Raw genomic sequence first — 111,185 nt, 5'->3', positions numbered from 1 at the left:
CTCTGGATCGAGATCAGGATGTCCTTGCCGTCCTTCGAGGTGAACACGCCATAGGGCGCGATCGAGGGATGGGCGAGGCCGATGCGCTTCGGCGCATTGCCGGCTTCGGCGTTGAGCAAGGGCACCGTGAGCCAGTCGGCCATCACGTCGAACATCGAGATCCGGATGTCGGCGCCCTCGCCGGTGCGGCCGCGCTTGATCAGCGCCTCCAGGATCGCCGCATGTGCGGTTGCGCCGGTTGCGACGTCGACGATGGACATGCCGACGCGTGACGGGCCCTCGGGGCCGCCGGTGATCGAGGCGAGCCCGCTCTCGGCCTGGATCAGCAGGTCGTAGGCCTTGCGATCGGCATAGGGACCCGTGTCGCCATAGCCGGTGATGGTGCAGCAGATCAGCTTCGGATAGTCCTTGCGCAGCCGCTCGCGGGCAAAGCCCATTCTGTCCATGGAGCCGGGCTTGAGGTTCTGCAGCAGCACGTCGGCGCTGGCGATCAGCGTCTCCAGCTCCGCGCGGCCTTCCGGCTTGGCGAGGTCGACGATGCGTGAGTCCTTGCCGCGGTTGAGCCAGACGAAGTAGCTGCTCTGGCCCTTGGCAGCGGCGTCATAGCCCCTGGCGAAATCGCCCTCGGGACGTTCGATCTTGACGACATGGGCTCCGGCATCCGCCAGGCGCGACGAGCAGAACGGCGCAGCCACGGCCTGCTCGACGGCGACGACGGTGATCCCTTCAAGCGGAAGCATGACAGACCTCAATACGACCTGGGCATGCCGAGCACGTGCTCGGCGACGTAGGAGAGGATGAGGTTGGTCGAGATCGGCGCCACCTGATACAGCCGCGTCTCGCGGAATTTGCGCTCGACGTCGTACTCCTCGGCGAAGCCGAAGCCGCCATGGGTCTGGATGCAGGCATTGGCCGCCTCGAACGAGGCGTCGGCGGCGAGCATCTTGGCCATGTTGGCCTCGGCGCCGCAATCCAGTCCCGCCTCGTATTTGCGGGTGGCTTCCTTGACCATGAGCTCGGCCGCGCGCATCGAGGCATAGGCCTTGGCGATCGGGAACTGAATGCCCTGGTTCTGGCCGATCGGACGGCCGAACACGACGCGCTCCTTGGCATAGGCGGTGGCCTTGGCGATGAACCATTTGGCATCGCCGACGCATTCGGCCGCGATCAGGATACGCTCGGCATTCATGCCGGAGAGAATGTAGCGGAAACCTTTGCCCTCCTCGCCGATCAGGTTCTCGGCGGGCACGCGCATATCGGTGAAGAACACCTCCGTGGTCGCGTGGTTCATCATCGTTCGGATCGGGCGGATGGTCAGCCCGGCCTTCTTGGCCTCGCGCATGTCGACGATGAAGACGGAGAGACCATCGGTGCGCTTCTGCGCCTGATCCTTCGGCGTGGTGCGCGCCAGCAGGATCATCAGATCGGAATATTCGGCGCGGCTGGTCCAGATCTTCTGGCCGTTAACGACGTAGCTGTCGCCGTCGCGCTTGGCGAAAGTCTTGAGCGAGGAGGTGTCGGTGCCCGAGGTCGGCTCGGTGACGCCGAAGGCCTGCAGCCGCAATTCGCCGCTCGCGACCTTGGGCAGCCACTTCGCCTTCTGCTCTGCGGAGCCGTGCCGCAGCACCGTGCCCATCGTGTACATCTGGGCGTGGCAGCCGCCACCGTTGCAGCCGGCGCGTTGGATTTCCTCAAGGATCGCGGCTGCTGCCGACAGCTTCAGCCCGGCGCCGCCATATTCCTCGGGGATCAGCACGGAGAGATAGCCAGCCTGCGTGAGCGCATCGACGAACGCCGACGGATAGGCCATCTCGCGATCGAGCTTGCGCCAATATTCGCCGGGGAACTGGGCGCAGAGCTTTGCGACGGCATCACGAATGTCGGCATAATCGTCGTGCTGATGTTGTTCTGTCATTGGCTTCCTCGCAGGCCGATCCTGCACGGCCTGCGTCTCCCTGTATGCTGTTCCTGATAGCCTATGACGAAGCGTGCCACGCTTGGCAAGCTTGGAATGCCAGCGTTGCCGCCGGTCAGCCTTGCCGCAGCGACAGATCGAACCACGAGGCGCCGTGTTCTAGCTGACGGGATATCCGAGATGGCCGCGAAAGCGGGTCTTCAGATAGACGCCGTCACGCGCGGGCAAAGCGCGGTCGACGTGCTCGGTCGAGATGCCAACGCGGGCGAAATGCGGGCCGGCGAGATCGTGCAGCTTCGGACGGAACGCATCGAGCGCAGCCTGATCGGCGATCGTGCACACCGACGGAAAGCCGGCGCCGGTGGCGATCAGCTCCAGATTGGCGCCAAGCCCGGAATGGCTCGGCTGCATCCCGGTCTCGCCGAAATGCGCATTGTCGAGCACGATGATGGCGAGGTTCTTCGGCTTCTTCGCGGCGATTGTGGCGAGGCTGCCGAGCCCCATCAGTTGCTCGCCATCGCCGGTGATCACCGCCACCGGCCGCGACGGCTGCGCCAATGCCAGTCCCAGGCCGATCATGGCCGCGCCGCCCATCGCGCCCCAGAGGTAGAAGTTCGCCGGATGGTCACCGGCGGCGAACACGTCGTAGGACGATGAGCCGAGGCCGCTGACGACCAGGAGTTCGCCGCGGTCCCGCAGAAGCGCCTTGACGGCGGCGCGGCGGTCGAGTGCTGCGTCCATCACCTGCTCTCCGTCCACTTCTTGGCGCCGATCATGCGCTGGGCGATCAGCACCGCGATCGGCTGATCGCTGTCGTAAGCGAGCCTTGCGGCTGCGGCTGCCATCTCGCCGGCGTCATCGGGACGCTCCAGCCGGAACACGGTGACGCCCATGATCTCGAAGGCGGCTTGCGTGGCCTTGCCCATTGCGACCTGCCATGGATTGAACTCGGCCCATTCGCCGCGCATGGTCACGAAGCTCAGGAACGGGAAGCGGCAGCTCGACAGCAGCGACAGCATGTTGACGCAATTGCCGACGCCGCTGGACTGCATCAGCAGCACCGCGCGCTGGCCGCCGAGCCAGGCCCCGGCGGAGAGCGCGACGCCTTCCTCCTCGGTGGTGAGCACCGTCGTCGCGATCGCCGGATCGTCATGCGCGAGCCGGATCAGGCGGGAATGGCCGGCGTCGGGGACGTAGCAGAGCTGCCGGACATCGGCCGCCTTGAGCGCTTGATAGATGGCGAGCGGCCAATCGGGAGCAGGGCTTGGCGGATCTGAAACGGTCATGGTGTCCTGCAGTTCATGAGCATGCGAGGTCGGATGTCCGGGCCGATGGTTCGAGACGCCGCTGCGCGGCTCCTCACCATGAGGGGAAGCATCTGCTGATTGAGCGAGCTACTAACCCTCATGGTGAGGAGCGCCGCTCGCGGCGCGTCTCGAACCACGAGGCCCCTTAAGCACTCACCCCGGAATCCGCACCGGCAGGCTTTCATAGCCGCGCACGAAGCTCGAATACACACGCTTCGGCTCACCGACCACCTCGATGCGGTCGAAGCGCTTCAGGATCTCCTCCCAGACGATGCGCAGCTGCAGCTCGGCCAGGCGCATGCCGACGCAGCGGTGGATGCCGAAGCCGAAGGAGAGATGGATGCGCGGCCGCTTGCGGTCGATGATGAAGGCATCGGGGTTCTCGATCACCTCGCCGTCGCGGTTGCCCGAGACGTACCACATCACGACACGATCGCCCTTCTTGATCTTCTGGCCGCCCAGTTCGGTGTCGACCAGCGCCGTGCGTCGCATATGTGCGAGCGGCGTCTGCCAGCGGATCACCTCGGGCACCATGGTCTCGATCAGCGCCGGGTTGTCGCGCAGCTTCTGGTACTCGGCCGGGTTCTCGTTCAGCGCCAGCACCGAGGCCGTCATGGTGTTGCGCGTGGTGTCGTTGCCGCCGACGATGAGCAGGATCAGATTGCCCATCAGATTGTCCGGCGTCATGTGCCGCGTCGCCTCGCTATGCGCCATCATCGAGATCAGGTCGCGGCCCGGATTGGCCTGGCGTTCCTTCCACATCTTGCCGAAGGTCTCGGCGCAATCCGCGAGCTCGCGCCGGCGCTCCTCCTCGGAGGATACGATGCCGCTCTTGGGCAGGGCCGTGGAGACATCCGACCAGCGCGTCAGCTTGCCCCGCTCCTCGAACGGGAAGTCGAACAGCGTTGCCAGCATCTGCGTCGTCAGCTCGATCGAGACCTTCTCAACCCAGTTGAAGGTCTCGTTGCGCGGCAGCGAATCCAGCACCTTCGCCGAGCGCTGCCGGATCAGCACCGCCATCTCGTCGAGATGATCCGGCGTGAACATCGGCTGCACCGTCTTGCGCTGCTCGCCATGGCGGGGCTCGTCCATCGCGATGAAGCTCGGCCATTCATAGCCGGGCGGCACGTCGCGGATCATGATGCCGCCGTTGCTGACGTCGGAGGAGAACAGCGCGTGGTTGGTGTCGACATGCATGATGTCGTGGTAGCGCGTGACAGACCAATACGGCTCGATCGGCGCCTTGGTGCAGTAATGCACCGGCGCCTCCTTGCGCAGCCGCTCGAACCAGGGCCACAGCGTGTCGTTCTGGAACAGCCTGGGCGCGCCCGGATGGAAGTCCTCGATCGGCGTCGCATACGCCTCCAGCCGCGCCTCGCGCAGCAGATCGGCATGGTCGGAACGGAGCGCGGCCTGGGCGGTCATGGGGTGGTCCTTCTGTTGAACGCATCATCGCGCCAACTCAAGATCGGCGGATGAGGTGCACATGAATGCGCCCTCTCCCCTTGCGGGAGAGGGCATGTAGGGAAGCCCTGCAAACTCGGTCGGGTGAGGGGTATGTCTCCACGAGAGGCGCCCGCGGAGAGATACCCCTCACCCGACCGCATGCGCGGAAGGGCCGGAGATGCCCTCTCCCGCAAGGGGAGAGGGCGCCGTATCGCTCAGCTACTGCACGGTTCGAGCCGGCGCCAATTCGATTCGTATTCGACACACAACCTACGCCGCAATCCTCACCGGCAATGTCTCATATCCCTTCACGAAGCTCGAATAGACCCTCTTTGGCTCGTCCATCACGTCGATATGATCGAATCGCTTCAGGATCTCCTCCCAGATGATCTTGAGTTGCAGCTCGGCGAGCCGCAGGCCGACGCAGCGGTGGATGCCGAAGCCGAATGACAGATGTTGCCGCGGACGGCTGCGGTCGATGATGAAGTCGTAGGGGCGCTCGATCGCGGTCTCGTCGCGGTTGCCCGAGACGTACCACATCACCACCTTGTCGCCCTTGTGGATCTGCTTGCCGCGGAACTCGAAGTCGGCAAGCGCCGTGCGGCGCATATGCGCAAGCGGCGTCTGCCAGCGAATCACTTCGGGGACGAAGCTGTCGATCAAGGCCGGATTGGCCTTGAGCTTGCGGTACTGATCCGGGTTCTGGCTCAGCGCGTAGATGCTGCCCGACATGGTGTTGCGCGTGGTGTCGTTGCCGCCGACGATCAGGAGCACGAGATTGCCGAGGAAGTTCTTCGGGTCCATGTTCCGCGTCGCTTCGCTGTGGGCCATCATCGACAGCAGATCGCTTTTCGGCGGCTGGTTCTGCCGCTCCTGCCACAGCCGCGCGAAATAGCGCGCGCACTCCATCAGCTCGGCCTGCCGCTCGTCCTCGGTCGCGACCAGGCCGTCCGGTCCGGGCAGCGTCGTCGCGATGTCGGACCAGCGCGTCAGCTTGCGGCGGTCCTCCCAGGGAAAGTCGAACAGCACGGCCAGCATCTGCGTGGTCAGCTCGATCGAGACGCGGTCGACCCAGTCGAACACTTCGCCGACGGGCAGGTTGTCGAGGCATTCCGCCGAGCGCTTGCGGATGTTGATCGCGAGCTCGTCGAGATGCGTCGGCGTGAACATCGGCGCCACGGTCTTGCGCTGCGCGGCATGACGCGGCGGGTCCATCGCGATGAAGCTTTCCCGGCGGAGATCGGGCGGCACGTCGCGGATGGTGATGCCGCCGAGCGCCGAGGCCGAAGAGAATACCGCGTGGTTGGTCTCGATCTCCATGATGTCGTCGTAGCGGGTGATCGACCAGTACGGACCGAACATCGAGTCCCGGCAGTAGTGCACCGGGTCCTCGCGGCGCAGCCGGTCGAAATAGGGCCAATGCGTGTCGGTGCGGAACAGCTCGGGATGGCCGGGATCGAAGTCGGCGAGCGGCAGCGATGCTGCGCGGCCGGCGGCCCGTTCGATGACGCGCTCGCCTGCCGCGGCGGGTCGATGTGCTTCGGCCGTGGTGGTGGTCCCGTGCATGGACGTCTCCCTGATGGCCAGCTTCTATTTGTCCGGCGATACTTGGCGCGATTACATCCTGCCCGGGAGCGCGGGGCAAGCGCGGAGTTTGCCGGGAGCCGCCAGGGCCGGTCTTGCGTCGCAAGGCTGGTGTTCACCTGGATGTCGGGCGTGACAAGCGCCACGTCACGGAATATGGCTTTGGGCCATTGTTGCAGAGCAGAAGACTAGCAGGAGGCCGCCCCATGATCGCCAACGCGCAGCGCATGTTCAATTTCGATCTCGGCGAGACGGCGGACGCGATCCGCGAGACGGTGGCGAGCTTTTCGCAGGAGCAGATCGCGCCGCGCGCGGCCGAGATCGACCGCTCCAACCAGTTTCCGCGCGACCTCTGGCCTCGGATCGGCGAGCTCGGCCTGCACGGCATCACGGTCGAGGAGGAGTATGGCGGCGCCGGGCTCGGCTATCTCGAGCACTGTATCGCGATGGAGGAGATCTCGCGCGCCTCGGCCTCGGTCGGCCTGTCCTACGGCGCCCACTCCAACCTCTGCGTCAACCAGATCCGCCGCAACGGCAACGAGGCGCAAAAGCGCAAATACCTGCCCAAGCTGATCTCGGGCGAGCATGTCGGCTCGCTGGCGATGTCGGAGCCGCAGGCCGGCTCCGACGTGGTGTCGATGAAAACCCGCGCCGACAAGAAGGGCGACCGTTTCATCCTCAACGGCAACAAGATGTGGATTACCAACGGTCCGATCGCCGAGACGCTGGTCGTGTATGCCAAGACCGATCCGCAAGGCGGCCCGCGCGGCATCACCGCCTTCATCATCGAGAAGGGCATGAAGGGATTCTCGACCGCGCAGAAGCTCGACAAGCTCGGCATGCGCGGCTCCGACACCTGCGAGCTGGTGTTCGAGGATTGCGAGGTGCCGGAGGAGAACGTGCTCGGGCAGGTCGGCCGCGGCGTCAACGTGCTGATGTCGGGCCTCGACTATGAGCGCGCCGTGCTCGCCGCAGGTCCCCTGGGCATCATGCAGGCCTGCATGGACGCGGTGCTGCCCTATGTGCACGAGCGCAAGCAGTTCGGCCAGCCGATCGGCACGTTCCAGCTGGTGCAGGGCAAGGTCGCCGACATGTATACGACGATGAATGCCGCGCGCGCCTACGTCTACGCCGTGGCCAAGGCCTGCGATCGCGGCGAGACGACCCGCGAGGACGCCGCGGGCGCGATTCTCTTTGCGGCGGAGAAGGCGACCCAATGCGCGCTCGACGCCATCCAGCTGCTCGGCGGCAATGGCTACATCAACGACTATGCGACCGGACGGCTGCTGCGCGATGCCAAGCTGTACGAGATCGGCGCCGGCACCAGTGAGATCCGTCGCATGCTGATCGGGCGGGAATTGTTCGACAAGACGTCGTGAGACGCCGGCCGGCCTGAATGCGCGCGCGAGAGATTCGCGTTCGCCAATCGGCCGGGCGCGATATTTATTTGCGCTTCGCCCCGGCCGGTGTTTTTTTCCGGCCGAGTTGCGTGCAAAATGCGTCGCCCACCTCGAACCTCGGAGTCGCCGCCGCGACGAACAACCGAGGTATTTTGTATGTCATTGCGTGTGTCGGAGGCGCGAGCCGTGAACCAGATGAGTTATGTTCCGCAGCAGCCTCCGCCGCTTCCGCCGCTCGCCGCGGTGTTTTCCGGCGCACGCGGGGAGTTCTTCCGGCTGGTCAGCCGTGGTGCGGCCATCGAACTGATCACCCTCGGCTTCTACCGGTTCTGGCTGGCGACCGACATCCGCCGGCATCTGTGGGTCAACACATCGGTCGATGGGGATGCCGCCGAATATACCGGCCGCGGCAAGGAGCTTCTGATCGGCTTCCTGTTCGCCATGGCGATCCTGGTCCCGATCTACCTTGCCTATTTCCTCGTCACCGTGGAGGCCGAGCGGTACCAGGGGTTCGCCAGCGTGCCGCTGGTGATCGCCTTCTACGCCTTCGGCCAGTTCGCGATCTATCGCGCGCGGCGCTACCGGCTGACGCGCACGGTCTGGCGCGGCATCCGGTTCTGGATGGATGGCTCGGGCTGGGCCTATTCCGGCCGCGCCATGCTGTGGACGCTGTTGGCGGTGCTGACGCTGGGATTGGCCTGGCCGTGGCGCGCCGCAGCGCTCGAGCGCTACAAGATGCGGCATTCGCATTACGGCGACCTCAGCGGCGACTTCGAGGGACGCGGCTGGGAGTTTTTCAAGCGGGCCTGGTACCTCTGGGTGATCACGCCGTTTGCGATGCTGTTGTTTCCCTTGCTGCCGTTCGTCTATGCGCAGTTCAAAGCCGTCGAATGGCGCTGGTGGCTGTCGGGCATCCGCTTCGGCGGCGTGCGCCTGGAGTCGACCTTGCCGGGCAACGCATTCTACGGCCTGTATTGGAAGGTGATCGGCTGGTGGATCCTGTTGTCGATCGCATCCGGCGCCTATTTCGGCGCCGTGGCCTTTCTGATGCACAGCCTGCTCGGGCTGGGGAGCGATGAGCTGCCGCAGGCCCAGGCGCTCTCCAACAACATTCCGATGCTGGTGCTGCTGGGGCTCGGCTACGTCGCCTGGATCCTGGCGCTCAACGTCGTGATGCGCCTCTATCTGGTGCGCGACATGTGGGCGACGGTGCTGCAATCGGTTCAGGTGCATGGCGTCGAGGCCATGGCCAATGTCGCCGCAAAGGGCGATCTGGCCAGCGCGCTCGGCGAGGGGTTTGCCGATGGACTCGACGTCGCCGGATTCTGATCCCGAGCTCAGCGCGGCTCGCGCTGCCGAGGGCGTGCCGGCCGAGCCGGCGGCGCCGTCCGGAAGTGCTGCGACCTATTTCGACGGACTGTCGAACCGGCGGCAGACCGTTACGATCGGCTTCGCCAATCAGCTCGTGATGCGCAGCGCCGACAATTTCGTATCCTGGCCCTATGCGGACATTCGTCGTGTCGACGGGCCGAGCGGCACGCTGCGCGTCAGCTGCTTGTCGGCCTCGCCGCTGGCACGGCTCGAGATCCGCGACGCCGCGGCTGCCGCCGAGCTGATCGCGCGGTGCAGCCATATCGACGAGAACCGGCTGACGCGCGGCGGAATCGCGCGCATCGTCGCTTGGTCGCTGGCGGCTGCGGCGTCGATCGTCGTGATCGTGCTGGTCGTGCTTCCCTTTGCCGCCGAGCGGCTGACGCCCCTCGTTCCACCGGCGATGGAGCGCCATCTCGGCGAAGCGGCCGTGGTGCAGATCCAGGCGCTGTTCGGCGACAAGCTCTGCAGCGAGGCGGCCGGGCAGGCGGCCTTCGCCAAGCTGGTGACGGCGCTGCGCCGGCCGGCCGGGCTCGACGACAGCATCGCCTCGCAGGTGCTGGATACCCCGATCCCCAACGCCTTCGCCTTGCCGGGTGGCCGCTTCTTCCTGTTCCGCGGGCTGCTCGACAAGTCGAACGATCCGGACGAGGTCGCCGGCGTTTTGGCCCATGAGCTCGGTCATCTCAAGCATCGCGACAATCTGCGGCAGCTCATTCACAACGGCGGCAGCTCGTTCCTGATCGGGCTGTTGTTCGGCGACGTCACCGGCGCGGGCGCCGCGGTCTTCGCTTCCCGCGCCATGATCGACGCGTCCTATTCGCGCGAGGCGGAGGAGGCGGCCGACAGTTTCGCCATCGAGGTGATGCGCAAGCTCGGCCGACCGACCCGGCCGATGGGGGAATTGATGTTCCGCATCACCGGCAAGCAGGACGGCAAGCTGTCGCTGTGGTCGAGCCACCCCCTGACCGAGGATCGCCTGGCCCGCATGCGCGCCGCCGACCGCCCCGCCAGTGGCCCGCCGCTGCTGAGCGCCGAGGAATGGAAGGCGATGAAGGGGATCTGCAAGTAGCTGAGTTGGCGACGCGGTCTCCCCAAATCCGGTGTCGTCCCGGCGAACGCCGGGACCCATAACCACCGAGTCTGATTGTTGGAAGAAGGTCTCGCCCAGCGTGCTCCCATCGCAGGGCCGCGGCGTGGGTCCCGGCGTTCGCCGGGACGACACCAGAGCTTGACGCGAGACAGGGGCTTCATCTGAGGGCCAAGACGATGCCCCGCTGAGCTTCCGCCTCACTCCGCCAGATCGTTGACCTGCTTCACCCAGGCCCGGACATCCGTCAGCACGGCCGGCAGCACCGCCTTGACCTCGGCCAGCGACATGCCGGCCTTGACGCGCGGGTCGTACAGCATGTTGAGGATGTACTGGTCGTAGACGTCGAAATAGCCCATCGAGACGTTGTCGTTGAACATCGTCCAGGGCACGCTCGCCGTATCGTTGATCGGCCCGAGCGATTGCAGCAGCTCCTCATAGGCGCAGTCGAGGAAGACGAAATCGCCATTGTCGACGGTGAGGATCACGTCGGAATGCTCGATCTCGAATGCCTCGTTCTTGCGGAAGCCGGACAGGCATTGCGGATCGAGCGAGGTCTTGATCTCGCGGGCGCGCTCGCTGCCATAGGCCTGGCTGATGGTGTGGTAGAGGTCGCGGTCGCGTACCAGCTTGACCCGGACGTTGGCGTCGCCGTTGGTCTCGGTCATCGCGATGTCGAGATGACGGACGCGGGCGGCGATGTCGCCCACGACCTTGGCGAGCTGCGCCTTGCGGTCGGCGCGGCGGCCGTCAGCGAACACGCGCACCGGCGCGCTGTACTTGCGGATGCGATCGACGCGTCCGGCGAGATGGTATTCGGCGCCGAACGCGGTCTTGAAGAAGCCGTCGGTGATCTCGGCGTCGGTGAAGCTCTTCTTCTCGGCGCGCTGGCGCGCGGCGATGGCCGGGATCTCCGCGGTCGAGGCCGGCAGCGGGATCGTCATGGTCACGAGCGAGGCCAGCGCGGCAGTCAGGGCGACTGCCGCGGTCCGGGCCGACCGCCGCAAGCAGATGGCTTGCTCCCGGCGATGATGAGCGCTCCGGCCTTGCGACATGATCCCGCGTGCAACTCGCCCGTGCTTCAGTTCTTGACGATCACCGTGGTGCCGACCGAGACGCGGTCGTAGAGATCGGTGACGTCGTCATTGGTCATGCGGAAGCAGCCCGACGACACCGCCTGGCCGATCGTCTCCGGCTCGTTGGAGCCGTGGATGCGATACAGCGTGGAGCCGAGATACATCGCCCGCGCGCCGAGCGGGTTCTCGATGCCGCCGGCCATGTGACGCGGCAGATCCGGGCGGCGGCGCAGCATCTGCGACGGCGGGGTCCAGGCCGGCCATTCCTTCTTGGCGGTGATGCGATGGACGCCGCTCCAGCGGAACCCGTCTCGGCCGACGCCGATGCCGTAGCGCAGCGCCTGGCCACCCTGCAGCACCAGATAGAGCCGGCGCTCGGAGGTGTTCACGACGATCGTGCCGGGCGCATAGTCGCCCTGGAACATGACCCTCTCGCGCGGAATGGGGCTGACGCCGCTCTGGTAGAAGTTCGGCCCGCCGCCGAAGATGTCCCTGGTGTCGAACATTTCCGCCCGCGCCATCCCGGCGCTTGCCATCAACGCGACCGCAGCAATTCCCAAAGCAAAGCAGCGCTTCATTTCCATCCCCTGGCAAACATCAAATTCCGTTCGCAGACAGGCCATAAACGGTTGCATTCCGCAACCCACGGCGGCGTGAGGCCGGTATGTGGCGGCGGTCCGTGACCCAAATCCCACGGAAAATCCTGGGACGCCCGGGCCCAACACCCTGTTAGCCACGACGGCGCATGGGCGCGGCGGCGATGGCAGCAATGCGGCCAGCCCCTTTGACGTCGCGGGCGAACAATGATTGATCTGCGCGGCATTGCAAATGGCGCGCGGACTTCAACGGGAGAATAGGATGAACGGTGCGGAAAGCCTGGTACGGACCCTGGTCGCGGGGGGCGTTGACGTCTGCTTTACCAATCCGGGCACGTCCGAGATGCACTTCGTCGCAGCGCTCGACCGGGTCGAGGGCATGCGCTGCGTGCTCGGCCTGTTCGAGGGCGTGGTGACCGGCGCCGCCGACGGCTATTTCCGCATGAAGGGCACGCCGGCCTCGACCTTGCTGCATCTCGGCCCGGGCCTCGCCAATGGCCTCGCCAATCTGCACAACGCCAAGAAGGCGCGCTCGGGCATCGTCAACATCGTCGGCCAGCACGCCACCTACCACATCGGCTTCAACGCCCCGCTGACCTCGGACATCGAGGGCCTGGCGCGGCCGATGTCCGACTGGGTGCGGACCTCGCCCAGCGCCAAGGCCGTGGCCGCCGACGGCGCCGCCGCGATCGCCGCCGCCAAGAGCGCGCCGCCGCAGATCGCCACGCTGATCCTGCCCGCCGACACCGCCTGGAACGAGGCCGACGGCATCGCCCAGGTTCCCGCTGACACGCAGCGCCCGAGCTATTCGGACGATGCGGTCGAGAAGGCGGCGAAGATCCTGCACGCCCACGGCCCCGAGACGCTGGTGCTGATGACCGCGGGCGCGCTGACCGAGCACGCGCTGACCTTCGCCCAGCAGATCGCCGGCAAGACCGGCTGCCGCGTGATGGGCCAGACCTATCACCCGCGCATGGCGCGCGGCGCCGGCCGGTTCTCGATCGACCGCATCCCCTATGTGATCGAGCAGGCGCTGCCGATCCTGAAGAACTACAAGCACATCGTGCTGGTCGAGGCCAACGACCCCGTCGCCTTCTTCGCCTATCCGAACAAGCCGAGCATGCTGAAGGCGGAGGGCACCGAGGTGCACCGCATGACCGCCTGGGGCGAGAACTCGGCCGCCGCGCTCGAGGCGCTCGCCGGCCATCTCGGCGCCAAGGCCGCCGATGTGAAGCCGCAAGCCCTCACCGAGCTGATCAAGCCGACCGGTGCGCTCAACCACACCACGATCGCCCAGGCGATCGCCTATGCGATCCCGGAGAACGCCATCGTGGTCGACGAATCCATCACCACCGGCCGCGGCTTCTTCCCGCCGACGGCCGCGGCCAAGCCGCATGACTGGCTGCAGAACATGGGCGGCTCGATCGGCTTCTCGACCCCCGTGGCGACCGGCGCCGCGGTGGCCTGTCCGGATCGCAAGGTGATGTGCCTCGTCGGCGACGGCAGCGCGATGTACACGATCCAGTCGCTGTGGACCCAGGCGCGCGAGAACCTCAACGTCGTCACCGTGGTGTTCGCCAACCGGATCTACCAGATCCTGCGCGGCGAGTTCGACGGCGTCGGCGCCGGCCAGCCCGGCCAGCGCGCCCAGGACATGCTCAAGATCGACCGTCCGACGCTCGACTTCGTCGCCATGGCCAAGGGCATGGGCGTTCCCGGCCGCGCCGTCACCACGGCCGACGAGTTCAACGCCGCGCTGGCGGAGGCCAATGCCGAATACGGCCCGCGCCTGATCGAAGTGCAGATGTAAATCCGCAACGCCGGCGGCCGCAAAACGGCCGCCGGCCGAGGGAAGGCGCCTCGCCTCGATTTATGGGGTTGGCGACTCACGCCGATCGCGTGTTCATGGGGAGGTGTCCTTCTCTCCTGTATCCGAGCGGCATGCACAGTGAACTGAACCGGCTGATCTCCGCGCTGCAGGAGTTCTACGCGCGCGAGCGCTACATCCTCGACCGGGATCTCGGCGAGCGCGCCTTGACGCACCGCCTCTCGGTGCATCTGGAGCGCAATTTCCTCGGTTGGGACGTCGATTGCGACTACAACCGGCTCGGCGACCGCGCGATGCTGCTGCCGCGCGGCTCGATCGTCTCGACCGATGACGAACTCGGCAAGTCGATCTACCCCGACATCGTCGTGCACAAGCGCGCCGTGCCCGACAATCTGCTGGCGATCGAGGTGCGCAAGGCGAGCAACCACCAGCCGCTGGCGCATGACCGCCACAAGCTGATGGCGCTGACCGACCCGCATCTGTGGTTTGCCTATTGGATCGGCGTTCTGGTGATACTCGACCGCCGCAGCGTGATCACGCCTGAGATCTATGTCGGAGCCCGGATCGATCCGGGGCTGTCCGCGTGGTTCGCGGGAAGATTGCAGCAGATGGGTCTGGCCGGGGGCTGAGATGCTCGCCGGCGGTCGTCGACGGACCTTCACACGAGGAAGGGCCGCCCCGCATGGAGCGGCCCGATCTCGTCGGCGATATTCGCGGGTGACCGCGCCTTACTTCGACATGGCGTCGCCGGACGACTTCTTCGACGACTTCTTCTTCGTCTTGCTCATCTTCATGTCGTCGCCTCCGCCCATGGCGTCGCCGCCCTTGGCCGCCTGGCCGGTGGTCGTCATCGGCTTCTCGGTCGACTGGGCAAGAGCGGCCGACGAGACGAAGGCGAGGGCGGCGGTGGCGATGATCAGTTTACGCATGCGGAAAACCTCCGTGGGTTGGAAACGGTGCGGACCATAGGGGGATTCGAGCCGCGGCGTTCTGACGCACGAGTCAGGAAAACGTGAGAGTTCCGCCCTGCAATTGCCCGTTTGCGCCGCCCTCACGGGCTACGGCGGGCGCATTCTGTGGCGAATGTGCTCTGCGCAGGGACCCCATGCGCAAGCAAGCGAGGTCAAAATGGCCGGGTGGCGGCGATCCAACCGCCCTTCCTACGGGCTATGTCGCAGCTGGGACGGTTTCACGCCTCGCAGGCAGACTCAGCAGCGCCATGCCGAGTAGTCCGGACATCAGAGATCCCAGCATCACGCCGACCTTCACCTCGTTCTGAAGCGTCTCGGCGCTGGGAAACGCGAGCAGGCCGATGAACAGGCTCATGGTGAAGCCGATGCCGCAGAGGACGGACACCCCGTAGATCTGGTGCCAGGCCGCTCCGTCAGGCCGGTCAGCCAGCCCAAGGCGAATGGCCAACCATGTCGCGGCGAACACGCCGATCTGCTTGCCCAGGAACAGGCCCGTCACGATGCCGATCGTCACGGGCTGCTTCAGCACCACCCAGGCCATGCCTGCGAGAGAGACGCCGGCATTGGCGAAAGCGAAGACAGGCAGGATCACGAAGGAGACCCATGGCTGGATCGCATGCTCCAGCCGGAGCAGCGGCGACTGCCCGGCTCCCGACGCAGGAATGGTCAGTGCGAGTGCGACGCCTGCCAGTGTGGCGTGGACGCCGGACTGCAGCGTGGCGAACCAGAGGACGGCGCCAGGGACCAAGTAGATCCACAACATGGCAACCCCGGCTCGATTGAGGATCAGCAGCATCAAGATGATGGCTGCTGCCGCAGCGAGCCATCCGAGGAGAAGATGATCGGTGTAGAACACGGCAATGACCGTGACCGCCGCGAGGTCGTCCAGAATGGCGAGTGCTGTCAGGAACACCTTGAGCGATGCCGGCACGCGCGAGCCGAGCAGTGCCAGTGCACCGAGAGCGAACGCGATGTCGGTGGCCGTCGGTATCGCCCAGCCGCGGATCGTCTCGGCATCGTTCAGGTTGAAGCCGACGTAGAAGAGGGCGGGAACAGCCATTCCGCCTGCTGCCGCAAACGCCGGGAGCGTCCTACGTGGCCAGCTCGAAAGCTGTCCCGTCAGGAACTCGCGCTTGATCTCCAGTCCGACGAGCAGAAAGAACACCGCCATGAGAGCGTCGTTGATCCAGTGCAGGACGGAAAGACCCGCGACGTAGTGCTGGAGCGTGCCGAAGTAGAGATGTGATGCCGGCGAGTTGGCGATGATCAGCGCGGCGGTGGCCGCGATCATCAAGATGACGCCGGCGCCCGCTTGACTGGCCGCATGGTGCTTCAACGAATGAAACAATGACAACATCATATGATATATGTCCGCCCAGGCCGTCCGATCAAACCATGTAGGGGTGATACGGATGCGGCCAATTGCTGCGGCTTCCCGTCAGGAACTTCCTGTCGCGCCGACGCTTTTTGGTTTCGCGTCGCGGCTTCGACCATCGATATGCTTGAACCAGTTCATGATCGTGGCGGCCACTACCAGCAGCACGATCCCGGCCAGACTCACGAGCAGCTGCAAAGCGACGCCGCCGTGAACTTCCATGATGATGAAATGGGCTGCGAATGAGAGCAGGACGCCGAGACAGAAGATCTCGAGCGAATGCTGGCCGCAAAGTACCAGCGGACGAAGAACGGGCGATCGCAAGCTGGGCGTCCCATGCGGCACCAAGCGCACGACGAACACCGCCAGCGCCAGGAAGTGCATGATCCGCAACGGATCGAGACTCGTCTTGTCGATCGGATACATCCATTCCGCAAGCCATCGCGGCACGAGGATGGTCCATGCGGGCACGTGCCAGGTGACGACGATTGCCAGCGAGATCACGAGGGTGATCGCAGCGACGGCCAAGGCGAGGTCGGAGAGGATGAGCTTGCGCAACTGATCGGCGCCGCCGAGGGCGCACCAGGCGCCGAAGTTGAACAGGAGCTGCCAGGCAAACGGGTTGAACACCCAGTGACCGCTGGGATAGGCCGGCAGGTTGAGATCGATCATTCGGGCCGCGGCATAGACCGCGATGCTGGCGAGAAGGGCGAGCAGCGGCCACCGAAGCATGAGCCAGAGCAGCGGAGGAAACGCCGCCAACAGCGCGATGTACAGCGGTAGCACGTCCATGTTCGCCGGCTTGAACATCAGCAGCAGCGCTTGAATCAACGTGACATCAGGCTCGCGAAGGAATTCGAAGACGCCCATCTCCTCGGAATAGAGCGCGTTCTCGAAATTCCGAGCGACGAAGGCGATCTGCGCCAGATAGACGCAGATCAGAAAGATGTGCGCCACGTAGATCTGCCACGTGCGGCGCACGATACGGGCGCCCGCGACCACGAAGCCCTGCCGGCTCATCGCGGCGCCGTACACCAGGGCAGCCGTATAGCCCGAGATGAAGACGAAGATCTCGGTCGCGTCGCTGAACCCGAAATTCCTCAGCGTAAACGAGTTGGCGATCGTCGAGGGGATGTGATCGAGAAAGATCAGCCACAATGCGAGTCCGCGGAAGACGTCCAGGCGCAGATCACGTTGGGTCTCCACGGTGCCTCCCCCGCGACAGCGGACCGCATGTTCGCCACCCGCGCGCGCCCAGCGATTCGATGTCATGGATGGGAAGGGCGCGTGTTCGGCGCAAGATCCGCGGCGATGGGACGCATCGGCCGTGTTGCTCGTCGTTGGGGTGTCCTATCAAGGCGGACATCCCGGCCAGTGTCGCGGCTTGGCTTGCGACCTTGCTAAGAGCGTAGGATATGCTGCCGCGCTCGATTGGATGGAAGAGGGGTCCTGCCACTTGAAGAGCCAGCCGGAGAGACTTGTGCGAATGCGTCGGAGCATGCGAGTGCGGAACACGCGATGACCGACTCCACACAATACGTGGCCGCGGCGGTGCTTCTGGCCATCTACTACATATACGAATATTGGCCTGTGACGTTGTCGGTCATCTTTTTGGGAGTGATCGTCATGACCGTCATTTCGGCGGCTGATAGATCACGAAAAAACTCATAGGCGAGAACAGGGAAGCAACCGACGACTCGTATTCGCTCCACTCAGCACGGAAAGACATGGTCTGTCTTACCCGTTCGACACCAGTGCCCCTCCACGGGTCCTTCGGCATCCAAGGCGAAAACGAAACCTGCAGGTCATGTCAGGGACTTGAATGGTGGGCGCACAAGGGATCGAACCTTGGACCTCTCCCGTGTGAAGGGTGCGGAACTGACCTGAATCCGACTGTAAATCAATTACTTAGAAGGGTGCTCTGCTCGCATGCACCGCTTATGCACGCCGCGGAAAGCAGAGCCGTCGCTGGAGCGCGTTTGGTCGCGACCAAACTTCTAGGTGGTGACCCCACCCGTGTGGCGCTCTGGTCATCGGGGGCTTTCAACCTCCAGCGACAATCTCTAAATAATCGAAATGCCAAGGCTTAAATGAGCGCAATTGCTGAACGGAAAGTGCTTCTGCTGAGACGGGCAAACAGTCACGAAGCTCTATGTTCTTCCATTTCTTATCGGAAAAGAAATATTGCCTAAACAGGCCCTTGATGACGCTGGCTGCTCTGTTAGCGCTTGCCTGCGCGCGGCTGGGATCATCAGAAACGTTATAGACCAGAATAATCAGCAGCGAATATGGATCGTCTTCCCCATCATGAACTTCTGTTTTGCCTGCATCGATATCAAACAACACGGCTATCAAATCCGGACCTGTGTTCTTGATGGCATTAGCAATCTTCTTGTGAACTTCAGCAGGCTTCTCCTTGAGGCGTCGATCAAACTCATCTGCAAAGATCGGACGATAGTAGCGCGCCGCTAGCCACGATTGCAAAGTGTAATGCTCATCCCCGGTTAGGCGTACCGCCTCATCGGGCGTTTCTGCAAGGAGAGCTTCCTTTCTCACTGTCTGCTTGTCTGCGGCAAAGAACTCGACCGTTAGATGCTCCGCTCCTCCCGAAAAAACTAAGTGCAATCGTCTCGGTGACTTTCCGTTTGTAAAATTGCCATTTGGCGCCTCGATCTTCCGGCCAACCAAGATTTCACAGAAGGGTTCGTTAGCCGCGCTTTCGATCACATCGCAATCATGCGAAATAAGCACAGCAACCACGCCGTCTTGGCCACTCGGGGCTAGGCCAAGCCGAACAACGCTAGCCGCGCTTAAAATTCGCCCTTGTTCCCAGGTTGTTTGATTCCGAGAATCGTCGCTCATCTACCATCATGATCTGTCGGTTAACGCGGGCATTTCGTGTCCCAGTACGTCTCTTGAGCCGCGGCCTCCTAACAAGCGAGATAGCGCTTCCCTCTGCGCTGCCTCCTCATTAGCTAGTCTCAACAGAGCGCGAGCTGCAACTTCGCCACTTTCTCCCATAGCTACCGCCTCTGATAACGTCCTGCCGCCCGGTAACTTCCGGTGGATGAACAGCGGAAGATCAGAAATATTAGCTGCAGAAATAACGTCAGCAGCGGATCGGAGCTCATACAACTTAGTAAGATTCTCAGGCTTAATCGAGCCTCCTGCCATCCAGTTATAGAGAGCTTGCCGGGATACGCCAAGACAGCGAGCCAGTTCAGACATTGAGAGGTTCAAGGTCGATCGTGTGTGTTCGATGTCCGAGTTGACAGCAAACCCGTTTGATTTCGGCCGTTCCGTCGTCGGCTTCCTAAATACGATCTTATCCTCACGAAGAGCATGATAACTGACGGTGTAATCGCCGCCGGTTCCAACGCTCAGACGCATGGTGGACTTAACAGGCGAAATTATGAACCAGCGCTCGACGTGATTTGGCGTTGTGTGGTCCATGGCGGTCAATCCCAAACTTTTAAAGCGTGCGGCGTTACCATTAATTCGAAGGAGCGGCCTAGGCTACTGTGAAGAGAGCGGAGCGTAGCCTCTAGATTGCTTAGATCGAAATCCCGGCGATCTTCTATCCAGCTATCTGTATCAATTATCGCGTACTGGCCGGAAACATTCGCAAATCTTTCTGTCGGCGTGAATTGGACCGGTTGCAAATCTTCCGGAAAGGCGACCATGCCCTCCTTCTGCGAAATCACCACAGCTCTACTTACGAGAGTGGATCTATCTAGGCTTGTTCGAGTTTCAGAGAGCGTGTGTTCTAGCTTTCTATCCGGGAAGCTGCTCGATAGGCCTAAGACCGCAGACTGCAAATAATCTGCGACCGACTCTTCTTTTCGTGGCAGGACTGCATCAAGGAAGCGAATCCCTACGCGCTCAGAGTAACTGAGGACCGCCTGCTTATGCAAAGTTTCCAGGCCTAAAGCGATCGCAGACAAAAATGGGCCGAAGGTGTCGTAATCGGTCGTCTGAAAGGTCATCCACGACTGATCAAGGACGAAGCCTGCCGTTTGCGACCGGTTCTTGAATAGGTGGCGAGTCGCAACTGTGGTCTTGGGCAACGTCACGCCCGTCATTTCCAGATGCGCCATCTGCAGGGTCGCAAAATCCGGATAACCGGCTCGGCGCAGGTCTTCTTGGATTGCCGGAATATAGGTATCGAGTGCAGCCAGCCGGTTGAACCTCACCTGTGCTAAGGCGAAATAGACCGGCGCGTTGTTCATCTTTTTGCCCATGACTAACCTCAATTGACACCGGAGTTGACACTTTACAAGTTGCTTTACAGTTGTGAAGGTGATTTATTTTTGACGCAAAGCAAAAACTTGCTGCGAGGCGCAGGGCAAAAAGTGAAATAAAATCAGTCGGTTATTTGGTATGAGTGTTGCTTTAGAGCGTTCTTTTTGCGGTCCATGCGTCAAAGGCAGCCGCTCCCGCCTCCCGCTCGGACCTCTTCAGGGTCTTTGCCCGGCGGCCGACGAGCTTCACGGGCTCGCGCATCCAATCCTGATCGAGCCATTCTTGAATGGTCGGCAGCTTGTTTATAGCCTCGATCAACGGAGCTTGAGGAACGTGAGTGTAGTGTCGGCTCATGTCGTCAGCGGCGTGCCCGAGAATCTGATCCTTTTTGTGCGGGTGGACGCCCTCGACCACTAACTGGGTCGAGACGGTATGCCGGGCGGTGTAGGGGGCCACGTCGAAGACATGGGTCCGCAGCCGGGCGGCGGCTATCCCCTTCTTCATCTGCCCGCCGTTGTCGTCATAGACGGTGAACGGCTCGTTTTCCCAAGTCCGTACCAGCCGCCCAGGCCGGTTCTCGACCATATCGGTCAGCATCGGAACAAGCGCCTGGTGGATCGGGACGCCGCGCGGCTCCCCAATCTTGGACTTCGGCAGCGTGATCCAGCGGTCCGCCACATTGACCTGTGACGTATTCATTGTGAACAGTTCGATCGGCCGCATGCCGGTGTAGAACAGGATCGTGAACACGGTCGCGTTGGCGACACCCAATCCCTTGATGAACTCCCAGGCAGTCCCGTAGGGCACTGGATACGAGCCGACGCGCTTCGGTCCGAAGCTCACGACGTTCGTCCCCTTCGGCTTCTTCGGCCTGATCCAGCGCTTCGGCTGTGCCCACTCCATCCGCTCGGCATGCGACCAAATCGCAATGAAGGGTGTCCATAGCTGGCGGTTGAGTGTGTCGGGCCGGACGCTCGGATAGAGCGTCTTGCCGATCTCATTCATCTGCGCTTGCGTGATGTTTTTCAGCGGCACGCCTATCAAGTGCGACATGAGGCCGGACCATTTCCCGGTCTCTTCATCGAAGGTACCAAGGAAGCGCGGCGACCCACCGTTCTCCAGATAGGACTCCGCTGCCTGATCGAACGTCACCACGGCCTTCTTACCATGGACCTGTTCGTCCAGCAGTTCCTTCTCTAGTTTGACGCGGAGACCCTCGGCCGCCGCTTTGTTAGTAGTTTTTGTAGATTGCCGGATTTCGTTGCCTTGGGCGTCCGTCCCCCGGATGATCCAACTGTGGTGATCCTCCCGCCGCCACAAGTAGAGTCGCATGATGACCTCATTCCATTGAAGATAGTGACGATGTCCGCTTCGATAAATCGATAGTCGCGGCCGACGCGAGCGGCGTTCGGCAGATGCTTGGCAACCAAGCCGTAGAGCGTCTTGCGAGAGACGCGAAGACGAGCCATTACGTCGGCTGTGGTCATCACCGTGTTGAGGGGCATGTTATCGTTAGCGGCCTTCATCGCCGTCGCCTCTCTCTCGCTGATATGTGCCGAGCCCCAAGGCTTCCGGTTTTTAACCGGTATATCCTTCGAGTCAATGGATAAAACGGATACATAGAACGCGCGGAATGCCAGCCTGCTAACGCTCAGCAGGCAGGCTTAGGGGCCTCGCGGCCCTCGAACACGTCAATCTGCACGCCCGCCTCGCGGAGCATGATCTCGGCTTCCGCCATGTCGGCATGCCACTGCTCATCGGTCGGTTCGCAGGGCACGCAAACCAGGCGCTCGATGCCGGACTGAATGATCGCGCGGGCGCAATCGCTGCACGGAAACCATGGCAGATAAATCGTGCAGCCGAGTGTGCTCGCGCCACGCGCGGCAGCGTTATAGATGGCATTGCGCTCGGCGTGCTCGGTCCATTTGTACTTGAGGGGGCGCATATGACGGGCCTCGACATTGTCGTTCACGCGGCGCGGAAAGCCGTTCCACCCCATCGAGATCGCAACGTCACGACGGTCCACTATGACGCAGCCGATCTTGCGGCTGCGATCCTTGCTCTGCGATGCGGCCTGGGCGGCGCATTGCATCCAAAAGTCCAGACGGTCCGCCATCACGCGACATCCAAGGCTGGGAGGGTGACGGAGGCGCGCACCTTGCGCACACCGGCGATCACGTCGTCGAGGCGCATGGTGATCTCGAAGGCGCGAAAGCGCGCGTCGAGCAATGCGAAGGATATGGAGTCAGCGTCGGGCTTCGCGCCGCGCGTGACGGCGGCAACGATCATCTGCGCGGTGGTCGGATCAGTGCATGGCATCGGTGGGCATGTCCTGCAAAAGAGCGTGCTGGTCGGGATGGATGACGCCCCGTTCCTTCCGCCGCGACTTGAACCGCACCGGCTTGATCGCGGTGGGATCGCGGAGGAACGGGAAGCGCTCGTGAATGCCGGTGACGATCTCGATGAGCGCCGTGATCGTTTGCGGCATCGTGAGGCCGAGCTTGTCGGCGATGGGCTGAAGCTCGGAGCGGACTTCCTCGGGCAGAGCCTTCGCACGGGGCACCGCAACGAAGTCCCAGCCCAGGAAGCCGAGCACGGCTTCGAGCGATTCGAGACCCGGCTTGTTCTTGCGACGCCATGCCTTGATAGACGCGCGCCGAACGCCGGAACCTTCCTCGGTCTCGTCATAGGTGAAGCGGAGGCGTGCCATCTCCGCGAACACCAATTTCACATGTGGGCCGACGCGGTCGGGCATAGTGACCGTGCGCCGGTTTGCCCGATCGCGCCGATGACTAATCATGCCGCTGCTCCCCATGGGAGGCTAACGCGGCCGACACGCTTGGGGGCCTTGCCGTTGCCGCCCGAGCCTGCCTTGCAGCCGCACGAGTGAACGCGGCGTTCGATGATGTCGCGCTCAGAAATCGACTTGGTGTTGCCGCAGCAACATTCACATAGCCAACGCCGTCCGGCGGTGACGCGCTGATCTTCTGAGGCCACCACCATATAGCTGAAGCGATGGCCGACAAGAGATTCGTAGTTGCTGAGCTGGCGAGGGCTTCCCGCAAGACAGCCGCACGACTTAACGCCTCCGCTGCGGAGATCGCTTTGCGGCGCTGTCGTGTGATTGCCGCAAGAGCAGCGGCAAAACCAAATCGCACCACGGTCGTTCCATGCGACCTTCTCGACGACGGTCAAGAGACCGAATGTCTTTCCAGCAAGGGCAACTGCCTTGGGCTTCAGGTGCCCGCACGAGCGAGTATGGCCGCTCTTGAGAAGGCTGCTCTTGGCGAAGGTCTCCTGCCCGCAAGAGCAGGAGCACCGCCAGTATGCTTTACCGTCCCGCGATCCGGCCCGGTCGAGCACAGTCAGCTCGCCGAACACGATCCCGGTGAGATCGACAAGGCTACCCATGCTTCGGACCCGCTGCCATCTCGGTCGAGATGTTCATCATGCCGATCGCGCCGATCAACTCCGGTTCGTCTTCGGCCTGGAACAGCACGCGACGGTTCGTATGATCGGGATGGAGCGCGATGGTGGAGACCTTGAATGCTCCAAGCATGGTCTTCAGGTATTGACCGTTGAGGCCGAACGACGCCACATCTCCGTTGATGTCGGCCTCGACGATGTCAACGCCGCCGCCGGTCTGGCCGCCGACCGCCACGACGAAGCCTTCGTCAGAGCCTGCGCACTGGAGCCGGTAGCCTTGGTCCTTTTGTGCAAACGGTTCGAGCAGGGCGACCGCGCTGGCGCATGCGTCGCGCTCCAGCTTGATCCGCGTCTCGCTCGGGTTGGATACGAGCGGCGTGTAGTTAGGATAGGTGCCGAGCAACAACGAAGAGCAGAAGCGCGTCGTTTCGGTCGAGACGAAGATGGAGTGCTCGTTGATGACGACTTGCACGTCTTCGGCAGCGCGGAACAAGCGGATGATCTGCGACACCGTCTCGGCGCTCAAGATGATGCCGGGCCGACCGCTGCCGTCCACGGGCATGTCTTCGGCTCCCTCGGGAGCAGGGATCGATGTCATGATCAGGATCATTCCGGTGGTGCCAACGGCCGCGAGACGCTTCCCCGTGACGTGGAAGAACACGCCCTGCATCGGCGAGTTTGGCACGGTTGATAGCTCGGTGGCGGTGTGGCCGAACAACTTGACGAAGTCCGAGCCGTCGATGGTGAACGTCGCGCCTTCTTCCTGATACTGGCGAGCAGGCCAGTCTTCGGCAGCCAGGGTAGGGAAGCTCGTGCGCGAGCGGCCTGCCTTGACGATCATCTCGTGCTTCGAATCGTCATAGTCGATGGTGACCTCGACGCCCTTCGGGAGCCGGTCCACGACCATCTTCAGCTTGCTTGCGTCAACCGTCGTCGAGCCTTCGCGCTCCATGGCGCACTCGCCGGACGCCTCGACTTGCATGCTGAAGTCGGTGGTGGCGACGTGCAGCACGCCGTCCTTCGCGATGATGCGCGCGTTGTTGGCGATGACGGCGGGCGAGTTCTTAGGCGCGCTCGAAACGCCGCGCGCAACGATGTCCGCGAGCTTGTCGCGATTGATCTTCAACTTCACAGAAGTTCCCCTTCCTTCGGTTTGCGGAAATGACGTGCCGAACCGGCGTGCTGGAGGCACGCGGCGCTCGACTGAAATTTGGGATGGATGAAGCGCTCCAGACGGAGCAGTGCATCCTCATAGTCGCCAGCGCGGATCACCGCGTCGATCTCGCCAGCGATGCGCGTGTATTCGAGCGCGGCGAGATGGCGGCGGGCCACCATCGGATCGCCCTCCGCGAGGGCGGCACGCGCGCGGCGTAACGTGAGTGTGTCGGGGCGCGTGACGTTAGACATGGGCGGGCCGTGTCATGTCGATGCAGCCGTAGAAGCGATGCTCAGGGACGCCCGGCGGATGCACCACGCGGCCATCTAGCGCGCGCAGCTTGAATGGCCGCCGTGATTTCAGCGCGCCATCGAGCGCAGCAAGCATTCCGCGCGACCACCCACGGTCGGTGTAGAAGACCGAGTAGTCGGCGGCCTTGCGCCACGCGAGCCCGAGCGCGATCCCATGGGAACGCTCGCCCGGATCGTCGTCGTTCAAGACCTGGGTGAGGAGAAGATGCGAAGCCTGGGCGCTCTCATTGCGGAGCGCGCAGTCTTTGAGACAGCGACGCGCATAGGCGACGTTCGCTTCGATATCGCCAGCGTAGGGCGACTCCAGAATGACAAGTTTGATTGACATGGTCCGTTGCCCCTCCCGAGAGGCCGCAACGGACGCTACAGAGTTATATCCGTTTCGTCAACGGATATAACGGCAGGACATGGCGGATAATTTTAAGGTCAGGCGAGTTCACAACTTCCGATGATGCGATCCAGCGACTTAACCTGGGCGCGAGGTAGTTCGACAATAGTACCGTCGCTCAGCATGCGGACGGTGATCTTGTCGATCGAGATCGTCACCACTTCGCGGATCGCCACGCGGTTGTCCGTTTGTCGAACCACGGCGAAGCCTCCGTGGACCACTTGCTTGTCGGGGTTGACGATCACCACCTCGCCCGCTCGGAAACGAGGAGCCATCGTATCGTCCGGAACAGCGATGCAATACACGTCGTTGGTCAACGGCATGACGAAAGGCGCTCTGCGCGAGTTCTGGAGTGCAAAGAAGCCATCGGGGTCGGTAAGGCCGGTCTGGTAGAGGCTGATCTGCTTCATCACGAGAGCGACGGGCTCAACGTTCTGTGCAGCAATAGCAGTTGCAGCAGTTCTGGGAGTGTCCTGCTCGCCAACTAGGTAGGCATAGTCGCAATCTAGGATCGGGGCGAGCTTGATCAGCCCCTCCTTGGTTGGGTTGAGGGACTTGCCCGAGAGCAGATCGTTCACATAGGAGAGGCCGAGCCCAGCTCTTCGGGAAAGCTCGTTGCGCGCAGTCTTCATCCGCGCAACTCGCTCAGTAACGCGCTCTTTGATGATGTCGAGTTGTGGATGCACTCGATGCTTGCGCTCGGGCTTAACGGCCTTCGCCATAGTTCCATCCTCTGTCCGGCCGATACGCACTACCATATTCGTCGTCCTTCAATTCTTGAAGACGAGCGGCAGGCTTTTCAAAAGGTTTGAAGCACCTAACCCGTCAATTCATTCGCTGAAAAATCACACATTGCACTCTCCGGTGCATTTTATCCGTTTTATCCGTTGACCAGACTCGATACGTCCGTTAGATAAAGTTCAACGGCATCAGCGGAACGTTACCGCTGATTCGGCATAAAGCCGGAAAATCGACGGATGTCAAGCTGCGGCAACGGATAAAAATGACTGAGCTATCGAGGCAAGAGCTTGTGGTTAAAGTGGCCGCGCTCACTGCCACCATTGAAGACATGCGCCGCTCCATGGTGCTCGCGGGCTCCTTGCCCCCGGCCTGGAGGCTGACCCCGAAAGAGCGCGACCTGTTCCTGGCGCTGATCGCCAACGAGACCGTCACAAAGCCGATGGCGATGGTGATCCTCTACGGGGCCAATGAGGACCGCCGCGAAACCCATTCGGTCGATGTCTTCATATCGCGCATCCGGCGCAAGACCGAAGACCACGCCGTCACCATCGAGACCATCAATCGCACCGGCTATCGGCTGGTGGATCGGCTCGTATGGGCGAAGACCTTGAAGCTCGACACTACCGTCGCGCACTAACCGGGGAGCCGAATGGCAATCTCACTCAAGAGTATCAAGAAGAAGACGGCGGCCGAGTTGCAGCCGATCTTCACGATCTATGGCGTGCCGAAGGTCGGCAAGTCATCGCTTGCTGCCGAGTTTCCGCGTCCGATCTTCATTCAGACCGCAGAAGGCGAGAGCGTTCCGGCGGGCGTCGTTGCGGAAACGCTCGAAGTCCGCAACTACGCGGAACTGTGCGAAGCGATCACCGTGCTCGTCTCCGACGACCACAATTACGGCACGGCGATCTTCGACTCGACCACGGGCCTGGAGAACATCATCCGCGCGGAGGCTTGCGCCCGGAATGGTTGGAAGAACATCGAAGACCCCGGCTACGGCAAGGGTTACAAGATCGCCGCTGGCATCTTCCTCGAATACATCGACGGCATCATGACCCTGCGTCGTGAACGCAATATGTCGATCGTGCAACTCGGTCACTGCGATATCTCGCGCTTCGATTCGCCCGCGACCGACCCGTACTCCCGCTATCGCATCAATCTCCACAAGGATGCGGCGGATATCGTCGAGGCGAACAGCGATGTGATCGCGTTCGTCAACTTCAAGGCCAGCATCAAGAAAGTCGATGCGGGCTTCAACAAGCAACTCACCCACGCCGAAGGCGGCGGCACCCGTTGGATGTTCCTCGAAGAGCGTCCCAGCCACATTGCGGGCAACCGCTTCGGCATGCCGCCCGAACTGCAATTCCGCAAGGGCGAGGGATACAAGGCGCTCGCCAAGTATCTGCCGCCGGTGCCGGAAGCCGCCTGACACCCTTTCCATCAACGCCATAGCATCCAAGGGAGCAACACATGGCAGACTTCGGCGTAAACCTCAACGACGTGGACGCAGCTAACAGCAACGCATCAGGTGGTGGTGGTCCCATCATCCCGCGCGGCCGTTACGGCTTCCAGATCGTCGAGGGCGAGATCAAGCAAAACTCGAAGAAGAACGGCGACAACTACGCGTTCAAGGCCGAGTGCACCGACGAAGGTCCGTACTTCAAATCGTTCGTGTACGGCACCATCGTCCTGTCCAACCCCAGCGCCTGGGCGCAGAACAACGGCCACGCACAGTTGCAGGCGCTCGGCATGGCGATGGGCTTCGCGAAGGGTGAGTTCACCAACACGGACATGGCGCTCTATCAGCCGTTCGTCGCCGATCTCGACATCGAAACCTACAAGAAGGACGGCCAGGACAAGGAACGCAACGTCTTCGCCGCGTACATTCACGAGGGTAACGCTCACACCGAGCCGCCGTCCGAGAAGGCCCCGGCCACGGCCGCTGCGAACGACAACAACGCCGCACAGACCAACGCGGCGAACAACAACCAGCCGAACCCCTCGACCGCTCGCCAGACGCAGAACGGCGGTTCGGCTCCGTCCACCGGCGGCGCGGCAGGCGGCCGTGCGATGCCTTGGAAGCGCTCCGCTTAACGGCGCGCTGACCTTAAGCCGGGGCTTCGGCCCCGGCTCCTAACTCTCTCCCTCCCAACAGACTGCAGTCTGCCCAACGCGCCCTTCGGCGCGAACGATAGAGGTTTGCCCGATGGCCGAGTTTCCGGTCCTCCACAATCCGACGACGGCCGCGATCTATGAGGCTTACGCGAAGTCGCGCGCCCAGGCTTGGGACGCGATGGGCATCTCGATCTCGTTGCTCGGCGAGGAGTGCGAGCGAGCCCTCTGGTACGCCTTCCGCTGGGCTTCAAAGCCGGAAGTCATCGACGGCTTGAAGGCGATCACCTTCGAGACCGGCGAAATCGAAGAAACCCGTCTGCTCAACGCGCTGCGCATGATCGGCTGCGAAGTGGACGAAGTTGACAGTCGCGGGAAGCAATACCGCGCAAGCGCCATCGCCGGACACGTTCGCGGCAAGATGGACGGAAAAGTGCTTGGTCTCCCCGAAGCGCCGAAGACTTGGCACATCGTCGAGTGCAAGTCGATGAAGGACACCTATTGGGACAAAGTGAAGAAGCACGGCGTTCGCGAGGGCTACTTCTCCCATTGGGTCCAGCTCAACACCTATTGCCATCTCTTCGGCTTCGAGCGCGGCCTCTACATCTGCCGGAACAAGAACACCGGCGAGGTCTACAGCGAACGCATTCACACCGACCACGTCGAGGCGATCCGGCTTCTTGAACGCGCTGAGCGGATCGTCAACTACGCCAATCCGCCGATGAAGCTGCACAACGACCCGAAGGCGAAAGCCGCCTTCAAGTGCCGGACCATGTGCAGCCACAAGGCGATCTGCCACGACGGGGAGTTCGCACGCGTGTCGTGCCGGTCGTGCCTGCATGCCACGCCTGAGCATTTCGGCGACGCCGCGTGGTCCTGCGCGCGCTGGGGCAAGCCACTCACCCTCGCGGAGCAGAAGGCCGGGTGCCCGGCTCATCTCTTCATTCCGACGCTCGTGCCCGGCGAGGTGATCGACTCCAGCGAGAAAGAAGAATGGATTCTCTACACGCTGCGTGACGGCCGCGAGTGGCGTGACGGCTCCAAGCCCACGACTCGCTATTGGCACCATCCCGAAAGTTGCTCCGTCTTCACCACGCAATCAGACGAAGCGGACCCCCGCGAAGGTGGCGGCGCGGACGCAGTGCTGGTCGAGGAGATCACGGCCGAGCAGTTCGAACAACTCAGCAAGCACTACACAACCGGGGAAGTCCATGACGATGTTTACTAACCGCGTCCGTTTCATCACTGCCAAGCACCGCCAGTGTAAGTTCTTCCTGCCCGGCGAGAGCGGCGCGCATGGCTTCGTCTGCGGAGAGCCGACCGCAATTGATAGGTCGTTCTGTGACCACCACCACGCACACTGCTTCAAGACCCTCACGCCAGTCAGCCGCGCGACGGCTCGGTTCGATGATCAGTCCGTAGCCGAGATCGATATCGAGGACGCCGAGCACGAGCTGACGGAGTTGGTCTGGTGAGGATGCCGTTGATCTATGCCGACCCGGCGTGGACCTTCGAGACGTGGTCGGAGGAGGGCAAGGAACACTCGCCCGAGCAGCACTATGACTGCATGACCCTGGAGCAAATTCAGGCGTTGCCCGTTGCCGAGATCGCCGCCGAAGACTCGTGCTGCCTCATGTGGGTTGTCGATCCGCTGCTTAAGCAGGGCATCGAGACCCTTGAGCGGTGGGGCTTCAACTACGTCACGGTGGGCTTCTACTACGTGAAGCTCGGTCGTGCACTGAAGCCGCATCTCGGTATGGGGTATTGGACGCGCGCCAATCCCGAGATTTGCATCTTTGGCACTCGGGGCCGCCCGCAGCGCAAGGGCAAGGGCGTCGCACGCTTGATCCTCGATCTGGATCACGAGGAGCGGACGCTACTTCAGCCGCGCGGTCAGCATTCGGTGAAGCCGCTCGAAGCTTATTCGCGGATCGAGCGCCTTGTCGATGGGCCTTACCTCGAAATGTTCGCCCGGTACGCACAACCCGGCTGGCACCAATGGGGCAACGAAGTGGGCAAGACCGGCGGCGTCCCGAACCTCTTTCACCTTCCGGGCTTTCCCGCACGGGCGGCCAACGACAACTCACTCTTCGGGGGCATCAATGTCGCTTAAACATCCGCTCGACATTCTCAGCGCGCACTTTACCGACGTGCAGCGCCAGGGCATGACGCCAACGCCCGGATGCGGCGCGGGGCTCGTTGAGGCCGCGCTTGCCCGCGCCGGGCTCACCATCATCTCGACCGACGTAGTCGCAGCGCTCGCCGCCATCGTCACGCATGGCAGCGCGAACGTGTGGCAGGTATCGTCGCTTCTGACGCGGCTGGGCCTTGCCAAGATCGTTCCGTATGACCCGGCGCGGCATGACGCCTACGGCGCGGAGATCGAGGAAGGCGCGGAGTATCTTGAGTATTCGGACGCTCTGAAGTTGGCGCTTCGCAAGTCGGCGCAGACGTTGCACGGGGCGATGCACTGATGCCCGTCAATCTCCGCGACTATCAGCGCAAGGCTTGCGACGCGCCCTATGAGTATTGGGCCGAGAAGCCCAAGGGAAACCCTCTTATCGTCGTCCCAACCGGCGGCGGCAAATCCATGATCCTGGGCACGATCTGCGAAGAGTTCATCGGCATGGAGCCGACGACGCGCATGATCATGGCGACGCACGTCAAGGAGTTGGTGCAGCAAAACTTCGAAGAGCTGTTGGGCATCTGGCCGTTCGCACCGGCCGGTGTCTACGCGGCTTCGTTGAAGCGCAAAGAGGTGCACAACCAGATCACCTTCGGCAGCATTCAATCGATGTTCCGAGTGGCCGAGAAGTTTGGCCGCATCGACGTTCTCTTGATCGACGAAGCGCATCTCGTGCCGCCGGATGAAGCCGCCATGTACGGCAAGTTCATCAAGGCGCTTCGCGCCGTGAACTCTGACATGCTGATCTTGGGGCTAACCGCCACGCCCTACAGGCTCAACTCGGGCATGCTCACCGAAGGCGACGACGCGCTGTTCGATGACATCATCTATGAAATCTCGATCAAAGAACTGATCGATATGGGCTACCTGTGTCCGCTGGTCTCGAAGGCCACGCAGACGGTGTTCGATCTCAAGGGCGTTGGCCGGTCCGGCGGCGACTTCAAGATCGGGGCGCTTCAGGCTGCTGTCGATAAGCATCCGGTCACGGAAGCAGCCGTCAAGGAAGTGATCGCATTCGCGAACAGCAACGAGCATCCGCGCAAGTCGTGGCTGTTCTTCTGCTCGGGCGTGGAGCACGCCTTGCACGTCCGCGACGAAGTCCGGCGTCACGGCTATTCGTGCGAGGCAATCCACGGCGACACCGATGACGGGGATCGCGAGCGCTGGATCAGGGAGTTTAAGGCGGGCAAGATCACGGCGCTCACCAATGCGAACGTGCTGACGACCGGCTTCAATGCGCCGCGCACCGATCTGCTCGCGATGTTGCGACCGACTGAATCCACTGCGCTCTACGTCCAGATGGTCGGCCGTGGCACGCGCTGCATGGGCAAGGACATCCACGAGTCGATCCGCAACGGTAAGTCTGACTGCCTGGTTCTCGACTTCGCGGGCAACGTGCGGCGGCATGGTCCGGTCGATCAGGTGAAGGTGCGGAAACCTGGCAAGGGCGGTGGTGAAGCGCCGGTCAAGGAATGCCCCGAGTGTCACTCGCTGATCTTCGCGGGGCTGCGCGAGTGTCCGGACTGCGGCCACGCGTTCGAGCGCGATGTCGAGAAGAACATCAAGCAAACCGCCGACGCGGTGCCGATCCTGTCCACCTCGAAGCCCAATTGGGTGAAGGTCAACCGGCGCACGTTCTATCGCCACGATAAGCCCGGTGGCACCCCGAGCGTCCGCGTCGAGTACATGTGCGGCTTCACGGTGCACAAGGAATGGATTTGCCCGGAGCACAAGGGCTTCGCTCGGGTGAAGTTCGAGAAGTGGTGGAAGGAACATGGCGGCGGCGATGACGCGCCGTTTACCATCAACGACACGCTCACGCAGGCGAGCAAGAAGGTGCTGCGCGAGACGACCGAGATCATGATCCGCGCCAACGGTCGGCACTATGAGGTGATCGGCCGGAAGCTCGGCTCGCCCGGCGTCTTGACGCAGGACAACTTCGTTTCGGTGCAGCCGTCACGCGAAGAGATCGTTGCTCGGAACTATGAACTCAACGGGAAGCCGGAGGAGGCGGCCCGCTACCGCGCCCAAGTCGCGGCAAGGCAGGCGACGGCGAACGACAATGCTCGGCCGACGATGCCGGGTGTGAGCCGCGCGTCGGCGGCAAAGGCGTCGATGCCTGGGCATGCAAAGCCGGTGGCGCAGCTTCGCACGAGCGCCCCGTGGACCGCCGAAGACAAAGACGTGTTCGCCAGCACTTGGGGCAAGCACGATTTCGACGACGATATTCCATTCTGAGGGGACGGGCACATGAGTGCACCAAACGCAAAGCGGGTTCTTCGCCGCAACGAGATTTATGTGAAGCTCTCGAAGTACTGCGATGGGCAGGGCTACCGCTATGAGCCCATCATCGGCGGGAGGCACCACTACATTGAGGTCTTCATCGGCGAGGGGAGGCCCGTTCGGATGATCTTCTCGGCGAGCGCTAGCGACTACCGCGCCGCTAACAACGCTCTCACGGTGCTCAAGCGCCTCATTCGCGAACGTCAGGCGAGCAATGACAACAACAAGGTTTGATCCCGAGCCGGTTTGCTGCGGCGTCTGCAAGCGGCTGGCGGTCGGGATTGGATATGCGCCGAAGCAGGGCAAGCCTGTTCTTTGGCTCTGCACGGATGCGACGTGCATCTCTTTGGGGGAGAGTGTTTTCAAGATGGCACCGAAGACTCTGAGCGCTCACGAGCTATTTGCGCTCGACGAAGCTGGCGAGGCCGCTGGCGCATACCTCGAAAGCATCGGCAAGTTCGATCTCACGCAGTTGTCTCAGGCTGAGTGGTCGCAGTTCCTGAAGACGGTTCTCAACACTTATGGCGAGCGCATGCGCGCGCGCCTGCTCTCTCACACTGCTCCGTTCTGAAGGCTGCCGTTATGTCTGAATCTCCATTCGCCCAGGTCGGCCCGACGCTGTACGAAAAGGGCTACTCGCCGATCCCGATCATGCCCGGCAACAAGGTTCCCGGCCTCATGGTCGGCGATGAGTGGCGCATGTTCAAGGGCTGGAATGAGTTCTGCGTTGAGCGGCCGTCGCAATTCCAGATTCACCAGTGGGCCAAATGGCCGGACGCGGGTGTGGGCATCGCTTGCGGCCGTGGCCTGATCTGCATCGACATAGATCAGGAAGAGATCATCGAGCCGCTGCTCGCGATCCTGCCGGTGTCCTATGTCCAGAAGAAGGGTCGCAAAGGCATCTCGCTTTTCTATCAGGGCAACACGGACATCATCCGTTCGAAGAACTACCGCACGCCCGACCGCGTCGGCCTTGTCGATCTGCTCGCCGAAGGTAAGCAAACGGTCCTGCCGCCCTCCATCCATCCCGACACTGGCGAACCCTACTATTGGTGGACCGACGAGACGCTGCTCGATGTTGGCCTCGCTGCTCTGACCGAGCTGCCGAACGATATCGGCGAGCAGATCGGCGAGTTGCTGCGCGCGTTTGGCTATGACCCGGACGGCGACCGGGCGCCGGACCCGGCCGGTTCCGACCATCCGGACACGGTGAGTAGCCACACCTCGAACTTCTTCCGGAAGCTCAACGAGGACGCGCTCGCACGGATCGATGCGTGGGCACCGAAGCTCAACCTCCCGAAGGGGCGCTTCCTTGGCCGCGTCTATCGCGCCGTGGCTCCGTGGCGCGCCTCGGGCTCGGGCCGCCCCATGAGCCGCCGTTCGGCGAACCTCTCGATCTCGCCGGGGGGCATTGAGGACTTCGGCACCGGCGAGAGCTTCACGGCGCTCAACGTCGTGATGAAGACGTTGCAGATCCCCGACTCCGAGTTGGACGCGGCCGTGCAGTGGCTCGGCGGCTGCCTGGGCTATGACTTCTCGCCGAACATCACCCTGACCATGGGGCCGAAGACGCTGGCGATGCTGGCGGCACGTGAGGCCCGTGAGCGCGGCGAGGAGCCGCCGGTGCGCTCAGCGATCGAGGAGGCATTGACGCCCCCGCCGCATCCCGAATGGCACCCCACGGTCATCCCTGGGGCCGTGGAGCGGCCCGCCGGCGGTGACCTCGCTGCCTACCTCACCACGCCGCCCAGCGAGCCCGCTGCGGCTCCTGCGGAGCCCGCCGGTGAGTTGGCTGGGGAAGTGAAGCCCAACGCACCGGAGACTCCCCCAGCGTCGTCTATGGTCGAGCTGGAGGCCCTTTGCCGTGGCATCCCCGGACTCGTCGGCGAGCTGGTCGAATGGATGGCGTGTTCGTCGTCCAGTCCGTCGCGGCCGTGCGCCCTCGGGCCTGCTCTGCTTTGGGTTGGGACGATCGCGGGCCGTCATCAGGCCGGGCCCACCGATCTGCGCACCAACCTCAACGTGGTGACCCTGGCACCGCCTGGTTACGGCAAGGATCACGCGCGGCAAGCGCTCTACCGGCTCGCGACGAAGACGGGTCTGTTCCGCTTCATGGCGCCGGAGAACTTCCTGTCGGACTCCGCGCTTCGCAAGACGATCGAGCAGAACCCGGTCATGATGTCGATGATGGACGAGTTCGGCGGCTTCATCGGCAAGATCATGGACCGGCGGGCCGGGGCGCACCAATCGAACTTGCGCCACATGATCCTTCAGCTCTTCACGACCTCGAACAGCGTCTACACGGGGGCGGCAGCCGCCCAGGAACAGGCGACGCCGATCCATCAGCCGTGCTTCTCGATCTATGGGACCACGACGCCGCATGACTTCTGGCCGTCGATGTCCGGCCGGGGCGTCGGGGACGGCTTCCTGCCGCGTTGGCTCGTGCTGCCGATCTCGGGCAAGCCGTTGCTCGATCAGCCGATAACGCAGCCCTATCAGCCGCCGGACCGGATCGTCGAGGCGAGCCGTGCTGTGTTCAAGCTCTCGCGCCGTGGTGCCAACCTGCCGGACATGGCGTCGCAGCCGGTGATCAACCCGATCGTTGCCGAGTGGGGCGGGGACGGCTTCGAAGCCTTCAAGTGGTATCGGCAGCACTTCGCGAAGTGCTCCGAAGAGGCAAGCGAGGACAGTAAGGTTCTGTGGACCCGCTCGATCGAGATCATGTTGCGGATCGCCCATATCGTGGCGATCGGTATCAACCCCGAGCGGCCGATGCTCACGGACGATTTGGTCGATTGGGCCGGGCGGCTTACCGAGCTTTCGACCAAGTCCTGCATCGTCGAAATGAAGGATCGGCTTGCCTCGAACGATAAGCAGGCGGAATACCTGTTCGTGCGGCGGCTGATCAAGGAAGCTGGTCAGGCGGGGATCACCACGGTCGCGCTGAAGCAACAGATCAACGGGCTCTTCGATAACGCCCGTTACGAGTCGATCATCAAACAGCTTCAGGACGCAAATCAGGTGCATGGTCGGATGGCGACGGGGCCGAAGGGAGGACGCCCGACGTTTCGCTACTTCGCCGCCGCTGCGGCGCAGCAAAGGTGACTTTAAGGGGCAGCCTGTACCCTTGTGAATAGTGCGGATAGTCCGCGGCAATTACACCGCGTGCGCTGCGCTCGTGCCACCATCAGAGCCTGATTCGATTGGAGAGCGGTCGAGATCTATGGCAGTGGACGACGGGATTGAACGGCGTGGGCTAATGTTGGTGCTGTCGGGGCCTTCGGGTGTCGGTGTCACCACGCTATCGCGCCTTCTGATCGAGCGCATAGGCGGGCTGCGGCTCTCGGTCTCGGTGACGACGCGCGCGATGAGGCCCGGAGAGGTAGACGGTCGCGACTATCATTTCGTTCCCCGCGCAGCATTCGAGGACATGGTCAAGCGGCAAGAGCTGCTAGAATGGGCCACCGTGTTCGATAACCGGTACGGGTCGCCGCGCGCGCCAGTCGAAGCGGCGCTCTCCGCCGGGGAGGACGTGCTATTCGACATCGATTGGCAGGGTACGCAGCAGTTGCGAGAGAAGGCACGACAGGATGTCGTTAGCATCTTCATCCTGCCGCCCTCGACCGCCGATCTCCAGAAGCGTCTCTACGCGAGGGCGCAAGATTCCAATGAGGTGATCCGCAAACGCATGAGCGGCGCCAGCCGCGAAATGAGTCACTGGGCGGAGTACGATTACATTGTCGTCAACCGCAACCTCGACGAGGCGTTCGCAGAGGTGCAGTCGATCCTGAGGGGGGAGCGTTTAAAACGCGAACGGCGCGTTGGATTGACCGATCAAGTCCGAGCTCTCCAGGCTGCGGTCGAGGAAGACGTAAAATCCACGCCTGATGTTGCCGCGATCAATGTAGCCCCGGTCGGCACTTCGACGACCGAAGTTTCCAGCGCTGACGGGGGTACCGACGTGACGGCTCTGAGCGCGCGCAGCCAAGCAACGGTGACAGGTGGCGCTCTCCCATTGGGCGAATTTCGGCTGGATGTCTCCCAAGGGGCCCCCTCAACTCGAGCCGACACAACTCAGTTGCGGGTCGACTCCTTTGAGTCGCTGCAAGCCCGGGTTGCTGTGTTGGAAGCCGTCTTAGCAAATCGACCGCCCGGGATGGGTCACAACCGAGGCCCAGACATTGACGATGGGCTGAGTGTCGACGAAGCGGAAATTCGGACCTTTATTTCGCGCCTAAAGGACCAGCGAGCGACCACACCGGTTGACCTTCCAAAGCTGACCGAAGCAGCCCAAGTTGCCGATCCAACAGTCAACAAGTGGCGAGAGCGAACGGATGAGTTTGCGAAGGGTGTATTGAAGGGTGGGGGATTTGCCGCCGGCAAGGTCGCTGTCGAGAAGCTCGCGCAGGCTGCGTGGGTTCAATCTGTTTATTCAGCTCTGCAAGCCGTATTCGAAAGCCTCGTACATTGGCTGAACCTTTTTTAGTGTCATCCCTCGAGTCATGCGCCGAAACCACTCTTGCGTCTGTTGCTGCGATTCGTATGCACCTACTTTGAGCCGGCCGGAGCGAGCCCTAAAATACGGCGACGAGGGATCACCCATCATCATCGGTCGCCGCTGCTACAGCGGATTGGACCTCAATACTGCTCGGCAGGTTGTCGAAAACTAGCCTGCCTGCCTCGGCCGGCGCAGGCGTATCGATCCACAAATGCGGGACGGGCGCAGCATTCCCAAAGGCGAGGGCCTTCGTCGGCGACGTGCCTTTCACCGCCGAGATCACAGGCGCTTCACAAGTGAGGGAACACGCTCCCATGAACGTGGCGAACACCAGCGCGAGCAGCTGCACTATACAGCGAAGTCGCGACCGGCTCCTCTCACTGGCATAGTGGCGTAGTGCGATTGCGCAAATCTGACTGTCTGTCGGCCCCAACAACGTCTCTTCAGAACTACTAAGCGCAATGGCCAAGGCCAGTGCGTCGCCCTTGCTAATCACTTTAGATCGTCTCCTTGCGCCGTCTTTGGGCCGGCCGTGCCCCCCGGTGGTTAATGCCCCAGATCGATTGTTAGAGTACAATAATACCGCGATGTATTTCCGTCCAAGACCACCCGTCAATTGGAAAAGGACGGAAATAGTCGGCAAGGTTATGGAAACGTGTCGGCCGCCGCACCGCTCGAACGCACGTTGGCCGCACGCAGAACCTTGCGGCCGTAGGCAGTGCAAGCAGGCCGCCCGTAGACCCCACGTTGATAGAGGCTGATTCCTGCGCAACCACTGCCGGCGCGGCTGATGGCGATCTTCAGATACAGAAGCCCCGCGCTGAGGCCGGTGCTGCAATCGTATAGATTCCCCGTCACGCCTACGGACCGCGCGGTAGCCGGCTTGACCTGCATGATCCCGCGCTCACCGGCGCGGCCAGTGAGGCGGCAGTTATAGTTGCTTTCGACGCGGATCACAGCATGAACAAGGCTGCGCGAGAGCCCGTGCCGATCTGCGGCCGTATTGATCAACTCATCCAGTTCGGACCCAGCGGATGCGGGCACGGCAGTAGCGATCACGCTCGCGGCAGCGAGCGCGCTGATAAGGCGCGTCATGTCCAGTTCTCCTAAGCCGCGATCTCTTCGTAAGCGAAGCGACGGGCTTCGTCGCGGCGACGCTGATTTTCCTTGTGCGTCACCATCTCCAGATGATCCGCATTCACGCAGCGGCGTGTGCGGCAGCGATGATCGAGTTGCTTGCGGGGAGGGATCGGACCGTGTTCGAGCACGTACATCACAATATGGACGGCCATGGTGCCGCCATCGAGACACATCCTCGGATAATCCTTCCCTCGCCCGGCACTCCCCGATGTAGGCCCTGTCCAGATGTGACAGGGTGTATCGAGCACCGTTCCTTGCACGATCTCGACGCGAGACATCACCTTGTCTCGGATGCGGTCGCGGCGCGGGCTCATTCTGATAGCCCTATCTGCGCCTCATAGCGCGCCTGCCGTTGTTTGAACATTTGAATGTGATAGGCGCGGTTGCCCGGCGTGTCCGCCGTGGAGTAGTTCACGCGTGAGAGCGCGTTGCGAGGCAGGCCGTCTTCGGTCCACGTATGGAGCAGTTCCGTGAAAGGATGGCCATTAGCGGCCATCCGGGGCACGATCTTCACTTCGACGTTGGTGAGCACGCGCATGATCAGGCGGCTTCCTGATCGGTGGTGACTCCTAGGGCCGCCAGTTTCTCGTCCACGACCGCGATCTGCTGCTCGAAGATCAGCTTAAGCTCTGGGCGAAACTTCGAGGCGATGTCGGGCCGCACATCAGTGTTGCCGACCTTGACCGGGTGGCCTAATTCGGCCTTGGTCACCAGCGAACGCAGATAGTCGCGTTCCTTGATCAGCTCCGCGACGGCGGTAAAGTCATTCAGTTTCATGGTCAGCAGTCCCATGTGATCCAATCCATAGGCGCAGTGTTGCAGAGTGGGGAGGAGGCTCAGGCAGCTATGGCGGGGGTGAAGACGTGAGCGGCGGGGAGGCGCTTGCCGAGCGCCTTGGCACCGGCGGCGGTGACGCAGAAGACGCGCATGGAGCCGAAGTCGCGCGAGGGGTCGCGGACCATGTAGCCCTTGCCGACAAGCCGTCCGGCCACTTCGATGTCGCTGCCGTTGTCGTGGCAGGCGACGTGGTTGCGGTTGATCGAATTGCCGTGCTCGAGTCCGAGCGCCCGGCGCGTGAGCATCATCTCGTTGTGGGTGAGCAGGAAGGCGGTGGTGGTCTCGGTCATCGATCTCGCCTCCTCAACCGAACAGGGCGTTCTGGTCGGGGTGCAATGCCCGCGGCGCGGAGCGGCGCGGCTTTGCGGTGGCGGGCGGGGGCAGCTCGACCGGGGTGAGGCTGTCTTTGTGGCGCAGGACGTGCGCCGTCATGCCGCTGACGTTCTTGCGGCGGTCGGCCAGCTTGACCAGGGTGCCGGTCTTGACCAGCTCCGAGACGCGGGGGCGGATCGCCAGGACGCTCTCACGCATCTGCGTGGCGATCTCGTCAGCGGTCAGCCGGTAGCCGTTCGCCATGAGCGCGGTGATCGCCGCGCGCAGCTTCGAGGCCCGCGTCACGATCCGCTTGGCGGCATCCTCGGATGCCCCGCCGCCCTTCGATCCCGGCGTAGTCGGATAGCTCATAGGCAAAGTTCTCCCGTTCGCGCTCAAGGCGCGTTTGTCAGACCAGCGATGGCGATGGTTGGTGTCCCTACCTGCCGCCGAGTCGGCGGCGACCACGGGGGCATGGATATATCCTTTATATCCGTTTCGCAAGAACTTTGTGAGGGATGTAGAGGATGGACAATCAGGTCAAAAAACGGATATGCGCCGGGCGACCTCCGTGCAGTCCGTTATAGGAATTGCAAAAAGTCACAAGAATAGGAAATGGGTTCCCAAAAAACCTCGGGGGTTTTTTTGAAAACCTCCCGCTATACAGGTTGCAAAAACGGGGTTTTCGGGGTTTTAGGTTTATGATGTATAGCTCTAGTATTCTTGTTATTATAGAATGATAGAATATATTTAAGAATACGAGAGCATATACATAGAAACCCAAAACCCCGGAAACCTCCCCAGCGACGGACGTAAGAACGGATGAAATTCAAAAATGAGATCGAGCTGTGGGTGACCACGCTGGGTGGCATCACGCTGCCGAGGGAGGGGATGACCTTGAGCGCCTTCGGCGCAGCTCTTCAGGTCGCGCCAGATCGAGCCGAGAAGGCGGCCCGGTATCTCCACCGCAAGCGGCTGGTCTTCGTCTCCAAGATCGCCGGACACGTCCGCATCCTCCCGGCAGATACCGTGCGCCGCCGTGGCCGCCCTAACAGGGGAGTCCCCGCCAAGCCGAAGCTCGACCCCAGGCTTGTCGGCCTGCTCTCGCGTGCCCATCCGATCTTCCTGTCGATGAAGGAGTTGCGCCGGGACATGCCGACCGACTGGAGGGATCGCCCCGAGTTGCGGGCCGCGTTGGCAGAGCAGATTGCGACCGAGAGCGACCGCATCATGAAGCTCTGCCGCCGCTTCATGGCCGCCAACGGGACGCACATAGCGGGCCTCCGTGAGGCGCTGTGGCTCGATCAGGCGGAGATCATGCCCCTCGTGGCCGAGAGGCACCCAGCGTTCGCCCTGGGCTTGCCTGGGGCCGCTCCCGAGCCGGTGGTGGACAGCCAGGCCAAAAGGGTCGGAAGGGGCCTGAGCCCCCAGGATCGCGTCCTGGCCTATGTCCGCGAGGCGGGTCCGAACGGCATCACTGTCTCGGACATCAGTTTCAATTTCGGGAACAGGCTGAAGCGCCCCGTGCTCAATGACATCGTCGCGACCCTGGAGAGCGTCGGGCAGGTGATCGTGGCCGAGTGCCGCATGGCATCGCGCGGACGCGTGGGCGTCCGCCTGTTCGATCCCGTGCACGGTGAGCCCATCATCCTGCCGGACGGGCGGCTAGTCCTGGCAGGCTAGGCGCTAGCGTGGCTCTTCGGTCTGTTCGTAAAGGTCGATGTCGCCAATGGCCTGCACGATCAGATCGCGCAGGGCGATCAGGGTGTCGCGGGCTCTCAACGCCGATCGACCGGCCATGTACGGACCGGCAGGCGGAAGATCATCAGCCGGTGATGCGGAGATGCCTACCCCTCGCTGACCCGTACTGATTTCGGCTATGCGCCCGCCGTTGACGCCGAAGTATGCGGCGATGTCGTGCTGGCGATCTCCACGCAGCAACATCCCCTTGACCGTCGCGATCTCTGCTTCACTCAATGCCATGTCGTCGTCCTTTCCGACGAATCAGTTGAGCAGCAAAGCTGGCACAACTCGGCGGGAGGGGTGAACAAACGCACGACTTATCCCGCCTATTCACAGAGCGGGTGCGTAGTCGGACTATCCGGTACTAACCGGATTGTAAGACGCGGACGGTGACCAGATCAGTCTCTTGCGCGGCCGGTCTCCGCGCCACCATGCGAGCATGGAAACCCGCGTCGTCAACACCATTCCCGAGTGGCGCTATCAGGCCGCCGTCATTGCCCGCCTCCACGACATGGAGGACCGTGGCTTGCCCTTCACATGCGCCGGCGACATGAACCGGGCCAAGCGCAGCCGTCGCGAGCGCATGGAGGCCAAGGTCACGGGGATGACCGCCGGTGAGGCCGACGTGCGGGTCTACATGTTCGGCGGCCGTCTGCTCTCGATCGAGCTGAAGACACCCACCGGCTCGCGCTCGAAGGCGCAGAAGGATCGGCACAAGAAGCTGATCGCGCTCGGCTTCACCATCGTCACGCTGAAGGCCGACACCCCCGAAGAGATGGCCGACATGGTCGAGCAGATCGTGCGGGACCATCTCTGATGCAACTCACGCTGAAGCTCGACGACGCGGAGTGGCGCAAGCGCATCGAGCAGTTGCGCACGAGCAGCGTCAACACGGCGACGGCGAAGGCCCTCACGTTCACCGCGAAGGACGCCCAGGCTGCCTTGAAGGCCGAAGTGCCCGGCCTCTTCGTGCTTCGCCGCAACTGGATTCTCACGGGCATCCGCATCCGGCCTGCCAACGGCAATAAGCTCACCGCCGTCGTCGGCTCGATAGACAAGTACATGGAGCGCCATGTTGTCGGCGCTGGCGCGGACAAGCACCCCGATAACAAGCTGTCGATCCGCAGTAGGCGAGACCCATCAACCGGACGACTCGCCACCGGCGGCATTCTGATCAAGCCCTATGGCTCGATCGCGAGCGCGCCGATCCATACGGTGGTGCGCCGCCAGTTGAAGCGCATGGATGGGCAGAAGAAGAAAACGTTCCAGGTGAAGGGCAAGGACGGGAAGGTGTTCGTCGTCCGCCGCAAGGGGAACGCGAAGAAGCCGCTCCAGACCCTGGCCGTGCTCCAGAACGAAGCGAAGATCGCAAAGGTGTGGGACTTCAGGGGCACCGTGTCCGGCGTTGTCCAGGCACGCTTTCCGCAGCACTTCTTCCGCGCAATCCTCGGCGCATCGAAGCGGTAGAGGGTCCATGAGCGAATCGACTCCCACCCCCCTCGATCGGCGAGGCTCAATGAGCAGAACGACTCCCCACCCCCCCTATGGGCTTTGACCGCATGCGTGTCCTGATCATCGCGCTCGCGGTGGCGACCTCGGTGAGCCCAGCTATCGCCCAGCCGGAAGCTCGCATGGTCGTCGCACGCGACGTTGCCGTGGACCGCATCGAGATCGAGATTTCCGATTATGCCACCGACTACGCCGCGCTCGATGGCCCCAAGCACCGGCCTGCTATGGATCGATGCGCCACACTTCTGCGCTGGGGCGGATGTGAGGGCAGGGATCGTCGCAGGCGCTATCGCGCCGATCATCAGCTACATGCGAGGTTGGGAAATCGAGCGCGTCCGCTCGTATTGTCTCGCGAAGCGGTGGGAGCTATGGGAGGTTGGCGTGGACCTCGCGGCCCTCCGCTAACAAAGACCTCGCGCGGGGAAAAAAATTTTTTTCGCAGGTGCTTCTCGCGGGAGATCGACTCTCCCGATTCCTCGATCCGGCAACTTCGATCGCTGGCACATGCCCGGCAACATTATTACGGCCGGATCGGGCTGAAAAATCCTTCTCACACGCCTAGAGGGTCGTCGGACCATGGGCGCTTTGGACGCCTCGCGCCGCGCCAGCGCGCGCCGCCTAGCACGGTCCCGACACACGGCCGCGACTACACGACCCCGCAACGGGACACGCGCCAGCGGCCTCCTAATGACTTCCTGCCCGTGGTCGCAAATCGCGCGCGGGACCGCGTCACAGCGCCCTAGCGGTTGCTGATTAGTCGCCATGGTGCGACGCCTTGTCACAGCCTTGTGAACACGCGCGCGCGTTCGATCGCGCCGCAAACCGCACGGCGGACCGTAGCGCGCGCGACTATGGCCGCGCGTCATCGGCTGATTCCCTCCTATCGATCGCGTCCTAAGCGCATAGCGAAACGGCCGCACAATCGAGGCGCGGCCGTTCTTCCTATGCGCTAGCTAGATCCTGCATGCGGCTGATAGCGGGAGTCCGCGTTTGAGCATGACAAAGAACGGGGCTTGTTCGTTCGGACGGCGGACTAAGAGCGCGTCAAATCCCGCGCGACCCGCTGGCATGCGAGAAAGCAGGTAAGCAGGCTTTCCCCATACGCAAAGCGGCGTTAGCGCCTCGCGCGCGGCACCGTCTCCGAAGCGACCGTCAAAAGCCTCTAGGTTTGCGTCTGTTGGCGCTTCAATGATCTTGTTCACGTCACTAGCGGACGGTGCCGCATAGGCGGGACAGGCGAGCGCGACCAATGCCGCGCAAACGAGATGCTTCATTCCGGTATCCTCTCGACTAGGCCGCGCCGTGCGGCCTTCCCAACGCCTTAAGGCGGACGTCCGCTAGGAGTCCGCCGCAAGGCTTCTATGGTGTGGTCCGGCTATGTGCAGGCGAGCGTCATTCGTTTGCGTATGCGCATTCAATCCGCTTGCCGGTGTGGTCACATACCAGCTCGGAGTCTTCCCAATTGATCACGCAACCCACGACTCGCCACCCATCGCTAGACCTGTCGCGGATCGATGCCAGAATGTTGCGGCGTTCGGCCTTTGCCGCGTCGAATGACAGCGCGGCACCGTCGCTAGTGACGAAATAGAGGGGATAGCCACCGGGCCAAGCATACGGGCCATTTCGGACAGCGGCGCGGAAATCGGAAATCGAGTTGATAGCAATCATCTGTCGCGCCTCAATAACGGACGTTGGCAAACATGACGGTGCAGGACCGATACGGACGAAATTCCCACATATCGCCATTCACGTAAGAACGGCCGCGAACGCCGCTAAGCCCCATCGCGGCCTTTGCTCGCCGCATAACAGCACGGTCGGAAAGGCCGCACGGCAATTCCAGGGTTTCGCGTTTCACCCACGCGTAGTTAGCCTCGCCTCCGAACGTATCGGTATACTCAACTTCAAGAGTGTAGGTTTCGGGTTTGGTCATGGTCGGAGTCCTTAGCTCTTGATGCCGAACAAGCGGCAGATACGCGAACGGCTTGCGTCTGTGACGTGGTTGGGAATGTGCAGCGCGCGGGACTCGCGTACCCCCTCGAAAAACTCGCGCGTGCCATCATTCCATTGATAGAAGCAAATCCAGCGGACGGAGCGCGCGGGATAGCTGTCCGGCTCGCAAACGCCGCACCATGACGGCCGCGCGTATTCCAAGCCAATCCGGATTGCGTCGCGCAACGATACAGACTCGACCACAAAGCCGATTTCGTCCGCCTCGCAAATTTCGTCCGCGTCATCGTGCGGCAGATAGCGCTCAAAGGTGACGGAAAAGCCGGTCATGCAATGCCAACCTTTCCGGCTTCCGTGTAGAACAAATCAACGGAGGAATGGCGGCAAGCGTCGCTCAACTTGTCGCCAACCTCGCCGAGTCCACGGTCCCAAAACCCGCAACCGTGACCGTTGCGCGTGTACCAATAATCATTTCCCGCACGGTCCGCGTCATAGCGTGGCGTTTCGTAAGCAGCCTCTAAGAGTGATTCGTTGTCCCGCTGGAAAGCCTCGCAATCGGCGATGATTTCGGCGAGCGCTTCCGGTGTGAGATCATCAAACGCGGCATCCCCTGGAATGGTCCCGTCCGCGCGTCCCTCCTCTTGCGCTTTCTGGCACTCCGGAGTGTGCCATTCGTCCGAGTCATAGGCGGGACTAGTTTCCGTGAAAAACATTGCTTCGATATAGCCGCGCGTGAACGCGTCAAGCTTCTCAAAGGCGCGGTAATCGTTCACGTTCAAGATAAATTCAGGCATCTGTCCGCGCTCCTAATTAGTGATTCCAGAAAACATAAAGAGAGTAATCATCGGCATGTCGGATGCCGCTGAAATCGCCGCTAACCTCAAGGTCGTGTCCGATGCCTGCCCAATCGATGCGGCCTTGCAGCCAATCGGGAATGCCGCTTAGGTCGTGACACTCCGGAATGAACTCTTCAGCGAATGACTGCCAAGAGTCGTATTTCCCCCGGTAGTTGTCCGATATGAAGCTTTCCGCGTCGCTTGCGTTCGCGTCGCTCATTGCCTCGCGAAGAACGGCAAGCGGAATGTCGTGTTCTTCGGCAACTTCATTGATTGCGAAGATTTCCGCGATTTCGGCGAGTCCCGTGTATTCCTCTAACTTGCCGAATCCCTCATGATCATGAATCGCCCATTCTTCAGCGCTCGGAACAAATTCGCCTGTTTCGGGATGCTTCACTTTGACGTTAGGGAAAGGCGAGGCGCGCAACATGGCGTTAATCGCGTCCTGCATTGCGTCGATATCGTCCGACGCATCAACCCAAACGCCATGCAAGCGGCCGTTGTTATAGGAGGCGAGGCAAGCGGCATAAAATCGCATTGGTGGAGTCCTTAGTTCAAAAAATCGGGCGGGATTGATCGGGCGAAACCTCGCAAGAGACGACGCGAAACACCGCGAGTCCCTTGCCGTGTAGTTCGGCGATTTTTGCGCGTGTCAGCTTGCAGGCGAGGCGCGCGCGATCGGTTGCGCGCTCGCATGCCTTTTCCGCGTTGGCTGCAAAATGCGTAATGTGCCAGTCTGTGCCCGTGGAAAGACGGCGGACCGTGACGTTAAAGCGAGTGCTAGGCATGGCTTAGGACTCCCATGCCGCATGTGAGCCGAACGCGTCGAAAATGTCAGCGCGCTCTTGCCGGGCTTGCCCGATGCTTTCGAGCAAATCAGCAACCGCACCGCGCAACGCCTTACACGTTGCGGGACCAAACGAGCGCATACGGGGCTTTAGTTCTGCGATCAAAGCGAGGCATTGCTTACGCTCGCCGCTGATATGGTCCGCCAATTCGTCGAAACGAGCGCGCGCGCTAGTAACGCGCTGATAGTCGCGTTCGGCAGAGGCGTAACGGTCCGCCAAATGGTCCGCCCAAATCGCGGCCGTGGTTTCGTCTTCTGTGGACTCAAACGACACAATGGCGGGGCCATTGTTGTACGGGTCCGCGATGCCAGCCACTAGCAGCGCGCGGCCGTTGCGCGAGGGCAGGCGGAACACAACACCGCGCGCCTTTTCGCCCATGCCTTCGTCATCAAGAAACCATCCCGTATGGCGGACCGAACGCGGCGCGATGTTGTCAGCGAAGCCGACAAAGCGGAGTCCGTATTGGTCGGGAGTCTCAATCCAGCGGCAGAAATCCCCGCCAACCTTGAAAGGCGCGCCAATGGTCGCGGCGGGGATGAAAGAGGGATAGCCAATTCCCCATGCCTTGCCGCTGGCGACATTGGCGCGCGCCCAATGCAGCGCGAAGCCGCAATCACGGGTCGGATAAGCGAGGCGCATTCTGCGGTATTCGTTCAAGAGCGCTGAATCGAGCATTTGGCTTTCGTCCGTTTGCTTGGCGGGATTGTCCCGTCGCTGTCCGTCATAGGCCACACAATGCGGCGGACCGTCAAACGGATTTAAGGGACAAAAACGGCCGCCGCCGGCCTTTGACCGGATTGCGAGGGCAAGCGCACCCATAAAACGAGGGTGAGAGCCAAAAGAACGTATACTTATCAGTGGGATAGCTATGGTTTTGTGCGCGTTTAGCGCCTCGCGATCTTTGGCGCGCTAGCGTCGCGCTTCGCTGTCGCCGTAATGAGCTAAGCCATTGGGATAACGCCATAATCTGGCGTCTAGCGGCGGCGTTTCAATGGCCCAATTGGCGACGACCCGCAACCGCTGGTAGCGGCGATTTCATCCCTTCTTACGTCCAAACAGCATCGTTATCCTATTTGGTCATTGCTCAGAAGAATATTATGCTTTTGTGCGGTGCAATAAGGGTATTTGGGTCCTCCCAGGGCGCCCCCCAGGGCGGGTGACGCGCGACCTCGACACATTTCTAGGTGCGAATTTTCAAGAGGCGGTTGTTGTTCCTGGGACACCCCTTTTCGGAGAGCCTACTTGCGCGTGTGCCGAATAGGTATTCTTGCGAGTTTGCGGCGGATAAAATGCAAAACGGTCCGTTGGGCAATGTGTAATGCTCGAAGGATACCGAAGTAACCTCGAAAGAAACGATCCGGTGGGAGACCGTATGGCCCCAACGGAGCAATCGAGCGAATGATCATCGTCGGCATCAAGGGGCTGATCGGGTCCGGTAAGACCACGGTGGCTCGGTATCTAATCGAGCACCACGGCTTCGTGCGTGGCCGGTTCGCTGGCGCGCTGAAGGAGATGCTGCGCGCCTATCTGGCCTACCGGGGTTGCGACCACCGGACCACCGAGCGCCTGGTTGAGGGTGATCTGAAGGAAACGCGCACCGATTGGCTCGGGGGCAAGTCGCCCCGCGAGGCGATGGAGTGGCTGGGCGGCTCGGGTCGCGACTACATGGGCGAAGACTTCTGGATCGATACAGAGGCCGACAAGCTTCTGTTCGAGAGCCCCACGCGTGTCGTGGTCGAGGATGTCCGCCACGCCAACGAGGGCGTTTGGATCGGCCATCAAGGCGGCATGGTTCTGGAGGTGATCCGTCCAGGCCAAATGCCGCAAGATCACCGCACCGAGCGCGCCCAGGCCGACGTTAAGTCGGACCGCTGCGTGTTGAACTATGACGGCGATCTCGCCTCGACCTTTCGCCAGATCGATATCGTGGTCCGCGACCTGATCGCCAAAAACGTCGAGCCCGGCTTGCCACCGATGCAGTTGCAGCCGGTGCGGTAGCGCCATGGGCACAATCGTTAACCGCCAAGAGCTGGCGGACATCCTGGGCTACTCGCTTCCGACCATCAGCTCATGGACGGAGGACGGCATGCCGGTGAAGTCGCAGGGCAGCCGTGGAAAGCAGTTTGAGTATGACACCGCCGAGTGCGTGAAGTGGCTTCTCGCGCGAGCGCGCGGCGAGGCGAAGGCCAAGACAGCCGCGACCGTGAACGATGGCGGCGACGACATCACCATGGACAAGGCGCGGCTCCGCAACGAGATCGCGAAAGCGAAGCTATCCGAGTTGGAGTTGGCCCAAGAGATGGGTCTTGTCCGGCCGATCGACATGGTCGTGAAGGTGCTGAGCAACGAGATCGCGAACGCGCGGGCTCGCTTGCTCGGCATCCCGTCGAAGCTACGGCCTGCGATCCAGCTTGAAGTTGGCTCGCCCGAAGGGACGAAGACGCTCGTGAACGAAGTCGAGCGCCTGATCCTCGAAGCCCTCAACGAAATTAAGTCCTACGCCGACGCGCCGATCGAGGAAGAGCCGCATGCCGAGCCCCAGGACGAACCGGAAGTGACCGCAGATGGCGAGTAGCGAGTTCAAACCTTCTTGGATGCGGTGGCCGCCGAACAGTTGCGAGGTGTGCACCGGCTGGGAAAAGCAGGACGACTGGATCGGAGTCTGCAAGCGCGCGGAGTCGATCCATTGCGGCGAGCGCACGGACGCGCGCCAGCGTTGCTTTGAATACAAGCGCAAGCCCGATGCCTGAAGCTATCGCCGTCCTGGCCGAGTATGGAGCCGATCCCGCGTATGAGACGCGGCTTCGCGCCCAGGTGCGCCAGATCATTGCACAAAGCTTCAGTCCGCCGCCGGACCTAACCGTTTCGGAATGGGCGGACGAATACCGCGTGCTCTCGCCGGAGGCTTCATCGGAGCCGGGCAAATGGTCCACGGCACGAGTCGAGCCGTCGCGCGGCATCATGGACGCCTTCGCCGATCCTGAGACCGAGATCATCACTTGCATGGTCGCGGCTCAGACGGTGAAGACGGAAGTGATCAACAACGTCGCGGGTTATCACGTCCACCTAGATCCTTGCCCGATGCTTATCCTGCAACCGACGTTGCAGATGGCAGAGGCATACTCGAAGGATCGTCTCGCGCCGATGATCCGCGACACGCCCGAGCTCGCCGCGAAGCTCGGCAACGCTGCGCGCGACTCCGAAGACACGATCCTCCACAAGAAGTATGCGGGCGGCCATATCACGATGGCGGGTGCAAACTCGCCCGCGTCGCTCGCGTCGCGTCCGATCCGCATACTGCTCTGCGACGAAGTCGATCGCTATGAGGCGAGCGCTGGTAAAGAAGGCGATCCCGTCTCGCTGGCGATCGAGCGCACCACGACGTTCTGGAATCGCAAGATCGCGCTGGTCTCGACGCCGACGATCAAGGGCGCGTCGCGTATCGAGGCGTCCTATGAGGAGAGCGATCAGCGGCGCTTCTTCGTGCCGTGCCCGGAATGCGGCCACATGCAGCATTTGCAGTGGAAGCAAGTTCGCTGGCCGGACGGCAAGCCGATGGAGGCGCGCTATCACTGCGAATACATGGACCCTGAGACCGGCGAGCTTTGCGACCGCGCCTGGAGCGAGGCCGAGCGGCTGAAAGCGATCTCGCGCGGCGTCTGGATTGCGACGCGCCCGGAGGTGAAGGGGCACGCGGGTTTCCATCTCAACCGTATCGCCTCACCGTGGCGTGCCCTGGGCGAGATGGCGCGCGACTTCGTGCTCGTGCGCAAGCACCCGGAGCGGTTGAAGACCTGGGTCAACACCCGGCTTGCCGAGACTTGGGAGGAGCGCGGCGAGCGTGCGAACCCGGACAGCATCTATGGCCGCCGCGAGGAGTATGATGCTGCTGTCGTCCTTCCGTTCGGCGTCGGCACGATCACCGCGTCGGTCGATATTCAGGACGACCGGGCCGAGATCGAGTGGTGTGGATGGGGGGCAGACGACGAGTCATGGTCACTCGACTACAAGGTGCACTACGGAGTGCCGAACACGCCAGGATTTTGGGAGGTCATCGATAATGCCTTGCTGCGGACTTTCCAGCACCCAGCGGGCGTTGAGATGCGGGTCGAGGCTTCGTGTATTGACTCGGGCGGACACTTCACCCAGCACGTCTATAACTTCGTTCGTACTCGCATGGGGAGGCGCGTGTACGCTATCAAAGGCATGGCTGGTCCCGGTCGGCCGATCTGGCCGGTAAAGGGCACCGTCAACAAAGCGAAGAACGTGACCATTTTCGTCCTGGGCGTCGATCAGGCGAAAGACATGCACTACAAGCGCCTGGAAATTCAGGAGCCGGGGCCTGGATACTGCCATTTCCCGATCGCCGAGCACTATGACAAGAAGTATTTCGACGGGTTGACTGCTGAAAAGGCTATTCTGAAGACCGACAAGAAGGGTTTTACCGTCAAGGAATGGCACAAGGTTCAACAGCGCAACGAGCCGCTGGACCTGCGCGTCTACAACATCGCCGCACGGCTCTCGCTTGGCATCAATATGGAGCGTCGCATGATGGCGCTCCGCGCTGCGGCGGCCCACGTCCTGAATGCTGCCCCTGTGCAGTCAAAGGGCGTCCGGGAGGAGGAGCCGCGCCAGTCTCGGGAAGAAGTAGCAGCGCGCAGCCACGCACCCAGGCGGCGCATCCGCAGCCGTGGTGTGCAGTCGTGAGGAGCGACATGACCGGCGATGATATTCGGAAGGCTCGCGTGGAGCTGGGCCGCATGTGGAAAGCGGGCGGCGGCCCGCTTACCGCGCAAGAGCTTGTGCGCGCGCTCGGCTTGTCGGAGCGGCACGGCACCGACCACGTCTACAATATGGAGAAGGGCAAGACTGCTGTCTCGGGCACGATCAAGATGCTATTGCGCGTGTATCTGGCAGGTGCCGTGCCGCCAGACGATGTCGATATCTTCGATCCCAAGCGACCGCGCTCGCGCTAACGGATACCGGAACGATCTCTTTCGATGAGGCCACGTCCCTTAGCTTCGGGACATGGCAAAGAGCGTCGAAGAGCAGCTTGAAGAGACCCTAAACTCGATCAGCACGGTTGAGTCGAACGGTCAGCGCTACACGGTCAAGGATCGTGAGCTTTGGCGCGCCGATCTGCGGCAGCTCGATCAACGCGCGCAGCGTCTCGAAAAGCAGGCAGCTCGCCAGAAGGCAGGCGGCATCAAGATGCAGCGGGTGATCCCGCTGTGATGAAGCTCGCCGCACCCACGTTTACCGACCGCCTTCTGGCGAGCGTCGCACCGGCCTACGCCACGCGGCGCTATCAGACACGGATCGCCTTGAACCTTGCAGGCCAGTACGCCGGTGCGCGGAGCAACCGGGCGGCCCTGAAGGCGTGGCGTCCGCACGGCGGCTCGGCAGATGGCGACTCGATCGGCGATCTCCCCGCGCTTCGCAGCCGTTCGCGTGACCTCAACCGCAACAATCCGATCGCCACCGGCGCGCGCTCGACCTCGCGTGCGAACATCGTCGGCTCGGGGCTCCGCGCCCGCTCGAAGATCAAGCACGATCTGCTCGGGCTCAGCCCGGATGCGGCCGATAAGTGGGAGCGCAAGACCGAGACCCTGTTCGACCTATGGGCTCAGTCCAAGCTCTGCGACATCTCGCTCGCGCAGAACTTTTACGAACTTCAGTCGCTGGTCTTCAACAGCGTGTTCGAGTCGGGCGACACGTTCGTTTTGCGGCGGACGCCAAAGCGCCCCAACGCAATCGTGCCTCTCGCGCTCAACGTGGTCGAGGCCGACCGCGTCGCGACCCCAACCGATAAGCAGGGCGATTACTACGTGCGCGACGGCGTCAGGATTGACGACGACGGCGCGCCGGTGAGCTACTACGTTCTCGACGACCATCCGGGCGACAACCCGAACTATACGATCACCAACTATCGCGAGATTCCCGCCTTCGGGGCGAAGTCTGGCGAGCAGATGGTGTTGCACATCTTCGAGCGCCTTCGCCCTGGCCTGCATCGTGGGATTCCGCAGCTCGCGCCGGTCATCGAGCTTCTGAAGCAGCTCGACCGCTTCACCGACGCCGAGCTGATGAAGGCGGTCGTGTCGTCGTTCTTCACGGTCTTCCTGAAGACCGATGGGGACGACGGCCTGGCACCCGCCGTTGCGCCTGGGCAGCATCCAACCAGCGCCGACTTCTTCGGCCCTGGCGAAGTCACGATGGGGCCGGGCACGGTCGTTGACATCGGCACCAACGAGAGCATCGAGACCGCTCAGCCCGCCAACACCGCCAACTTCGATCCGTTCTTCACGTCCGTCGTGCGGCAGATCGGCGTCGCACTCTCGATCCCGTTCGAAATGCTCATGCTGCATTTCACGGCGAGCTACAGCGCTTCGCGTGCGGCCCTGGAAATGGCCGCCATGTTCTTCCGCGACCGCCGGACGTGGCTTGTCCGCAACTTCTGCGAACCCGTTTACGAGTGGTTCATGACCGACGCGATCAACGCCGGTCTGATCACCGCGCCCGGCTTCTTCGAGGACCCGGTCAAGCGCGCGGCGTGGCTCGGTGCGCAGTGGATCGGCCCGGCTCGGATCATCCTCGACCCGCTCAAGGAATGGAAGGCCGAGACCGAAGCCGTGAACCTCGGTGCTCGCACCGTCGAAGCCGTCATCATCGAGCGCGGCGGCGACGACTTCGAGCAGACCACCGCGCAACGGGCCAAGGAACACGCAGCTCGGGCCGCCGCGAAGCTCGAACCCGAAATCCTCGCGCCGTCCGGCATGGGCTCGCAAGTCAAGGAAGACGTGAGCGAGCAGCCGACCGACGAACCGAAGAAGCCGAAGAAGGCCGATAAATGACCATCAACGTCCGCAATCCGCTGATCTTCGATGCTGCGCTGACCGCCAATTGGGCGATCGACGAAGCAGCACTGCGTCAAATGATGGAGATCGCTGCGCGGCAAGATCGCCTCGATCCGCAGATGCTCGAAGCCTACCGCGCGCAAGAGCTGGCGCGTGCCGAGCGCGCGACGGTTCGCGACGGTGTCGCGATCATCGACGTGACCGGCCCGCTGTTCAAGCGCGCGAATCTGATGACGACTTTCTGCGGCGCGACCGCATACGAGACCGTCCGGCGCGATCTTCAGACCGCGATGGACAATGCCTCGGTGCGCGCGATCCTGCTCAACATCCATTCACCCGGAGGCGAGGCGGCGGGCGTTGCGGAGCTTGCCAGCGCGATCCACGACATCAGGGGCCGCAAGCCCATCGTGGCCTACGCAGGCGATCAGGCGGCCTCCGCAGCGCTTTGGACGGCCGTTGCGGCAGACGAGTTCTTCGTCGGGCCGACCGCGAGCGTTGGATCGCTGGGCGTCGTCTCGGGCTACAGGGACACGTCCGGCCAGGACGCCGCGCGCGGCATCAAGACCTATGAGTTCGTGTCGTCGCAGTCCCCATACAAGCGCGTCGATCTCAACACCAAGGAAGGCCGCGACCGCGTCCAGGCGCGTGTGGACTCCATGGCTGCCGTGTTCGTCGAGACGGTCGCGAAGTATCGCGGCAAGAGCGTCGATCACGTCCTCGAACATTTCGGCCAGGGCGATGTCCTGATTGGTCAGGCGGCTGTTTCCGCCGGAATGGCCGATGGCATCGCAACGTTCGAACAGGTTCTCGCGAGCCTCGCTCGCGGCGATAGCCCGAAGGCATCCTTCGGATTCAACCCGGCCGCCACCGGCCAAATGGAGAGTGAGACTATGGACAAGACCCCTGAGCAGTTGGCGGCCGAAGCTGAAGCCGCCGCCGCTGCGGCTGCCGCCGCTGCTTCGGCAGCCACCACGCAGACTGCCGCAACCACGACTGTCGAGACAGTGGACGCGGCTGCCGAAGCACGCGCTGCCGAGCGCAAGCGCGTGACCGACATCATGGGTCTCACGCTGCCGGGGTACGAGGCCGAAGCCGCGAGGGCTATCGAAACGGGCTCTTCGGCTCATGAGTTTTCGGCGATCATCGTGGCCGCTGAAAAGGCCAAGCGCACCACGCGCGCCGCTGACATCAAGGAAGACACCAAGGCGAATGCCGACGTGTCGCCCGCCGGTGCCACCGAGTCCGCGACGGGCGACGATGCCGCCGTCAACGCAATTCTCGCGTCCTTCAAGGCCGCGACCGCTAACTAAGGAGCCGCAACAGTGGCGAAGTATCAGGACGAAGGCACGTTCATCCAGAAGACCTGGGCGCTCGGTCATTGGCGCGCCCGCAAGGTCACCATCCCGGCCGGTGCGGGTGTGCTCGCGGAAGCGACCGTGCTCGGCAAGATCACCGCCAACGGCAAGTACATCAAATCGCTGAAGGCAGCTACCGATGGCTCCGAAGTGCCGGATGCGATCCTGTCCGAAGGGGTCGATGCGACCACGAAGGATGTCGAAACCATCGTGTTCATCGCCGGTGAGTTCGATCAGGACGCGCTCGTGCTGGGCGCAGGCCACACCCTCGGATCGATCGATGCGGTCTTCCGCACGAAGTCGATCTGGCTCGTGAAGCCGATGGGCTAACCGAGACTCCAACTAAGCATCTCAACGGGAAGCCCCACTATGGACCTCTTTTCGACTACCGCCCTCAACCGCGTTGTGGAGGAGCTGCCGCTTTCGGCGTTCTTCTTCCTCAACACCTTCTTCACCACCGTCGAGACCTCCGACACGGAGGATGTCAAGTTCGACAAGGTGAAGGGTCGGCGTCTGATCACGCCGCTGGTCTCGCCGATCGTGGCTGGCAAGGTGATCCGCGAGCAGGGCTACAAGACTGCCTCGATCGCCCCGGCCTACGTCAAGGACAAGCGCGTCTTCGATCCGAACAAGCAGTTCAAGCGCCGCGCCGGTGAGAAGATCGGCGGCAGCCTCACGCCCGAACAGCGTCTGCAAGCCTCGATCGCCTTCGCGCTGTCGGAACAGCTCGATATGTGGACGCGTCGCCAGGATATCATGGCCGCCGAAGTGCTCCGCACCGGCAAGCTGATTCTCGAAGGCGACGACTATCCCCGCGAGGAGGTGGACTTCGGCCGCGCCGCCGGAGCAACCGTCGTCCTCACCGGCAACGATCGGTGGAGCAACGCGGCGGTGAACCCGCTCGACGACATCGAGCAGTGGGGTCAGGACATCTTCATCGAGTCCGGCCTGACCTGCCGTGACGTGATCATGGCCGCCGACGTGTGGAAGGTCATCCGCGCGAAGATGGCCGCGCCGGACACCGACGCTGTCGGCAAGGCGATGCGTCTTCAGATCGACAACACCAAGGAAACCATTTCGGCGGCGCGTGCCGAGCTGGGTCCGATCCTGATCACCCCCGGCATCCGGCTTGTCGCGGTGTTCGGCGACTACCGCCTGTGGGTGCACTCCGACAAGTACATCGACCCGCTCGATGGCCTGGAGAAGGACGTGCTTCCGGCCGGTGAGATCGTGATGGCCTCGCGTGAGATCGAGGGCGTCCGGCACTACGGCGCGATCCGGGACCTGAAGGCGGGCATTCAGCCGCGCGCCTTCTTCGTGAAGTCCTGGGAGGAGGAGGACCCGAGCGTCCGCTACATCCTGGGTCAGTCGGCCCCGCTGATCGCGCCGTACCGCGTGAACGGCACGCTCGGCGCGAAGGTGCTCTAAGCCATGCCGCTCTATGAGGGTTTGGTGACGATCAAGCGCGGGGGGATTTACCATCCCCCCGGCACGATCCACGACTTCAGCGAGCTTGACGCGAAGGCTCTCGGGCCGTCCCGCGTCCGGCTTGCGCCGGAACAGGACGCCGCCGAACCGGCGACCGTCGCCGACGTTGCCAGCGACCTTCCTGGCGCCGAGACCGCCGGTGGTGCCCCCGGCGACGCGCCGTCCGCCGTTGATGCCCCTCCCACTCAACAGGCGGACGGCGCGAGCAATCGCGTGGCCGAGATCATGCACGCGCTCGATCTGCTCGACGAGAAGAAGGACTTTTGGAAGTCCGGCGCTCGCGCGGGCAAGCCGAAGCAGAAGGCGGTCGAGGACATCGTCGGCTTTGGCATCTCGGACGCTGACATCGACGCAGCGCTGGCGTTGCGCGACGCGGGCGTCTGATGCCCGTCGAGACCGACAACGATCTGCTCATCTTCCTCAACCCCGGCGAGTTCGGGGTTGAGGCGATGTATGTCTCGCGCGCCAACGGTGCCGAGCCGAAGCCGATCCCCGGTCTCTTCGACGACGAAGGAAGCAACTGGAACCCGAACCGCTGGAGCGGAACGGAGTTCCAGGCGCAGATGGGCGCGAGCATCACGTCCACCGGCCCGACGTTCCTGTGTCGCACGTCCGATCTGCTCAGGGGCGGCCGGAAAGGCGAGGCCCTGACCATCAAGGATCAGGAATATCGGATCGAGGACAAGCGGCCGGATGGCACCGGCATGACGCTGCTGTTGCTCATGGCAAACGACTGACATGGCGCATCCCCGCAAGCTCATTCGCGTGTCGTTCGTTGACCGGCTGAAGAACAGTCTGCCAGACGGCAGCTTCCGCACGCGTGCTCAATCGCGTGTCTACAAAAGCCGCCTTGCGCCAATCAGCGAAGAAGAGCTGAAAGAGGACGGGCCTGCCATCCTTGTTTATGCGCGCATGGAGGAGACGGGCAAACCGCAAGATTACGGCGTGGAGGGCGACGCCACCCATGTCGAGCGTAATCTCACGCTTGTCACCGAAGCGATGTTGCTCGCCGGGAGCGAGGTGGACGACGCGCTCGACGATATGGCCGAAGAGATCGAAGCGGCGATCGACGGCTTCATGATCCCAGGTTTCGAGTCGGCGCAGATCAGGCTCATTGAGTCCGACATCGACGTGGTGACCGAGCAGGTGAAGCGCCCGATCGGCGCGATCGGTCTCGTCTGGAACATCAAGTATCGCACCAACTGGCGCGCTCGGGCGAGCGCCAACGACCCGGACGCGCTCGAAGCGTTCCTGCGCGGGGAGTGATATGGTCAAGTTCCTGCGCGATCCCGCGTACACCGGCGGCGTCTCGGACCCGGAAGCGACGGACATCGACCGTCGCGCCCAGGACGTGGTGAAGTTCGGGCGCGTGAAGGAGGTGGACTACAAGCGGAGCCCGCCTTCCTACCGGATCGAGATCGGCGACGAGAACGACGAAGACAACTACATCCTGACCGATTGGCTTCCGGCGACCGGAGGTCGCGCGAAGGGCGACCGCGAAACGCATTATCTCGAAAAGGGCGAGAAGGTCGCGCTCTTGGCCGAAGGCGGTGAGCTTGCGACCGCCTATGTCATGCCCGCCGGGCAGTACACCGAGCAGGAGGACGAGAAGGAGACGACGGACAAGGCGGGGGTCTGGCGCAAGATTTTCCAGAAGCCAAAGAGCAACGACGGGCAGGGCGGTGAAGGCGGTGAGGGCGGCCAAGATGGCGGCGGGGACGGCCAGGAAGGCGAAGATAGCGAAATCCTCGGCGAAATCTCCTATGACCGCAACACTGGCGATTGGCTGATCAAGGGCATCGAAGACAAGGGATCGATCACTCTCGAAGGCTCGGGCTGCAAGATCGTCATGAAGGATGGCACGATCACGCTGAAGGCGAAGAACGTCGTGGTCGAGGCTGACGACAAGTTCGAGTCCAAGACAGAGCAGTCGCTGCACACGGCCACCGCCTTCAAGACCATCGGCAAGACTTACCTCGGACTTGAGGACAAGAACGATATGCCGGAAGACAAGGTTGTCACCGAAGCCGGACCGGCGAAGCAGACCTTCGCAAAGGTCGGCTAGTAGGCGATCGGAACGGACTGTCGAGCAGTGCGCCGACGCGTCACGGTGCGCTTCATGGCGACGATCAATCTCACCACGGGCGAGAAGTTGGAAGGCATCGACGATGTCTGGCAATCGATTGCGACCATTCTCGGGACCACCATCGGATCGCTCGTGATGGCCCGTGACTTCGGCTCGAAGATGCCGCGCCTTGTGGATCGTGCCGTGTCTCAGGTGACGGTCATCGAGTTCTATGCGGCCGTGCCAGACGCCATCAATCGCATCAACCCCGAAGCGCTCATGGCTGAAGAGCCGCGCTTTCGCATCATTCAAATGACGCTCTCCGATATGACGGACCAAGGCAACGCGACGTTCGACATCGACGGCATCTATTACCCGCGTGGTCACCTTGGCGACTACTCGGAAGCGCGCGACGCTCAGGGCCGCGTCGTGGTCGCGAACAATGTCATCGTGGGGAGCTACGTGTAATGGACGCTCCGCTCCCGAATATCCCGTTGCCCGTCATCGAGCGCGAGCCCGAGTTCGAGACGCTGTTCAACAGCCGCCTCGCTCAACTACGCGGCCTGCTCGCCGATGTTGGTTTCGATTGGGACACGTACATGCTGCGGTCCGATCCACTCAACCGCTTCTGCCGTCACGCAGCTTATGGCGATCTGCTCATGGTCTCGGCCATGAACGACACCTTCCGCGCCACGCTGACCGACTTCGCCCAGGGCGCGGATTTGATTGCACTGGCCTCCGATTGGAACCTCACGCGGGCCGATGGCGAGGCGCTTGAAGACCTGCGCCGCCGCCTTCGTGAGACCAAAAAGGGGCAGGGAGGCTTCACCGACAACTGGTATAAGCGCTATGCGTTCGCCTCCGATCCGCTGCGCGTCGATGACGTTGGCGTTGCAGGCGATGCTAAAGGTGGCGTGGTCGTCTCCATCCTCTCGAAGGATAACGGCGGCGTGGCGAGCGATGATCTGCTCGCGACGGTGAGCGCTGCGCTCAATCAGCCGGGCGTTCGTGGGGACAACGATCATATCACCGTCGGCCGCGCGGTGATCCGCACGGTCAACGTCGAGGCCGACATTTGGCTTCTGCCGGAAGCCACGATGGACACGACCATGGCCGCATCACAAGCGGCGCTGGTCGCCGAGTTCGCGGCCGAGCGTCGCTTGGGCTGGGACTTCACGTCCGACTTCGCGATTGCCGCGCTGCGGACGATCGGCGTGAAGCGTGTGTCGCTGGTCTCGCCAGCGCCCAACAGCGTCGTTGTGACCGCGTCCAACGAGGCGGTAGCGCTCGGCACCATCAAGCTCAATTTCATGGGTCGGGCATACTGATGACCGATCTTGTCGATCTCGCGCCGCGCAACTCCACGCCGCTCGATCTGGCCGCTATTCGGACGGCCGACGCACGCTCTCGGTATGCGGCGATCATTCAAGAGATCGCGGATATTCGCTATCGCGACGTGATCCCGGACGACGTGCTGCCGTGGCTGCTGCGCCATTGGGGGCTCGAAGACGCGGCTGCGTTCATGGACGATCACCAACGCCTCTACAAGGAGGGCAAGCGTTGGCAGACCGTCCGTGGCCGTCTGGAGGCGTTCCAGACCATCTTCGAGTGGCTTGCCCTCAATGGCGTGCATGAACGGGGCACGCATGCCGACGTTCGCTTTGGGCTGTTCCAGATCGGCCTATACGGCGAGCCCGAGCTGAAGACGCTCCTCAACCTGATCGGTCTTGCAGACCTCTCCAAGGGCGCTGCAAGCGTCCTGGGACGCGTTTATGGCGGCTATGACATCCGCCCGATGCGGCTCGACATGATGCCCCTCGACGGTGCGCTGCTCGACGATTGGTCCGGCGTCTATCTGGAGGGCATCGCGCCGAAGCTTTCGTTCGGTCGCCAGCACGGCGAGGAGATCGACTTTGGAGCGCACATCTCGGGCAGCTCGGACGGCCTGGTCTCCGGGACCGCGCGCTTCGAAGAGGGCTTCGTTCTCGACCGCTCGCAGCTCGACGGCGAAGTCCTCGAACCGTCCGTTGTCTCGATCCAGGCGGCGCTGTCCGGCGAGACGATCAATCTCGCCGACACTGTCTTCATGCCGTGGCCCAGCGCCCGTTGGGGCCAGTCTTGGAACTTTGAACCCTTCATCATTTACGGAGGCCCTGATGGCACTTCTGGTTAATAGCGGTCGCGCCGGTCTGGCCGCCGCCCTCAAAGCTCGCCCGATGTTCTTCGCCTGGGGACGCGGGGCGTCGTGGTGGGGTGCGACCGACGTGAAAAACAAGACCTTCGCGGGCTCGCCCGAGAAGTTCACGCTCGATCACGCGCCCGTTGCCTCGGTCGTGGTGAACAACGCAGGCAGTGCTCAGACCTATCAATCGCCCGCTGACTACCTGTTCGATCCGAACAGCGGTGTTGTGACGCGCGTCAACGGCGGCGCGATCCCCTCGGGAGCGACCGTCCAAGCGCAGGCCGTCTACGGCACGCCGTCCCTGAGCGCGAGCGACGTTGCCCTGACCGGCGAGATCGGACGCCGCGCTGCCTCTGCGGTTGAGTTTGTTACGCCCGACCCGAACGGCAACCTCTACACGCCCGGCGGCGAGCGCTGGTCGGTGTCGAGCGCGGCGACGCGCTACCTGTATGTTGCGACGCAATTCGACTTCCTAGAAGCCGCGACGGAGACGATCCGCGAAGTCGGCATCTTCGTGGACAGTGTGCGCGCGCCTGGAGTGCCCGAAGGGCAACTGTACTTGACTCCCGAAGAAGTGGCCGAACCCGGATACTTGCTTCTGCTCGACCGCTTCGCCGGTATCCCTCGGTCCCCGAGTTCTCGGCAGGGCTTCTCTTACGTCTTGGTGATCTAATGGCAGATGCTCGCGACCAACTCCCGACCTACATCAACACCTTCGATCGGGCGAAGGGTTACCAGCGTCTTGCGGCTCACTATGACCGCTTCCTGACCAGCAACGAGATCAATGTCATTCAGGACATTGAGGCGAACCGCGTGAAGGGCATTGCGGATGCCTTCTGGCGCGACGGGTCGCTCGTGAGCGGCGGCGCGATCGTGCTCGGGCCGATCACCAACGGCACGGTCGAAGCTCGCTTGGCGGCAGCCAAGGTCTACATTCGCGGCGCTGTTCATGACATCGAAGCGCGCAACATCACGATCTCAGCCGTTGGCACAGTAGTCATCGGCATTCGCCTGCGTACCTTCACCGTGAGCTATGAGCAGGACCCGACGCTTAAGGGTATGGCTCCCGGCACGCGTGCTCAGGGCGAGCCGGGAGCGTCCGCGCTCGCCATGCTCGGACGTTGGGGCTATGAGGGCGACGGCGAGGAGGGCGACTTCTTCCCGATCTACACGATCAAGGACGGCACGATCGACACGCCGACCGAACCGGGCATGGACGATGCCTGGGCGAACCTGCTCGCGCGCTATGACCGGGAAGCGCACGGCGGCTATGTCGTTGAGGGGTTCAACGTCAAGGCGCTGGGCCTCGACGAAACCGGCAAGCAAGCCTTCACCATCTCGGAAGGCACGATCAACGTCTACGGCTACAAGCGCACTCGGCCTGCTTCTGCTCGCCTGCGCGTGACCGAAGAGCCCGAGATCATGCTGATCGACGACGAGCCTCACGCGGTCAATTCCGGCACGCAGACGATCAAGGTCCGGTTTGCCCCGATCGCGGCCGTGAGGGAAGTCACGATCATCGCCGAGAAGACTGTGACGCTCACGCACGGCACCTATACCGGCGTTTCGGACACGTTGCCCGATCCTACCGTGCTTTCGATCCGGCAAGTCAAGCAGGGCACGACCGTCTATGCGCCGACCGCCGACTACAAGCTGACGGGCGCGGCTGTTGACTGGTCGCCGAGCGGTGCGGAAGTCGCGCCGGGCTCCACCTATCAGGTCACGTATCGCTATCTGACCAATGCGGTTCCGACCAACGTGACGCGCGATTCGTTCGATATCACCGGCGCTGCCGACGACACCACGGCCTTCGTCAAGTATGACACGAAGCTGCCGCGCTATGACGCCATCGTGGTCGATCAGGCGGGTGCGATCTCTTACCTGAAGGGCATCAGCTCGCTCTACGCGCCGCAGCCTGCCACGGTCGCCCCGACGCTTCACAAGCTCGCCGATGTCTACAACAATTGGGGGCTTGTCCCGACTGTAAAACAGGTCGCGACGATCCGCATGCCATTTGCTGATCTGCGCAGCCTCGAAACGATGGTCGGCGATCTCTATGCGCTTGTCGCCGAAGAGCGGCTTCAGCGGGACGTAGACCGCAAGGAAGTGTCGTCGAAGCGCGGCGTGTTCGTCGATCCGCTGCTCGACGATGATATGCGGGACCAGGGCCTGCCGCAGACGGGCGCGATCTTCGGCGGCCTGCTGTGGTTGCCGGTGACGCCGACCGTCTCGATCATGCCGCTGTCAGCAACGACGCTTGCCTTTACCAGCGAGAACGTGTTCGAGCAGCGCCAGATCACGGGCGAGTCCAAGATCAACCCCTATGCGTCGTTCGCGCCGCCCCCGACCGATGTCACGCTCGATCCGTCCGTCGATCTGTGGACCGATACGCAGAACGTGTGGACCTCCGTGTTCACGTCTCGCGTGGCATGGCAGCGCACCGGCTTTGCGGCCGGGCCGCTGATCGGCACCTCGACCCAAACGACCGACCGCATCGTGAACAGTGTCACGACTGCGGAGGAGAACATCCGCCAGCGGTCGGTCGGCTTCACGATCCACAAGTGGGGTTTCAACGAAGTCCTGAAGAAGGTCACGTTCGACGATATCGACGTGACCCCGCCGAACGTGCGCGCTGATGGCAATGGGACCGTTGTCTCTGCGTTCCAAATCCCGGCTGGCGTGCCGGTCGGCGTGAAGCACGTCGCGTTCGAGGGCATGGGTGGCTCGAAGGCCGACGCGCTCTATACGGCCTATGGGTGGCTCACCACCATCAACAACGAGCGCACGGTCGTCACGACCTATTGGTACAGTGCCGACCCGCTCGCGCAGACCTTCCGCTTGAGCGAGCCGCGCCAAGCGCTCGGTGTCGATGTCAAGTTCACCAAGGTCGGCGACCGCAGCAAGCCGGTGCGCCTCCAGATTCGTGAAGTCGAGCTGGGAATCCCGACCGAGCGCGTTGTCGCCGAGTCCCTGATCGACATGAACGCCGTCACGGTCATCGATCCGCTCTCGGTCGCGCCGCGCGTCGAGTCCGATTGGACCTATGCGCCGTTCGCCCGGCCCGTGACGCTGCGCGAGGATCGCAGCTATGCGATCACGCTCCTCACCGACGACGCGACGCACTCGGTCGCTATCGCCGACCTGGGCGGCTTTGACCAGCTCAACGGCTGGGTGACCAGCAACGCGTTCCCGCTTGGCACATTCCTCGACGGCTCGGACTCGCGCACTTGGTTGCCGAAGCCGGGTCGGTCGTTGGGCTTCCGTCTGCGCTGCGCGAAGTATGCGCCGGCGGCGCGTTCTATCGAGGTTGGCACGGTCGATGTCGTGAACTGCTCGGACCTCATGCCGCTGATCGCGGCCGAGCGCCCTGAAGGGACGGCAATCGAAATCGAGTTCGAGGCCCCGGACGGTGCGAAGTACGTCACCGCCCCGGCGGTGAACATCCAACTTCCGGTCTCGATCACCGGCACGTTGAAGGTCCGCATGCGGATCACGGGCACGTCCAGCCTGTCGACTCTCATGCTGCCTTTCTTGCAAGTCGTTGCGGGATCGATCCAGCCGAACGGCGACTACATCACGCGCGCCTTTGAGGCCGGGACCGACTCGAAGATTCGTTTGATCCTAGACGTTTACCTGCCGGGCAACTCGACGTTCGAGGCCAAGATTCAGACGGGTGTCAACGCTGGGCTGCCGGTGTGGTCTGCCGCCAACGCGCTCACCTTAGAGAAGGCCACGCCGCTCGGGGATGGCTGGGAGGAGCGTCAGTATATGCTCGACCACGTCTCGATCTCGGCCTCGCGGGCTTACGTCAAGCTCGGTGGCGGCCCGGCGGCGCGCTCGAATGCTCGCAACATCCGCGCAGTCGCGGTCAAGTCCACCACGGGGGCCTAATAGATGACTGACGAGACCACGCAGCGGGGCTACCCGCTGCCGAACCCCGACAACATCGCGCGCGACGATGCAACCCGCATCCGCAACGCGATTGCGATGATCAGCGACGACGTGACTGAGCTTGAAGAGCGGAACGTCGTTGCGTCCGAGACGATCTTCGGCAGTGTCCGCCTCGCAACGGCGGCGGAAGCGAGTGCTGGCACGGCCACGAACCGGGTGCCGGTCGTTGCCAGGGTCGCGGCAATGATCTCGGCGGCGGTGAGCGTCGTGTCGGACGCGCTAGCTACACTCCAGGGGACGGTGAACTCGAACAAGACGGCAGCTGAGAACGCGGACACCACTCTTCAGACCAACATCAACAATCTGAGTTCGTCGGTCGCGACTGCTTTGGCGGGCAAGGTTGCTACCAGCTCAGTTGGGACTGGCGCGAACAAGATCGTGCAGTTCGATGCAAACGCGAAATATCCGGCGGCGGACGGGTCGCTGATCACAAACCTTGTGCGTTACGACGCAGCGCAGGGGCTCAGTGCAGCGCAGGCGCAAAACGCCCGGAACAACATCTTGGCCCTCGGCCGGAAGATGACCGTCACCATACTGTCGAGTGGCTCGGGCACGTTCTCCCCCTCGGCCGGAGCGGTTGCTTGGAGGGTGCGCGTCCAAGGCGCTGGTGGTGGCGGTGGGGGGAGCGCGAACTCCTCTGGCAACGGCGGTGCTGGCGGTGCTGGCGGAACCACGACCTTCGGCTCGATTACCTGTACCGGGGGCGCCGGTGGTGGGGGCAGCGGAGGCGGCTTGGTCAGTGGTGGCAGCGCATCGGGCGGCGACATCAATATCTCGGGAGCAAACGGTCCGGCATCGAACGGAGCCGGTGCCGGTGCGGTGGGAAACCCCTTCAGTCAACGGGCTGCGGCTTCGGTGTTCGGCGACGGCGCGGCGGGTGCATGGCCGAACGCTGGCGGCACTTCGCCTAACTGCGCTGGCGCAGGCGGCAGCGGTGGTGGCGGCTACGTCAGTGGTGGCTTCAGTGGCGGTGGGGGCGGTGCTGGAGGCTATGCCGAGAAGTGGATCGTGAACCCAACAGCCACGAGCTACGCGATCGGTGTTGGCGGGGGCGGGGGCAGCCCCGGATCGAACGGCTATGCAGGCGGTACGGGCGGAAACGGCTGCATCATCATTGAGGAGTACTACGGCTAATGTCTCGCTTTGCAATCATCGACACCGCGACAAAATCGGTCCTTACCGTCATCGAATACGATGAGCCGCCAAGCAATCCGCCGCCGGGCTTTTCTGAAGGAGTCATCGCCGTTCAAAACGAGGACGCTTCCGCGGATTGGACCTGGGACGGTCACACGCTCTCGGCACCGCCCGCCGCGCCTGCGCCGGTCTTCGTTCCTGCGTCTGCCAGCAAGCTCGGGCTCAAACGCGCGCTTGGTGAAATCGGGCGTTGGAACGAGGCGAAGGCGCTGATGGCTTCCAACGCGGGCGTGCAGGAAGAATGGGATTTGGCGATTGAGATCAAGCGTGCGGACCCGCTCGCGCAGATCATCATCGCTGCCATGAGCCTGAGCGAAGCCGACGTTGACGCGATACTAATTCGCGCCGCTGCACTCGTCTGAAAGGCTACTGGAACGGTCCCGACAACTAAGCGGGCGCTTCCTACGGTGCTCTCAATCCCAATGCTTCGAGGATTGAGAGCACACATATGTCCCTTACCGACTTTCTGCACGGCGTCGAGACTGTCGTCGTTGACTCCGGCCCCCGGCCGATCCAGACCGTCCGCTCGTCCGTCATCGGATTGATCGGCACCGCCCCCGGAGCGAACGAAGTCGCGTTCCCGCTCGACTTTCCGGTTCTCGTCAATCGTCGGCAGGCCGCTGCGATGATCGGCACGACCGGCACCCTGCCGCAAGCGATCGACGCAATTTACGATCAGGGCGGCGCTCTGATCGTCGTGATCCGCGTTGCGGAGGCGGAGCACGAGAACGAGCAGCTTTCGAAGGTGATCGGCGGCGTGGATGCCGACACTGGCGCATTCACCGGCGTTCACGTCCTGCGCGCTGCGGAGGCCGAGTGTGGCGTTGCGCCGATGATCTTCATCGCGCCGGGCTTCACCCATCAGCGCCCGATCGGCGTGAGCGGTCACACCGTCATGTCCCAGGGCAACGGCTACACCCACGCGGAAGTCGTCTTCACCGGCGGCGGCGTGGGCGCGGTGCTTCCTTCCGCGACCGTGATCCTGACCAACGGCAAGGTGACCGGCCTCGACTTCAAGTCGCTGGGCTATGGCATCGTGTCGCCGATCACCGCGACGATCACCGGCGACGGCACCGGCGCGGCGATCACGATCCAGACCGGCGCTTCGGCGAACCCGGTGGTCGGCGAGCTGAAGCAGCTCGCGGACGGCATGAAGGCGCACATCATCGCAGATGGTCCGGCGACCACTGACTCGGCCGCCTTCGCCTATCGCAACGACCACGGCACCCGTCGCGTGTTCATCGTCGATCCCAAGGTGTCGGGGTGGTCGGTGAAGTCGAACACCTATGCCCTGGAGCCCGCGTCGCCGCGCGTCGCCGGTCTGATCTCTCGCGTGGACAACAACTCGGGCTTTTGGGAGTCGCCGTCAAACAAGGAAGTCTACGGCATCGGCGGCATCTCGCGGCCGATCGACTACGCCTATGGCGACAAGAACAGCCGCGCGAACATCCTCAACGAAAACCAGATCGCGACGTTCATCCGCGACGACGGCTGGTATCTGTGGGGCAACCGTACCTGCTCGGCTGACCTGAAGTTCGCCTTCCTGTCCGTGTCGCGGACGGCCGACATGATCGACATCTCGATCGCGAAGGCTCACCGCTGGGCGGTCGATCGCTCGATCACCAAGAACTATCTCGACGACGTGGTCGCGTCCGTGAAGGCGTACATGCGGCAGTTGAAAACCAAGGGCGCGATCCTTGGCGGCGACTGCTGGGTCGATCCGGAGTTCAACACGGAGGCCGACATCACCGATGGTCATGTCACCTTCTCCTATGACTTCACCCCGCCGTATCCGGCCGAGCGCGTGACCTTCCGGTCGCATCTCGTCTCCGACTACATCCGCAACCTCTTCGCATAACGGGGAAAAGAGATGATCCCGCGCGTACTTCGCAACTTCAACACCTTCGTCAACGGGACCGGCTGGGCCGGTCGCGTTGCCGAAGTCGAGCTGCCCGACTTCCAAGTGAAGACGGAGGAGTATCGCGGGGGCGGCATGGACGCCCCTGTCGAACTCGACATGGGCTTGGAGGTCATGACCGCCAAGTTCACCTTCGGCGAGTACAACACGCAGATTCTCGGGCTGTTCGGCAACATGGACGGCAATGCCGCGCGCGTGCAGCTCCGTGGCGCTCTTCAGCGTGACGGCGAGGCCGCCGTCGCGATGGTGGTCGATCTGCACGGCGGCTTCAAGGGCAACACCCTTGGGAGCTGGAAAGCCGGTGACATGACGCAGAACGAAGCCGAGATGACGCTTCGCTACGTCAAGGTCCAGATCGGCGACACCGTCGCCATTGAGATCGACGTGGACAACATGATCCGCATCGTCAACGGCGTGGATCAACTCGCCTCGATCCGGGCAGCGATGGGCATGTAAGGCGGCGAGACTAGCCCCTCTACGCGCGAGCGCACGGGCTAGTCTCTTCGAACTATCAACGGGAGAATTATGCAGTGAGCGACGAAGAGAAGCAGCCCGATATGCGGGCGGAAGCCTCGATCACTCTCGACTTTCCGATCGAGGTGGACGGCGTGAAGTATGCGAGCCTGACCATGCGTCGGCCGAAGACCAAGGACTCGAAGAAGGCCGCCAAGTTCAAGGGCCACGATGCGGACCGTGGCGTGCTGCTCTTGGCCGATCTGTGCGGCGTCGCGCCGAACGTGATCGACGAACTCGACGAATATGACGCGAAGAAGCTGGGCGATCAGCTCGATGCTTTTCGTGGGGGTCAGTCGAGCTAAGCGATCTCCGCAAGGCGATATTGACGCTTGTTCGGCTGACCAAAGGCGGCGTCACGATCAGCGAGGTCGAAGAGATGTTCCTCGACGACTTCTATGAATGGCTTGAAGCAGCAACTGAGCTTCAAGCCGACATTAACAAGGCGATGAAGGCGAAGTAAATGGCGACCGGCTTCTCGGTATTCGTCAATATCGGTGGCAAGGTCAGTCCGAGCCTCAACGCCGCTGTTAGCGCTGCGAAGGCCCAGATTAACGGCCTGGGTGCTTCGCTCGCTACCATGGGCGCGCGCATGAACGCGCCGTTCTTGGCCGTCAACAAGCACATTGCAGAGACGTCGAAGCTGATGTCCAAGGTCCAGCGGACCGGGCGCAATGCGACCTTTGGCGTCACGGTTCCCGCCGGGCTCTTGGGCGTCGAGGCGATCAAAGCTGCCAACGAGCGCGCAAAGGCGGGTAACACGCTCGAAGCCATTGGCCTCGACGGGATGACGCCCGAGCAGCGCACGAAGGCGCGCAAAGAGATCGTGGCCTACGCCGACGCCATTGCCGCGAAGTACGGCGACGCGACCGAGATCATGAAAACCTTCAACGAGCTTCTGAAGGCGGGCTTCAGCGTTGATGCCGCCAAAGGTGCGATCGAGACCGTCTTGCAGGGCGCGACCACGGCCGAAGACATGAGCGGCGCGGAGCTGGGTGGCTACGTCACGAAGCTCGCCACGCAATACAAGCTCGGAATGAAGTCCACGGAGGACGCGGCGGCGAGCACACAGCGCATCGTGGACAACTTGGTGTATGGCGCGCTGAAGACCAGCGCGAGCACGAAGGACATGGCGCAGTCGTTCCGGTACGTCGGCGCTGCCGCCGCAGCGGCTGGCAACTCGGTCGAGCAGACCAACGCCATGATCATCGCCATGGCAAAGGCTGGCATCCTCAACTCGGAATCGGGCGTCGCGCTGCGCTCGGCTTACGTCCGCATGGTCAAGCCCACCAAAGCCGGGCGCGCCACGATGGCGAAGCTCGGGCTTCAATATTCGGACTACGTGAATCAGGGCAACCGCACCGGCGCGAATGTGAGCGCCGGTCTGGCGGCGTCGGGCTATGACATCGACCCCAAGGTACTCGACAAGGTGCTCAACGCGAACAAGGGCTCGCCCGAGAAGCAGCGCAAGGCGATCTATGGTGCCGTCGTTGCGAAGCTCGGCACCAAGAGCGCGCAGGACATGAGCGCGATCATGGAGGCGGTGGATGACACGTTCACCACGGCAGGGTCCGAAATCGATCTTCTGAAGCTTGCAAAGGATCTGAAATCGAAGGGGGCGACCCAAGGCGATCTCGCCAACATCTTCGAAGGCCGCCAGTCGGTCCGTATGTTGGCGCTGCTATCGCAGAACCTTGACGAAATCCTCAAGGACATTTCAGACAACGTCAAAGGCTACTCCGCGAAGACGTGGGGGGTTCGCTACCAGGGTCTGGAGAAGTCGATCCTTGAACTCGACGCTGCCTACAAGGGGCTTCGGAACACGCTAACCGATTTGGTCATGCCGGACATCCTCAACGGCATGAAGTGGCTCGAAAACCTGATGAAGGGCATGGCCGCGTCATCCCCCGGCCTGCTCAAGACGGGCCTGTATCTCTCCGCTGCGGCTGCCGCCGCCGGACCGCTGCTCTATGTCCTGGGTGCAGTTGGCCGCGTGGCCCTGTTCGCAATGCGCGGCCTGAGTGCAACCATGATGCTGGCCCTTGCGTCCTCGCGCATGTTGGTGGGTGCTATCGCTTTGCTCTCGGGCGGCCTTGTTCGCGGCGGTGCCATCATGCTCGCGTTCGCGGCCCGCACTCGCGTCGCCCTTGCCGCGATGTCGATGTTGCGTTGGTCAACGATCGCGCTTGCCGGGCTGTCCGTCGCGGGCGGCGGCCTGATGGCCCTGGGCAAGGCGATCTTGATGTTTCCCGTCACGGCGCTCCGCGCGATCGGTCTTGCCATGTGGGGCCTGGTTGCCAATCCGGTCGGCCTGATCATCACCGCTTTGGTGGCGGCCCTGACCGCGCTCGGGGTGTGGGTCTACAACAATTGGGATGGCCTCAAATCGTTCTTTGCGGGCTTCGGTGAGGGCTTCATGAAGGGCCTGGGTCCGGCTGGGGAGGGCGTCAAGAAGCTCGCTGACGGCCTCGGCAGCGTCGTGGATTGGTTCGGGAAGCTGCTTGGTCCCATCGACGAGAGCGGGGCGAAGTGGCGGACCTGGGGCGAGACGGTCGGGGGCGTGGCGGCCGAAGGTGTCAAGAAGGTGATCTCGGCCATCGAGACGCTGGTCGGCTGGATCGGAACGGCGATCGACAAGATGTCGGCCCTCGGCGGGGCCATCAAGAACATCTTCAATAGCGGGCCGAGCACGAAGTCTTGGCTCAACTCTGGCAATCCGGCGAACCCTGTTGCTGGCGCTCGCGCCCTGGGCGGCCCGGTCAGTTACGGCAAGCCGTATCTTGTCGGCGAACGTGGCCCCGAGCTGTTCGTGCCCGGCGCGAGCGGCCGGATCGAGACGAACGCAACGCTGCGCCGCCTCAACGCGAGCGGCGCGGCTGCGGTTGCCGCGTCGTCTTCAGCGGCGGGTGCGGGCGGAATGGTCTCCCGGTCCCAGCGCGCGGAGGTCAACATCACCGTCAAGGGAGGCGATCCGGCTGAAGTCCGCCGGGCCGCTGAAGAAGCCGTCTATGCCGCCTTCGCCCGGCTTGAGTCCGAGCAACGCGGCCTCTTGAGTGATTGATCATGCAAAGTTCGGTGATGCTCGCGCTTGGCGCGTTTCGCTTCTCGGTCTCAACCGCCGCCTATCAGAAGTTCGAGCGGTCCTCTGAGTGGCGGTGGCCTGCCACGGATCGCATTGGCATGGCCCCGGCCAAGCAATACGTCGGACCCGGCGAGGACACGATCACGGTCGATGGCGTGATCTTCCCGCACTATCGCGGAGGTCTGCGGCAGATGGACATGATGCGCGCGCAAGCCGGTCTCGGGCAGCCGCTCCCGCTGATCACCGGCTTTGGCCGCTATCTCGGCTTCTACTGCATCGAGAAGGTCAAGGAGAGCATGGAGACCTTCATGTCGGACGGCGCGCCGCGCAAGATCGAGTTCACCGTCGAGCTGGGGGCCTACGCCTGATGGCCGAGACGTACACCACGATCGAAGGCGACACGGTTGACATGATCGCCTGGAGCCGGTTCGGCGTCACGCACGGCGCGACCGAAGCGATCCTTCGCGCCAACCAGGGCCTTGCCGCAGCGGGGACGCGGCTGCCCCAGGGCCTCACAATCGTCATCCCGGCCTACGCCCCGAAGAAGGTCTCGGCAGCCGCGAGGATTTGGTCGTGACGCCTGCTGCACGCGTCGTCCTCGACGGCAGGGACATTACGGCCAACCTAATTCCGGCCCCCTTCGGAATGCCGCTGCTCGGTGGCGGTGTGGGCATTCCTGGCGGTCTCATCCCAGCAATCGGCAACGGCGGCGGCCCGCTGCTCTCCCTCACGATTCAGGACAACGAGGGCAAGAAGTCCGATTCGTGCGAGCTGGAGCTTGACAACCGCGAGTATATTCCATCGCCGGGCAAAGGCTCGAAGCTGCAAGTATGGCTCGGCTTCGTCGAGAGCGGCATCAACTTCATGGGCTCGTATCAGATCGACTCGTGGACGAAGAAGGGGCGGCCGAAGATCATGACCGTTTCGGCCAAGGCCGCCGGTCTGACCACGGAGATCAAGGCTCCGAAGTCGCGCTCCTATCACGAGAAGAGCATCGAAGAGATCGTGCAGTACATCGCCGGGCGCAACGGCCTGCGTGCGATCGTGGCCGGCGAGCTGGGCAGCATCAAACCAGGCCATCTTGACCAGTCCAACGAGTCCGATCTCAACTTCCTCACACGCCTCGCGGGCCGCGTCGGCGGGAACTTCAAGCTGGCGAACGACACGGTCATCTTCAACAAGGCAGGCTCCGGGCAACTTCCGAGCGGCGGCGCGGCCCCGACCTTCATGCTGACCGAGACCGGGCAAACGGATTGGGACTGCACGGGCTCAACGCGCGGCGATTACGAGTCGGTCGAGGCGGCGTGGCACAACATCAAGAAGGGCGAGCGTGAGTGGGTCAAAGCGAGCGGGGCAGGCGGCGGGAGTGGCGGCCGCAACGGGCCGAAGCATCGCGTGCGCAAGCTCTTCAAGACCAAGGAAGAAGCGGAAGCCCAGGCGAAGGCGACGAAGGGCGCTCTCGCTCGCGGCGAGAAGGTCTTCGCGGCCAGCTTCCCCGGCCGGACCGAGATGTTCGCCGGTGCTGGCCTCACGGCGGTCGGCTTCGATCCTGACTGCGACGGCAGCTACACCATCAAGTCCGTCACGCACTCGCTGAATAGCTCGGGCCTAAAGACGCGCATCTCATGCGAGACGGCTGGCGACGGCGAAGGCAACACATGGGGAGGCGGCGGGGGCGGGGAGTAAGGCTACCCAAACGGTCCCGCCAACTACGCGGCGAATAGCCATGATGCTCACAACAACTGGAGAGCATCATGTCGATCAGTATCAAGAAGGGGCTCGGCTATCGTGACGGGGTTCCGTTCCCGTTCGTGAAAAGCCCGAACCACGGCGGCGCGCTGAAGCCGCGTTTCATTGTGATCCATGACACGGCATCCGGTCTCAAAGACGACGGCGACATTTCGTGGCTGACCAACCCGGCGGCCAAGGTCTCGGCGCATGTCGTCGTGAGCCGCGAGGGCAAGATCACCCAGCTCGTCCCGTTCAACGTCGTCGCGTGGCACGCCGGTCAGTCCCAATGGAAGGGGCTGAAGTTCATGAACAGCTACGCGATCGGGATCGAGATCGACAACCCTGGCAAGCTTCAGAAGGTGTCGGACGGCGTCTACAAGAACGACATCTGCACAATCGACACCAACAAGAATCCGTCACTGAAGGTCGAGTACGCGAAGACGGCGGCTCACGGTGCGGGCTATTGGCTGCACTACAGCCCAGAGCAGATCGCGGCCGTCACCGATCTGTGCTTCGCGCTCGCGCAAGAGTTCAAGATCGAGGACATCATCACGCATTGGATGATCTCACCCGGCCGGAAGATCGATACCAATCCGCTGTACCCTCTCGATCAGTTGCGGGCGTCTGCGCTGCCCTACAAGCCGGTCGGCCTCATGGAGACGCCGGAGGGCGGCGAGCGGCAGGACAGCGACGAGTCCGGTGAGGAGCACGTCCACCTCGAACCGCAGTGCGACGTACACGACGAGAGCGCGACCAAGCCCGGCAAGCTGAAGGCGTTCATCAAGAGCAAGCTCACGGCGGGAACCGGCCTGTTCACCGGCCTCTCGCTGTCGTCCTTTACGGGCCTGCTCACCGACTGGAAGGTGATCGTGGCGCTGGGGGGCGTGATCATCGTTGGCCTGGGCGTGTGGTTCTGGATCGACCGCGATGATGGCTAAGCTCGCTCAGTCGATGGCTGACAAGCTCGGCTTCGGCGATCTGCTGTGGCAGATCGCAACGTCGGATGCCGTTCTGTTGCTGTTCGCCGGGCTCATCGTGATCGCCATGCTGGTCGGTCACTTCCCGGTGCTCTCAAAGCTGTCGGCCCTGCAACAGTACGTCATCCCGGCGAAGCTCGCCGTGTATACCTTCGTCTTCCTGTTCGCGTTCCTTCTCGGCTTTCGGACCGCCGACGATCGGGCAGAGGCGAAGGCGCTGCGGGCCGATGTCGCAAGGAAAGATGAGGTGATCGCCGCGAAGGACTTCGATCTGCGTCTCGCGATCGAAGCCGCCGAAGTGGCGCAGAAGCAGCGTGATGAAGCGGCGCTCCGCGCCAAGGAAGCTCAGGACGAAATCGATGACTATTCCCAACGCCTCAAGGCGCGCCCTAACGCTTCTTGCGTGCTCACTCCTAGCGACTTCCCTGGCAGCTTGCCAGACGACGGCAAGCGTTAGGCCCTCTCCAAGCTTCACCATGCCGCACGAGTCGACGCTCGTGCTCGACGAAGTGCCCGCTCCAAAGATCAAGCCCGGCGACGACGCTCGCGTGGCGTGGCGCCTGGAGCGGGCCGCCAGGATCGAGGCCAATCATCGGCTTCGTGTCTCCCGCTCAAACGTGCGCGACGTGCGCCTCAAAGCATCGGCCATAGCCAAATGATCACGATCCCTGAATGGCTCATTGGCATTCTTGGCACCGGCTTCGGAGCGGTCGTCGCGCTTCTGATCCGCAACGCGGTGTCGCACGCAAAGAACGAGGCGTCGGCGAAGGCGGGGCAGGCCATTGCCAATGAGGCGAAGGCGGCAGCCGCTGAAGCACAGCGGCTTGCCGCCGCGACCGAGCGCGACCTTGCGCAGTTCCGCGAGAAGGTCGCGCAGGAATACGCAACTGTCCAACTGATCGATCGGATCGAAGAGCGGCTGGTCGGCGCGCTGGATCGCATCGGCGCTCGCTTCGATCAGTTTCTGTTGACGCAAACCGGGAAGACTAAGTGATTACCGACAAGAATAAGAAGGCCGCGATTGAGACTTGCCTGCGTGAAGGCTTCGAGCCGTGGCGCTCGAAGGTGCGCGGCAAGGGCTCTGCGGTGCTCGAAGCGGGGCGTCGGTTGAAGCTCAACCGCAATGCGCTCACCGATTGGGTTCGTGCTCAGTCCGCTCTCGCCGAAAGCGGCGAGAAGAACTTCCTGCCGAACTGGAGCCTTTACGTGGCCCCGGCCAACGACAACACGCCGCCGACACGGCGCGAGGTGCACGATAGCTCCTATTGGCGGACGCGCTACAACGCGGCCGAGAAGGAATTGGCGCACATTGAGAAGCTGCTCGAAGAGGTGGGCGGCATCAGGCAGCTCCGCGCCCTACCGCCGGAATGGCTCTTGAAGGCGAGCGCGGCGAAGCGCGCCCGCTCCGTGATGTCTATGCTCTTCACCGATCTGCACATGGGCGAGGTGGTCGATTCCGACGAAATCCTCGGGCTCAACGCCTTCAACCCGGCCATCGCCGAGCGTCGCGCGAAGCGCTTCTTTCAGGCGGCATGCGAGATAGGGCCGCGCTGGGCGTCGGACACCAAGCTCGAAGGGCTGCTCCTCAACCTGGGCGGCGATCTGGTCTCGGGCGACATTCACGAAGAGCTGCGGATCACGAATGCGCTGACCTCGCACGAGCAGGTTCGCATGGTGGTGAAGATCATTGTCGCGGGCATCAAGCTTCTGCTCAAGGTGTACCGGCGCATCCATGTGACCTCGGTGCCCGGCAACCACGCGCGCACCACCTTTAAGCCGACCGCGAAGCTGTATTCGAAGCTGAGCTATGACACGCTCATTGCTCAGATGGTGGCAGACGCCTTTGCGGGCGACGCCCGCGTTACTTTCCAGATCACGGTGGCTCCCGACGCGGTCATCCCTGTGCTGGGCTACACGGTCTTCCTAACTCACGGTGACAAGATGGGGACCGGGGGCGGGCAGGGTTTCGCCGGGCCGATGCTTCCCATCGTGCGCGGTACGAAGAAGGTCGAGGCGCAGCAGGCGCGCGCCGGGCGGCGGCCGGATATCATTATGCACGGGCACTATCACCACTCAGGCAACCCCGGCAACGTGTTCGCCAACGGGGCCTTCCCCGGTTACAGCGAATACGGCAACGGCCTGCGCGCTGCGCTCGAACCGCCGCAGCAGTGGCTCTTCTTGATTCACGAGACTTGGGGTGTGCGCGAGCGGTGCGAGATCAAGCTCGAAACACCCGCCGCATTCCCGCGCGTCGCCAGCGCAATGCCAAAGGAGATGGCAGCATGATCATCGAGCGGTACGTCCATCATGGGCAGGTTGTCTATGTGCGGTCCGATTTAAAGGGACGGCACAGGGAGCATTGTCTTTGCTTCACATGCAATAAGTTCAAGCCGGGTCGTGAGGGGCACTGCCCGATCGCGAAGCGGATCTATGACACATGCGTCGAGCACGGCGTTGTGTCGCCCGTATATGAGTGCCCGGACTATGGAGCACTCCACTGATGGCTTTTGACATTCTCAGCCTTCTGAGGAGCTACGCTATGGCCGGTGTCGTTTGCGTCTTGGCGCTGATTGGCGCGCTAGTGATCGCGAACAACACCGGCCTGCTCAGGGCGTTTGTGGACCGCCTGCTATGAGCAACGCGGAGCTGATCGTCTATGCGATGATTGCCACGGCTGCGCTTATCGCCTGGGCTGCGTTCGAGCGCACATAGTTAGTCCGTTGTAACCTGCGTCTTGCTCACCCAAACGCAATTGACCTTGCCTTTCGGGCGGACGCAGGCAAGCCCGGTTGCTGAGACATCCTCGACAAAGACCTCGGTGCCTTTGTCGATGAGCGAGCAGCCCTTCGATACTGCGTAGAGGAGTGCCCGCCTCGGGTCGTCCTGGCCCAAGCTCAGGTATTTCCAAACGATGTCGGTGGTCGGGCAGGCGAGGGCATCGACTTCCTTGACGTGCCCGGCGTGCCCGATCTCGGTCGCGGCGTTTGCGGCTGCGATCCCGGCGGCTAGGACGACGACACTAAGGGTTACTCGAATGGGCATGTAAGAAAGCTCCTTGAGGCTACGGTAATCACAGTGCCGATGGGGGCACGCAACCGAAACTGCCTTGGAGCACAAGAGGGAAGATGTAAATACCGCTGGCCTGTCCACGCCTAGCCTTCGGTCTCCGGGAACCCATGCTGTCAACAGGCGCCAAGCAAAGCGCATTGGCCATCAAACATAGTGCAGCAGCGTTTTCGGAGACCGGCCCGGTTAACGAAGAAGCGGCAAACCCCGCTGGACTCTTTGTTCTGTTTTTGTTCTACTGTCTCCCACTTCCTTCGAACTGGGGTGAGACGATGCCGGACCTCGGCCAAATTCGCTTGGAGATCGAGCGTGCGCGCAAGAACGTGGCTAGGCTGCGCCGAGACCTCCTAGCGCTTCAGAAGGCCGGAAGGCCAACAGCCGTTACAGAAGCTGATCTTCAACGCCTGCTCGATCGCGTGGACTTGCTTTGCGAGCAGCGCGACAGGCTAAAGGCTCTCCAACCTCGACCATCTGCCAGCAAAGTTCTGGGAGGTCGTTCGTGGTAAACTCTACGATCCCGTATTATTCTGACTTCGAGAACAAAAACGTCCCGGCGTTCCTGAAGGCTCTTGCAGAGGCTCGTCGTCTGGCGACGCTTGAAGGCTGGTGCTACCAACACGTTCAGGCGATCATCGTCTCAATCGACCAGTACGCAGAAGCTGCAACTGGAAATCGCGACTTCTTCTTGAATAGGCCACATAGCATCGGTGGAGGGCGCTCGGGTGACGTTCCGTGAGGTCGCCTTACGAGCGGCGCTTCGAGCGCGACGCTTTGGTGGCTGCGGCCTTCCTCGCCGCCTGGGGCCTTTGGCGCTTTGGTGCCTGGCTGTTCGGCTGATCGGCAGGGTGAAGGTGCTCGCGCATCTCTATGAACATCGCCTCGACATCGTGAAGGCGCAGCTTGCCGCTCCAGTGATTCCGCAAGGCGTGCATCTGCAAGACGGCGATTTGCCCACGCTTCGCCGGATCGGCCTCAGCGAAATAGGCTCTCATGGCCTCGACGAAGGCTCGGGCAACGGCCGGGGGAAGCTCGATCAACGATCCCACCCATCGCGCTTGGCCTTCACGCGGAAGTCGTCGGGCATCTCGGGCACTGCGTCTTCATCGACGTTGTTGCACAGAGGGCAGGGGTCTCCCGCCGCCCCGCAATGGCAAGCTCTATTGGTGCTTCCCCAGGGCCGTTCGGGGTGAGCCTCGCAGACCCATCGAGCACCATAGCAACGCAAACAAACCTTCATGCCCGACACGATTCCGGTCTTGACAGCGGACGGGCATGTCCGCATATTGCGGACATGGCTGAGCGGATAATCCCCGGCCGATTGAGAGGGCAACCCCGAATGACCGAGACTATCACCATGGATCAGCAAGAGCAGATCGCCCGCATTGAACGCGCTCAGGAAGAGACCCGCAAGTTCGCGGCCGAGCAGCACAAGCTTTCCGCCGAGACCCGAAAGATTACTCGCGACACCAACCTCGCGCCCTGGCAGCTCGTCTTGTCGGCGATGACCGCCGGTGCCGCTCTCTTCGGTGCTGGCGCGGCTTTCACGAAACTGATGGGGCCATGAACGGAGCACGCCTATCCGAGTGTCTGGCCTCGCTGCGATGGACGCAGCGGGGCCTTGCCGCCATTCTGGAATGCGACGATCGGCTTGTGCGGCGGTGGGCGTCCGATCAAGCCGACATCCCAGCGAGCGTCGCGGCGTGGCTTGAGACCTTGGCTCAGGCGCATGATGCGCTCCCGCCCCCGGTCGGATGGAAGAAGAGAGTGAAGGCAGATGCTGGCCCCGCTTAGCGGGGCTTTTTTGTTAGTTTCGCACCGTGAACAGCGACGGAACGACGTGCACGGCTCATGCACGGATATGCACGGATGTTCTTACTTTGATCTACCCTCAGAGACACAAAAACGCTTTCTGGCATCCCAGACTTGTGCGAAATTCTTTAGATATGTCCGAGACTTAAATGGTGGGCGCACAAGGGATCGAACCTTGGACCTCTCCCGTGTGAAGGGAACGCTCTCCCGCTGAGCTATGCGCCCGGATCCTGGTGGCTGCCGGCCGAGAGGCCGTGAAGGCAGCTGCCGAAGCAGTCCGTCGGAGCCCGCGATTTACGAAGCGCGGGCGGGGGGTGTCAAGGATTTGCGGCGCGGTTAGTGCGGAAAACTGCGCGGCAGTGACCGCGCCGTTCCCGATTGGACCAAAATCAGCCGTTCGGCGCCCCTTCCTGGAGGCCCGAAGGAGGGCTCCAAGGAGCAGGCAGGGCGCGAGGCCGGCCGTCTCAAGCCCCGATCTGCCGCGCCCGCGACGCATGCGACTGCAGGGCGCGGATGCGGTCGGCCAGGGTGCCGCCCTGGGGCGCGCCGCCGGCAGCCGCCGGGGCGGCGGGAGCGCCATTGGCATTCGCCGGCTTGGCGGCGGGCTCGGCGGCCAGCATGGCCTCGATGGTCGAGTTCGGGCCCTCGATCTGCATCGCGAGCTTGGCAACCTCGGCGGCGATGTCGTTGATGCGCTCGCGCAGCAGCGCGTTCTCCATGCGCTCCTGGGCCCAGGTGCTCTCGGCCTGCTGCTGGATCGCGTTCATCTCGCGCTGCAGCTTGGTGCGCTCGTCGCGGGCGGCCTGCAGCTGCTCTTCGAGCGCGGCCTTTTCCGACTTCAGTCGGTCGAAGGCGGCGGACTTGCCGCTGCCCATGCCAGCGAGCTCCTCGCGCAGCTCCTTGAGGGCGCGGTCGGCAGCCGCATTGGCCTCGCGCAGCTGGTTGTTCTCGAAGTCGCGCTCAGCGAGCAGCTTGCCCTGGGTCGACAGCCGGCCTTCGAGATCGGCCACGCGAGAGGCCAGCATCTCGGCTTCCTTGACCTGGACGATCAGCTGGCGGTCGAGCTCGGTCACGCGCTGGCTGAGATTTTCGACCCGGGCGCGGGCGTCGTTGAGCGCCTTGGTCGCGGTGTCGGATTCGTCGCGCTCCAGCGCCAGGCGGGCCTGGGTCGCGGAGAATTCCTTCTCGGCGTCGGAGACGCGGCTGCGCAGCTCCTCGACCTGGGTCTTCACCGTGACGAGTTCGACCTGGCGGCTGTCGGCGAGGAGGGATTTATCGTTGAGCTCGGCGGTGAGGCGGACCAGCTCGGCCTGCTTCTCCTTCAACGCCTGCTCGGCGGCGCGCAGCGCCTCGGTCTTGGCGGCGAACTCTTCTTCCGTCGCGCGCAGCTGGTCCTTCAGCGCCTTCTCGCGCGCTTCCAGCGCGAAGATCGCGGCGTTCTTCTCGCCGAGCTCGATCTTCATGCGGTTGATGGCGTCGGTCTTCTTGCCGAGATCGGCGAGCTGGCCGGTGGCCTTGTTCTTCAGCGCGTCGACGCTCATCTCCAGCCGCCGCGCCGACATCGCGAACTCGGCGCGCAGCTGGTCCTTGTCGGCCTGGATCTCGGCCATCGACAGCGGCGTGGCCGCCTCGAGCCGGCGTGTCGTCAGCCGCACCGCACGATTGTGCACCAGCGGCACGATCATGAGGGCACAGAGCATGGCGATCAGAAAACCGATCGCAAAATACATGATCGGCTCGACCATGACGCACAACTCCCGGTCCGGAATGATTAACGGAATGACAATGCACGGCGGGCTGATTCAACGCCAGCCCAATGCCGTGTTAACCTTGATCCGTCACGGGAGAGCGTGTCTCAACGGTACCAGTTAGCGGTCTCAGCCCGTATCAGAACGGGTTCCAGGTCGCGCTCGGGGTGAACTTGAGATAGCCGACATTGGCGCCGAGCCGCAGGCCGATGCCGGAGCGGATCGGCACCAGCACGATGTTGTTGGCGGTCAGCGCGGTCATGCCGAAGCCGCCGACGATGTAGGCCGAGCCGTCGATGCCGACGAAGCGCTGATAGATCGCGCTGGTGGCCGGCAGATTATAGACCAGCGTCATGGTGCGGGCGCCGTCGCCGCCCCAGTCGAAGCCGAGCGAAGGGCCCTGCCAGTAGACGCGGAGATCGCCGGCGTTCTTGGTGTAGAGCGTGCCCTCGCCGTAACGCAGCCCGGCGACGAACGCGCCGGCGCCTTCCTCGCCGAGGATGTAGCCGTTCGGCAGGCCCCATTGGCTGACCGCGCGCTCGATCACCGAGGCGAGCCCGCGCGAGACGTTGCCGAAGAAGCGGTGGCCGGCATTGACCAGCTCATCCGGGTTGAAGCTGTCCGGAGCCGGGGCCCGCTGCGGCGGCGGCGCGGGCTGCTGATAGGGCGGCGCCCCTTGATAGGGCGGCGCCGCCTGGGGAGGCGGCGCAGGCGGGGGCGCCTGCTGCGCGGCGACCGACGCGGTCAGGGCCAGCACGGCCGCAAGCGTCGTGGCGGCGAGGCGGATTGCGAAACTCATCGGTGGAAATCCCCTGCTATCGGCAGCCCGACCCGCGCCTTTAACCAGACGCCAACCACATCCGGCGATGGTCGGACGAGGGGCGATAGCCCCTGCGACTCCCATGTTATCGGCACCAACTATGACCGCACAACGGCAACAACGGAACTGGAGCTGGTCAAAGCCGCTGTTTTGCCGCGTAATTGCCGCCATCGCGCTCGCCGCGCTGCTGATGCCGCCGGTCGCCTTGCGCGCCGCCACCACCCAGCGAATCATTTCCGACCGCTTCAGCGGGCTCGCGATCGACGGTTTTGATCCCGTGTCGTACTTCGTCGACGGCAAGGCGCTGCTGGGCCTTCCCGATTACGAGGCGTCGCAGGGCGGGGTGGTCTGGCGGTTCCGCAACGAGGGCAATCGCGCCTCCTTCCTGGCTCATCCGGAGGTCTATGGTCCCCAATTCGGCGGCTATGACCCGACCGACGTCGCGCGCGGCGTCACCGTGGCCGGCAACCCGCGATTCTTTGCCGTGGTCGAGGACCGGCTGTTCCTGTTCAACCGGGAGGACAGCCGGGATGCCTTCAAGGCGGATCCGGCCCGTTACCTGGCGAAGGCCGAGGCCCGCTGGCCGGCGCTGCAGGAAGATCTGCCGCAATGAGACCCGGCCGGTCTCACACCGGTCTCACGGCCGCAGGGTCGCCCCAGGCGATGAAGGACGGCACGATGAAGCTGTCGCCGCGCTCGCCGTAGCGCAGCGGCACGCCGGCCTCGCTGGTCACCGTTCCGCCGGCGGCGACCACCACGGCGTGGCCCGCCGCCACGTCCCATTCGGAGGTCGGGCCGAGCCGCGGATAGATGTCGGCGAGGCCCTCGGCCAGGCGGCCGAACTTCACCGCCGAGCCGAGCGCCAGCCGCTCCGCGCCAGGCCGCGACGAAATGAAGGCCTCGCTGCGGGCATCGCCATGCGACCGGCTGACGGCGGCGACCCATGGCGCGCCCGGCTCCGGCATCGGGCGGGTGTGGATCGGCACTGCCTCGCTCAAGCCGGCCTCCGTGAACGACAGCCGCTCGGCGCCGCGGCCGACCAGGCCGCGCCAGATCAGGCCGATCGCGGGCGCGCAGACGATGCCGAGCAGGGGGCTCGCGTCGCTGACCAGCGCCAGGTTGACGGTAAACTCGCCGCGGCCGGCGACGAACTCCTTGGTGCCGTCGAGCGGATCGATCAGGAAGAAGCTGCCCTTGAACGGCGCGGAGCAGGACGCGACCCGCTCCTCGGACAGCGCCGGGATGTCCGGCGCCAGCCGCGCCAGCCCCTCGGCAATGACGCGGTCGGCGGCAAGATCCGCCTCGGTGACCGGCGAGCCGTCGGATTTGTCCGAGACGGCCATCGCGCGGCGGTTCACCGCCAGGATCGCGTGCGCGGCCTCGACGACGAGCTCGGTCAAGGGCGTCATCAGCGTTGCGGCCGCCTCGGCACCGATGGTTCCTGCAATCGGCCCGCTCGTCATCGCGAGGGGCTCCCGTCGACCATTCCGTACGCAGCTTGCATCATCGCATCCTCGTCTGGGGCGCCGTACCGGCGCAGCCGGGCAGGGCCGTTCGCACCTTCATTGGGCAGACTTTGCTTGGGAAAACCGCCACGTACTTTCCCGTGTCCTGCCCTCAGCTCGGTGGCGGTCCATGCTTTCGCAGTGTATCAAGCGTTAAAGCAAGCATGATTCGTCCAGTTTCGCGGATTTCAGGAACATCGAATGTCCGGCACGTCCTCCTCCGAGATCGCCAATCCGATTCCCGCTCCCGATACGCTCGAACTTGCTGCTCTGCTCTGCTCGAAGGTCTGTCACGACCTGATTAGTCCGGTCGGCGCCATCGTCAATGGCCTCGAGGTGCTCGACGACAATCCCAAGCCGGAAGACCGCGATTTCGCGCTGGAGCTGATCCGCAAGAGCGCCAAGACGGCTTCGGCCCGGCTGCAGTTCTGCCGCCTCGCTTTCGGCGCCGCCGGCTCGGCCGGCGCGCAGATCGATCTCGGCGATGCGCAGACCATGGCGCGCGGCCACATCGAGGACGCCAAGACCTCGATCACCTGGAATCTGCCGCGGCTGCTGCTGCCGAAGAACCGGGTCAAGCTGCTGCTCAACATGATGGTGGTGGCGCAGCAGACGATCCCGCGTGGCGGCATGCTGACCGTCGATCCGATCGGCGACGGTGAGACCATGAGCTTCCGCGTCGCCGCGACCGGCCTCAATGCGCGGCTGCCGCAGAACATCGTCAACCTGCTCGGCGGCGAGCTGCAGTCGACCATCGATGCGCATGCGGTGCAGCCTTATTACACTCGCCTGCTGGCCGACGCCTGCGGCCTCAAGGTGACGCTCGCGGCCGACGGCGCTGCGATGGTCGTGCAGGCGGCCTGATCGCATTTGCGCGATGCGCAGGCGTCGCTGCTGCGACCTCGTGTCGCCGATGGGCGCATGAATTCGTTTACCAGGGTTAATCAAGTCTTGCGGATGTGTCCGAAATTGTCCGGAGACATCTTATCTCTTTGTTGAGTCCGTTCATTTGCGCTTACTCAACTAATATTAAACGCTTTGCACCGAAACTGGCCACGGTTTGAAGGGCGCGTCATGTCGCGTTCCGTTGCGTGCGAAGGCCAGTTTCAATGGATGACCTGTTGCGTGAGTTCCTGACGGAGACCAGCGAGAGCCTGGATACCGTCGACAATCAGTTGGTGCGGTTCGAGCAGGAGCCGAACAACGCCAAGATCCTGGATAACATCTTCCGGCTGGTGCACACGATCAAGGGGACCTGTGGCTTCCTCGGCCTGCCGCGGCTCGAAGCGCTGGCGCACGCCGCCGAAACCCTGATGGGCAAATTCCGCGACGGCATGCCGGTGACCGGCGAGGCCGTCACGCTGATCCTGACCACGATCGACCGGATCAAGGACCTGCTGGCGCAGCTCGAAGCCAACGAGTCCGAGCCCGAGGGTGAGGACCGCGACCTCATCAGCGAGCTCGAGGCGATGGTCGAGCGTGGCATGGCCGCGATGGCCGCCGGCGAGGCCGCGCCGCCGCTCGTGCCCGCGGCTCCGGCCGCGCCGCCGGCACCTGCGGTGACGCAGGGCTCGCTGATCGACCAGACCCTGGAGCGTCCGCTGCGTCCGGGCGAGGTCTCGCTCGACGAGCTGGAGCGCGCCTTCCGCGAGACCGCGATCGAGACGCCGCCGGCGCATGAGACCGCGCCCGCGCCGAAGGCGTCCGCCCCGCAGGCCGCTGCGCCCAAGCCTGAGCCGGCGAAGGCGGAAGCAAAGGCCGAAGCGCCGAAGAAGGCGGCGCGGGCCAAGGCCAATGCCGACGGCGAGGTGCACGAGAACGACAAGGTCGCCAACCAGTCGATCCGCGTCAACGTCGACACGCTCGAACATCTGATGACGATGGTCTCCGAGCTGGTGCTGACGCGCAACCAGCTGCTCGAGATCGCCCGCCGCAACGAGGACACCGAGTTCAAGGTGCCGTTGCAGCGACTGTCGAACGTCACCGCCGAGCTGCAGGAAGGCGTCATGAAGACGCGCATGCAGCCGATCGGCAATGCCTGGCAGAAGCTGCCGCGCATCGTCCGCGACCTCGCGACCGAACTCGGCAAGCAGATCGAGCTCGAGATGCACGGCGCCGACACCGAGCTCGATCGCCAGGTGCTCGATCTGATCAAGGACCCGCTCACCCACATGGTACGCAACTCGGCGGACCATGGCCTGGAGACGATGGCCGAGCGCGCCGCGAGCGGCAAGGCCGAGCAGGGCACCATCCGCCTCTCCGCCTATCATGAAGGCGGCCACATCATCATCTGCATCGCCGACAACGGTCGCGGCCTCAACACCGAGCGCATCAAGGCCAAGGCCCTCGCGAACGGTCTCGTCACCGAGGCCGAGCTCGAGAAGATGACGGAAGCGCAGATCCACAAGTTCATCTTCGAGCCGGGCTTCTCGACCGCCGCTGCCATCACCTCGGTCTCCGGCCGCGGCGTCGGCATGGACGTGGTGCGCACCAACATCGACCAGATCGGCGGCACCATCGACGTCAAGTCGGTCGCCGGCGAGGGCACCTCCGTCACCATCAAGATTCCGCTGACCTTGGCGATCGTCTCGGCGCTGATCGTCGAGGCCGGCGGCGATCGCTTCGCGATCCCGCAGCTGTCGGTGGTCGAGCTGGTGCGTGCGCGCGCCAACTCCGAGCATCGCATCGAGCGCATCAAGGACACCGCGGTCTTGCGCCTGCGCAACAAGCTGTTGCCGCTGATGCATCTGAAGAAGCTGCTCAAGATCGACGACGGCTCGTCGACCGATCCCGAGAACGGCTTCATCGTGGTGACGCAGGTCGGCAACCAGACCTTCGGCATCGTGGTGGACTGCGTGTTCCACACCGAGGAAATCGTGGTCAAGCCGATGTCGACCAAGCTGCGGCACATCGACATGTTCTCGGGCAACACCATCCTGGGCGACGGCGCGGTCATCATGATCATCGATCCGAACGGCATTGCGAAGGCGCTCGGCGCTGCCGGCTCGGCCTCGCAGGCGGTCGCCGACGAGCATTCCTCGCATCACATCATCGGCGGCGAGCAGCTCACGTCGCTGCTGGTGTTCCGCGCCGGCACGGCGCAGCCCAAGGCGGTGCCGCTGGCGCTGGTCACGCGTCTCGAGGAGATCGCGGCCGACAAGATCGAGATCTCCAACGGCCGTTACATGGTGCAGTACCGCGATCAGCTGATGCCGCTGGTGCAGATGGAAGGTGTCTCGGTGCAGACCACGGGATCGCAGCCGATCCTGGTGTTCGCCGACGAGACCCGCGCGATGGGTCTCGTCGTCGACGAGATCATCGACATCGTCGAGGAGCGGCTCAACATCCAGGTCTCCGGCGCGCGAGACGGCATCCTCGGCTCGGCCGTGATCAAGGGTCAGGCGACCGAGGTCATCGACGTCGGCCACTTCCTGCCGATGGCCTTCGCGGACTGGTTCATCCGCAAGGAGATGGCCACCGAGTCGCAGACGCAGTCGGTGCTGCTGGTCGACGACTCGCCGTTCTTCCGCAACATGCTGGCGCCGGTGTTGAAGTCGGCCGGCTACAAGGTGCGCACGGCGGCCTCCGCCATCGAGGGCCTCGCCACGCTGCGCTCCGGGCATACCTTCGACATCGTCGTCACCGACATCGAGATGCCGGAGATGAACGGCTTCGAGTTCGCCGAGGCGATCCGCTCCGATCAGAACCTGAATCAGCTGCCGGTCATCGCGGTGTCGTCGCTGGTCTCGCCGGCGGCGATCGAGCGCGGCCGCCAGGCCGGCCTGTACGACTACATCGCCAAGTTCGACCGGCCCGGCCTGATCGCGGCGCTGAAGGAACAGATCGAGGAACGGGCGCGCGCCGAAGCCAACCGGCGGGCCGCGTGACAGGAACGGGCAGGAGTAGCGTGCGATGAGCAGCAAGATTGAGACCACCGAGGGCGCAGCCGTCGAATACGTCACCGCGATGATCGGTGGACAATTGTTCGGCCTGCCGATCTCGCGGGTGCAGGACGTGTTCATGCCGGAGCGGGTGACGCGGGTGCCGCTGTCGTCGGCCGAGATCGCCGGCGTGCTGAACCTGCGCGGCCGCATCGTGACCGTCGTCGACATGCGGGCGCGGCTCGGCCTCGCCAGGGCCGAGGACGGCAAGCCGCCGATGGCGGTCGGCGTCGACCTGCGCGGCGAGTCCTACGGCCTCTTGATCGACCAGATCGGCGAGGTGCTGCGGCTGCCGGAGGAGAGCCGGGAGGAGAACCCGGTGAACCTCGATCCGCGCATGGCGAAGCTCGCCGGTGGCGTGCACCGCCTCGATGGCCAGCTGATGGTCATCCTCGATGTCGATCGCGTGCTCGAGCTCGCTGCCGACAAGATGGCGGCCTGAGGCCGCAGCTTTGAGCGCAACGACGCAGATGGCTTCGTTGCATTGGACCCCGATTCCGAGAGGCTGATATGAGAACCTGTCTGGTAGTTGACGATTCCAGCGTCATTCGAAAAGTGGCGCGGCGCATTCTCGAAGGTCTGGATTTCCAGATCGTCGAGGCGGAGGACGGCGAGCAGGCGCTGGAGATCTGCAAGCGCGGGCTGCCCGACGCCGTCCTGCTCGACTGGAACATGCCCGTCATGGACGGCTATGAGTTCCTCGGCAATCTCCGCCGCATGCCCGGCGGCGATGCGCCCAAGGTGGTGTTCTGCACGACCGAGAACGACGTCGCGCACATCGCGCGCGCGCTGCATGCCGGCGCCAACGAGTACATCATGAAGCCCTTCGACAAGGACATCGTGACAGCCAAATTCCAGGAAGTCGGCCTGATCTGATCTCCGTCGGGTCGAGTAGCCCGTGCTCGTCCGGGCTTGCCGTCGCCCTCTGCCTCTGTCCTGTTGGTGAACTATGAGCGTCGCGTTGGCCAGTTCTTCGATCCCGAGTTCGACCAGGCAGGAACCTCTCCGGGTGATGGTCGTGGACGATTCCGTCGTCATCCGCGGCATGATCTCGCGCTGGATCAGCTCCGAGCCGGACATGGTCGTGGCGGCGTCGCTCCGCACCGGCCTCGAGGCGGTCAACCAGATCGATCGCGTGAATCCCGATGTCGCCGTGCTCGACATCGAGATGCCCGAGCTCGACGGCATCGCGGCGCTACCGAAGCTGCTTGCCAAGAAGAAGAACCTTGCCGTCATCATGGCCTCGACGCTGACCCGCCGCAACGCGGAGATCAGCTTCAAGGCGCTGTCGCTGGGTGCGGCCGACTACATCCCCAAGCCCGAGAGCACGCGCGAGGCCTCGGCTGCGGAGAATTTCCACTACGATCTGATTCAGAAGATCCGCAATCTCGGCGCCAAGGCGCGCCGCGCCGCTCCCGTGCATCACGCCCCCGCGGCGGCTCCGCACGTTCACGAGCTCAGGCCGGCCGCGGTGCCGCGCCCGCTCGCCGCACCCGTTCCCGCGCATGCCGCACCCCATGTCCCGGCGCAGATCGCGCGGCGCGCCTTCAGCTCGCAGATGCCGAAGGTGCTGCTGATCGGATCGTCGACCGGCGGACCGCAGGCGCTGATGTCGGTCGTCACCGAGCTCGGTGCGGTGATCGATCGTTTCCCGGTGCTGATCACCCAGCACATGCCGCCGACCTTCACCACCATCCTGGCCGAGCATCTGGCGCGCTCGAGCCGCCGGCCGGCGCATGAGGCCATCGACGGCGAGGTCATCAAGCCGGGCCAGATCTATCTCGCGCCGGGCGGACGCCACATGCGCGTCGCACGCCATGGCGCCGACGCGGTCATCGCGCTCGACAACGGGCCGCCGGTGAATTTCTGCAAGCCGGCGGTGGATCCCCTGTTCACCTCGGCTGTCGACATCTGGCAAGGCGCGACGCTGGCCGTGATCCTGACCGGCATGGGCTCCGACGGCATGCGCGGCGGCAAGGACATCGTCGCGGCCGGTGGCAGCGTCATCGCGCAGGATGAGGCGACCAGCGTGGTCTGGGGCATGCCGGGCGCGGCCGCCAATGCCGGCATCTGCGCGGCCATCCTTCCCTTGAATCAGATTGCACCGAAGCTGGTCCGTCTGTTTGCTGGAGACCGTTCGTGACCCCCCTGGACTATGAGTTCCTGCGTAAGCTCCTGAAGGACAGGTCCGGTCTCGACCTGTCGGCGGACAAGCAATATCTGGTCGAGAGCCGGCTGTTGCCGCTGGCCCGTCGCGCCAACCTGCCGGGCATTCCGGAGCTGGTGCAGAAGATGAAGAGCGGCGCCGAGCAGCTCACGACGCAGGTGGTCGAGGCCATGACCACCAACGAGACGTTCTTCTTCCGCGACAAGATTCCGTTCGATCATCTGCGCGAAGGCATCCTGCCGGCGCTGATCCAGTCGCGCGCCAGCCGTCGTTCCCTGCGCATCTGGTCGGCCGCCTGCTCGACCGGACAGGAGCCGTACTCGATCGCGATGTGCCTGCGGGAGCATGGCGCGGCGCTCGCCGGCTGGCGTATCGAGATCATCGCCACCGACCTGTCGCAGGAGGTGCTGGAGAAGTCGAAGGCCGGTCTCTACAGCCAGTTCGAAGTGCAGCGCGGCTTGCCGATCCAGCTGCTGGTGAAATACTTCACCCAGCTCGGCGAGCTCTGGCAGCTCAGCGCCGACATTCGCGGCATGGTCCAGCACCGCCAGCTCAATCTGCTGCAGGACTTCTCGCATCTCGGCAAGTTCGACGTGATCTTCTGCCGCAACGTGCTGATCTATTTCGACCAGGAGACCAAGGCCTCGATCTTCGAGCGGATGGCCAAGGTGATGGAGCCCGACGGCACGCTGCTGCTGGGTGCCGCCGAGTCGGTGGTTGGCATCACGGATGCGTTCAAGCCCAACCAGGAGCGGCGGGGTCTGTACCAGATCAATCCGGTGCGCAGCCCGCGCGGCGGCGCTGCGCTGCTGCCTGGCCTGAAGGTGGTCGCGGCGCGCTGATCGCGCGCCGTGCGCAAGGACCATCCCGATCCCCTACGGCAGGGCTTTTTCTAAGCCGGGGCTTTCGTCGTCAGCCGGCGGCAAACGCCGGCCGGGCATCGGCGGATCATTCGCAGACGCAAATCTTTTTCCCCGACCCGGAACTTTTTTCGGTCTGGCGCGTCGATTCACGCCTTGGTGTGGCCGAAGCGTGTTGCCTTGATGGCAGGGGGAATGAATGAAAACGAGCGTGCGTCCTCGAATCGTGACGCGGGATCTCCCTGTCATTGCGAAGTCACCGACTGGGATCGACGGCCTCGACGAGGTCACCTTCGGCGGTCTGCCGCAAGGCCGGCCGACGCTGCTGTGCGGCGCCGCCGGATGCGGCAAGACGTTGTTCGCAATGACGTTTCTCTACAACGGCGCGGTCGCCTATGACGAGCCGGGCGTGTTCATCGCGTTCGAGGAGCAGCCCGAGGATCTGATCAAGAATGTCGGCTCGCTGAGCTACGACATCGAGCGGCTGATCGAGCAGAGGAAGATCGTCGTCGACCACATCCATCTCGACCGCAACGAGATCGAGGAGGCCGGCGATTATGATCTCGACGGCCTGTTCATCCGCATCGGGTTCGCAATCGATTCCGTCGGCGCCAAGCGCGTCGTGATCGACACGATCGAGACGCTGTTCGGCGGTCTCGACAACCAGGCCGTGCTGCGCTCCGAGCTGCGCCGCCTGTTCGAATGGCTGAAGAGCAAGGGCGTGACCGCCATCATCACCGGCGAGCGCGGCGACGGCACGCTCACCCGCTATGGTCTCGAGGAATATGTCGCCGACTGCGTGATCCTGCTCGACAACCGCGTGCACGACCAGCTGTCGACGCGCCGGCTGCGCGTCGTGAAGTATCGCGGCACGGCGCACGGCACCAACGAATATCCCTTCATCATCGACCAGGAAGGCATCACCGTGATGCCGATCACCTCGTCGGGCCTGTCGCATGATGCCTCGACGGAGCGGGTCTCGACCGGCATCGCCGATCTCGACGAGATGCTCGAGGGCCGTGGCTACTACAAGGGCTCGAGCATCCTGATCTCGGGCATGGCCGGTGCCGGCAAGTCGACGGTCTCGGCGCATTTTGCCAACTCGATCTGTGCCGCCGGACAGCGCTGCATCTACTTCGCGCTCGAGGAATCGCCGCAGCAGATCGTGCGCAACATGCGATCGGTCGGACTCGACCTGCAGCAATGGGTCGATCGCGGCCTGCTGCGCTTCTCGGCGCGCCGTCCGAACCTCTACGGGCTGGAGACACACCTCGCGGCCATGCACCGTGAGGTGAAGGAGTTTGATCCCGCCGCCGTGGTGGTCGACCCGATCTCGTCATTGATGGGCGCCGGACTTGCCGGCGACGTGCATTCGATGACGCTGCGGCTGATCGACTTCCTGAAGTCGCGTGGGGTGACCGCTCTGTTCACCAATCTCGGCGCCGGCAGCGCGGAGACCGCGACTACGGAGATGCAGATCTCCTCGCTCACCGACACCTGGCTGCTGCTCTACAATCGCGAGAGCAACGGCGAGCACAATCGCCAGCTCTATCTGTTGAAGTCGCGCGGCATGGCCCACTCCAACCAGGTGCGCGAGTTCCTGATGAGCGGCGACGGCATCGCGCTGCGCGAGGTCTATCTGGGTCCCGAGGGCGTGCTCACGGGATCGGCCCGGGTGGCCCAGGAGGTCAGGGATCGTGCCGACCGCCTGCTGCGCACGCAGGACTTGGAACGCCGCACGCGGGAGATCGAGCGCCGCCGGCGCGAGATCGCGGCGCAGATCGAAACGCTGAAGGCGCAGCTTGCCAGCGAGGAGGGGGAGATGGAGCTTCTGAACCTGGAAGGCGCCGCCCGCGAGGATCAGCGCTCCGCCGATCGCATCGCAATGGTGCAGAGCCGCTCGTCGAAGCGAGCGGTGAGCTCGCCGTCGAATCCGATGACATCAGGCAAATGACGGCGACAGCAATGGAACAGGATGGCTATAATCTGCGGCTCTACGTTGCGGGCCAGACGCCAAAATCGCTGGCCGCGCTCGCCAACCTCAAGAAGCTGTGCGAGACGCATCTGCCCGGCCGCTACACGATCGAGGTGATTGATCTGATGAAGGATCCTGCGCTGGCGCAGCGCGATCAGATCGTCGCCATTCCGACGCTGATCCGGCAACTGCCCGAGCCGCTCAAGCGCATCATCGGCGACCTCTCCAATGCGGAGAAGGTGCTGGTCGGTCTGGACATTGCTCCGAGCTGAACGGAGGACGCGTGGCGGCTAAAGATGTGATGCAGGCGGCCCGGCCGCGCAACGAGGCGGAGGAGACCGTCGAGGCGATCCATCGCGGCAATGTCGATGCCGTGGTGGTGCAGGGCCCGAGTGGACCCCAGATCATCATGCTGCAGGGTGCCGACGCGCCCTATCATGTCCTGGTCGAGCGCATGAGCGACGGCGCGCTGACGCTCGATGCAGACGGCAGTATCGTCTACGTCAACTCGCGGCTGTGTGCGCTGACGGGGCTTAGTGCGCAGCAATTGGTGGGGCGCAGCTTCGCCTCGTTGTTCGCCGGCCCGGTGCCGCAGCAGCGCGCCGACGACGCGGCGAGCGATGCGCAGTTGCGCCGCTCCGACGGCGACGGCCTGCCGGTGTCGGTGTGGATGCGGCAGATGGCGATGGGGGGCGTCGCCGCCACCCTGGTGACGCTGACCGACATGTCGATCCAGCGCCGCGCCGAGGAGGTTGCCACCGCCGAGCGCTTCGCGCGCTCGATCCTGGAGCAGGCTACAGATGCCGTGGTCGTGCTGGCGCTGGACGGACGGATCACCCATGCGAGCTGGGTCGCCGAGCAGCTCGCGGAGCGCTCACCGGTCGGGCAGCTGTTCTCGGAGGCCTTTCCGCTCGATGCCCAGAGTGCGAGCCAGCAGGGCACCCTGACCCGCTTCTCACGCGAGAGTCTCGATCGGGCGCTGGCCACCAAGCCCTTCCACGGCGTCGAGGTCGCCCTGCGCAACGAGCGCATGTCCGGTCGCTCGTTTCTGCTGTCCGGCGGGCCGCTGGTCAACGACGCCAAGGACACCGTGGGCTCGATCGTCACCCTGACCGACATCACCGAGCGCAAGCGGGCCGAAGAGCAGCAGACCATGCTGGTCGCGGAGCTGAACCATCGCGTCAAGAACATCCTGGCGATCGTGCAGTCCGTGGCCGGCCAGACGCTGCGCACCTCGCCGTCGCTGCCGGCCTTCAACAAGGCGTTCTCCGGGCGGATCCAGGCGGTGTCGATCGCGCACGACATCCTGACCCAGACGCGCTGGATCGGCATCGGCTTCAACGAGCTGCTCACCACCGTGCTGGCGCCCTACGGCGTCGGTGAAGGCCGCATTGCGATCGAAGGGCCTCCGGTGCTGCTGGAGGCGCGGTTGGTGCTGCCGCTGTCGATGGTGCTGCACGAACTCGCCACCAATGCCTCGAAATATGGTGCGCTGTCCGCGCCCCTGGGGCAGGTCACGATCTCCTGGCGGCGGTGCGACGACCGCAACAGGCTGGAGCTGGTCTGGATCGAACGCGGCGGCCCGCGCGTGGAACGCAGCGGATCGCGCGGCTTCGGCACCACCCTGATCGACCGCGTCGTCCGCTTCGATCTCGACGGTGAAGCCGCGCTGGATTTCGAGCCCGAAGGGATCCACTGCAGGCTCACTTTCGCGCTGACGGCCGAGACGTCCCCCGAACATCCGCCCGCCTCGGCCGTGCAGCCGGATTAGAGCATGATGTGTTTCTTCGGAATCGCATCATGACGGCATGACGCACCTTTTCGATCCCGCAGCGCGCAGCTTCGAGGTCAGCCCCGCTCTCACCCTCCCCTGGAGGGCAGGGCTATCGCATATGGTCAATCTGAGTGTGTCGCGAAACCGTCTCCACATCGTCATGCCCGGGCTCCGTCCCGGGCATCCACGTCGTTCTCAGCAGGCTGGACGACGTGGATGGCCGGGACAAGCCCGGCCATGACGAGGCGGAGGGAGATGGGCGCAAAACACTGATCGCCATATGCGATAGCCCTGCCCTCCAGGGGAGGGTAAGACAGAATTCGCGGGCCTTCCGTCGCCCCTATCAGCACGTTGGCGATCAGAGCATGATGCGTTTCCACATCATCGCATCATCCTCTAGAGGTGCGGGAACCCGCATGATTCCGGAGGGAACATGCGGGCCGTCGAAGGGGACGATGATGGACGAAGGTTTGCTAGCCTTCGATGCGTTCGACCGAGTCGACCGATGAATTGACGCGCAAATGAGCCATGATCGCGCTTAGATGCCTTAGGTCGTAGACATCCAGGTCGACGATGAGCTCGTTGAAGCCCAGAGAACGACGCGTGGAGATGTTATCAATGTTGCCGTCCTGCTCGTTGATCACCGAGGCTATGGCGGCCAGGTTTCCCGGCTCGTCGACATATCTGACGAGAATGCGCGCCGGAAAGCGCCGGGGGCCGGAGTCGCTTTCCTCCCAGCGGGCGTCGACCCAGCGTTCAGGCTCGCCCTCGAACTTCTCCAGCGATCTGGATTGAATCGGATAGATGGTGAGCCCCTCGTTCCGAGTGACGATTCCGACGATGCGCTCGCCCGGCAACGCACCGCCCTGAGGCGCGAACTTGACGGGCAAGCCGGATTTGAGGTCTCCAACCCAGGTAGATCTCCAGCCGCTTGTCCGATTTTCCTGCGTCGTGAAGAACCGTACTCTGATCGCAACGCCCTTCTTTCCGCCGGGACGGAGACCTTGATCTTCCTGGTAATCGGGATAGATCGCCCGTGCGACATTGGACGCCTTGATCTCTCCGCGCCCCACGGCTGCCATCACCTCGTCGACCGAGCCGCGGCGCAGTCGGGGGAGCGCTCCCTTCAGCTTGTAGTCGACAAAATCGAGCTTGATCCGCTCGAAAAATCTCTCGACGATACGCCGGCCCAGGTCGGCGTATTGCTCATCGACCGCTTTGCGGGTCGCTCTCCGGATCGCTGCCCGCGCCTTGCGTGTCCGCGCAAGCGTCTCCCATGCAGCCGGCGGCGCAGTCTGCGCGTCGGATATCAGCACCTCGACGGAGTTCTCATTTTCGAGCTCCGTCGACAGCGCCGCGAACTCTCCGTTGATCTTGCAGCCCACAGCACTGTTGCCCACGTTCGTGTGAACTGCGTAGGCGAAGTCGATGGCTGACGCGCCCCGCGGCAGTGCGATCAGCTTGCCTTTCGGAGTGAAGCAGAAGACCTGATCGCGAAAGAGCTCGAGCTTGGTATGCTTGCGGAAGTCTTCGGTGTCCGCGTGCTGCGAGAGAGCACCGATCGTCTGACGCAACGAAGCGAATGCATCCGATTCCTGCTTCGACGGCCTGCCGAACGAGTCCGCATCGCTCTCAAAGGAAGACGCTGTCGTCCCGAGTTCGGCGATGAAATCCCCCTCGTCGGTTCGGATCTGCAGCTCGATGCGTTGCTTGCCTGGGCCGATCACCGTGGTGTGAATGGCGCGATAGTCCATCTCCGTCGGTGTGGAGATGGTGTCCACGAACTTGCCGGGGACGACCGGCCAGACGGTGTGAACGATGCCGAGCGCCCGGTAGCACGACGCGTGATCCTGCGTAATGATGCGGAACGCATAGTGGGTGAGCTGCTCGAAACCGAGCGATCGGCGCTGCATTTCGAGCCAGATCGCGAATGGCTTCTTGCGTCGTCCGATGACCCGGGCCGCCAGTCCGCGCTCCCGGAACTTCGTTGCCAGCTGGCTTTCGACCTCGGTGATCAGGTCGGGGTTTCGTGCTGTGATCGCGTCGAGCCGCTGGAGCAGCAGACCATATGCGCTCGGATCGATCGCGCGAAAGGACAAGTCTTCGAGCTCCTCGCGCATCTCCTGCATGCCGACGCGGCCGGCGAGCGGTGCGTAGATTTCGAGCGTCTCTTGTGCAAGACGAAACTGGTCCGCCTCCGGCATCCGCTCCAGACCTCGCATCTCGTGAAGTCGAGCAGCCAGCTTGACCAGGAGGACCCTCACGTCGCCGGCGATTGCGACGAGGAGCTTCCGCAGGTTCTCCGATTGCTCGGACGCCTGCGGAACAAGCTCCAGCTTCCTCATTCGCTTGAGGCCGTCCACCAGCTGACCGACCTCACGCCCGAACAACTGCTCAATCTCGCCTACCTCGATGCGCGCGGCTTCCGTCTCGGCGCTGCCGCCGTGAATGAGCGCGGCGACGATCGTCGCATCGTCCAGCCGCTGGTCGCAGACGAGCTTTGCGATCGCTGCCGGTGACGATTGCCTGCCCTTCGGTGCAGTCTGATGAGTTCTTCCATTGAGCGTGCCGTAGCGATACGCGCGTCGGATCAGGTTCTCGTCCGTCCTTGGATTGTAGGTTCGTATCTGCTCGACGAGCTGGTCGATTTCGGCGGTGTCTTCCTGATCTCCTTCGCTCGTGTCGTCAAATGCGGGCTGTTCATCGATGGGAGCGCTCTGGCTCGCCGTTTCGATCGAGATCCTGCGCGCCGGAGTGCCCGGCGGGCTATCGATGGCCTCGATATCGTGAAGAGCGCTTCCAAGCCGGGCAAGGGCTTCGCTCGCTCGGCGAGCGAGCTCCTCCGATCGCCCCCTTCCGGTGAACGCCCTGATGACGTCGAAGGGAAGCAGGACCTTGATCCGCGATGAGCCGAGATGCTCGATTTCGATGGCTCCGAGCGCAGGCGCCACATCGTCTCCCAGGCCGGCGTCTCGTGCCAGGCGCCTGAAGGCGATCATGAGCTGTTGCCGCGTGAGGGTGCCGTAACGCCAAGCGTCCGCATCCTCCGGGCCAAATCTGCGGCGCATGAACGCGAACGCGTCACCGACGAGTGCGAACACGTCTTGATCCGGTATTCCCAGAGCCAGATCGAGACCGGTGAGCGGCATCACGCCGAGCATCTCATCCCGCTCCGGTCCGAGCTTGATCCAGATGTCGGCCGGTGTGCCGATCAGAGCCGAGTTCTTCCAGATGAAGACATCGGTCCACGGCTCATGGAGCGCGACGATCCGGTGCTGCTCCGGGGGCAGGCGAAGGATGCCGCCGGACTCGAACACATCGAAGCCGACGATCTCTCCCGAATGGTCGGCTTCCACCGAACAAATCGCCGTGTACCACGCGTTCGACTGCGGGCTGGCGACAAAGCAGGGGAGAGCAAATCCCCTCGAGGACAGCGGGGCATATCCGGCCAGGATCAGTTCGGAGGGGCCGGTGTCGATCACCGGATCAAACCCTGCGACTTGAAGAACCTGATCGCAACTCGATTGATCTCCTGCTGGAACTCGTTGGGCGTCTTGTTGGGCTGCCAGTCGTAATGGTCCCAGGGAACGTTGCGTTGTTGCAGGAGTGAAATGAAGTCGTCGTTGGCAGGCTGGCCATCCTCCTCGAGGTACTGCTTGGGAAGAATCGCGAGCAAGACGTTGTCCTTCAACGGGACGCCGTGATTGACGGCGATCTCTACGGCCGAGGCTCGCTTGTCCGGCTTGTTGCTGCCGGTCCTTGCCTGGCGCGCAATGTCGACATATCCGCGGGTCACCGTCTCGTGCATGGGGACGTCGTCGAGGATGTCCGGCCGCAGATTTCCCTCGAGGTAGTCTTCGAGTGAACCGAAGGCCCATTTGATGTGCCGCGCAGCAGCCTCGAGGGTCGGCTCCAGCTCGTAATCGTCAAGGGGGATGTAAGGGTCCGCTTGACTGTCGAAAACGCCCTTGATCGCGGCTCCAGTATCGAACGGATAGACGTGATAGGGCGTCTTGAGCGCCTCCGGCCGGACGATGAAGACGAATGGGAAGCGGTTGATCTGGTGCGACTTCTCATCGCCATCCTTGAGCCGGTAGGCAAGTCTCACGGCAAAGAAATAGAGCAGCTCTTTCTGGAAAGCCCTGCACTTGCGTATCTCCAGATCGCCGCTGCTGACGATCTCACGCGCATTCCCGACCGCCGTGATGTGGACGAGCGGCAAGTCCTGCCGCACCGCCATTGTGCTGGTGCGTTTTTGGAGCTGACGATCGGCGGAGCCGCTTTTACGCCGTTTGATGCCTCGCATCTGATATCCGAAACAGGAATGGCCGCTCAAAAGAGCTGATCGCAAAGCCCGATCATTCCGTTCAACTGCAGGTTTGGCAATATGGAATCATCTCTCCTGCGAAGGCTGCAGGAGCGCGCTCGGACGCACGCCAGCGATCATTCCGGCAAACCGTTGCTCCGGCCGGTCGATCTGTCATGATACCGTTTGGCAACTTGTTGATGGAGGATGAGAACCCGATACGTCGTCGCGGTCGCGGCCCTCTGGCGCTGTCAGTCCGGCGCGGGTGATCAGCCTGACTGCGAGGTTAACGCGGCAGGAACGTCGCCTCGCACATCGCACGCAGCGCGCGCTCGTCGAATGGTTTGGCGAGCCGGGGCAGGCTGCGAAACTCGGGCGGAAACAGGGTTGCATCGTCATAGCCGGAGGTGATGACGATCTTCAGTCCGAGCGCGATGAGCTGCGGCAGCACCGCGAAGATCTGCTCGCCGCGCAGGTTGACGTCGAGCAGTGCGCCATCGAGGCTGCCGCGCTCGGCCTCGCGCAACACGTCGGCGACGCGTGACACCGGGCCGATCACGTCGCAACCGAAATCCTTCAGCACGGTCTCGAGCTCGAGCGCGATCAGCCCCTCGTCCTCGGCGACCAGGATACGCAAGCCGTCGAGCTGAGAATTGTCCGTCGCCATGCCTCACATCCGGTCGCGCGTGGTCGCCGCGTCGAGGAGTTCCGTCCCCTTGCTCTATCTAACCATCCGGGACCGGGAGTCGAGCCGTTTTCGACGCCAGTCGTTAACAACCTAGAGGATCGCGTGCGGCAAAAAGCGCGAACGGTTGCCCGTGATCGGGGTTGCGTCCTCGCGGATCGAAAGACCGCATGGCTGGTGGTCGACGAGCCAGCTGCCGATGACGGGGAACACGCCGCCGAAATCCGGCAGCGGCGCCAGCGCCTGCCGGATGAATCCTTCGGCGCCGTAGGGGCCTTCCTGTGCAGACACGGCGACGCCGTCCGACACCAGGCTGACATTGGCGCCCTCGCGCGAGTAGATCGGCTTGCGCACGAAGCTCGGACCAAGACTGGCCGCTTTCGGATCGTCCTCGAAATAGGCCGGCAGCAGGTTCGGGTGGCCTTCGTTCATCTGCCACAGCAGCGGCAGGATGCCCTTGTTGGAGAGGATCGCCTTCCACGGCGGCTCCACCCACTGCGTCGGTGCGCTGCCGAGCCTCGCCCCGAAAGCATCGTGGAACATCCACTCCCAGGGGTACAACTTGAAGGCGAGTGCCATATCCTCGTTGTCGAGGTCGACGAAGCCGCCGCCTTTGTCGCGCCAGCCGATGTCGGTGACGTCAAGGATGCTTGTCGACAAGCCGGCCTGCGCGGCCGTGTCGGCGAGATACGCCAGGGTGGCGGCATCCTCGACCTCGGCGGTCATTCCCGCCAGATGCAGCGGGCGTCCCTTGCCGAGCGAACGCCAGCGTTCGATCAGCCGTTCATGGATCGAGTTGTACTGGTCGGCCCTGCCGGGGAGGATGCGCCGTTCGATCGCCTGCTCCAGCCATGTCCATTGGAAGACGGCGGCTTCGAAGATCGAGGTCGGCGTGTCGGCATTATATTCGAGCAGCTTCGCCGGCACGCGGTCGCCGCCGCGGAAGCCTGGAAAACTGAGGTCGAGGCGGCCATAGAGACTGTCGTCCCGGCGCTTCCAGCTCTCGCTCAGCAGCGGCCAGAACGCTTGCGGGATCTTCAGCCTTTGCAGCAGGACCTCGTCAGCGACGACGCGCCCCACGAGCTCCAGGCACATCTGCTCGATCTCGCCGGTCGGCTCCTCGATACCGAGCTCGATCTCGGCGATCGAGAACGCATAGTAGGCGCGCTCGTCCCAATAGCGCTCGCCGTCGAGCTCGTAGAAATCGAAGCCGCATTGCGCCGCCGTCTCGCGCCAGTCGTCACGCTCGGGGCAGGGGATGCGCTGCATCTTGCCTACCCGCAGGCGCAGCCGCGCGCGCCGTGCCCGTGAAGACGGTGCACGGCATCACGCACGCTGCCCTGGGCAGCGCGACAACGATGTTCGCCTTGCGGTCCGGACGAGGGACCGCGCGACCGATGGCTTGAAGCTGCGATGAAGACCGCAACGATCGCTGCAGCCTCCATCATCGCCGGCGCCTTCAGGCGCGGACGTCGCATCGGATCAATTCCGATCAGTGGGCAGGCCAGTTTTTTATGATTGTGAGTCTGTGTCAAAGATCCGAATCCAACAAACAGCACAAAGGCGGTGTTTTCGCGGCGATCGCGCGACGGAAATCAGCCGCCGCCGAAGCCGAAGCCATGGCCAAATCCGCCGAAGCCGCCGCGCGAGACGTGGGCCGAGGACGCGTCGACGACATGCGTCGAACTGCCGCCGCTGCTGCTGCGCGACGACGAGTCGCTGCTCGAATAGCCCCAGCGTCCGGAGCCGCTGCCGCCGCTGCTTCCCGAGCGCTGCGAGGTGCAGTTGCTCGGCTGCGGCTGGCCTGCCACCGCGGGCGTGGCCGCGTCCGGCTGCGGGCAGCTCTGCTGCCGCGGCATCAGCGCATAGGCGGTGCCGCCGACCGCGAGCGTGCCCATCAACAGCAGCGCGACCTGGCCGGAGCGCTTCACCGGCGGGGTCGTCGGCGGTGGGGGCAGCGGCCGGCGCTTGCCGAATTCGGGAGGCTGCTTGGCCATGGTCAGTAGATCATCGAGGCGGCGTTGAGCGCGCCGGCGGACAAGGATGCCAATCCGAGCCAGATCGCGGAGGCCATCTCGCCCGCGACGATGCGGTTGGCGAGGTCCGGCACCGGAATGCGGACGAGATAGTAGACGATCACCTGGACGATCAATGCCACCAGTGCCCAGATCAGGCAGTCCAGCACGTTGGCGGAATGCGCGATGGCGCTGACCAGCGGCAGCGTGAAGCCGAGCAGGCTCAGGCCGAGCGAGATCGCCGCGGAGGGATGGTTGTCGCGGATCAGCTGGAATTCATTGTAGGGCGTGACGCGCGTGTAGATGAAGAGGTACGCCGTCACCGCGACCAGCGCGGTGCAGAAATAGACCAGGAAGGCCGGCAGGCCGGCGAGCGATTGCAGGATCATGATCGGGTCCGACGCGTGGAACTCTCATCTGTCGCGGCGCCAGCATCACCGGTTCGACACTAAGAAAGTCTATCCGCGGCCCGGGTCCTGCCCGGCCTGCTCCAGCATCTGCAGCACGGAATCGCCGGTTTTGCGGGTGTGGTCGCCGAGCGCCGCCGCGAAGCCCTGGGCATCGCGGGCGCGCAGCAGCGCCATGAAGGCCTCGTGCTCCTCAAGCGACTCGTTCCAGCGCCGCGCGTCGTAATTGGCCACCGCACGGGCGCGAAACACGCTCGCATGCAGGGTGCTCCACATGTTCAGCAGCACGGCGTTGCCGGCGAGCCTGGTGATCTCGGCGTGGATCTGCTGATTGAGCCGGAAATAGGCGGCGCGCTCGGCGGCACGATGCAGCGCCGTCAGCTCGGCATGCATTGCGTCGAGCCTTGCGATGTCTTCCGCCGTTGCGCGTGCCGCGGCGGCGCGCCCGGCGGCGATGTCGAGCGCCACCATCACGTCGAAGATCTCGGCGATCTCACGGCTGTCGATCGGCGCCACCACCGGCGTGCGATGCGGGCGCAGCTCGATCAGCCCTTCGGCGGCGAGGATCTTGAACGCCTCGCGCAGCGGCGTGCGCGACACGCCGAAGGTCTCGCACAGCATGCGCTCGGGCAGGGCGGCGCCGGCCGCCAGCTCGCCGTCGATGATCATCTCGCGGACCTTGGCGACGAGCTGATCGTGCAGCGACAGCCGCGCCAGCGGCCGGGTCGGCTGGTCGGACGACAGCTTCAGCCGCGCCGGCTTGAAGCGCGTCTTGAGCTTGGGCCGTGGTGCGGGAGAGGTCATGCGCGTGGCCGCGGCTCCGCTGTGAGTTGCCCGAGATTCGGGCGGAGCGCCCGCGGATCGGGCAATCCGATTGAGTGATGCGAATATCTAATTATTGATTTTACTATGAAAAAGCAAGATTGCATATCGCATCCAATTGGCATGTCGCTTGCTGATGGAGGCGGAGACCTCTTGATCGGACCTGCCCTGGAGATGGACGTGACACGCATTCTGCTCCCCCTTCTCGCCCTGCTCGCGCTCGCTTTGCCCGGAGCGAGCTTCGCTGACGATGCCGCCAAGATCAAACTCGGCTACGCCAAATGCGCGCATTGCACGCCGATGTCGCTGACGCCGCAATTCGCGGAAGGCGTGGCGATCGACGCCGTCGGCTTCAACACCGGCACCGATGCGCTGACCGCGCTGGTCTCGAAGAACATCGATGTCGCCCAGGTCACCTACCTGCACTACGCCATCGCGCTCGACAAAGGTTTCGACGTCGTCGCCATCTCCGGCCAGGTCAATGGCGGTTCGGCGATGCTGCTCGCCAACGACATCGATCTCCCGCAGGGCGACTGGAGCGCGCTGAAGGCGCTGATCGCCAAGTACAAGGCCGACGGCAAGCCGTTCCGCGTCGCCGCCTCGCGCGGCAATGCGCAGGACATCCACATGCGCGGCGCCTTCGCCAAGCAGGGCATCGACATCAATAAGGACGTGCAGTTCGTTAACATTCCGAATCCCTCGGACCATCTGCAGGCGCTGCGCCGCGGCGAGGTCGAGCTGATCTGCACCGTGGAGCCGTTCGCGACCCAGATCATGCAGGCCAAGGCGGCAAAGTTCTTCGGCTTTCCCTACGACCAGGCCGCCGGCAAGCTGACCAATTTGATCCTGACCCGCTCCGACGTGATCGCCGCCAATCCGAAGGCGCTGGAGGGCGTGGTGCGCGCGGTGGTGAAGGTCGACGCCCATATCGCCGCCGACAAGCCGGCACTGATCGAGGTGATCTCCAAGATCACCGGGCTCGACAAGGCGATCGCCACCGGCGCGGTCGAGAACCTCGATCCCGATCCGAAGATGTATCGCGCTTCCGCGCTCGCCATCGCAACGATGATGCGCGACCTGAAATACATCAACTCCGACGTCACGGCCGCGGTCGAGAAGAACCTCGACTACCGCTTCCTGGAGGCGGCGACCGGCAAGCCGAAGACCGAGCTCGGCTACTGAGATGACGGCGCTCGCCCAGCTCAAGAAGCTCGACCGCACCATCGTCCCAGTCCTCGTGCTCGCCGGCTGGGAAGCGTTCTCGCGCTCCGGTGCGCTGCCGGCGGCGCTGCTGCCGGCGCCGTCGACGGTGGTGTGGGCGTGGGCGGACTGGCTGGTCGGCACCGACGGCAACACCCAGACCTACAGTGGCCATTGGCTCGCCGACATGCTGGCGAGCCTGTCGCGCGTTGCCGCGGGCTTCGCCATCGCCACCATTCTCGGCGTGGCGCTCGGCGTCGCCATCGGCTGGTCGCGCAAGATCGAGATCGTGATCGAGCCGACGCTTCAGATGCTCCGGCCGATCCCGCCGGTGTCGTGGATCCCGCTCGCCATCATCTGGTTCGGCATCGCCAACAAGCCGGCGATCTTCCTGGTGTTCCTCGGCGCGTTCTTCCCGATTCTGCTCAACACCATCCACGGCGTGAAGACCTGCGACCGCAACCTCATCCGCGCCGGCGCCATGGTCGGCGGCAGCGAGCGCAAGCTGCTGCGCTACATCGTCGTGCCCGCGGCGATGCCCAGCATCTTTGCGGGCCTGCGCATCGGCATCGGCTCGGCCTGGATGCTCACGGTCACCGCCGAGATGGTCGCGGTGAAGAGCGGGCTCGGCTACGTGCTGTGGGACAGCTACTATTTCCTGCGCTACGATCTGGTGCTGGCGGCGATGGCGAGCATCGGCCTGCTCGGCTTCTGCAGTGACCTTGCCATCCGCACCGTGATGGCGCGCGTGCTGCATTGGCAGCGCAACACCACGCTGCGCGGCGGAGAGTGACATGGCCACGATCGACATCTCCGGCGTCTCCAAGATCTTCACCGACCGGAAGCGCAACGCCGATGTGACTGCGCTCAGCGAGATCAATCTGTCGATCGCGCGCAACGAGTTCGTCTGCCTGCTCGGTCCCTCCGGCTGCGGCAAGTCGACGCTTCTCAACATGATCGCCGGCTTCGAGCAGCCGAGCGCCGGCACCGTCAGCGTGGACGGCCATGTCGTCACCGCGCCCGGCGCCGATCGCGGCGTCGTGTTCCAGCACGCCAATCTGATGCCCTGGCTGCCCGTGTGGGAGAACGTCGCCTTCCATCTGCTGCTGGGCGGCGGCCAGAAGGCCGAGCGCCGCGCGCGGGCGCAGGTCTATATCGACATGGTCGGCCTGACCGGCTTCGAGAACCACTATCCGTCCGAACTGTCCGGCGGCATGAACCAGCGCGTCGGCATCGCCCGCGCGCTGCTGATGAATCCGCAAGTGATTCTGATGGACGAGCCGTTCGGCGCGCTCGACGAGCAGACCCGCATGGACATGCAGACCGAGCTGGTGCGCATCTGGCAGCAGCACCAGGGCACGATCGTGTTCGTGACGCATGGCATCGACGAGGCGCTGACCTTGGGCACGCATGTCGCCGTCATGAGCGCGCGCCCGGGGCGGATCGTCGAGATCATCCCGATCGACCTGCCACGGCCACGCGACATCACGTCACCGCAGTTCAACGCACTGAAGCGGCATATCCTGGCGCTGCTGCGCGGGGAGAGGGCGGAGCAGAGGGCGAGTGCATGAGCAGCTTCAGTTTGGTGCACAACTCGTCCAGCGCGCGCGGTCTGTGCCTCTCTTCGCGTGCGGCAGAGCTATCGCATATGGCGATCGATGTTTCGCGCCCATCTCCCTCCGCGTCGTCATGGCCGGGCTTGTCCCGGCCATCCACGTCGTCCAGCATGCTGAGAACGACGTGGATGCCCGGGACAAGCCCGGGCATGACGATGAGGAGACGGTTTCGCGACACACTCACGTTGACCATATGCGATAGCCCTGCCGCGTGCGGGGAGAGGTCGGATCGCATCGCAAGATGCGATGAGGGGGGCTCTCCGCACGGTCGGTGGGTGTGGCTGCCCCTCACCCCAACGCTCTCCCCGTGAAGAACAGGGAGAGGGGGCGCACCGCCGTCGCCCAGCAAGTTGCGAACTTCATGAGAGAGCCGCTCACAAATGACCAAACGTACCCTTCTCGGCATGCTCACGCCGTCGTCGAACACGGCGCTGGAGCCGATCACGTCGGCGATGGTGGCGGGGCTGCCGAACGTGTCGGCGCATTTCTCGCGCTTCAAGGTCACCGAGATTGCGCTCTCGACTGACGCGCTCGCGCAGTTCGATATTTCGAACATCCTGCGGGCCGCCGAATTGCTCGCGCATGCCAAGGTCGACGTCATCGGCTGGAACGGCACGTCCTCCGGCTGGCTCGGCTTCGAGGCCGACGTCAAGCTCTGCGAGCAGATCACCGCCGCCACCGGCATCCCCGCGACCACCTCGATGCTGGCGCTCAACGAGATCTTGGCGATGGCCAAGGCGACATCGCTCGGCCTCGTCACGCCCTATCGCGACGACGTGCAGGCGCGCATCATTGCCAATTACGCCAAGCTCGGCATCGCCTGCCGCGGCGACCGGCACCTCAATCTGCAGGACAATTTCTCCTTCGCCGAGGTGATGCCTTCGGAGATCGAGAGCATGATCCGCGAGGTCGCGCGCGAGAAGCCGGATGCGATCGCGGTGGTCTGCACCAACATGCGCGCCGCGCCGCTGGTGGCGCGCCTGGAGCTCGAGACCGGCATTCCGATTCTCGACACCATCGCCACCGTGGTATGGAAATCGCTGAAGCTGGCCGGCGTCGATGTCGGCGGCGTCAGCGGGTGGGGATCGCTGTTTCACAAATTCGCCTGAGCTTGTTTGTCTAGCATTGGGAGAGCGCGTCACATGGCTGCCTTCGACACCGTCATCCGCAACGGCACCGTCGCCACCGCGAGCGACACCTTCAAAGCCGATGTCGCCATCAAGGACGGCCGCATCGTGGGGATCGGCGAGGCGATCACCGACGCCGATGAGATCGTCGATGCGAGCGGCCTCCTGGTGCTGCCCGGCGGCATCGACAGCCACGTCCATATCAGCCAGCCATCCGGCCCCGGCATCGTCATGGCCGACGATTTTGAGAGCGCGACGCGCGCGGCCGCGTTCGGCGGCAATACTTTCGTGATGCCCTATTGCCTGCAGGAGAAGGGCCAGCCCCTGCGCGCAGCCCTGAAGGACTATCACGCGCTGGCCGACCAGACCTGCTACGTCGACCACTCCTTCCATCTCATCATCGCCGATCCCTCGGACTCCGTGCTCGGCCAGGAGCTGCCGGCGCTGGTCGCCGACGGCTATTCGTCGCTGAAGATCTTCATGACCTACGAAGGGCTCGCGCTGAACGACTACGAGATCCTCGGCGTGCTGCAGGTCGCGCGCGAGACCGGCGCCCTGGTGCAGATCCACGCCGAGAACTACGATGCCATCCGCTTCCTCACCGACCGGCTGGAGCGCGAAGGCAAGATCGCGCCGTACTACCACGGCAAGTCGCGCCCGATTCCGGTCGAGCGCGAGGCCACCCATCGCGCGATCTCGCTCGCCGAGCTGATCGACGTGCCGATCGTCATCGTCCACGTCTCCAACCGCGAGGCGATGGAGGAGATCCGCCGCGCGCAGATGCGCAGCCTCAAGATCCATGGCGAGACCTGTCCGCAATATCTGGTGCTGACGGAGGAGGACATGCAGGGCCTCAACATGGAGGGCGCCAAATATGTCTGCTCGCCGCCGCCGCGTGACAAGGCCAGCCAGGAGGCGTGCTGGGAGGGATTGCAGCGGGGCGTGTTCTCGTTGTTCTCCAGCGATCACTGCCCGTTCCGCTACGACGACGAGGCCGGCAAGCTGACGCCAAAGGGCCGCACCAGCTTCCGCTGGGTGCCGAACGGCATCCCCGGCGTCGAGACCCGCCTGCCGATCCTGTTCTCCGAGGGCGTCAGCAAGGGCCGCATCACCCTCAACCAGTTCGTCGCTTTCACCGCGACCAACCACGCCAAGACCTATGGCCTGACAGGCAAGGGCTCCATCGCCATCGGCTACGACGCCGACATCGCGCTGTGGGACCCGGCGAAGAAAGCAACCATCAGCCAGACCGGCTTGCATCACGGCTCGGACTACACGCCGTACGAAGGCATCGACATCACCGGCTGGCCAGTTGCCACCATGCTGCGTGGCAAGTTCGTGGTGCGCGATGGCAAACTGATGGGCGCGAAGGGCGACGGGCGCTACGTCGCCCGCGGCAAGCCGGGCGGGGTGGCGTAGGACGCGCTATTTCCATCTGTCATTGCGAGCGAAGCGATCCAGGGGCGCGGGCGGGACTCTGGATTGCTTCGTCGCTGCGCTCCTCGCAATGACGTGCGGATGAATCGCGCCTCAATAATAATCATGAACCCGGCGTCTCACCGCGATGACGGTGCGCTCCCTCTCCCCGTTCTTCACGGGGAGAGGGCTGGGGTGAGGGGCAGCGGCACGGGAACGATCAACGGCAAGCGTCCAGCGACGTCGGATGTGGTTGGCGCTGTGATTGATGTCGGCAGAAAGGGACGTTCTTCATCACGAGGAATTTGCCCGACCTGCTCATGCAGACAGCGCCCTTCACTGACACCACCCGAGCCGCTGCCCCTCACCCCGACCCTCTCCCCGTGAAGAACGGGGAGAGGGGGCGCACCCGCCGTGCGGCAACGGCTTGAGGCGATCACGACATCGGGATCTTACCGGGCACCTCCGCCCTCCGCTGCACTGCACGCGCTACGAGCCGTTACCTCTGCCATCTGCTTTCCTGTACCGGATGTGTCGAACCCCTGTTACAACTGCGCGACATAATCCTTGTCGGACAAGGAGTGCCGCCATGCCCGCGCTTGCCTTTTCAAACAATGATATTGCCGTCGTCGCCTGGACCTTCGATCGCCGTCTCGACGGCTGTCTCGGCTTCGCCATTCACCGCATCGATCTCGCCGATCACACCGAGACCGTGCTGCCGGCGCTGGCGCGGTTTGCCGGGCAGACCGCGGACAAGCTCGCCACCGACCAGGCCCCGGTGCAGAAATTCTGGTGGAAGGATTTGTTTGCCAAGCGCGGCGGCTCCTACAAATATCGCATCGTGCCGATGGGCGGTACGCCGGGCCAGACCTTGACGCCGCTCGCCGGCGTCGCGCCGCTGGAGAGCAACCCGGTGACGCTGACGCCGGAGCGGCCGCCGTTCCATGTCTATTTCAACCGCGGCATCACCGCGACCCAGGCCCTGACGCATGCGCTGAACGATCACCCGAGCGTGGCGGCGCTGGCGCCCCACATCCTCGATCCCGATGATCCCATTCGCCTCCGCCTGATGGGCCAGCTGCAGGACGGCCTGACCTCGCTGCTGAAACGCGCCGATGACCGCGGCGGCACTATCCATGCCGCGCTCTACGAGCTCAACGACCCCAGCGGGCTCGAGAAGCAGCTACACCAGAATCCGAACAGCCGCACGGTCATTCTCGGCAACGAGCAGGGCAAGGACACCGACGACGCCGATGCCGAGAACCGCGCCGACCTCAAGGCCGCCGGCGTTGCCGTGATCGACCGCATCCTCGGCAAGGGCTCTATCCCGCACAACAAGTTCATGGTGCTCTCGGAGAACGGCAAGCCGGCCGCGGTGCTCTCGGGCTCGACCAACTGGACCTCGACCGGCCTGTGCACCCAGACCAACAATGCGCTGGTGGTCGAGAGCCCCGAGCTGGCGGCGCGCTATCTGTCGTATTGGAACGCGCTGAAGGCCGACGTCGACGCCGCCGACGGCGACAAGTCGGCGCTGCAGTCGAAGACCCTGCGCGACTTCGCCCGCGCCAACAACGCGAGCGCGATTCAAAAGCCGGTCAGGCTCGACCATGGCGTCACCATCGAGCCGATGTTCTCGCCGAACACGCCGGGCAAGCTCGGCAAGACCCCGAAGGCGCCCGGCGACATGAGCCGCGTGTTCGAGCTGATGGACGGGGCCAAGCACGCGGTGCTGTTCCTCGCCTTCGATCCCGGCAACAACTCCATTCTCAACAAGGCCGGCGAGCTGCTGGCCAGGAAGCCCGATCTGTTCGTGCGGGGCGCGCTGACCAGCCCTGTGCGTGCGACCGAATTCTCCAAGTCGCTGCACGCCGGCGGCCATTCGGAAAGCGGCGCGGATGATGGGGCTGACGACGCCGCGCCGGAGGTGAAGGTGGTCGGCGAGTCCGGCAAGCCGAAGAAGCCGGGCGAGAAGGGCAGCATCGATTTCCGCGGCGTGCCGGCCGGCGCGGTGCAGGACGCCTTCGGCAAGTGGGAGAAGGAGCTCGCCAAATACGGCTTCGCCATCATCCACAACAAGATCGTGGTGATCGATCCGTTCAGCGACGATTGCGTCGTCGTCACCGGCTCGCACAATCTCGGCTTCCGCGCCTCGCACAACAACGACGAGAACATGCTGATCATCCGCGGCCACCGCGGCCTCGCCGAAGCCTATGCCTGCCACGTCCTCGACCTCTACGACCACTACGCCTGGCGCTTCCTGCTGAAGGAGCATCCGGAGATCTTCGGCAAGCCGCTGCAATCAGACGACAGCTGGCAGGACCGCTACATCAAGGGCGCCGACGAGAAATCGCCGGAGCTGCGGTTCTGGCTGTCGGCGGCGGGCGGGGGGGCTGCCAGCGGCGGCGAGAGCAGCAGCGGCGGTGTCGCGCCGAAGAAGCCGGGCAAGCCCGGCGGAGCTGGCAGGCCGGCGAAGAAGCCGGCCGGGAAGACCAAGCCAGCGACGTCGTCGCGCAAGCCGGCCAAGAAGGGTCCGAAGAGGGCGGCTGCCGCCGCGAAGACGTCCGCTGGCCGCAAGACAACGACCAAGAAGAAGAACGTCAAGAAGGCGACGAAGACGGCGCAGAAGAAGACCGCAGCTGCGAAGAAGGCAAAAGCGAGCAAGAAGGCGGCGAAGAAGGTCGCGAAAAATGCGAAGCGAGCCAGGAAGAGCGCCACGAAAAGAGGACGCTGAGCGCTTCGCTCCTGCTGAACCGTCGCGCGGGACGCGACCCTTGGATCATGATGCGAGCCCGCCGAGCCGCATCATGATCTCGTCTCCCAGGCCGAAGCGGATCGCGGACCCGCGATCGGCCCGATCCTCAGCCGGCACGAAGCCGGCTCAATACGCCGTCCAGCCGCCATCCGTTGCGTAGAACGCGCCGGTCAGGTTCGACGCCTCGGGCGACAGCAGGAACAGCATCACCGCGACCTGCTCCCACACCGTGGCCGGGCGATGCTTGGGATCGGCGTAGCTGAGGATGGAGTTGGTCTTTAGCCGTCCCATGCCGCTGTCGGCCGGTGATCGCTGCATCCTGGCCGCGACGGCCTGCGCCGCGCGCGCGATCATCGGCGTGTCCGTCGCCGCCATGTTGACGGAGTTGATGCGGATGCCATGGGGCGCATAATCGACGGCGGCATTGGCGGTCAATCCGTTGACGGCGTGCTTGCTGGCGACATAGGCGGGATTGCCCGCCAGTCCAGTCAGGCCGGCGATCGAGGCGACGTTGACGATCGCCCCGCCGCGCTTCTGCGCCACCATCTGCCGCAGCTCGGCGCGCATCGCGCGGAACACGCCGGTGGCGTTGGTGGCCAGCACATTGTCCCAATAGGCATCGGAGGCTTCGTGCAGCGGCGCGAACAGCAGATCCTTCTGCTTGTCGTAGTCGAAGGCCTCGCCGGAAAACACGCCGTCCATGACGCCGGCATTGTTGATGGCGAAATCCAGTCCGCCGAACGCCTCGACCGCGCGCTTGACCATCAGGTCGCAGGAGTCGCCCTTGGCGACGTCGCCGACGAGAAACTCGATGGCACCGCCCTCGCGCTTGATCGCGGCCGCGGTGTCGCGCGCCAGCTCCGGCAGCCAGTCGATGCCGACGATATTGGCGCCCTCGCGCGCGGCCCGCAGCGCCGCGGCGCGGCCCATGCCGCGGGCAAATCCGGTGATGGCGATCGTGCGCAACCTGAAGCGGTCCTTGATGAAGTAGTCCGGATCGACCGGGCTGATCGCCAGATTGGCCGGCCCTTGCGCCTCGGCGGCCTCGGCGGCTCCCGGCAGCAACTGCGCCAGCGGAATCGTTACGGCGCCCGAACCCAGGCTCTGCAACATGCTACGGCGGTCCATCGACATCTCCCTCGTCAGAAGCTGACCCGGGCCAGCGACATCGCGCTGAACCAGGGGCGGGTGCTGCCGGCGACGGCCTGGCTGACGCCGGACAGCGGCACCGTCAGCGCGAGTCCCGACTGGAACATCACGTGGCGGCTCATGAAGTACTTCACCGTCAGATTGACCTCGTAGCCGAGCAGATGACCGGCGAGCGTCGAAGTGGTGCCGCCGATATTGTTGAGCTGCTGCGCCTGGAACAGCCAGGCCTGCGGCACCAGCTCCCA

General features: G+C 63.5%; 124 protein-coding genes, 2 tRNA genes and 1 pseudogene (2 of these 127 only partly in view). 73 read left to right on the top strand and 54 right to left on the bottom strand.

Annotated elements, in window-relative coordinates; all coding sequences use genetic code 11:
- The 6 genes from QX108_RS16165 to QX108_RS16140 form a co-directional block, all read right to left on the bottom strand.
- On the bottom strand, positions 1–740 hold the 5' portion of the coding sequence (locus QX108_RS16165) for a CaiB/BaiF CoA-transferase family protein (RefSeq protein ID WP_315787037.1). Its footprint begins 373 nt before the window's first position; the window shows 740 of its 1,113 coding nt (coding positions 1–740); its start codon is at positions 738–740; the stop codon falls past the left edge of the window.
- Between the two features lie 8 nt (positions 741–748).
- A complete protein-coding gene (locus tag QX108_RS16160; RefSeq protein WP_172114716.1) occupies positions 749–1,915 on the bottom strand; it encodes an acyl-CoA dehydrogenase family protein in 1,167 nt (388 codons plus the stop codon).
- A gap of 159 nt (positions 1,916–2,074) precedes the next feature.
- Entirely contained in the window at positions 2,075–2,656 is a 582-nt protein-coding gene (locus QX108_RS16155; protein ID WP_315787034.1) for a thiamine pyrophosphate-dependent enzyme, read from the bottom strand.
- Positions 2,656–3,201: a thiamine pyrophosphate-binding protein gene (locus tag QX108_RS16150; protein WP_315787032.1), complete on the bottom strand. Its 546-nt coding sequence runs from the start codon at positions 3,199–3,201 to the stop codon at positions 2,656–2,658. The genes QX108_RS16155 and QX108_RS16150 overlap by 1 nt, the downstream gene beginning before the upstream one ends.
- A 174-nt stretch (positions 3,202–3,375) precedes the next feature.
- Positions 3,376–4,647: a cytochrome P450 gene (locus tag QX108_RS16145; protein ID WP_315787030.1), complete on the bottom strand. Its 1,272-nt coding sequence runs from the start codon at positions 4,645–4,647 to the stop codon at positions 3,376–3,378.
- 291 nt (positions 4,648–4,938) lie between these two features.
- Complete coding sequence (locus QX108_RS16140; RefSeq protein WP_315787028.1) at positions 4,939–6,234, bottom strand: cytochrome P450; 1,296 nt, start codon at positions 6,232–6,234, stop codon at positions 4,939–4,941.
- Positions 6,235–6,458: 224 nt separating this feature from the next.
- Here QX108_RS16140 and QX108_RS16135 point away from each other — a divergent pair, with 224 nt between their 5' ends.
- The 3 genes from QX108_RS16135 to QX108_RS16125 all read left to right on the top strand — a co-directional run bounded on the left by QX108_RS16135 (position 6,459) and on the right by QX108_RS16125 (position 10,095).
- Positions 6,459–7,631 carry an isovaleryl-CoA dehydrogenase gene (locus QX108_RS16135; protein ID WP_172134020.1) on the top strand — a complete coding sequence of 391 codons (1,173 nt, stop codon included), beginning with the start codon at positions 6,459–6,461 and terminating at the stop codon, positions 7,629–7,631.
- Between the two features lie 216 nt (positions 7,632–7,847).
- Entirely contained in the window at positions 7,848–8,981 is a 1,134-nt protein-coding gene (locus tag QX108_RS16130) for a DUF898 family protein (protein WP_315726650.1), read from the top strand.
- The gene (locus QX108_RS16125) at positions 8,956–10,095 is read left to right on the top strand and encodes a M48 family metallopeptidase (protein ID WP_315787025.1); all 1,140 of its coding nucleotides are present in this window, start codon (positions 8,956–8,958) and stop codon (positions 10,093–10,095) included. The genes QX108_RS16130 and QX108_RS16125 overlap by 26 nt, the downstream gene beginning before the upstream one ends.
- A gap of 218 nt (positions 10,096–10,313) precedes the next feature.
- Here the strand turns inward: QX108_RS16125 and QX108_RS16120 are convergent, their stop codons facing one another.
- Positions 10,314–11,057 carry a DUF2927 domain-containing protein gene (locus QX108_RS16120; RefSeq protein ID WP_210262376.1) on the bottom strand — a complete coding sequence of 248 codons (744 nt, stop codon included), beginning with the start codon at positions 11,055–11,057 and terminating at the stop codon, positions 10,314–10,316.
- A gap of 137 nt (positions 11,058–11,194) precedes the next feature.
- Positions 11,195–11,767 (bottom strand): L,D-transpeptidase, encoded by a 573-nt coding sequence (locus QX108_RS16115; RefSeq protein WP_315787023.1) that lies wholly within the window; start codon positions 11,765–11,767, stop codon positions 11,195–11,197.
- Between the two features lie 280 nt (positions 11,768–12,047).
- Between QX108_RS16115 and QX108_RS16110 the strand changes: the two genes are divergently transcribed.
- The gene (locus QX108_RS16110) at positions 12,048–13,595 is read left to right on the top strand and encodes an acetolactate synthase large subunit (RefSeq protein WP_315787021.1); all 1,548 of its coding nucleotides are present in this window, start codon (positions 12,048–12,050) and stop codon (positions 13,593–13,595) included.
- Positions 13,596–13,726: 131 nt separating this feature from the next.
- The gene (locus QX108_RS16105; RefSeq protein WP_315787019.1) at positions 13,727–14,242 is read left to right on the top strand and encodes a hypothetical protein; all 516 of its coding nucleotides are present in this window, start codon (positions 13,727–13,729) and stop codon (positions 14,240–14,242) included.
- Between the two features lie 99 nt (positions 14,243–14,341).
- Here the strand turns inward: QX108_RS16105 and QX108_RS16100 are convergent, their stop codons facing one another.
- The 17 genes from QX108_RS16100 to QX108_RS16025 form a co-directional block, all read right to left on the bottom strand.
- The gene (locus QX108_RS16100; RefSeq protein ID WP_172114697.1) at positions 14,342–14,542 is read right to left on the bottom strand and encodes a hypothetical protein; all 201 of its coding nucleotides are present in this window, start codon (positions 14,540–14,542) and stop codon (positions 14,342–14,344) included.
- Between the two features lie 238 nt (positions 14,543–14,780).
- On the bottom strand, positions 14,781–15,944 hold the full coding sequence (gene nhaA, locus QX108_RS16095) for a Na+/H+ antiporter NhaA (protein ID WP_315787017.1): 1,164 nt from the start codon (positions 15,942–15,944) through the stop codon (positions 14,781–14,783).
- Positions 15,945–16,022: 78 nt separating this feature from the next.
- Positions 16,023–17,165 (bottom strand): OpgC domain-containing protein, encoded by a 1,143-nt coding sequence (locus QX108_RS16090; RefSeq protein WP_315787015.1) that lies wholly within the window; start codon positions 17,163–17,165, stop codon positions 16,023–16,025.
- Positions 17,166–17,782: 617 nt separating this feature from the next.
- Positions 17,783–17,908 (bottom strand) — tRNA-OTHER (locus QX108_RS16085).
- Between the two features lie 94 nt (positions 17,909–18,002).
- The gene (locus QX108_RS16080) at positions 18,003–18,821 is read right to left on the bottom strand and encodes a hypothetical protein (protein ID WP_315787013.1); all 819 of its coding nucleotides are present in this window, start codon (positions 18,819–18,821) and stop codon (positions 18,003–18,005) included.
- Positions 18,822–18,827: 6 nt separating this feature from the next.
- Complete coding sequence (locus QX108_RS16075; protein ID WP_315787011.1) at positions 18,828–19,412, bottom strand: helix-turn-helix transcriptional regulator; 585 nt, start codon at positions 19,410–19,412, stop codon at positions 18,828–18,830.
- A 5-nt stretch (positions 19,413–19,417) separates the two neighbouring features.
- Positions 19,418–20,200 carry a TIGR04255 family protein gene (locus QX108_RS16070; protein ID WP_315787009.1) on the bottom strand — a complete coding sequence of 261 codons (783 nt, stop codon included), beginning with the start codon at positions 20,198–20,200 and terminating at the stop codon, positions 19,418–19,420.
- 151 nt (positions 20,201–20,351) lie between these two features.
- Positions 20,352–21,488 carry a tyrosine-type recombinase/integrase gene (locus QX108_RS16065; protein WP_409998526.1) on the bottom strand — a complete coding sequence of 379 codons (1,137 nt, stop codon included), beginning with the start codon at positions 21,486–21,488 and terminating at the stop codon, positions 20,352–20,354.
- Positions 21,398–21,688, bottom strand: a complete 291-nt coding sequence (locus QX108_RS33505; RefSeq protein ID WP_409998525.1) for a helix-turn-helix domain-containing protein — start codon at positions 21,686–21,688, stop codon at positions 21,398–21,400. The genes QX108_RS16065 and QX108_RS33505 overlap by 91 nt, the downstream gene beginning before the upstream one ends.
- Before the next feature lie 164 nt (positions 21,689–21,852).
- Entirely contained in the window at positions 21,853–22,317 is a 465-nt protein-coding gene (locus QX108_RS16060) for a deoxycytidylate deaminase (RefSeq protein ID WP_315787005.1), read from the bottom strand.
- Positions 22,317–22,490 carry a hypothetical protein gene (locus tag QX108_RS16055; RefSeq protein ID WP_315787002.1) on the bottom strand — a complete coding sequence of 58 codons (174 nt, stop codon included), beginning with the start codon at positions 22,488–22,490 and terminating at the stop codon, positions 22,317–22,319. The genes QX108_RS16060 and QX108_RS16055 overlap by 1 nt, the downstream gene beginning before the upstream one ends.
- Positions 22,491–22,506: 16 nt before the next feature.
- Complete coding sequence (locus QX108_RS16050) at positions 22,507–22,956, bottom strand: hypothetical protein (RefSeq protein ID WP_315787001.1); 450 nt, start codon at positions 22,954–22,956, stop codon at positions 22,507–22,509.
- Between the two features lie 41 nt (positions 22,957–22,997).
- Positions 22,998–23,612, bottom strand: a complete 615-nt coding sequence (locus QX108_RS16045; RefSeq protein WP_315787000.1) for a hypothetical protein — start codon at positions 23,610–23,612, stop codon at positions 22,998–23,000.
- Positions 23,605–24,759, bottom strand: a complete 1,155-nt coding sequence (locus tag QX108_RS16040) for a DNA-directed DNA polymerase (RefSeq protein ID WP_315786999.1) — start codon at positions 24,757–24,759, stop codon at positions 23,605–23,607. Before QX108_RS16040 ends, QX108_RS16045 begins: the two co-directional genes overlap by 8 nt.
- Entirely contained in the window at positions 24,756–25,034 is a 279-nt protein-coding gene (locus QX108_RS16035; protein WP_315786998.1) for a hypothetical protein, read from the bottom strand. Before QX108_RS16035 ends, QX108_RS16040 begins: the two co-directional genes overlap by 4 nt.
- Positions 25,027–25,422, bottom strand: coding sequence for a hypothetical protein (locus QX108_RS16030; RefSeq protein WP_315786997.1), 396 nt, complete (start codon positions 25,420–25,422; stop codon positions 25,027–25,029). Before QX108_RS16030 ends, QX108_RS16035 begins: the two co-directional genes overlap by 8 nt.
- A gap of 98 nt (positions 25,423–25,520) precedes the next feature.
- Positions 25,521–26,204, bottom strand: a complete 684-nt coding sequence (locus QX108_RS16025; protein ID WP_315786996.1) for an XRE family transcriptional regulator — start codon at positions 26,202–26,204, stop codon at positions 25,521–25,523.
- 317 nt (positions 26,205–26,521) lie between these two features.
- On the opposite strand from QX108_RS16025, the gene QX108_RS16020 reads away from it, so the two are divergent.
- From QX108_RS16020 to gmk, 12 genes and pseudogenes are all read left to right on the top strand, one after another.
- On the top strand, positions 26,522–26,860 hold the full coding sequence (locus QX108_RS16020; protein WP_315799580.1) for a helix-turn-helix domain-containing protein: 339 nt from the start codon (positions 26,522–26,524) through the stop codon (positions 26,858–26,860).
- Between the two features lie 12 nt (positions 26,861–26,872).
- Positions 26,873–27,649: an ATP-binding protein gene (locus QX108_RS16015; RefSeq protein WP_315786994.1), complete on the top strand. Its 777-nt coding sequence runs from the start codon at positions 26,873–26,875 to the stop codon at positions 27,647–27,649.
- A 41-nt stretch (positions 27,650–27,690) separates the two neighbouring features.
- On the top strand, positions 27,691–28,314 hold the full coding sequence (locus tag QX108_RS16010) for a hypothetical protein (protein ID WP_315786992.1): 624 nt from the start codon (positions 27,691–27,693) through the stop codon (positions 28,312–28,314).
- A 112-nt stretch (positions 28,315–28,426) separates the two neighbouring features.
- Entirely contained in the window at positions 28,427–29,560 is a 1,134-nt protein-coding gene (locus QX108_RS16005) for a hypothetical protein (protein WP_315786990.1), read from the top strand.
- Positions 29,544–29,807 (top strand): hypothetical protein, encoded by a 264-nt coding sequence (locus tag QX108_RS16000; protein ID WP_315786987.1) that lies wholly within the window; start codon positions 29,544–29,546, stop codon positions 29,805–29,807. The genes QX108_RS16005 and QX108_RS16000 overlap by 17 nt, the downstream gene beginning before the upstream one ends.
- Positions 29,808–29,815: 8 nt before the next feature.
- On the top strand, positions 29,816–30,445 hold the full coding sequence (locus QX108_RS15995; RefSeq protein ID WP_315799579.1) for an MT-A70 family methyltransferase: 630 nt from the start codon (positions 29,816–29,818) through the stop codon (positions 30,443–30,445).
- A complete protein-coding gene (locus QX108_RS15990) occupies positions 30,435–30,806 on the top strand; it encodes a hypothetical protein (protein WP_315786983.1) in 372 nt (123 codons plus the stop codon). The genes QX108_RS15995 and QX108_RS15990 overlap by 11 nt, the downstream gene beginning before the upstream one ends.
- Positions 30,806–32,755 (top strand): DEAD/DEAH box helicase, encoded by a 1,950-nt coding sequence (locus tag QX108_RS15985; protein WP_315786981.1) that lies wholly within the window; start codon positions 30,806–30,808, stop codon positions 32,753–32,755. Before QX108_RS15990 ends, QX108_RS15985 begins: the two co-directional genes overlap by 1 nt.
- A gap of 12 nt (positions 32,756–32,767) precedes the next feature.
- The gene (locus QX108_RS15980) at positions 32,768–33,034 is read left to right on the top strand and encodes a hypothetical protein (protein WP_315786980.1); all 267 of its coding nucleotides are present in this window, start codon (positions 32,768–32,770) and stop codon (positions 33,032–33,034) included.
- A complete protein-coding gene (locus tag QX108_RS15975) occupies positions 33,015–33,371 on the top strand; it encodes a DUF6511 domain-containing protein (RefSeq protein WP_315786978.1) in 357 nt (118 codons plus the stop codon). Before QX108_RS15980 ends, QX108_RS15975 begins: the two co-directional genes overlap by 20 nt.
- An 11-nt stretch (positions 33,372–33,382) precedes the next feature.
- A complete protein-coding gene (locus QX108_RS15970; RefSeq protein WP_315786976.1) occupies positions 33,383–35,905 on the top strand; it encodes a bifunctional DNA primase/polymerase in 2,523 nt (840 codons plus the stop codon).
- Between the two features lie 118 nt (positions 35,906–36,023).
- Positions 36,024–36,665 (top strand): annotated as a pseudogene (gmk, locus tag QX108_RS15965) (guanylate kinase); the annotation flags it as partial.
- Positions 36,666–37,943: 1,278 nt separating this feature from the next.
- On the opposite strand, the gene QX108_RS15960 reads toward gmk, so the two are convergent.
- The 6 genes from QX108_RS15960 to QX108_RS15935 are packed head-to-tail and all read right to left on the bottom strand — an operon-like array spanning position 37,944 to position 39,959.
- A complete protein-coding gene (locus QX108_RS15960) occupies positions 37,944–38,393 on the bottom strand; it encodes a transglycosylase SLT domain-containing protein (RefSeq protein WP_315786973.1) in 450 nt (149 codons plus the stop codon).
- A gap of 11 nt (positions 38,394–38,404) precedes the next feature.
- Complete coding sequence (locus QX108_RS15955) at positions 38,405–38,752, bottom strand: HNH endonuclease signature motif containing protein (protein WP_315786971.1); 348 nt, start codon at positions 38,750–38,752, stop codon at positions 38,405–38,407.
- Complete coding sequence (locus QX108_RS15950) at positions 38,749–38,976, bottom strand: hypothetical protein (RefSeq protein ID WP_315786969.1); 228 nt, start codon at positions 38,974–38,976, stop codon at positions 38,749–38,751. The genes QX108_RS15955 and QX108_RS15950 overlap by 4 nt, the downstream gene beginning before the upstream one ends.
- 2 nt (positions 38,977–38,978) lie before the next feature.
- Positions 38,979–39,230 (bottom strand): hypothetical protein, encoded by a 252-nt coding sequence (locus QX108_RS15945; RefSeq protein ID WP_315786967.1) that lies wholly within the window; start codon positions 39,228–39,230, stop codon positions 38,979–38,981.
- A 44-nt stretch (positions 39,231–39,274) separates the two neighbouring features.
- The gene (locus QX108_RS15940) at positions 39,275–39,565 is read right to left on the bottom strand and encodes a hypothetical protein (protein ID WP_315786965.1); all 291 of its coding nucleotides are present in this window, start codon (positions 39,563–39,565) and stop codon (positions 39,275–39,277) included.
- Positions 39,566–39,578: 13 nt separating this feature from the next.
- Positions 39,579–39,959 (bottom strand): hypothetical protein, encoded by a 381-nt coding sequence (locus QX108_RS15935; protein ID WP_315786963.1) that lies wholly within the window; start codon positions 39,957–39,959, stop codon positions 39,579–39,581.
- A gap of 450 nt (positions 39,960–40,409) precedes the next feature.
- On the opposite strand from QX108_RS15935, the gene QX108_RS15930 reads away from it, so the two are divergent.
- A complete protein-coding gene (locus QX108_RS15930) occupies positions 40,410–41,270 on the top strand; it encodes a hypothetical protein (RefSeq protein ID WP_315786961.1) in 861 nt (286 codons plus the stop codon).
- A 3-nt stretch (positions 41,271–41,273) separates the two neighbouring features.
- Here QX108_RS15930 and QX108_RS15925 read toward each other — a convergent pair whose 3' ends face one another.
- Positions 41,274–41,570: a hypothetical protein gene (locus QX108_RS15925; RefSeq protein ID WP_315786959.1), complete on the bottom strand. Its 297-nt coding sequence runs from the start codon at positions 41,568–41,570 to the stop codon at positions 41,274–41,276.
- Positions 41,571–41,769: 199 nt separating this feature from the next.
- Between QX108_RS15925 and QX108_RS15920 the strand changes: the two genes are divergently transcribed.
- Entirely contained in the window at positions 41,770–42,147 is a 378-nt protein-coding gene (locus tag QX108_RS15920; protein WP_315786957.1) for a hypothetical protein, read from the top strand.
- Positions 42,147–42,797: a hypothetical protein gene (locus QX108_RS15915; RefSeq protein WP_315786955.1), complete on the top strand. Its 651-nt coding sequence runs from the start codon at positions 42,147–42,149 to the stop codon at positions 42,795–42,797. Before QX108_RS15920 ends, QX108_RS15915 begins: the two co-directional genes overlap by 1 nt.
- Before the next feature lie 995 nt (positions 42,798–43,792).
- On the opposite strand, the gene QX108_RS15910 is transcribed toward QX108_RS15915, so the two are convergent.
- The 8 genes from QX108_RS15910 to QX108_RS15875 all read right to left on the bottom strand — a co-directional run bounded on the left by QX108_RS15910 (position 43,793) and on the right by QX108_RS15875 (position 47,145).
- The gene (locus QX108_RS15910) at positions 43,793–44,113 is read right to left on the bottom strand and encodes a hypothetical protein (protein WP_315786953.1); all 321 of its coding nucleotides are present in this window, start codon (positions 44,111–44,113) and stop codon (positions 43,793–43,795) included.
- A 118-nt stretch (positions 44,114–44,231) separates the two neighbouring features.
- A complete protein-coding gene (locus tag QX108_RS15905) occupies positions 44,232–44,507 on the bottom strand; it encodes a hypothetical protein (RefSeq protein ID WP_315786951.1) in 276 nt (91 codons plus the stop codon).
- Between the two features lie 10 nt (positions 44,508–44,517).
- On the bottom strand, positions 44,518–44,769 hold the full coding sequence (locus tag QX108_RS15900) for a hypothetical protein (protein ID WP_315786949.1): 252 nt from the start codon (positions 44,767–44,769) through the stop codon (positions 44,518–44,520).
- Positions 44,770–44,780: 11 nt separating this feature from the next.
- Entirely contained in the window at positions 44,781–45,116 is a 336-nt protein-coding gene (locus QX108_RS15895) for a hypothetical protein (protein ID WP_315786947.1), read from the bottom strand.
- The gene (locus QX108_RS15890; protein ID WP_315786945.1) at positions 45,113–45,580 is read right to left on the bottom strand and encodes a hypothetical protein; all 468 of its coding nucleotides are present in this window, start codon (positions 45,578–45,580) and stop codon (positions 45,113–45,115) included. Before QX108_RS15890 ends, QX108_RS15895 begins: the two co-directional genes overlap by 4 nt.
- A 16-nt stretch (positions 45,581–45,596) precedes the next feature.
- Entirely contained in the window at positions 45,597–46,160 is a 564-nt protein-coding gene (locus tag QX108_RS15885; protein WP_315786943.1) for an antirestriction protein ArdA, read from the bottom strand.
- 16 nt (positions 46,161–46,176) lie between these two features.
- Positions 46,177–46,410 carry a hypothetical protein gene (locus QX108_RS15880; RefSeq protein WP_315786941.1) on the bottom strand — a complete coding sequence of 78 codons (234 nt, stop codon included), beginning with the start codon at positions 46,408–46,410 and terminating at the stop codon, positions 46,177–46,179.
- 3 nt (positions 46,411–46,413) lie between these two features.
- A complete protein-coding gene (locus QX108_RS15875; protein ID WP_315786939.1) occupies positions 46,414–47,145 on the bottom strand; it encodes a hypothetical protein in 732 nt (243 codons plus the stop codon).
- Positions 47,146–47,868: 723 nt separating this feature from the next.
- Here QX108_RS15875 and QX108_RS15870 point away from each other — a divergent pair.
- From QX108_RS15870 to QX108_RS15705, 34 genes are all read left to right on the top strand, one after another.
- Complete coding sequence (locus QX108_RS15870; RefSeq protein WP_315786937.1) at positions 47,869–48,468, top strand: deoxynucleotide monophosphate kinase; 600 nt, start codon at positions 47,869–47,871, stop codon at positions 48,466–48,468.
- A gap of 4 nt (positions 48,469–48,472) precedes the next feature.
- The gene (locus QX108_RS15865) at positions 48,473–49,045 is read left to right on the top strand and encodes a terminase small subunit (protein WP_315741039.1); all 573 of its coding nucleotides are present in this window, start codon (positions 48,473–48,475) and stop codon (positions 49,043–49,045) included.
- Complete coding sequence (locus QX108_RS15860; RefSeq protein WP_315741040.1) at positions 49,035–49,220, top strand: hypothetical protein; 186 nt, start codon at positions 49,035–49,037, stop codon at positions 49,218–49,220. Before QX108_RS15865 ends, QX108_RS15860 begins: the two co-directional genes overlap by 11 nt.
- A complete protein-coding gene (locus tag QX108_RS15855; protein WP_315786934.1) occupies positions 49,213–51,177 on the top strand; it encodes a phage terminase large subunit family protein in 1,965 nt (654 codons plus the stop codon). The genes QX108_RS15860 and QX108_RS15855 overlap by 8 nt, the downstream gene beginning before the upstream one ends.
- An 8-nt stretch (positions 51,178–51,185) precedes the next feature.
- Positions 51,186–51,446 carry a hypothetical protein gene (locus tag QX108_RS15850; protein ID WP_315786932.1) on the top strand — a complete coding sequence of 87 codons (261 nt, stop codon included), beginning with the start codon at positions 51,186–51,188 and terminating at the stop codon, positions 51,444–51,446.
- A gap of 52 nt (positions 51,447–51,498) precedes the next feature.
- Positions 51,499–51,705 (top strand): hypothetical protein, encoded by a 207-nt coding sequence (locus tag QX108_RS15845; RefSeq protein WP_315786930.1) that lies wholly within the window; start codon positions 51,499–51,501, stop codon positions 51,703–51,705.
- Positions 51,705–53,321, top strand: coding sequence for a phage portal protein (locus QX108_RS15840; RefSeq protein WP_315786928.1), 1,617 nt, complete (start codon positions 51,705–51,707; stop codon positions 53,319–53,321). The genes QX108_RS15845 and QX108_RS15840 overlap by 1 nt, the downstream gene beginning before the upstream one ends.
- Positions 53,318–54,634, top strand: a complete 1,317-nt coding sequence (locus tag QX108_RS15835) for a S49 family peptidase (protein WP_315786926.1) — start codon at positions 53,318–53,320, stop codon at positions 54,632–54,634. Before QX108_RS15840 ends, QX108_RS15835 begins: the two co-directional genes overlap by 4 nt.
- Before the next feature lie 12 nt (positions 54,635–54,646).
- Positions 54,647–55,009, top strand: a complete 363-nt coding sequence (locus tag QX108_RS15830; protein WP_315786925.1) for a head decoration protein — start codon at positions 54,647–54,649, stop codon at positions 55,007–55,009.
- Between the two features lie 39 nt (positions 55,010–55,048).
- Complete coding sequence (locus QX108_RS15825; protein ID WP_315786923.1) at positions 55,049–56,107, top strand: major capsid protein; 1,059 nt, start codon at positions 55,049–55,051, stop codon at positions 56,105–56,107.
- A gap of 3 nt (positions 56,108–56,110) precedes the next feature.
- Positions 56,111–56,551 (top strand): hypothetical protein, encoded by a 441-nt coding sequence (locus QX108_RS15820; RefSeq protein WP_315786921.1) that lies wholly within the window; start codon positions 56,111–56,113, stop codon positions 56,549–56,551.
- On the top strand, positions 56,551–56,904 hold the full coding sequence (locus QX108_RS15815; protein WP_315741049.1) for a head-tail joining protein: 354 nt from the start codon (positions 56,551–56,553) through the stop codon (positions 56,902–56,904). The genes QX108_RS15820 and QX108_RS15815 overlap by 1 nt, the downstream gene beginning before the upstream one ends.
- A 1-nt stretch (position 56,905) precedes the next feature.
- A complete protein-coding gene (locus QX108_RS15810; protein ID WP_315786919.1) occupies positions 56,906–57,433 on the top strand; it encodes a hypothetical protein in 528 nt (175 codons plus the stop codon).
- Position 57,434: 1 nt separating this feature from the next.
- Positions 57,435–58,232 carry a hypothetical protein gene (locus QX108_RS15805; protein ID WP_315786917.1) on the top strand — a complete coding sequence of 266 codons (798 nt, stop codon included), beginning with the start codon at positions 57,435–57,437 and terminating at the stop codon, positions 58,230–58,232.
- Positions 58,233–58,286: 54 nt separating this feature from the next.
- On the top strand, positions 58,287–58,700 hold the full coding sequence (locus QX108_RS15800) for a phage baseplate protein (RefSeq protein ID WP_315741052.1): 414 nt from the start codon (positions 58,287–58,289) through the stop codon (positions 58,698–58,700).
- Complete coding sequence (locus QX108_RS15795; protein WP_315786914.1) at positions 58,700–59,560, top strand: baseplate J/gp47 family protein; 861 nt, start codon at positions 58,700–58,702, stop codon at positions 59,558–59,560. The genes QX108_RS15800 and QX108_RS15795 overlap by 1 nt, the downstream gene beginning before the upstream one ends.
- Complete coding sequence (locus QX108_RS15790) at positions 59,560–60,405, top strand: hypothetical protein (protein WP_315786912.1); 846 nt, start codon at positions 59,560–59,562, stop codon at positions 60,403–60,405. The genes QX108_RS15795 and QX108_RS15790 overlap by 1 nt, the downstream gene beginning before the upstream one ends.
- Positions 60,389–61,087: a hypothetical protein gene (locus QX108_RS15785; protein ID WP_315786909.1), complete on the top strand. Its 699-nt coding sequence runs from the start codon at positions 60,389–60,391 to the stop codon at positions 61,085–61,087. The genes QX108_RS15790 and QX108_RS15785 overlap by 17 nt, the downstream gene beginning before the upstream one ends.
- Complete coding sequence (locus QX108_RS15780; RefSeq protein ID WP_315786906.1) at positions 61,087–64,305, top strand: DUF4815 domain-containing protein; 3,219 nt, start codon at positions 61,087–61,089, stop codon at positions 64,303–64,305. The genes QX108_RS15785 and QX108_RS15780 overlap by 1 nt, the downstream gene beginning before the upstream one ends.
- Before the next feature lie 3 nt (positions 64,306–64,308).
- Positions 64,309–65,499: a hypothetical protein gene (locus tag QX108_RS15775; protein WP_315786904.1), complete on the top strand. Its 1,191-nt coding sequence runs from the start codon at positions 64,309–64,311 to the stop codon at positions 65,497–65,499.
- Entirely contained in the window at positions 65,499–65,921 is a 423-nt protein-coding gene (locus QX108_RS15770; RefSeq protein ID WP_315786901.1) for a hypothetical protein, read from the top strand. Before QX108_RS15775 ends, QX108_RS15770 begins: the two co-directional genes overlap by 1 nt.
- 86 nt (positions 65,922–66,007) lie before the next feature.
- Positions 66,008–67,417, top strand: coding sequence for a phage tail sheath C-terminal domain-containing protein (locus QX108_RS15765; RefSeq protein WP_315786898.1), 1,410 nt, complete (start codon positions 66,008–66,010; stop codon positions 67,415–67,417).
- Positions 67,418–67,429: 12 nt separating this feature from the next.
- Positions 67,430–67,933 (top strand): phage major tail tube protein, encoded by a 504-nt coding sequence (locus tag QX108_RS15760; RefSeq protein ID WP_315741060.1) that lies wholly within the window; start codon positions 67,430–67,432, stop codon positions 67,931–67,933.
- Between the two features lie 74 nt (positions 67,934–68,007).
- The gene (locus tag QX108_RS15755) at positions 68,008–68,295 is read left to right on the top strand and encodes a phage tail assembly protein (protein WP_315786895.1); all 288 of its coding nucleotides are present in this window, start codon (positions 68,008–68,010) and stop codon (positions 68,293–68,295) included.
- Positions 68,296–68,315: 20 nt separating this feature from the next.
- Positions 68,316–68,453: a hypothetical protein gene (locus QX108_RS15750; protein ID WP_315741062.1), complete on the top strand. Its 138-nt coding sequence runs from the start codon at positions 68,316–68,318 to the stop codon at positions 68,451–68,453.
- On the top strand, positions 68,454–71,051 hold the full coding sequence (locus QX108_RS15745) for a phage tail tape measure protein (protein ID WP_315786892.1): 2,598 nt from the start codon (positions 68,454–68,456) through the stop codon (positions 71,049–71,051).
- A gap of 2 nt (positions 71,052–71,053) precedes the next feature.
- A complete protein-coding gene (locus tag QX108_RS15740; RefSeq protein WP_315741064.1) occupies positions 71,054–71,440 on the top strand; it encodes a phage tail protein in 387 nt (128 codons plus the stop codon).
- A complete protein-coding gene (locus tag QX108_RS15735; RefSeq protein ID WP_315741065.1) occupies positions 71,440–71,649 on the top strand; it encodes a tail protein X in 210 nt (69 codons plus the stop codon). Before QX108_RS15740 ends, QX108_RS15735 begins: the two co-directional genes overlap by 1 nt.
- Complete coding sequence (locus tag QX108_RS15730) at positions 71,646–72,758, top strand: phage late control D family protein (RefSeq protein WP_315786888.1); 1,113 nt, start codon at positions 71,646–71,648, stop codon at positions 72,756–72,758. The genes QX108_RS15735 and QX108_RS15730 overlap by 4 nt, the downstream gene beginning before the upstream one ends.
- A 68-nt stretch (positions 72,759–72,826) precedes the next feature.
- Positions 72,827–73,741 carry an N-acetylmuramoyl-L-alanine amidase gene (locus QX108_RS15725; protein WP_315786885.1) on the top strand — a complete coding sequence of 305 codons (915 nt, stop codon included), beginning with the start codon at positions 72,827–72,829 and terminating at the stop codon, positions 73,739–73,741.
- Positions 73,731–74,237: a hypothetical protein gene (locus QX108_RS15720; protein ID WP_315786882.1), complete on the top strand. Its 507-nt coding sequence runs from the start codon at positions 73,731–73,733 to the stop codon at positions 74,235–74,237. The genes QX108_RS15725 and QX108_RS15720 overlap by 11 nt, the downstream gene beginning before the upstream one ends.
- Positions 74,238–74,256: 19 nt before the next feature.
- A complete protein-coding gene (locus QX108_RS15715; protein WP_315741070.1) occupies positions 74,257–74,439 on the top strand; it encodes a hypothetical protein in 183 nt (60 codons plus the stop codon).
- The gene (locus QX108_RS15710) at positions 74,436–74,774 is read left to right on the top strand and encodes a hypothetical protein (protein WP_315786878.1); all 339 of its coding nucleotides are present in this window, start codon (positions 74,436–74,438) and stop codon (positions 74,772–74,774) included. Before QX108_RS15715 ends, QX108_RS15710 begins: the two co-directional genes overlap by 4 nt.
- Positions 74,771–76,066 (top strand): hypothetical protein, encoded by a 1,296-nt coding sequence (locus QX108_RS15705; RefSeq protein WP_315786875.1) that lies wholly within the window; start codon positions 74,771–74,773, stop codon positions 76,064–76,066. The genes QX108_RS15710 and QX108_RS15705 overlap by 4 nt, the downstream gene beginning before the upstream one ends.
- A gap of 426 nt (positions 76,067–76,492) precedes the next feature.
- Here the strand turns inward: QX108_RS15705 and QX108_RS15700 are convergent, their stop codons facing one another.
- Positions 76,493–76,822, bottom strand: coding sequence for a hypothetical protein (locus QX108_RS15700; protein WP_315786872.1), 330 nt, complete (start codon positions 76,820–76,822; stop codon positions 76,493–76,495).
- Positions 76,823–77,360: 538 nt separating this feature from the next.
- On the opposite strand from QX108_RS15700, the gene QX108_RS15695 reads away from it, so the two are divergent.
- The 3 genes from QX108_RS15695 (at position 77,361) to QX108_RS15685 (ending at position 78,410) form a co-directional block, all read left to right on the top strand.
- On the top strand, positions 77,361–77,582 hold the full coding sequence (locus QX108_RS15695; RefSeq protein WP_409998524.1) for a hypothetical protein: 222 nt from the start codon (positions 77,361–77,363) through the stop codon (positions 77,580–77,582).
- A 109-nt stretch (positions 77,583–77,691) separates the two neighbouring features.
- Positions 77,692–78,036: a hypothetical protein gene (locus QX108_RS15690; RefSeq protein ID WP_315786866.1), complete on the top strand. Its 345-nt coding sequence runs from the start codon at positions 77,692–77,694 to the stop codon at positions 78,034–78,036.
- A gap of 146 nt (positions 78,037–78,182) precedes the next feature.
- On the top strand, positions 78,183–78,410 hold the full coding sequence (locus QX108_RS15685; RefSeq protein WP_315786863.1) for a hypothetical protein: 228 nt from the start codon (positions 78,183–78,185) through the stop codon (positions 78,408–78,410).
- 395 nt (positions 78,411–78,805) lie between these two features.
- Here QX108_RS15685 and QX108_RS15680 read toward each other — a convergent pair.
- The 3 genes from QX108_RS15680 to QX108_RS15670 all read right to left on the bottom strand — a co-directional run bounded on the left by QX108_RS15680 (position 78,806) and on the right by QX108_RS15670 (position 81,202).
- Positions 78,806–78,880 (bottom strand) — tRNA-Val (locus QX108_RS15680).
- Positions 78,881–79,119: 239 nt separating this feature from the next.
- Positions 79,120–80,400, bottom strand: coding sequence for a hypothetical protein (locus tag QX108_RS15675; RefSeq protein ID WP_315786860.1), 1,281 nt, complete (start codon positions 80,398–80,400; stop codon positions 79,120–79,122).
- Positions 80,401–80,542: 142 nt separating this feature from the next.
- Positions 80,543–81,202, bottom strand: a complete 660-nt coding sequence (locus QX108_RS15670; RefSeq protein WP_315725032.1) for a DUF1134 domain-containing protein — start codon at positions 81,200–81,202, stop codon at positions 80,543–80,545.
- A gap of 121 nt (positions 81,203–81,323) precedes the next feature.
- Between QX108_RS15670 and QX108_RS15665 the strand changes: the two genes are divergently transcribed.
- Positions 81,324–81,836 carry a YHS domain-containing (seleno)protein gene (locus QX108_RS15665; RefSeq protein ID WP_315725034.1) on the top strand — a complete coding sequence of 171 codons (513 nt, stop codon included), beginning with the start codon at positions 81,324–81,326 and terminating at the stop codon, positions 81,834–81,836.
- Positions 81,837–81,849: 13 nt separating this feature from the next.
- Here QX108_RS15665 and cysQ read toward each other — a convergent pair whose 3' ends face one another.
- Entirely contained in the window at positions 81,850–82,686 is an 837-nt protein-coding gene (gene cysQ, locus QX108_RS15660; protein WP_315725036.1) for a 3'(2'),5'-bisphosphate nucleotidase CysQ, read from the bottom strand.
- A 243-nt stretch (positions 82,687–82,929) separates the two neighbouring features.
- Here cysQ and chpT point away from each other — a divergent pair, with 243 nt between their 5' ends.
- The 9 genes from chpT to QX108_RS15615 all read left to right on the top strand — a co-directional run bounded on the left by chpT (position 82,930) and on the right by QX108_RS15615 (position 93,442).
- Entirely contained in the window at positions 82,930–83,592 is a 663-nt protein-coding gene (chpT, locus tag QX108_RS15655; protein WP_172115018.1) for a histidine phosphotransferase ChpT, read from the top strand.
- A 245-nt stretch (positions 83,593–83,837) separates the two neighbouring features.
- Positions 83,838–86,615, top strand: coding sequence for a hybrid sensor histidine kinase/response regulator (locus tag QX108_RS15650; protein WP_315799578.1), 2,778 nt, complete (start codon positions 83,838–83,840; stop codon positions 86,613–86,615).
- 25 nt (positions 86,616–86,640) lie between these two features.
- Positions 86,641–87,111, top strand: coding sequence for a chemotaxis protein CheW (locus QX108_RS15645; RefSeq protein WP_172114528.1), 471 nt, complete (start codon positions 86,641–86,643; stop codon positions 87,109–87,111).
- A gap of 68 nt (positions 87,112–87,179) precedes the next feature.
- Positions 87,180–87,545 (top strand): PleD family two-component system response regulator, encoded by a 366-nt coding sequence (locus QX108_RS15640; protein WP_006613312.1) that lies wholly within the window; start codon positions 87,180–87,182, stop codon positions 87,543–87,545.
- A gap of 73 nt (positions 87,546–87,618) precedes the next feature.
- Positions 87,619–88,812, top strand: coding sequence for a chemotaxis response regulator protein-glutamate methylesterase (locus tag QX108_RS15635; protein ID WP_315725042.1), 1,194 nt, complete (start codon positions 87,619–87,621; stop codon positions 88,810–88,812).
- Complete coding sequence (locus tag QX108_RS15630; protein WP_315725044.1) at positions 88,809–89,678, top strand: protein-glutamate O-methyltransferase CheR; 870 nt, start codon at positions 88,809–88,811, stop codon at positions 89,676–89,678. The genes QX108_RS15635 and QX108_RS15630 overlap by 4 nt, the downstream gene beginning before the upstream one ends.
- Positions 89,679–89,895: 217 nt before the next feature.
- The gene (gene kaiC, locus QX108_RS15625) at positions 89,896–91,650 is read left to right on the top strand and encodes a circadian clock protein KaiC (RefSeq protein ID WP_315725047.1); all 1,755 of its coding nucleotides are present in this window, start codon (positions 89,896–89,898) and stop codon (positions 91,648–91,650) included.
- Entirely contained in the window at positions 91,647–91,943 is a 297-nt protein-coding gene (locus tag QX108_RS15620; RefSeq protein WP_006613308.1) for a circadian clock KaiB family protein, read from the top strand. Before kaiC ends, QX108_RS15620 begins: the two co-directional genes overlap by 4 nt.
- A gap of 11 nt (positions 91,944–91,954) precedes the next feature.
- Positions 91,955–93,442 carry a sensor histidine kinase gene (locus tag QX108_RS15615; RefSeq protein WP_315725049.1) on the top strand — a complete coding sequence of 496 codons (1,488 nt, stop codon included), beginning with the start codon at positions 91,955–91,957 and terminating at the stop codon, positions 93,440–93,442.
- Between the two features lie 476 nt (positions 93,443–93,918).
- On the opposite strand, the gene QX108_RS15610 is transcribed toward QX108_RS15615, so the two are convergent.
- The 7 genes from QX108_RS15610 to QX108_RS15580 all read right to left on the bottom strand — a co-directional run bounded on the left by QX108_RS15610 (position 93,919) and on the right by QX108_RS15580 (position 101,662).
- Positions 93,919–96,093 carry a RelA/SpoT family protein gene (locus QX108_RS15610; protein ID WP_315787527.1) on the bottom strand — a complete coding sequence of 725 codons (2,175 nt, stop codon included), beginning with the start codon at positions 96,091–96,093 and terminating at the stop codon, positions 93,919–93,921.
- Between the two features lie 830 nt (positions 96,094–96,923).
- Positions 96,924–97,751 (bottom strand): hypothetical protein, encoded by an 828-nt coding sequence (locus QX108_RS15605; RefSeq protein WP_315787521.1) that lies wholly within the window; start codon positions 97,749–97,751, stop codon positions 96,924–96,926.
- A gap of 286 nt (positions 97,752–98,037) precedes the next feature.
- The gene (locus QX108_RS15600; protein WP_172114542.1) at positions 98,038–98,418 is read right to left on the bottom strand and encodes a hypothetical protein; all 381 of its coding nucleotides are present in this window, start codon (positions 98,416–98,418) and stop codon (positions 98,038–98,040) included.
- A 111-nt stretch (positions 98,419–98,529) separates the two neighbouring features.
- Positions 98,530–99,705: a glutathionylspermidine synthase family protein gene (locus QX108_RS15595; RefSeq protein ID WP_315787519.1), complete on the bottom strand. Its 1,176-nt coding sequence runs from the start codon at positions 99,703–99,705 to the stop codon at positions 98,530–98,532.
- 326 nt (positions 99,706–100,031) lie between these two features.
- Positions 100,032–100,433 (bottom strand): hypothetical protein, encoded by a 402-nt coding sequence (locus QX108_RS15590; RefSeq protein WP_315725057.1) that lies wholly within the window; start codon positions 100,431–100,433, stop codon positions 100,032–100,034.
- A gap of 2 nt (positions 100,434–100,435) precedes the next feature.
- Entirely contained in the window at positions 100,436–100,840 is a 405-nt protein-coding gene (locus QX108_RS15585) for a DUF350 domain-containing protein (RefSeq protein ID WP_172114550.1), read from the bottom strand.
- A 69-nt stretch (positions 100,841–100,909) separates the two neighbouring features.
- Entirely contained in the window at positions 100,910–101,662 is a 753-nt protein-coding gene (locus QX108_RS15580; protein WP_315725060.1) for a GntR family transcriptional regulator, read from the bottom strand.
- 192 nt (positions 101,663–101,854) lie between these two features.
- Between QX108_RS15580 and QX108_RS15575 the strand changes: the two genes are divergently transcribed.
- The 6 genes from QX108_RS15575 (at position 101,855) to QX108_RS15550 (ending at position 109,770) form a co-directional block, all read left to right on the top strand.
- On the top strand, positions 101,855–102,862 hold the full coding sequence (locus QX108_RS15575) for an ABC transporter substrate-binding protein (protein WP_315787525.1): 1,008 nt from the start codon (positions 101,855–101,857) through the stop codon (positions 102,860–102,862).
- A 1-nt stretch (position 102,863) separates the two neighbouring features.
- Positions 102,864–103,673 (top strand): ABC transporter permease, encoded by an 810-nt coding sequence (locus tag QX108_RS15570; protein WP_315787516.1) that lies wholly within the window; start codon positions 102,864–102,866, stop codon positions 103,671–103,673.
- A 1-nt stretch (position 103,674) separates the two neighbouring features.
- Positions 103,675–104,451, top strand: coding sequence for an ABC transporter ATP-binding protein (locus QX108_RS15565; RefSeq protein WP_315787514.1), 777 nt, complete (start codon positions 103,675–103,677; stop codon positions 104,449–104,451).
- A gap of 425 nt (positions 104,452–104,876) precedes the next feature.
- Complete coding sequence (locus tag QX108_RS15560) at positions 104,877–105,605, top strand: aspartate/glutamate racemase family protein (protein ID WP_315787512.1); 729 nt, start codon at positions 104,877–104,879, stop codon at positions 105,603–105,605.
- Positions 105,606–105,638: 33 nt separating this feature from the next.
- On the top strand, positions 105,639–107,042 hold the full coding sequence (hydA, locus tag QX108_RS15555; protein ID WP_315787509.1) for a dihydropyrimidinase: 1,404 nt from the start codon (positions 105,639–105,641) through the stop codon (positions 107,040–107,042).
- A gap of 586 nt (positions 107,043–107,628) precedes the next feature.
- Positions 107,629–109,770, top strand: a complete 2,142-nt coding sequence (locus QX108_RS15550) for a phospholipase D-like domain-containing protein (RefSeq protein ID WP_315787507.1) — start codon at positions 107,629–107,631, stop codon at positions 109,768–109,770.
- Positions 109,771–109,917: 147 nt separating this feature from the next.
- Here the strand turns inward: QX108_RS15550 and QX108_RS15545 are convergent, their stop codons facing one another.
- Positions 109,918–110,919 (bottom strand): SDR family oxidoreductase, encoded by a 1,002-nt coding sequence (locus QX108_RS15545; RefSeq protein ID WP_315787505.1) that lies wholly within the window; start codon positions 110,917–110,919, stop codon positions 109,918–109,920.
- A 14-nt stretch (positions 110,920–110,933) separates the two neighbouring features.
- Positions 110,934–111,185, bottom strand: partial view of an alginate export family protein gene (locus QX108_RS15540; RefSeq protein WP_315787503.1) — the 3' end only. The gene runs 1,464 nt beyond the window's last position; 252 of the gene's 1,716 nt are visible here — the last part of the coding sequence; the start codon falls outside the window, past its right edge; its stop codon occupies positions 110,934–110,936.

Origin of the sequence: Bradyrhizobium sp. SZCCHNR1002, from assembly GCF_032381435.1 — a bacterium.
GTDB lineage: Bacteria > Pseudomonadota > Alphaproteobacteria > Rhizobiales > Xanthobacteraceae > Bradyrhizobium > Bradyrhizobium aeschynomenes.
This window is presented reverse-complemented; position numbering and strand designations above follow the sequence as displayed.

Bases quoted from the DNA above. Each gene is read 5' to 3' on its own strand.
- QX108_RS16160 (WP_172114716.1), bottom strand. From the start codon at position 1,915: ATGACAGAACAACATCAGCACGACGATTATGCCGACATTCGTGATGCC.
- QX108_RS16155 (WP_315787034.1), bottom strand. From the start codon at position 2,656: ATGGACGCAGCACTCGACCGCCGCGCCGCCGTCAAGGCGCTTCTGCGG.
- QX108_RS16150 (WP_315787032.1), bottom strand. From the start codon at position 3,201: ATGACCGTTTCAGATCCGCCAAGCCCTGCTCCCGATTGGCCGCTCGCC.
- QX108_RS16145 (WP_315787030.1), bottom strand. From the start codon at position 4,647: ATGACCGCCCAGGCCGCGCTCCGTTCCGACCATGCCGATCTGCTGCGC.
- QX108_RS16140 (WP_315787028.1), bottom strand. From the start codon at position 6,234: ATGCACGGGACCACCACCACGGCCGAAGCACATCGACCCGCCGCGGCA.
- QX108_RS16135 (WP_172134020.1), top strand. From the start codon at position 6,459: ATGATCGCCAACGCGCAGCGCATGTTCAATTTCGATCTCGGCGAGACG.
- QX108_RS16130 (WP_315726650.1), top strand. From the start codon at position 7,848: ATGAGTTATGTTCCGCAGCAGCCTCCGCCGCTTCCGCCGCTCGCCGCG.
- QX108_RS16125 (WP_315787025.1), top strand. From the start codon at position 8,956: ATGGACTCGACGTCGCCGGATTCTGATCCCGAGCTCAGCGCGGCTCGC.
- QX108_RS16120 (WP_210262376.1), bottom strand. From the start codon at position 11,057: ATGACGATCCCGCTGCCGGCCTCGACCGCGGAGATCCCGGCCATCGCC.
- QX108_RS16115 (WP_315787023.1), bottom strand. From the start codon at position 11,767: ATGAAGCGCTGCTTTGCTTTGGGAATTGCTGCGGTCGCGTTGATGGCA.
- QX108_RS16110 (WP_315787021.1), top strand. From the start codon at position 12,048: ATGAACGGTGCGGAAAGCCTGGTACGGACCCTGGTCGCGGGGGGCGTT.
- QX108_RS16105 (WP_315787019.1), top strand. From the start codon at position 13,727: ATGCACAGTGAACTGAACCGGCTGATCTCCGCGCTGCAGGAGTTCTAC.
- QX108_RS16100 (WP_172114697.1), bottom strand. From the start codon at position 14,542: ATGCGTAAACTGATCATCGCCACCGCCGCCCTCGCCTTCGTCTCGTCG.
- nhaA (WP_315787017.1), bottom strand. From the start codon at position 15,944: ATGATGTTGTCATTGTTTCATTCGTTGAAGCACCATGCGGCCAGTCAA.
- QX108_RS16080 (WP_315787013.1), bottom strand. From the start codon at position 18,821: ATGAGCGACGATTCTCGGAATCAAACAACCTGGGAACAAGGGCGAATT.
- QX108_RS16075 (WP_315787011.1), bottom strand. From the start codon at position 19,412: ATGGACCACACAACGCCAAATCACGTCGAGCGCTGGTTCATAATTTCG.
- QX108_RS16070 (WP_315787009.1), bottom strand. From the start codon at position 20,200: ATGGGCAAAAAGATGAACAACGCGCCGGTCTATTTCGCCTTAGCACAG.
- QX108_RS33505 (WP_409998525.1), bottom strand. From the start codon at position 21,688: ATGACCACAGCCGACGTAATGGCTCGTCTTCGCGTCTCTCGCAAGACG.
- QX108_RS16060 (WP_315787005.1), bottom strand. From the start codon at position 22,317: ATGGCGGACCGTCTGGACTTTTGGATGCAATGCGCCGCCCAGGCCGCA.
- QX108_RS16055 (WP_315787002.1), bottom strand. From the start codon at position 22,490: ATGATCGTTGCCGCCGTCACGCGCGGCGCGAAGCCCGACGCTGACTCC.
- QX108_RS16050 (WP_315787001.1), bottom strand. From the start codon at position 22,956: ATGCCCGACCGCGTCGGCCCACATGTGAAATTGGTGTTCGCGGAGATG.
- QX108_RS16045 (WP_315787000.1), bottom strand. From the start codon at position 23,612: ATGGGTAGCCTTGTCGATCTCACCGGGATCGTGTTCGGCGAGCTGACT.
- QX108_RS16035 (WP_315786998.1), bottom strand. From the start codon at position 25,034: ATGTCTAACGTCACGCGCCCCGACACACTCACGTTACGCCGCGCGCGT.
- QX108_RS16030 (WP_315786997.1), bottom strand. From the start codon at position 25,422: ATGTCAATCAAACTTGTCATTCTGGAGTCGCCCTACGCTGGCGATATC.
- QX108_RS16025 (WP_315786996.1), bottom strand. From the start codon at position 26,204: ATGGCGAAGGCCGTTAAGCCCGAGCGCAAGCATCGAGTGCATCCACAA.
- QX108_RS16015 (WP_315786994.1), top strand. From the start codon at position 26,873: ATGGCAATCTCACTCAAGAGTATCAAGAAGAAGACGGCGGCCGAGTTG.
- QX108_RS16010 (WP_315786992.1), top strand. From the start codon at position 27,691: ATGGCAGACTTCGGCGTAAACCTCAACGACGTGGACGCAGCTAACAGC.
- QX108_RS16005 (WP_315786990.1), top strand. From the start codon at position 28,427: ATGGCCGAGTTTCCGGTCCTCCACAATCCGACGACGGCCGCGATCTAT.
- QX108_RS16000 (WP_315786987.1), top strand. From the start codon at position 29,544: ATGACGATGTTTACTAACCGCGTCCGTTTCATCACTGCCAAGCACCGC.
- QX108_RS15990 (WP_315786983.1), top strand. From the start codon at position 30,435: ATGTCGCTTAAACATCCGCTCGACATTCTCAGCGCGCACTTTACCGAC.
- QX108_RS15985 (WP_315786981.1), top strand. From the start codon at position 30,806: ATGCCCGTCAATCTCCGCGACTATCAGCGCAAGGCTTGCGACGCGCCC.
- QX108_RS15980 (WP_315786980.1), top strand. From the start codon at position 32,768: ATGAGTGCACCAAACGCAAAGCGGGTTCTTCGCCGCAACGAGATTTAT.
- QX108_RS15975 (WP_315786978.1), top strand. From the start codon at position 33,015: ATGACAACAACAAGGTTTGATCCCGAGCCGGTTTGCTGCGGCGTCTGC.
- QX108_RS15970 (WP_315786976.1), top strand. From the start codon at position 33,383: ATGTCTGAATCTCCATTCGCCCAGGTCGGCCCGACGCTGTACGAAAAG.
- QX108_RS15960 (WP_315786973.1), bottom strand. From the start codon at position 38,393: ATGACGCGCCTTATCAGCGCGCTCGCTGCCGCGAGCGTGATCGCTACT.
- QX108_RS15955 (WP_315786971.1), bottom strand. From the start codon at position 38,752: ATGAGCCCGCGCCGCGACCGCATCCGAGACAAGGTGATGTCTCGCGTC.
- QX108_RS15950 (WP_315786969.1), bottom strand. From the start codon at position 38,976: ATGCGCGTGCTCACCAACGTCGAAGTGAAGATCGTGCCCCGGATGGCC.
- QX108_RS15945 (WP_315786967.1), bottom strand. From the start codon at position 39,230: ATGGGACTGCTGACCATGAAACTGAATGACTTTACCGCCGTCGCGGAG.
- QX108_RS15940 (WP_315786965.1), bottom strand. From the start codon at position 39,565: ATGACCGAGACCACCACCGCCTTCCTGCTCACCCACAACGAGATGATG.
- QX108_RS15935 (WP_315786963.1), bottom strand. From the start codon at position 39,959: ATGAGCTATCCGACTACGCCGGGATCGAAGGGCGGCGGGGCATCCGAG.
- QX108_RS15930 (WP_315786961.1), top strand. From the start codon at position 40,410: ATGAAATTCAAAAATGAGATCGAGCTGTGGGTGACCACGCTGGGTGGC.
- QX108_RS15925 (WP_315786959.1), bottom strand. From the start codon at position 41,570: ATGGCATTGAGTGAAGCAGAGATCGCGACGGTCAAGGGGATGTTGCTG.
- QX108_RS15920 (WP_315786957.1), top strand. From the start codon at position 41,770: ATGGAAACCCGCGTCGTCAACACCATTCCCGAGTGGCGCTATCAGGCC.
- QX108_RS15915 (WP_315786955.1), top strand. From the start codon at position 42,147: ATGCAACTCACGCTGAAGCTCGACGACGCGGAGTGGCGCAAGCGCATC.
- QX108_RS15910 (WP_315786953.1), bottom strand. From the start codon at position 44,113: ATGAAGCATCTCGTTTGCGCGGCATTGGTCGCGCTCGCCTGTCCCGCC.
- QX108_RS15905 (WP_315786951.1), bottom strand. From the start codon at position 44,507: ATGATTGCTATCAACTCGATTTCCGATTTCCGCGCCGCTGTCCGAAAT.
- QX108_RS15900 (WP_315786949.1), bottom strand. From the start codon at position 44,769: ATGACCAAACCCGAAACCTACACTCTTGAAGTTGAGTATACCGATACG.
- QX108_RS15895 (WP_315786947.1), bottom strand. From the start codon at position 45,116: ATGACCGGCTTTTCCGTCACCTTTGAGCGCTATCTGCCGCACGATGAC.
- QX108_RS15890 (WP_315786945.1), bottom strand. From the start codon at position 45,580: ATGCCTGAATTTATCTTGAACGTGAACGATTACCGCGCCTTTGAGAAG.
- QX108_RS15885 (WP_315786943.1), bottom strand. From the start codon at position 46,160: ATGCGATTTTATGCCGCTTGCCTCGCCTCCTATAACAACGGCCGCTTG.
- QX108_RS15880 (WP_315786941.1), bottom strand. From the start codon at position 46,410: ATGCCTAGCACTCGCTTTAACGTCACGGTCCGCCGTCTTTCCACGGGC.
- QX108_RS15875 (WP_315786939.1), bottom strand. From the start codon at position 47,145: ATGCTCGATTCAGCGCTCTTGAACGAATACCGCAGAATGCGCCTCGCT.
- QX108_RS15870 (WP_315786937.1), top strand. From the start codon at position 47,869: ATGATCATCGTCGGCATCAAGGGGCTGATCGGGTCCGGTAAGACCACG.
- QX108_RS15865 (WP_315741039.1), top strand. From the start codon at position 48,473: ATGGGCACAATCGTTAACCGCCAAGAGCTGGCGGACATCCTGGGCTAC.
- QX108_RS15860 (WP_315741040.1), top strand. From the start codon at position 49,035: ATGGCGAGTAGCGAGTTCAAACCTTCTTGGATGCGGTGGCCGCCGAAC.
- QX108_RS15855 (WP_315786934.1), top strand. From the start codon at position 49,213: ATGCCTGAAGCTATCGCCGTCCTGGCCGAGTATGGAGCCGATCCCGCG.
- QX108_RS15850 (WP_315786932.1), top strand. From the start codon at position 51,186: ATGACCGGCGATGATATTCGGAAGGCTCGCGTGGAGCTGGGCCGCATG.
- QX108_RS15845 (WP_315786930.1), top strand. From the start codon at position 51,499: ATGGCAAAGAGCGTCGAAGAGCAGCTTGAAGAGACCCTAAACTCGATC.
- QX108_RS15840 (WP_315786928.1), top strand. From the start codon at position 51,705: ATGAAGCTCGCCGCACCCACGTTTACCGACCGCCTTCTGGCGAGCGTC.
- QX108_RS15835 (WP_315786926.1), top strand. From the start codon at position 53,318: ATGACCATCAACGTCCGCAATCCGCTGATCTTCGATGCTGCGCTGACC.
- QX108_RS15825 (WP_315786923.1), top strand. From the start codon at position 55,049: ATGGACCTCTTTTCGACTACCGCCCTCAACCGCGTTGTGGAGGAGCTG.
- QX108_RS15820 (WP_315786921.1), top strand. From the start codon at position 56,111: ATGCCGCTCTATGAGGGTTTGGTGACGATCAAGCGCGGGGGGATTTAC.
- QX108_RS15815 (WP_315741049.1), top strand. From the start codon at position 56,551: ATGCCCGTCGAGACCGACAACGATCTGCTCATCTTCCTCAACCCCGGC.
- QX108_RS15810 (WP_315786919.1), top strand. From the start codon at position 56,906: ATGGCGCATCCCCGCAAGCTCATTCGCGTGTCGTTCGTTGACCGGCTG.
- QX108_RS15805 (WP_315786917.1), top strand. From the start codon at position 57,435: ATGGTCAAGTTCCTGCGCGATCCCGCGTACACCGGCGGCGTCTCGGAC.
- QX108_RS15800 (WP_315741052.1), top strand. From the start codon at position 58,287: ATGGCGACGATCAATCTCACCACGGGCGAGAAGTTGGAAGGCATCGAC.
- QX108_RS15795 (WP_315786914.1), top strand. From the start codon at position 58,700: ATGGACGCTCCGCTCCCGAATATCCCGTTGCCCGTCATCGAGCGCGAG.
- QX108_RS15790 (WP_315786912.1), top strand. From the start codon at position 59,560: ATGACCGATCTTGTCGATCTCGCGCCGCGCAACTCCACGCCGCTCGAT.
- QX108_RS15785 (WP_315786909.1), top strand. From the start codon at position 60,389: ATGGCACTTCTGGTTAATAGCGGTCGCGCCGGTCTGGCCGCCGCCCTC.
- QX108_RS15780 (WP_315786906.1), top strand. From the start codon at position 61,087: ATGGCAGATGCTCGCGACCAACTCCCGACCTACATCAACACCTTCGAT.
- QX108_RS15775 (WP_315786904.1), top strand. From the start codon at position 64,309: ATGACTGACGAGACCACGCAGCGGGGCTACCCGCTGCCGAACCCCGAC.
- QX108_RS15770 (WP_315786901.1), top strand. From the start codon at position 65,499: ATGTCTCGCTTTGCAATCATCGACACCGCGACAAAATCGGTCCTTACC.
- QX108_RS15765 (WP_315786898.1), top strand. From the start codon at position 66,008: ATGTCCCTTACCGACTTTCTGCACGGCGTCGAGACTGTCGTCGTTGAC.
- QX108_RS15760 (WP_315741060.1), top strand. From the start codon at position 67,430: ATGATCCCGCGCGTACTTCGCAACTTCAACACCTTCGTCAACGGGACC.
- QX108_RS15745 (WP_315786892.1), top strand. From the start codon at position 68,454: ATGGCGACCGGCTTCTCGGTATTCGTCAATATCGGTGGCAAGGTCAGT.
- QX108_RS15740 (WP_315741064.1), top strand. From the start codon at position 71,054: ATGCAAAGTTCGGTGATGCTCGCGCTTGGCGCGTTTCGCTTCTCGGTC.
- QX108_RS15735 (WP_315741065.1), top strand. From the start codon at position 71,440: ATGGCCGAGACGTACACCACGATCGAAGGCGACACGGTTGACATGATC.
- QX108_RS15725 (WP_315786885.1), top strand. From the start codon at position 72,827: ATGTCGATCAGTATCAAGAAGGGGCTCGGCTATCGTGACGGGGTTCCG.
- QX108_RS15720 (WP_315786882.1), top strand. From the start codon at position 73,731: ATGATGGCTAAGCTCGCTCAGTCGATGGCTGACAAGCTCGGCTTCGGC.
- QX108_RS15715 (WP_315741070.1), top strand. From the start codon at position 74,257: ATGCCGCACGAGTCGACGCTCGTGCTCGACGAAGTGCCCGCTCCAAAG.
- QX108_RS15710 (WP_315786878.1), top strand. From the start codon at position 74,436: ATGATCACGATCCCTGAATGGCTCATTGGCATTCTTGGCACCGGCTTC.
- QX108_RS15700 (WP_315786872.1), bottom strand. From the start codon at position 76,822: ATGCCCATTCGAGTAACCCTTAGTGTCGTCGTCCTAGCCGCCGGGATC.
- QX108_RS15685 (WP_315786863.1), top strand. From the start codon at position 78,183: ATGACCGAGACTATCACCATGGATCAGCAAGAGCAGATCGCCCGCATT.
- QX108_RS15675 (WP_315786860.1), bottom strand. From the start codon at position 80,400: ATGGTCGAGCCGATCATGTATTTTGCGATCGGTTTTCTGATCGCCATG.
- QX108_RS15670 (WP_315725032.1), bottom strand. From the start codon at position 81,202: ATGAGTTTCGCAATCCGCCTCGCCGCCACGACGCTTGCGGCCGTGCTG.
- QX108_RS15665 (WP_315725034.1), top strand. From the start codon at position 81,324: ATGACCGCACAACGGCAACAACGGAACTGGAGCTGGTCAAAGCCGCTG.
- cysQ (WP_315725036.1), bottom strand. From the start codon at position 82,686: ATGACGAGCGGGCCGATTGCAGGAACCATCGGTGCCGAGGCGGCCGCA.
- chpT (WP_172115018.1), top strand. From the start codon at position 82,930: ATGTCCGGCACGTCCTCCTCCGAGATCGCCAATCCGATTCCCGCTCCC.
- QX108_RS15650 (WP_315799578.1), top strand. From the start codon at position 83,838: ATGGATGACCTGTTGCGTGAGTTCCTGACGGAGACCAGCGAGAGCCTG.
- QX108_RS15645 (WP_172114528.1), top strand. From the start codon at position 86,641: ATGAGCAGCAAGATTGAGACCACCGAGGGCGCAGCCGTCGAATACGTC.
- QX108_RS15640 (WP_006613312.1), top strand. From the start codon at position 87,180: ATGAGAACCTGTCTGGTAGTTGACGATTCCAGCGTCATTCGAAAAGTG.
- QX108_RS15635 (WP_315725042.1), top strand. From the start codon at position 87,619: ATGAGCGTCGCGTTGGCCAGTTCTTCGATCCCGAGTTCGACCAGGCAG.
- kaiC (WP_315725047.1), top strand. From the start codon at position 89,896: ATGAAAACGAGCGTGCGTCCTCGAATCGTGACGCGGGATCTCCCTGTC.
- QX108_RS15620 (WP_006613308.1), top strand. From the start codon at position 91,647: ATGACGGCGACAGCAATGGAACAGGATGGCTATAATCTGCGGCTCTAC.
- QX108_RS15605 (WP_315787521.1), bottom strand. From the start codon at position 97,751: ATGCGAGGCATCAAACGGCGTAAAAGCGGCTCCGCCGATCGTCAGCTC.
- QX108_RS15600 (WP_172114542.1), bottom strand. From the start codon at position 98,418: ATGGCGACGGACAATTCTCAGCTCGACGGCTTGCGTATCCTGGTCGCC.
- QX108_RS15595 (WP_315787519.1), bottom strand. From the start codon at position 99,705: ATGCAGCGCATCCCCTGCCCCGAGCGTGACGACTGGCGCGAGACGGCG.
- QX108_RS15590 (WP_315725057.1), bottom strand. From the start codon at position 100,433: ATGGCCAAGCAGCCTCCCGAATTCGGCAAGCGCCGGCCGCTGCCCCCA.
- QX108_RS15585 (WP_172114550.1), bottom strand. From the start codon at position 100,840: ATGATCCTGCAATCGCTCGCCGGCCTGCCGGCCTTCCTGGTCTATTTC.
- QX108_RS15580 (WP_315725060.1), bottom strand. From the start codon at position 101,662: ATGACCTCTCCCGCACCACGGCCCAAGCTCAAGACGCGCTTCAAGCCG.
- QX108_RS15575 (WP_315787525.1), top strand. From the start codon at position 101,855: ATGGACGTGACACGCATTCTGCTCCCCCTTCTCGCCCTGCTCGCGCTC.
- QX108_RS15570 (WP_315787516.1), top strand. From the start codon at position 102,864: ATGACGGCGCTCGCCCAGCTCAAGAAGCTCGACCGCACCATCGTCCCA.
- QX108_RS15565 (WP_315787514.1), top strand. From the start codon at position 103,675: ATGGCCACGATCGACATCTCCGGCGTCTCCAAGATCTTCACCGACCGG.
- QX108_RS15560 (WP_315787512.1), top strand. From the start codon at position 104,877: ATGACCAAACGTACCCTTCTCGGCATGCTCACGCCGTCGTCGAACACG.
- hydA (WP_315787509.1), top strand. From the start codon at position 105,639: ATGGCTGCCTTCGACACCGTCATCCGCAACGGCACCGTCGCCACCGCG.
- QX108_RS15550 (WP_315787507.1), top strand. From the start codon at position 107,629: ATGCCCGCGCTTGCCTTTTCAAACAATGATATTGCCGTCGTCGCCTGG.
- QX108_RS15545 (WP_315787505.1), bottom strand. From the start codon at position 110,919: ATGGACCGCCGTAGCATGTTGCAGAGCCTGGGTTCGGGCGCCGTAACG.